The sequence below is a fragment of the Chryseobacterium sp. JAH genome (assembly GCF_001507335.1).
Lineage (GTDB): Bacteria > Bacteroidota > Bacteroidia > Flavobacteriales > Weeksellaceae > Chryseobacterium.
In genome coordinates, this window is record NZ_LMAH01000002.1 from 1 (window position 1) to 115,343 (window position 115,343).

Annotated in this window: 95 protein-coding genes and 1 pseudogene (1 of these 96 running past the window's edge); 56 read left to right on the forward strand and 40 right to left on the reverse strand. The window is 36.2% G+C overall.

The window, feature by feature from the left end; genetic code table 11:
• The 7 genes from AR685_RS03760 to AR685_RS03790 all read left to right on the forward strand — a co-directional run.
• Positions 1–429: hypothetical protein (locus tag AR685_RS03760; protein ID WP_059123778.1), on the forward strand; the 429-nt coding region annotated here is incomplete at its 5' end.
• A gap of 80 nt (positions 430–509) precedes the next feature.
• Positions 510–1,310 (forward strand): Fn3-like domain-containing protein, encoded by an 801-nt coding sequence (locus tag AR685_RS03765; RefSeq protein WP_228376384.1) that lies wholly within the window; start codon positions 510–512, stop codon positions 1,308–1,310.
• A 9-nt stretch (positions 1,311–1,319) separates the two neighbouring features.
• Positions 1,320–4,121, forward strand: a complete 2,802-nt coding sequence (locus AR685_RS03770) for a hypothetical protein (protein ID WP_228376385.1) — start codon at positions 1,320–1,322, stop codon at positions 4,119–4,121.
• 10 nt (positions 4,122–4,131) lie between these two features.
• Positions 4,132–5,562, forward strand: a complete 1,431-nt coding sequence (locus AR685_RS03775; RefSeq protein ID WP_059123779.1) for a hypothetical protein — start codon at positions 4,132–4,134, stop codon at positions 5,560–5,562.
• 27 nt (positions 5,563–5,589) lie between these two features.
• The gene (locus AR685_RS03780) at positions 5,590–8,334 is read left to right on the forward strand and encodes a PAS domain-containing hybrid sensor histidine kinase/response regulator (RefSeq protein WP_047443005.1); all 2,745 of its coding nucleotides are present in this window, start codon (positions 5,590–5,592) and stop codon (positions 8,332–8,334) included.
• A 59-nt stretch (positions 8,335–8,393) separates the two neighbouring features.
• The gene (locus AR685_RS03785) at positions 8,394–9,131 is read left to right on the forward strand and encodes a sensor histidine kinase (RefSeq protein ID WP_228376386.1); all 738 of its coding nucleotides are present in this window, start codon (positions 8,394–8,396) and stop codon (positions 9,129–9,131) included.
• A complete protein-coding gene (locus tag AR685_RS03790) occupies positions 9,128–9,775 on the forward strand; it encodes a response regulator transcription factor (protein ID WP_047443003.1) in 648 nt (215 codons plus the stop codon). The genes AR685_RS03785 and AR685_RS03790 overlap by 4 nt, the downstream gene beginning before the upstream one ends.
• Positions 9,776–9,949: 174 nt before the next feature.
• Here AR685_RS03790 and AR685_RS03795 read toward each other — a convergent pair whose 3' ends face one another.
• Positions 9,950–10,720, reverse strand: coding sequence for a glycosyltransferase family 32 protein (locus AR685_RS03795; protein ID WP_047443002.1), 771 nt, complete (start codon positions 10,718–10,720; stop codon positions 9,950–9,952).
• Positions 10,721–10,915: 195 nt separating this feature from the next.
• On the opposite strand from AR685_RS03795, the gene AR685_RS03800 reads away from it, so the two are divergent.
• From AR685_RS03800 to AR685_RS03810, 3 genes are all read left to right on the forward strand, one after another.
• The gene (locus AR685_RS03800; RefSeq protein ID WP_059123781.1) at positions 10,916–12,247 is read left to right on the forward strand and encodes an alpha-amylase family glycosyl hydrolase; all 1,332 of its coding nucleotides are present in this window, start codon (positions 10,916–10,918) and stop codon (positions 12,245–12,247) included.
• Between the two features lie 648 nt (positions 12,248–12,895).
• Positions 12,896–15,883 carry a response regulator gene (locus AR685_RS03805; protein ID WP_059123782.1) on the forward strand — a complete coding sequence of 996 codons (2,988 nt, stop codon included), beginning with the start codon at positions 12,896–12,898 and terminating at the stop codon, positions 15,881–15,883.
• Positions 15,884–16,360: 477 nt separating this feature from the next.
• Positions 16,361–17,302 carry a serine hydrolase domain-containing protein gene (locus tag AR685_RS03810; RefSeq protein ID WP_228376387.1) on the forward strand — a complete coding sequence of 314 codons (942 nt, stop codon included), beginning with the start codon at positions 16,361–16,363 and terminating at the stop codon, positions 17,300–17,302.
• A gap of 335 nt (positions 17,303–17,637) precedes the next feature.
• Here the strand turns inward: AR685_RS03810 and AR685_RS03815 are convergent, their stop codons facing one another.
• Entirely contained in the window at positions 17,638–18,315 is a 678-nt protein-coding gene (locus AR685_RS03815) for a type 1 glutamine amidotransferase domain-containing protein (protein WP_047442999.1), read from the reverse strand.
• A gap of 545 nt (positions 18,316–18,860) precedes the next feature.
• Between AR685_RS03815 and AR685_RS03820 the strand changes: the two genes are divergently transcribed.
• The gene (locus AR685_RS03820) at positions 18,861–19,148 is read left to right on the forward strand and encodes a hypothetical protein (RefSeq protein ID WP_047442998.1); all 288 of its coding nucleotides are present in this window, start codon (positions 18,861–18,863) and stop codon (positions 19,146–19,148) included.
• An 82-nt stretch (positions 19,149–19,230) separates the two neighbouring features.
• On the opposite strand, the gene AR685_RS03825 is transcribed toward AR685_RS03820, so the two are convergent.
• Positions 19,231–19,422, reverse strand: coding sequence for a cold-shock protein (locus tag AR685_RS03825; RefSeq protein WP_047442997.1), 192 nt, complete (start codon positions 19,420–19,422; stop codon positions 19,231–19,233).
• 604 nt (positions 19,423–20,026) lie between these two features.
• Entirely contained in the window at positions 20,027–22,654 is a 2,628-nt protein-coding gene (gene xyl3A, locus AR685_RS03830) for a xylan 1,4-beta-xylosidase (protein ID WP_059123784.1), read from the reverse strand.
• A 565-nt stretch (positions 22,655–23,219) separates the two neighbouring features.
• Here xyl3A and AR685_RS03835 point away from each other — a divergent pair.
• The 13 genes from AR685_RS03835 (at position 23,220) to AR685_RS03890 (ending at position 34,599) form a co-directional block, all read left to right on the forward strand.
• On the forward strand, positions 23,220–24,113 hold the full coding sequence (locus AR685_RS03835; protein WP_059123785.1) for an AraC family transcriptional regulator: 894 nt from the start codon (positions 23,220–23,222) through the stop codon (positions 24,111–24,113).
• A gap of 128 nt (positions 24,114–24,241) precedes the next feature.
• Entirely contained in the window at positions 24,242–25,369 is a 1,128-nt protein-coding gene (locus AR685_RS03840) for an NADH-dependent flavin oxidoreductase (RefSeq protein WP_059123786.1), read from the forward strand.
• A gap of 289 nt (positions 25,370–25,658) precedes the next feature.
• Positions 25,659–26,573: an AraC family transcriptional regulator gene (locus tag AR685_RS03845; protein ID WP_059123787.1), complete on the forward strand. Its 915-nt coding sequence runs from the start codon at positions 25,659–25,661 to the stop codon at positions 26,571–26,573.
• A 118-nt stretch (positions 26,574–26,691) separates the two neighbouring features.
• Positions 26,692–27,423, forward strand: a complete 732-nt coding sequence (locus AR685_RS03850; RefSeq protein ID WP_059123788.1) for an SDR family oxidoreductase — start codon at positions 26,692–26,694, stop codon at positions 27,421–27,423.
• A 371-nt stretch (positions 27,424–27,794) separates the two neighbouring features.
• Positions 27,795–28,364 carry a Crp/Fnr family transcriptional regulator gene (locus tag AR685_RS03855; RefSeq protein ID WP_059123789.1) on the forward strand — a complete coding sequence of 190 codons (570 nt, stop codon included), beginning with the start codon at positions 27,795–27,797 and terminating at the stop codon, positions 28,362–28,364.
• 78 nt (positions 28,365–28,442) lie between these two features.
• Complete coding sequence (locus tag AR685_RS03860; RefSeq protein ID WP_059123790.1) at positions 28,443–29,306, forward strand: SDR family oxidoreductase; 864 nt, start codon at positions 28,443–28,445, stop codon at positions 29,304–29,306.
• A gap of 193 nt (positions 29,307–29,499) precedes the next feature.
• Positions 29,500–29,919 carry a PaaI family thioesterase gene (locus tag AR685_RS03865; RefSeq protein ID WP_131777593.1) on the forward strand — a complete coding sequence of 140 codons (420 nt, stop codon included), beginning with the start codon at positions 29,500–29,502 and terminating at the stop codon, positions 29,917–29,919.
• A 19-nt stretch (positions 29,920–29,938) separates the two neighbouring features.
• Positions 29,939–30,757: a 3-methyl-2-oxobutanoate hydroxymethyltransferase gene (panB, locus tag AR685_RS03870; protein WP_047442993.1), complete on the forward strand. Its 819-nt coding sequence runs from the start codon at positions 29,939–29,941 to the stop codon at positions 30,755–30,757.
• Between the two features lie 20 nt (positions 30,758–30,777).
• Positions 30,778–31,737, forward strand: coding sequence for a GNAT family N-acetyltransferase (locus AR685_RS03875; RefSeq protein WP_047442992.1), 960 nt, complete (start codon positions 30,778–30,780; stop codon positions 31,735–31,737).
• A 1-nt stretch (position 31,738) separates the two neighbouring features.
• The gene (locus AR685_RS03880; RefSeq protein ID WP_047442991.1) at positions 31,739–32,140 is read left to right on the forward strand and encodes a PaaI family thioesterase; all 402 of its coding nucleotides are present in this window, start codon (positions 31,739–31,741) and stop codon (positions 32,138–32,140) included.
• An 8-nt stretch (positions 32,141–32,148) separates the two neighbouring features.
• Positions 32,149–32,403, forward strand: a complete 255-nt coding sequence (locus AR685_RS17995) for a hypothetical protein (RefSeq protein ID WP_131777594.1) — start codon at positions 32,149–32,151, stop codon at positions 32,401–32,403.
• Positions 32,404–32,524: 121 nt separating this feature from the next.
• Positions 32,525–33,580: an ATP-grasp domain-containing protein gene (locus AR685_RS03885; protein WP_059123792.1), complete on the forward strand. Its 1,056-nt coding sequence runs from the start codon at positions 32,525–32,527 to the stop codon at positions 33,578–33,580.
• A gap of 62 nt (positions 33,581–33,642) precedes the next feature.
• A complete protein-coding gene (locus AR685_RS03890; protein ID WP_047442989.1) occupies positions 33,643–34,599 on the forward strand; it encodes a hypothetical protein in 957 nt (318 codons plus the stop codon).
• Between the two features lie 236 nt (positions 34,600–34,835).
• On the opposite strand, the gene AR685_RS03895 is transcribed toward AR685_RS03890, so the two are convergent.
• Complete coding sequence (locus AR685_RS03895) at positions 34,836–35,147, reverse strand: cupin domain-containing protein (protein WP_228376388.1); 312 nt, start codon at positions 35,145–35,147, stop codon at positions 34,836–34,838.
• A gap of 348 nt (positions 35,148–35,495) precedes the next feature.
• Between AR685_RS03895 and AR685_RS03900 the strand changes: the two genes are divergently transcribed.
• From AR685_RS03900 to AR685_RS03940, 9 genes are all read left to right on the forward strand, one after another.
• The gene (locus AR685_RS03900) at positions 35,496–35,933 is read left to right on the forward strand and encodes a hypothetical protein (protein ID WP_047442988.1); all 438 of its coding nucleotides are present in this window, start codon (positions 35,496–35,498) and stop codon (positions 35,931–35,933) included.
• Positions 35,934–36,234: 301 nt separating this feature from the next.
• Complete coding sequence (locus AR685_RS03905) at positions 36,235–36,756, forward strand: hypothetical protein (protein ID WP_052187723.1); 522 nt, start codon at positions 36,235–36,237, stop codon at positions 36,754–36,756.
• A gap of 75 nt (positions 36,757–36,831) precedes the next feature.
• Positions 36,832–37,629 carry a molecular chaperone gene (locus AR685_RS03910; RefSeq protein ID WP_059123793.1) on the forward strand — a complete coding sequence of 266 codons (798 nt, stop codon included), beginning with the start codon at positions 36,832–36,834 and terminating at the stop codon, positions 37,627–37,629.
• Between the two features lie 16 nt (positions 37,630–37,645).
• Entirely contained in the window at positions 37,646–38,656 is a 1,011-nt protein-coding gene (locus tag AR685_RS03915) for a hypothetical protein (RefSeq protein WP_228376389.1), read from the forward strand.
• Positions 38,657–38,727: 71 nt separating this feature from the next.
• Positions 38,728–41,466 (forward strand): hypothetical protein, encoded by a 2,739-nt coding sequence (locus tag AR685_RS03920; protein WP_059123795.1) that lies wholly within the window; start codon positions 38,728–38,730, stop codon positions 41,464–41,466.
• Positions 41,467–41,893: 427 nt separating this feature from the next.
• Entirely contained in the window at positions 41,894–42,760 is an 867-nt protein-coding gene (locus AR685_RS03925) for a helix-turn-helix domain-containing protein (RefSeq protein WP_082671883.1), read from the forward strand.
• A 400-nt stretch (positions 42,761–43,160) separates the two neighbouring features.
• Entirely contained in the window at positions 43,161–46,316 is a 3,156-nt protein-coding gene (locus AR685_RS03930; protein WP_059123797.1) for a SusC/RagA family TonB-linked outer membrane protein, read from the forward strand.
• A 10-nt stretch (positions 46,317–46,326) separates the two neighbouring features.
• A complete protein-coding gene (locus AR685_RS03935; RefSeq protein ID WP_059123798.1) occupies positions 46,327–47,808 on the forward strand; it encodes a SusD/RagB family nutrient-binding outer membrane lipoprotein in 1,482 nt (493 codons plus the stop codon).
• Positions 47,809–47,889: 81 nt separating this feature from the next.
• Complete coding sequence (locus AR685_RS03940) at positions 47,890–50,235, forward strand: phosphocholine-specific phospholipase C (RefSeq protein WP_059123799.1); 2,346 nt, start codon at positions 47,890–47,892, stop codon at positions 50,233–50,235.
• Between the two features lie 181 nt (positions 50,236–50,416).
• Here AR685_RS03940 and AR685_RS03945 read toward each other — a convergent pair whose 3' ends face one another.
• Entirely contained in the window at positions 50,417–51,442 is a 1,026-nt protein-coding gene (locus tag AR685_RS03945) for a rod shape-determining protein (protein WP_047442980.1), read from the reverse strand.
• A gap of 290 nt (positions 51,443–51,732) precedes the next feature.
• Between AR685_RS03945 and AR685_RS03950 the strand changes: the two genes are divergently transcribed.
• The 4 genes from AR685_RS03950 to AR685_RS03965 all read left to right on the forward strand — a co-directional run bounded on the left by AR685_RS03950 (position 51,733) and on the right by AR685_RS03965 (position 54,236).
• Complete coding sequence (locus AR685_RS03950) at positions 51,733–51,933, forward strand: hypothetical protein (RefSeq protein WP_165592795.1); 201 nt, start codon at positions 51,733–51,735, stop codon at positions 51,931–51,933.
• 101 nt (positions 51,934–52,034) lie between these two features.
• Complete coding sequence (locus AR685_RS03955) at positions 52,035–53,051, forward strand: LLM class flavin-dependent oxidoreductase (RefSeq protein WP_059123801.1); 1,017 nt, start codon at positions 52,035–52,037, stop codon at positions 53,049–53,051.
• Positions 53,052–53,225: 174 nt separating this feature from the next.
• Entirely contained in the window at positions 53,226–53,588 is a 363-nt protein-coding gene (locus AR685_RS03960) for a two-component system response regulator (RefSeq protein ID WP_047442977.1), read from the forward strand.
• A 198-nt stretch (positions 53,589–53,786) separates the two neighbouring features.
• Positions 53,787–54,236: a hypothetical protein gene (locus AR685_RS03965; protein WP_059123802.1), complete on the forward strand. Its 450-nt coding sequence runs from the start codon at positions 53,787–53,789 to the stop codon at positions 54,234–54,236.
• 58 nt (positions 54,237–54,294) lie between these two features.
• Here the strand turns inward: AR685_RS03965 and AR685_RS03970 are convergent, their stop codons facing one another.
• On the reverse strand, positions 54,295–55,467 hold the full coding sequence (locus AR685_RS03970; RefSeq protein WP_059123803.1) for a MalY/PatB family protein: 1,173 nt from the start codon (positions 55,465–55,467) through the stop codon (positions 54,295–54,297).
• 354 nt (positions 55,468–55,821) lie between these two features.
• Here AR685_RS03970 and AR685_RS03975 point away from each other — a divergent pair, with 354 nt between their 5' ends.
• Positions 55,822–56,229 carry a hypothetical protein gene (locus tag AR685_RS03975; RefSeq protein WP_059123804.1) on the forward strand — a complete coding sequence of 136 codons (408 nt, stop codon included), beginning with the start codon at positions 55,822–55,824 and terminating at the stop codon, positions 56,227–56,229.
• Positions 56,230–56,304: 75 nt separating this feature from the next.
• On the opposite strand, the gene AR685_RS18000 is transcribed toward AR685_RS03975, so the two are convergent.
• A complete protein-coding gene (locus AR685_RS18000; RefSeq protein ID WP_047442973.1) occupies positions 56,305–56,523 on the reverse strand; it encodes a hypothetical protein in 219 nt (72 codons plus the stop codon).
• Positions 56,524–56,868: 345 nt separating this feature from the next.
• Here AR685_RS18000 and AR685_RS03980 point away from each other — a divergent pair, with 345 nt between their 5' ends.
• Positions 56,869–57,690 (forward strand): alpha/beta fold hydrolase, encoded by an 822-nt coding sequence (locus tag AR685_RS03980; RefSeq protein WP_047442972.1) that lies wholly within the window; start codon positions 56,869–56,871, stop codon positions 57,688–57,690.
• 90 nt (positions 57,691–57,780) lie between these two features.
• Here AR685_RS03980 and AR685_RS03985 read toward each other — a convergent pair whose 3' ends face one another.
• The 12 genes from AR685_RS03985 to AR685_RS04035 form a co-directional block, all read right to left on the reverse strand.
• Positions 57,781–59,511 carry a sensor histidine kinase gene (locus AR685_RS03985; RefSeq protein ID WP_047442971.1) on the reverse strand — a complete coding sequence of 577 codons (1,731 nt, stop codon included), beginning with the start codon at positions 59,509–59,511 and terminating at the stop codon, positions 57,781–57,783.
• Positions 59,511–60,635: a histidine kinase gene (locus tag AR685_RS03990; RefSeq protein WP_059123805.1), complete on the reverse strand. Its 1,125-nt coding sequence runs from the start codon at positions 60,633–60,635 to the stop codon at positions 59,511–59,513. Before AR685_RS03990 ends, AR685_RS03985 begins: the two co-directional genes overlap by 1 nt.
• 61 nt (positions 60,636–60,696) lie before the next feature.
• On the reverse strand, positions 60,697–61,776 hold the full coding sequence (locus AR685_RS03995) for a porin (RefSeq protein WP_059123806.1): 1,080 nt from the start codon (positions 61,774–61,776) through the stop codon (positions 60,697–60,699).
• Positions 61,777–61,815: 39 nt separating this feature from the next.
• On the reverse strand, positions 61,816–62,382 hold the full coding sequence (locus AR685_RS04000; RefSeq protein ID WP_059123807.1) for a K(+)-transporting ATPase subunit C: 567 nt from the start codon (positions 62,380–62,382) through the stop codon (positions 61,816–61,818).
• 11 nt (positions 62,383–62,393) lie between these two features.
• Positions 62,394–64,400, reverse strand: a complete 2,007-nt coding sequence (gene kdpB, locus AR685_RS04005; protein WP_059123808.1) for a potassium-transporting ATPase subunit KdpB — start codon at positions 64,398–64,400, stop codon at positions 62,394–62,396.
• Positions 64,401–64,522: 122 nt separating this feature from the next.
• Positions 64,523–66,211: a potassium-transporting ATPase subunit KdpA gene (gene kdpA, locus AR685_RS04010; protein ID WP_059123809.1), complete on the reverse strand. Its 1,689-nt coding sequence runs from the start codon at positions 66,209–66,211 to the stop codon at positions 64,523–64,525.
• 334 nt (positions 66,212–66,545) lie between these two features.
• Positions 66,546–66,686: a hypothetical protein gene (locus AR685_RS18065; protein ID WP_165592797.1), complete on the reverse strand. Its 141-nt coding sequence runs from the start codon at positions 66,684–66,686 to the stop codon at positions 66,546–66,548.
• 23 nt (positions 66,687–66,709) lie between these two features.
• On the reverse strand, positions 66,710–67,069 hold the full coding sequence (locus tag AR685_RS04015; protein WP_047442966.1) for a hypothetical protein: 360 nt from the start codon (positions 67,067–67,069) through the stop codon (positions 66,710–66,712).
• Positions 67,070–67,231: 162 nt separating this feature from the next.
• The gene (locus tag AR685_RS04020) at positions 67,232–68,635 is read right to left on the reverse strand and encodes a sigma-54-dependent transcriptional regulator (RefSeq protein WP_052187719.1); all 1,404 of its coding nucleotides are present in this window, start codon (positions 68,633–68,635) and stop codon (positions 67,232–67,234) included.
• Positions 68,636–68,709: 74 nt separating this feature from the next.
• Positions 68,710–69,510, reverse strand: coding sequence for a Cof-type HAD-IIB family hydrolase (locus AR685_RS04025; protein WP_047442965.1), 801 nt, complete (start codon positions 69,508–69,510; stop codon positions 68,710–68,712).
• A gap of 100 nt (positions 69,511–69,610) precedes the next feature.
• Positions 69,611–70,333 carry an NUDIX hydrolase gene (locus AR685_RS04030; RefSeq protein ID WP_047442964.1) on the reverse strand — a complete coding sequence of 241 codons (723 nt, stop codon included), beginning with the start codon at positions 70,331–70,333 and terminating at the stop codon, positions 69,611–69,613.
• Positions 70,334–70,894: 561 nt separating this feature from the next.
• Complete coding sequence (locus tag AR685_RS04035) at positions 70,895–72,031, reverse strand: 1-acyl-sn-glycerol-3-phosphate acyltransferase (RefSeq protein WP_059123810.1); 1,137 nt, start codon at positions 72,029–72,031, stop codon at positions 70,895–70,897.
• Between the two features lie 273 nt (positions 72,032–72,304).
• Here AR685_RS04035 and AR685_RS04040 point away from each other — a divergent pair, with 273 nt between their 5' ends.
• Both AR685_RS04040 and AR685_RS04050 read left to right on the forward strand, forming a co-directional pair.
• Positions 72,305–72,895, forward strand: a complete 591-nt coding sequence (locus AR685_RS04040) for a class I SAM-dependent methyltransferase (RefSeq protein WP_059123811.1) — start codon at positions 72,305–72,307, stop codon at positions 72,893–72,895.
• 699 nt (positions 72,896–73,594) lie between these two features.
• Positions 73,595–76,078 (forward strand): hypothetical protein, encoded by a 2,484-nt coding sequence (locus tag AR685_RS04050; RefSeq protein ID WP_059123812.1) that lies wholly within the window; start codon positions 73,595–73,597, stop codon positions 76,076–76,078.
• 158 nt (positions 76,079–76,236) lie between these two features.
• Here the strand turns inward: AR685_RS04050 and AR685_RS04055 are convergent, their stop codons facing one another.
• The 8 genes from AR685_RS04055 to AR685_RS04090 all read right to left on the reverse strand — a co-directional run bounded on the left by AR685_RS04055 (position 76,237) and on the right by AR685_RS04090 (position 86,862).
• Positions 76,237–77,043 (reverse strand): DUF4249 domain-containing protein, encoded by an 807-nt coding sequence (locus AR685_RS04055; RefSeq protein ID WP_047442960.1) that lies wholly within the window; start codon positions 77,041–77,043, stop codon positions 76,237–76,239.
• Between the two features lie 5 nt (positions 77,044–77,048).
• Positions 77,049–79,379: a TonB-dependent receptor gene (locus AR685_RS04060; protein ID WP_059123813.1), complete on the reverse strand. Its 2,331-nt coding sequence runs from the start codon at positions 79,377–79,379 to the stop codon at positions 77,049–77,051.
• Between the two features lie 186 nt (positions 79,380–79,565).
• Positions 79,566–79,934 (reverse strand): response regulator, encoded by a 369-nt coding sequence (locus AR685_RS04065; protein WP_047442958.1) that lies wholly within the window; start codon positions 79,932–79,934, stop codon positions 79,566–79,568.
• Between the two features lie 27 nt (positions 79,935–79,961).
• Entirely contained in the window at positions 79,962–80,546 is a 585-nt protein-coding gene (locus AR685_RS04070; RefSeq protein ID WP_185113235.1) for a chemotaxis protein CheB, read from the reverse strand.
• Between the two features lie 6 nt (positions 80,547–80,552).
• Complete coding sequence (locus AR685_RS04075; RefSeq protein ID WP_047442957.1) at positions 80,553–81,383, reverse strand: CheR family methyltransferase; 831 nt, start codon at positions 81,381–81,383, stop codon at positions 80,553–80,555.
• Complete coding sequence (locus AR685_RS04080; RefSeq protein ID WP_082002085.1) at positions 81,384–81,749, reverse strand: response regulator; 366 nt, start codon at positions 81,747–81,749, stop codon at positions 81,384–81,386. It abuts the gene before it with no gap.
• 15 nt (positions 81,750–81,764) lie between these two features.
• Positions 81,765–85,388: a response regulator gene (locus AR685_RS04085; RefSeq protein WP_047442955.1), complete on the reverse strand. Its 3,624-nt coding sequence runs from the start codon at positions 85,386–85,388 to the stop codon at positions 81,765–81,767.
• Positions 85,389–85,392: 4 nt separating this feature from the next.
• The gene (locus tag AR685_RS04090) at positions 85,393–86,862 is read right to left on the reverse strand and encodes an ATP-binding protein (RefSeq protein ID WP_047442954.1); all 1,470 of its coding nucleotides are present in this window, start codon (positions 86,860–86,862) and stop codon (positions 85,393–85,395) included.
• Between the two features lie 276 nt (positions 86,863–87,138).
• On the opposite strand from AR685_RS04090, the gene AR685_RS04095 reads away from it, so the two are divergent.
• The 9 genes from AR685_RS04095 to AR685_RS04135 all read left to right on the forward strand — a co-directional run bounded on the left by AR685_RS04095 (position 87,139) and on the right by AR685_RS04135 (position 95,666).
• On the forward strand, positions 87,139–87,363 hold the full coding sequence (locus AR685_RS04095; protein ID WP_047442953.1) for a hypothetical protein: 225 nt from the start codon (positions 87,139–87,141) through the stop codon (positions 87,361–87,363).
• A gap of 309 nt (positions 87,364–87,672) precedes the next feature.
• Entirely contained in the window at positions 87,673–88,953 is a 1,281-nt protein-coding gene (gene fucP, locus AR685_RS04100) for an L-fucose:H+ symporter permease (protein WP_052187717.1), read from the forward strand.
• A gap of 12 nt (positions 88,954–88,965) precedes the next feature.
• The gene (locus AR685_RS04105) at positions 88,966–90,606 is read left to right on the forward strand and encodes a UxaA family hydrolase (RefSeq protein WP_047442952.1); all 1,641 of its coding nucleotides are present in this window, start codon (positions 88,966–88,968) and stop codon (positions 90,604–90,606) included.
• Positions 90,607–90,798: 192 nt separating this feature from the next.
• The gene (locus AR685_RS04110) at positions 90,799–91,563 is read left to right on the forward strand and encodes an SDR family NAD(P)-dependent oxidoreductase (RefSeq protein WP_059124134.1); all 765 of its coding nucleotides are present in this window, start codon (positions 90,799–90,801) and stop codon (positions 91,561–91,563) included.
• Positions 91,564–91,776: 213 nt separating this feature from the next.
• A complete protein-coding gene (locus AR685_RS04115) occupies positions 91,777–92,628 on the forward strand; it encodes a fumarylacetoacetate hydrolase family protein (RefSeq protein ID WP_059123814.1) in 852 nt (283 codons plus the stop codon).
• Positions 92,625–92,954, forward strand: a complete 330-nt coding sequence (locus AR685_RS04120; protein WP_059123815.1) for an L-rhamnose mutarotase — start codon at positions 92,625–92,627, stop codon at positions 92,952–92,954. The genes AR685_RS04115 and AR685_RS04120 overlap by 4 nt, the downstream gene beginning before the upstream one ends.
• Before the next feature lie 16 nt (positions 92,955–92,970).
• The gene (locus AR685_RS04125; protein WP_185113236.1) at positions 92,971–93,795 is read left to right on the forward strand and encodes an amidohydrolase family protein; all 825 of its coding nucleotides are present in this window, start codon (positions 92,971–92,973) and stop codon (positions 93,793–93,795) included.
• A 258-nt stretch (positions 93,796–94,053) separates the two neighbouring features.
• Entirely contained in the window at positions 94,054–94,836 is a 783-nt protein-coding gene (locus AR685_RS04130; protein ID WP_059123816.1) for an SDR family oxidoreductase, read from the forward strand.
• A gap of 62 nt (positions 94,837–94,898) precedes the next feature.
• A complete protein-coding gene (locus tag AR685_RS04135) occupies positions 94,899–95,666 on the forward strand; it encodes a DUF4262 domain-containing protein (protein ID WP_059123817.1) in 768 nt (255 codons plus the stop codon).
• Between the two features lie 120 nt (positions 95,667–95,786).
• Here the strand turns inward: AR685_RS04135 and carB are convergent, their stop codons facing one another.
• The 4 genes from carB to AR685_RS04155 form a co-directional block, all read right to left on the reverse strand.
• Complete coding sequence (gene carB, locus AR685_RS04140) at positions 95,787–98,966, reverse strand: carbamoyl-phosphate synthase large subunit (RefSeq protein ID WP_059123818.1); 3,180 nt, start codon at positions 98,964–98,966, stop codon at positions 95,787–95,789.
• A 246-nt stretch (positions 98,967–99,212) separates the two neighbouring features.
• Positions 99,213–99,662 carry an IS200/IS605 family transposase gene (tnpA, locus tag AR685_RS04145; protein WP_059123819.1) on the reverse strand — a complete coding sequence of 150 codons (450 nt, stop codon included), beginning with the start codon at positions 99,660–99,662 and terminating at the stop codon, positions 99,213–99,215.
• On the reverse strand, positions 99,663–100,739 hold the full coding sequence (locus tag AR685_RS04150) for a carbamoyl phosphate synthase small subunit (RefSeq protein ID WP_047442944.1): 1,077 nt from the start codon (positions 100,737–100,739) through the stop codon (positions 99,663–99,665).
• A gap of 252 nt (positions 100,740–100,991) precedes the next feature.
• Positions 100,992–101,882 carry an aspartate carbamoyltransferase catalytic subunit gene (locus tag AR685_RS04155; RefSeq protein WP_047442943.1) on the reverse strand — a complete coding sequence of 297 codons (891 nt, stop codon included), beginning with the start codon at positions 101,880–101,882 and terminating at the stop codon, positions 100,992–100,994.
• Positions 101,883–102,124: 242 nt separating this feature from the next.
• Between AR685_RS04155 and AR685_RS04160 the strand changes: the two genes are divergently transcribed.
• The 3 genes and pseudogenes from AR685_RS04160 to AR685_RS18385 form a co-directional block, all read left to right on the forward strand.
• A complete protein-coding gene (locus tag AR685_RS04160; RefSeq protein WP_082671884.1) occupies positions 102,125–102,586 on the forward strand; it encodes an Lrp/AsnC family transcriptional regulator in 462 nt (153 codons plus the stop codon).
• A gap of 60 nt (positions 102,587–102,646) precedes the next feature.
• Entirely contained in the window at positions 102,647–102,928 is a 282-nt protein-coding gene (locus AR685_RS04165) for a hypothetical protein (protein WP_059123821.1), read from the forward strand.
• A gap of 56 nt (positions 102,929–102,984) precedes the next feature.
• A pseudogene (locus AR685_RS18385) lies at positions 102,985–103,164 on the forward strand (SecDF P1 head subdomain-containing protein); the annotation flags it as partial.
• Between the two features lie 33 nt (positions 103,165–103,197).
• Here AR685_RS18385 and argH read toward each other — a convergent pair.
• The 8 genes from argH to AR685_RS04205 all read right to left on the reverse strand — a co-directional run bounded on the left by argH (position 103,198) and on the right by AR685_RS04205 (position 112,133).
• On the reverse strand, positions 103,198–104,502 hold the full coding sequence (gene argH / locus AR685_RS04170) for an argininosuccinate lyase (protein ID WP_059123822.1): 1,305 nt from the start codon (positions 104,500–104,502) through the stop codon (positions 103,198–103,200).
• A 284-nt stretch (positions 104,503–104,786) separates the two neighbouring features.
• Positions 104,787–105,869, reverse strand: a complete 1,083-nt coding sequence (locus AR685_RS04175) for a M20 family metallo-hydrolase (RefSeq protein ID WP_059123823.1) — start codon at positions 105,867–105,869, stop codon at positions 104,787–104,789.
• Complete coding sequence (gene argB / locus AR685_RS04180) at positions 105,844–106,638, reverse strand: acetylglutamate kinase (protein ID WP_059123824.1); 795 nt, start codon at positions 106,636–106,638, stop codon at positions 105,844–105,846. The genes AR685_RS04175 and argB overlap by 26 nt, the downstream gene beginning before the upstream one ends.
• A gap of 104 nt (positions 106,639–106,742) precedes the next feature.
• Positions 106,743–107,702: an acetylornithine carbamoyltransferase gene (locus tag AR685_RS04185; protein ID WP_059123825.1), complete on the reverse strand. Its 960-nt coding sequence runs from the start codon at positions 107,700–107,702 to the stop codon at positions 106,743–106,745.
• A gap of 59 nt (positions 107,703–107,761) precedes the next feature.
• On the reverse strand, positions 107,762–108,901 hold the full coding sequence (locus AR685_RS04190) for an aspartate aminotransferase family protein (RefSeq protein WP_059123826.1): 1,140 nt from the start codon (positions 108,899–108,901) through the stop codon (positions 107,762–107,764).
• 321 nt (positions 108,902–109,222) lie between these two features.
• Entirely contained in the window at positions 109,223–110,188 is a 966-nt protein-coding gene (argC, locus tag AR685_RS04195) for an N-acetyl-gamma-glutamyl-phosphate reductase (RefSeq protein ID WP_059124136.1), read from the reverse strand.
• A 183-nt stretch (positions 110,189–110,371) separates the two neighbouring features.
• A complete protein-coding gene (gene argG / locus AR685_RS04200; protein ID WP_047443079.1) occupies positions 110,372–111,562 on the reverse strand; it encodes an argininosuccinate synthase in 1,191 nt (396 codons plus the stop codon).
• Positions 111,534–112,133 carry a GNAT family N-acetyltransferase gene (locus tag AR685_RS04205; protein ID WP_117584618.1) on the reverse strand — a complete coding sequence of 200 codons (600 nt, stop codon included), beginning with the start codon at positions 112,131–112,133 and terminating at the stop codon, positions 111,534–111,536. The genes argG and AR685_RS04205 overlap by 29 nt, the downstream gene beginning before the upstream one ends.
• Before the next feature lie 158 nt (positions 112,134–112,291).
• Here AR685_RS04205 and AR685_RS04210 point away from each other — a divergent pair, with 158 nt between their 5' ends.
• From AR685_RS04210 to AR685_RS04220, 3 genes are all read left to right on the forward strand, one after another.
• On the forward strand, positions 112,292–112,708 hold the full coding sequence (locus AR685_RS04210; protein ID WP_047442937.1) for a terminase gpP N-terminus-related DNA-binding protein: 417 nt from the start codon (positions 112,292–112,294) through the stop codon (positions 112,706–112,708).
• A gap of 229 nt (positions 112,709–112,937) precedes the next feature.
• Positions 112,938–114,317, forward strand: coding sequence for a hypothetical protein (locus AR685_RS04215; RefSeq protein ID WP_059123827.1), 1,380 nt, complete (start codon positions 112,938–112,940; stop codon positions 114,315–114,317).
• 48 nt (positions 114,318–114,365) lie between these two features.
• A protein-coding gene (locus tag AR685_RS04220) for an MFS transporter (protein WP_059123828.1) crosses the window boundary here: on the forward strand, positions 114,366–115,343 show its 5' portion. Its footprint extends 603 nt past the window's final position; the window shows 978 of its 1,581 coding nt (coding positions 1–978); the start codon lies at positions 114,366–114,368; the stop codon falls past the right edge of the window.

Below are 115,343 nucleotides of genomic sequence, written 5' to 3' on the forward strand. Positions count from 1 at the left end.
GACAGCGGAAGTACAGCCATCGGTAATACAGTTGACTTTAACTATGCCACTGCGGCAGATTACAACTCTGATCAAACGATTACTAAAGCCAACTCTTTGAAAATTACTTCAACGAAGAACTTCAACGTTAAAGTAAAAGCAGGAGGTGGAAGTTTTGTCAATGGAACCAACTTAATCCCTGTTAATGTTTTGACAATCAAAGCTGCTGCAGCTGCCGGAAGCATGGGAGGAACAAAAACACCTGTTGTTTTATCTGAAACTGATCAAACTTTAGTATCAAATGCTCCGCTTGGAAGCGCCTTGACATTGAATCTGGACTACACCATTCCAGCGTCGAAATCGGCGTCGAAATCATCATCTTCTGATATCTTAGGTAAACCGGCCGGAACTTATACGCAAACGGTAACGTATACTGCGACCGCCTTATAATTTTTTTTTTAGTTTGTAGAGCTTTCTTTTGTTACCTTTTCAGTAGTTTTGGGAATCTATTATTATAAACAATTTACACCATGCGCAAGTTTATTCACCTTTTCATCTTCATTATCTTCACAGGGGCTTCTTCACTTTTAGCACAAAGTATTTCTATGTCGCCTACCCGTTTGTTTTTTACCGGTAATCCTGGTGAAAAAGTGACACAGACAGTGACACTTCAAAACAGCTCGGATAAGGATTATGTTTTTAATCTCAATTATAAAGATTGGGTTAGAGAAGAAGATGGAAATAAAGTTTATCTTGAAGCAGGGAGTTCACAAACTTCTAATGCTGCTTGGCTGTCTACCTTAGAAAACTCTATTACAGTTCCTGCGAAAAGTACAAAGGAGATTGTAGTAACCATGCAGATTCCTGCAAACGCATCAAGGTCAACCGTTACCAACAGTATGTTATTTTTTACACAACTTCCTCAGCAGGCAGATAAGGCACGTATTCAAAATGGAATTGGTATTATTACCTTATTCGAGGTTGGACTTCATATTTTTTATACACCATCTGGGAACCTTACAAAAAGTTTGGATATTACCAATATATCAGAAGTGCGTAATGAGAATGCAGCAAACAGAAAAGTCGCAGTAAGTATCCATAACGACGGAAATACCATTAATGATGCTACGGTTGAATTTGAACTGACCAATACAGACAGCGGTCAAGAAATCAAATTACCTGCAATTTCAATCTCTATGCTTCCTAATACCAATCAGGTCGTTCAATTTTCTTTACCTGAGAATATTTCAGGAAACTATCTTGGCGTGGCTATTATTAAAATGGCTGGATCCAATGATTTACGCGTAGGCGAGAAAAACTTTAAATTTTAAAATTAAGTCTTGAAACCACAAAAAAATAGATCGATATCAATAAGAAATACCATCTTATTTTTCGCATTTGTTCTTCTGCCCTTTTCGTTTGCCTTTGCGCAGGAAAAGAAGGATATCGAAATCCGTTTTAAAAATGAGAATGTAACTGTTGAAAAGGGTTCAACTTTTTCTAATTTCCTGATCATTGAAAATAAAAGTTCTGAACAGATTACTATTCAGAATATCATTCCCTCGGAAAATTATCCGGGTTTACTTTTCTATCCAAAAAATGGCTTTACCTTAGGCGCAGGGCAGTCTAAAAATTTTCCTGTAAAACTGATTGCCAACGTGGATTTTATGAAATTGGGATCGAATGAGATTAAATTCCAGGTTTCATATAGTACTCCGTCAATTACCAGAACTGAAAGCGCCTCGTTCTTTGTAGACAAAGAAGAAAACAAAAACATTGCAATTTATACAGAAACATACGAGAATTTTATTAATCCTACTTCTCCAGACTCTTCAATTCTTCTTACTGTAGAAAACCAAGGTTATAGTAAACGAACCGTTAAGATTGATTTACAATCTATTCCTGACGGTTTGGAAATGATGCCAAAACAACATACCTTATCTCTGGAAGGTTTAGAAAAACAAACGATTGAGATCAAAATTGTGGTCAGAAGACAGAATACTCTTTTTCCGGAATTTAATATCAATGCAACCGTCACAGACTTGCTTAATAATGAAATCGTAGGAAGCAACACGCTACACTTGGTCATTTTATCAAACAACAGACAGATTGCCCGCGGAAACGAAGCGATAAGCGGAAGTAATTACGCAGAAATTAGCTATAACGAAAACAACTCAGGTTTTAATTTTATTCAATTGAGAGGAAACACAGCGTTTCGAGTGACTGAAAATTTGACGTCGCGTTTCAATATAGGTGCAGATTACTATCTTGAAGACGGCCGTTATAACCTGTATGATACCTGGCTCGAATTGGAGAGAAAAAATACGGTATTAAGAGTGGGAAATGTAAATAGTAACGATTACGATTACCCGGTTTTCGGGAGAGGTGGGAAAGTTTCTACCAAATTTGGTGAAAATAATCAGATTGAAATTCTTGCGCTTGAAAATAATTATAACCTGTATGGCACTTATTTCCAACAAACAGAAGGATCTAGCATGGTAGGTGCAAAATATGGTTTTGGAAATTCTAAATCATTCAATGGAAAAGTGTCCTACATATATGACCATGATCCGCGATTTAACGTAGATACTCAGGTTGCGAATGCGGTATCTTCATTTGTAATTAATGATAAACACACAATCCGAACGGAGGCCGGTCTGAGCCACGAAAAAGGCCTTTCGAACAAAGATGAAAATGCTGGAGCTACAATGGGAGCTAATTACAACGGAAAAATAGGCAAATGGGATATCCAATCTCTTAATACCTTTGCTACCAAAAGTTATGCAGGAATTAAAAGAGGATCTTTTTTCTCAAATCAGCGGATCGGGCATCAATTCTCTCCTTCTCAGCGAGCTTTTATACAATATCAGAATTCGCAGGTAGACCCAGAGTTCCTGAGTTTCCAAAGTACACCTATCCAACCTGGGAATACCGCTAATTTGCGTTATTATTTTAACAGTACAGAATCTTTTGTATCGGGCTACCAGCTTTCTTCAAAAAATTGGAATTTCCTACTGTCTCCAAAGGTTGAAAGGCAAAAAACAGCCAATTTTTATACATCGCAGGAGCTTTTTTCTTACCGACTGGAGGCCAACATAAGTACTACACTGGGTGCTCATGGATTGAACTTGACAGCGGAATACTCTTATTCAAAAGAGAATAATAATGACGATTGGTTCAACAGTCTGAAAACAACATTGTCTTACAGGTATAAATCCTTCTCCCTCAACGGAACAGCTCAATGGAACGCAACCAATGTCTTTGATTTAAATTCTTATTACGATGTAAACCGTAATTTCGCCAACTATAATGTATACGCCTCATATAATTTTCAGATGCTTAATAATAATCTGATTGGATCTTTTTCAGCAGGAGCTTCCTATTCGGAACTTTATAAAAACTTAAACAGCAATGTGAGTGGTAATCTGGAATATAAGCTTTCGCCTTCCTGGTCAAGCACAGGTTATTTTAATCTTTCAGGATATAAATCTACTGCTGAATACGCAAGCAGTGGCAGCTACTACCAGTTCAGAGTCGGGATTAAAAAATATTTTACTGCAGCAACAGCTCTGGGAAATCACAAAGTGATGTTTCAGTTATTTGATGATAAAAATTTCAACGGAAATCTGGAAGCGGGTGAATTGGTTCTAGCAAATGAAATAGTGAAGCTGGACAATTTTGTTGCAATGACGGATAAGAACGGAAAAGTAGTTTTTCAGAATGTGCCTGAAGGTATTTACACACTGAAGGTAAACGAAAGTGCAGGTGCACGATTGATGATGGATCCTGTAATTATGGTGGATAAAAACATCAGCCGCAAAGTGGGTATGGTGAAAAATATCAAGGTACGTGGGAAATTAACAGAGGTCAAACAAGCCTACGATGTTTTGGAAACGGATGTAACCGGAATCGTAGTGTATGCAAAAGGTGAAGATGGCGTTATCCATACCGCTGTGGTTAACCAAAAAAACGAGTTTGAGTTTTTCCTGAAAGATGGAAAATATGACCTCTATATTGAAAATGACAAATACAGCTATACACAACCTATCCAGACTATCCAGGTGACAAAAGAAGGTTATTCTAAAACGGTGGTTTTTGAATATAAGAAGAAAGATACCACCATTAAGGTGAAAAAGTTTTAAATTTAGAAATATGAAAAAGATGAGGGCTTTTTTAATAGGAATTTTTATTGTGTGCTGTGGGTCTACAGCCACCAAGGCTCAGGATGTTTACCTGACGATTCCTGAAAATAATATTTTTAACAGGAGTGAATTTACTTCATTACCTACAAGGGTAATGAACACCAGCAGAACAAACTGGGATTATAATTTTTTTGGATTTGCCCCAACTGCTCCTACATTTACCTCTACGTCTGGACCAAATTTCACTCACTCTTCTTCCTCATTTTCTTTACCCAGCTCCACCCTTCTCTGGCAGTTAGAAAGTATGGGCGGGCAGTTACCGTCTACTGGATATTTTGGTGCTTTGCCAGGTTTCCAGTCATTCAGTACAAGTGGTATAAAATGGTATGAACCGCCACTATACAGTTTCGGAGGAGGATTCAATCGGGGAAATATCAATTTCACATTTAAAATTCCTGCCGCACAGTTTACTGCCAATGCCTACCGTGCCGGGAATTATTCCATGGATATCAGTCAAAATTATAATGATTTTACGCCAAATAATTTTAAGACAATTTTAGTCATTCCTTCATCCATCAGATGGCTCACATCATCTTTAACAAAATACATAGAAATATCGTCTTTGAATGACTACCGAATGACAGGCACGCGGGTATTCAGTTTAGCAAATGCAGAGATTGCGCATACGGTCGATTTTAGTTTATGGGCGAAAGCTGCTGCCACAAATATTCAGTTTACTTCTTCTAAAGGTGTTCCAGCAACCAGAAACATAGCAAGCATTAGATTGGGCAGTAATGGATCTGCACTCACGACCAAAGCTTTATCAGCCAGTTTTCAGAATTTTTCTGCTGCTAATTCCAGTGTTGTAGCGGGAAACAGAACCAGCTTTACCCCGGAGCTTTATGTGTCTGCAGAAGATTTTAAGAATTTTTTCTTTGAAGCCGGAACTTATACTTTTGAGTTGAACTTCAGTGCCAGAAGTATAGACAATTCAATTAACAGTTTGCAAAATACAGCTGTTCAGTTAAAGGTCCTTCCTCGGTCCGAGATCACCATTCCCAGTTCAGGGCGAAATGTAAACTTCAATTTTAATACAGCGGCCCAATACACCAATGGCCAGTCACAAACGATTCCAAACCAAATTATATTGTCCAATAATGAGAGTTTTGAACTGTATGTAAAATCTGACGAAAATTATTTCAAAAAAGGCGGCCTGCAGACCGACATCAATTCCAACATATTAGAAATTGGCGTGGATGGAAGTTCTGTAAATGCTCCTTTATCCAAAACTCCCCAAAAAATACTCTTTAACGGAACACCGGTTTTAGACCGCGAACTCAACGTAAGATACACCATACCACCTGCGGGTGCGCAGAGCTTGGTAGGTAAAGAAAATACCACGTACTCCATCAATGTCTATTATAGCTTTACAGCAATTTAACAATACTTTATAAACCAAATCCTCCTTATGGACTACTTTAATAGCAATCAATCATTATATCAGCCCGATATCGATAAATTAAATGCGTTCGAAAAAAAATATGCCGATGTTTTTGATTTCTTAGTGTTTTCTGCTGCTGAGATAACCAACATGGAGCTATGTACCATGAGTATTTCCTCGGAAGGACAAGTTTATGTTATTGCTTCCAGTGATGCGTCAATTAATCAGATTTATCCTCAGAATCCTCACTTTCTTTTCGATGATCAGACTTCGGTATATGAGTTTAAGAACACGGAATTTAAATTTCGTAAAAGTTATCCTATTCCGGGTCTTGAGGGCAATCTTATCGCTCATTTAAATTTATTTGACAGGGAAGAAAAAAGTTTAGATAAAACAGAGGATGAATTCATCAATAAGGTTGTGAACCAAGCTTCAAAATGGTACTTAGGTAAAGAAAAAGAACAGCTGTTAAGCAATTATAATTCGCTTTTTGAAACATCAAACGACCTGCTAGGCGTTTTGTCTTTAGAAGGTAAATTCATAAAACTAAATCCTGCCTTTTCCAAAATGCTGGGCTGGAGCGATGAGGAATTTATGAGTAAAAGTTTTATAGAATTTGTTCATCCAGAAGACAGGCAAAGTACGTTACAGGCATTAGAAGCATTAGCACTGGGTGAAACTTTAACTAATTTCACCAACAGATACATCATAAAATCCGGAGATGTCAGATGGATAGAATGGATCTGTGTGCCTGAGCCTGAATCTGGATTGGCATACACCATCGGGAGAGATGTTACAGAATTTACGATCAAAAAAGAAGCGCTCAGAAAAAGTGAACAGAAGTATCGCGGTCTTTTTGAAAAAAACCAGGGAATAATAAGTATTCATGATACCGAAGGTAATTTTCTGGATGTCAATGAGGCTGGTTTAAAGGCTTCTGGTTTTTCAAGAGAAGAGTTAATGAGTTGCAACCTTTACGATCTAATCATCCCTGAAAAGCATGATAATGTAAGGATGTACCTGAGGCAAATTAAAACTACAAATCATGCATCAGGTGAAATGACCATCCGTAAGAAAAATGGCGAACAAGCCGTTTGGCAATTTATGAGTGCAATAGACGAGAATGTAGACGGCAATTTGCAGGTAATGGCTAACGCAGTCGATATCACCGAAAGAAAAAAAATGGAGAATGAGATTTTGGCAGCGAAAGAGATAGCAGAAAAAGCGTATACTCTAAAATCAGAGTTTGTTGCCAATATGAGCCATGAGATTAGAACCCCGTTAAATGGTATCATCGGTTTTACAGAGCTCCTTTTAGAAACCAATTTGGACGATACACAGAGACAGTATCTGGAAATTATCAACCAATCCGGAGTGTCTTTATACAGCATCATTAACGATATTTTGGATTTCTCAAAATTAGAAAATCAAAAACTGAAGCTAAACCTCGACAAAGTAGAGATTGAAGAACTCGTTTCAGAAGCCTTCAATATTGTTGCGTACAGTAATACCAAAAAGCAGTTAGAAATGCTTATCGATATTGATGACGCCATACCGAGATATATATTGACTGATGAAATGCGTTTAAAACAGGTTTTCGTCAATCTTTTGAGCAATGCTTTAAAGTTTACCGAGGAAGGTGAGATTGTTTTATACGTCAAAGTTCTAGATGATTTAGGAGAAGGGAAAAAACGAATCCGATTTGGAGTTAGAGATACAGGTATTGGAATTAACACCGAAAAACAAGCGGAAATTTTCAATGCGTTTTCGCAGGAGGATGGCAGTATTACTAAAAGATATGGAGGTACTGGTCTGGGACTTACCATTTCAAATCAAATCCTGGCACTTGCCGGCAGTGTTTTACAAGTTGAAAGCGACCAGGGAAAAGGAAGCGATTTTTTCTTTGATATTCAGTTTGATACCGAGGAAGAAGAATATGATTTAAGCTTAACTGATATTAAGAGAGTTTTGATTGTAGACGATAATCAAAACAATCGAAAAATCCTGAAAAGGATGATGGAACGAAAAAATATCGAAGTAGTAGAATGTGACAGCGGGTTGAAAGCTTTGCTTTTAGTTATGGACAAGTGCGAATTTGATGTTATCATAATGGATTATCATATGCCTATTATGGACGGCATTGAGACCATTAGAAAAATGAAAAATATTATTCCCGACAGCACCAGTATAGCGCCGTATGTTGTTTTGTACAGCTCGTCAGATGACACTAATTTACAGGATGCATGTGACGAATTACAAATAGAAAATCGTCTCGTAAAACCGATTCGTATGAAACAGATGTATCAGGTTTTATCCACCTTAAAGAGTTCTGAAAAGAAAAAACTGGAGCAGATAAAAAATGTCGCAAGTGAAATCAGTACCCACGAAATAAAAATTTTGATTGCTGAAGATAATTCTGTTAATTTGCTTCTCACTAAAACTTATTTAAAGGAGATTCTTCCTCAGGCTTTAATCATCGAGGCAAAAGATGGAACTGAAGCGGTGGAACAATATCAAAAAGAAAGTCCTGATCTTATTTTAATGGACATCCAAATGCCACGGCTGACTGGTATTGAAGCAACCACACAAATAAGAGCGATGGAAAAAAATATTGAAATTCCTATCATTGCGTTAACAGCAGGCAGTCTTCCTGGCGAAAAAGAAAAATGTCTGCAAGCCGGAATGTCGGACTTTTTAACCAAACCATTATTAAAACAAACCCTTTCAGATATGATTGAGAAATGGTTTGGCAAGGAGATAGATAAAAAGTAAATCATAAAATCAGCGTAAAAAAATACTGAAGTAGAATTTTTTTTTACATTTATACTTACATGATGAATGACCAGATCAAGGAACTGCAGATAAGAATCGAAAAACTGGAAAACGAAATCAATTTCAAGAACGGACTCATCTCGATATTGTCTCATGATTCAAAAGAAATATTCGGAAATTTTCTGTGGCTTATAGAAGCTGTAGAACAAAAGACGGTAAGTGAGGAAGATTTTTTTAAGATGTTGCCGCATGTAAAAAGCGATGCCCAGAAGAATTTGCAAACCGTTCAGGACAGCACCGCCTGGTTAAAAACACAATACGGGGAATTTAAGATTACACCTGTGAAAATAATGGTGATAGATCTTTTTCACCATTTAGAAGAAAAATACGCTACTAAATTAAAAGAAAAAAACATTAAATTTTATTTTAAAGGAGATCATAACACCTTTGTTTCTACTGATCGAATATTGCTCGAATATGTTTTAGACAAAGTTTTCAACAATGCGGTAAAATACTCTCTACCCGATCAAGATATTTATTTACAGGAAGTTACAGAAGGCGATCACACCGTACTTTCTGTGATTGATTTCGGAACGGGAATGAATGAAAAGTATTTATCTAAGATCTACACTTATGATAATCCCATATTCCAGGGAACTGCTGGCGAGAAAGGAGTTGGATTAAGTTTGAAAATTGTAAAAAATTTCATATCCTTGATGCGTGGAAACATCGACATCATTTCGTCTGAAAGTAATGGCACAAAGGTTTCCCTTTTTTTACCTAACTTTAATGAATGAAGGATTTACAATTAAATGCTCGTATTGTTGTAGCAGATGATCATGGTATTGTCCGGATGGGCTTGATACAAACGATCAAACGACTCTGGCCGAATGCCATAATTTCAGAAGTAGAAGACTATAAATCGCTGTACAAAGTAGTTTTGAATGAAGAATTGGATCTGGCCATTATGGACGTTAATATGCCTAACGGTACTGTTCAGGAAGCAATAGATTACATAAAAATTCACCAACCTAAATTAAAAATTCTAATATTTTCTTCACAGGATGAAGAGTTGTATGGGATGCGTTACCTAAAGATGGGCGCTGGTGGTTATCTAAGCAAACAAAGCTCTACTGAAGTAATTGAGTCAGCTTTAACGGCTATGCTCAGTAAGGGGCGATATGTTAGTGATAATGTAAAAGAAGCGATGTTTTTAGAATCATTAACTGGCGCGGCAAAAAACTCTTCCTTCGGAGCGCTATCAGACCGCGAATTGCAGATTGCCAATAAGCTTGCAGAAGGTCTTCCCCTCAAAGAAATTTCTAATCAGCTGAACCTCCATTCATCAACGATCAGCACTTACAAAAACAGGATGTTTGAGAAACTTAAAATAAAATCTATACCCGAATTGGTGGAGATTCTTAGGATGTACAATCAGTAACCATTCTTTTATTTCCCGCTTTGTCATCTCGAGTATCTCATTCACATGTGGTTAGAGATATAGAATTTATCCTGTAATAAATTGAAAAACATAAATTATAAATGCTCATACCTTAGATTTATTATCCTTTGGAATGAGCGTTTATAATATGGTAAGCCAGGATTTATTGGCGTTTCAGGCTTTCAAATAGGCTTCGATCTTATCTTTGGGGATCAGGTCCAGAATATCATTCGCATCAATAATTTTATGTTTGTTGATGATGCTTTCCACCACTTTGTCGGCATCAGAATGATTGATCAGCTGCTCGAGAAGTCCATAGACATTCACCATCTTTTTGTGCGTGTTTTCTTCATCACCGCCAAACCAGGAACCGCTGAAATGGTGGCTGACATAATTCTTCGGTAAGTGCTGAGAAAAATATACTGAAGGATAAAGCGTTACATCGTGCTTAAGTTTCTGAATGGTGTCGCTGAAGCGATCTGCTCCATACTCTTTTTCCAGCATTTCAGAAAAGATATCGGTGTTGATGCGCTCTACAAAACCATCTTGCTGATCGTAATATGCTACAAAATCATTTGACAGCTGGTGTTTTGGCTCAGCCATCCAAAAGGCCGAGTATGGCACACCTTTTACTTCGAAACCGCAAACAGCTTTCTCACTCAGGAACTCGTCCAGTGGCAGATTCAATTCCATATCGGTATCCATATAAATGCCGCCGTGCTCGTACATCACTTTGGACCGAACATAATCTGAAACAAAAGCCCATTTCTTCTGAGAATACGCTTCTTTAACATAGTTGTTGTCCTTCAGTGGCGAGTTCTCGTCGTTCCATTCCACGATTTCATAGTCGGGATGAATCTTCTTCCATGTACTGATGCAGTGATTGGCCAATTCGGTTTTTGGCTGTCCGCCAAACCAACAATAATGTATTTTTTTAGGGATCATATGTAGATATTTTGAATTAATTTACAAGAAATTCTGCTGTCACGTTTTCTTCTTGCAAACATCAAACCTAAACTGAGGATTGAATCAGTTTTTTTACAATAATAAAAAAAAGTCAAAACTTAATGTATCATCACTCCGAATTGTCGTGGTAGGCATGATATTCGTTCTGATTTTCTTTTAACATCTTTACTACTTATGGATCAATCAGCTGACAACCGGTATTTACCCAAGCAATATGTAGAAATCACTACACCGGATTGGGTTAAGAATGCCACACTTTACGAGCTCAATATACGCCAATTTTCCGAGGAAGGTTCCTTCAGGGCTGTGGAAAGTCAGCTGCCGCGACTTAAGAAGATGAACATCGACATTATCTGGTTGATGCCGGTTCAGCCTATCGGAGAACTCCACAGAAAAGGAAGTCTTGGGAGTTATTATTCGGTAAAAGACTATTTAAAGGTCAATCCCGAGTTTGGTACAGAAGAAGATTTCAGAAGTTTGGTCAAAACCATCCACGATCAGGGAATGTACGTGATTTTGGATTGGGTTGCCAACCATACCAGCTGGGACAATGAGTTGGTAACGCAGCATCCTGACTGGTATATGAAATCCAGAAAAGGTACTTTCCAGTCCACACGTTGGCGAGATTATGATGACATTATAGAGCTTGATTACAGACATCCCGATCTTCGGAAATATATGACTGATGCTATGAAATTCTGGATCAATGAATATGAGATTGACGGATACCGTTGCGACATTGCGAGCTTCGTTCCGATAGATTTCTGGGAAAATGTGAGAGCAGAACTTGACAGTATAAAAACCGTATTTATGCTGGCAGAAGCCGAAGACAAAGAACTTCACCGCAAAGCTTTTGATTCCACCTACAACTGGACACTCTGGAATATACTCCACCAGATTGTAATAAATAACCTGAGTGCAAAAACCCTGACAGAAGCTTATATTGCAGAGCACGTCTCTATCTTCCCAAAAGCAGGAATCCGTATGAATTTCATTGATAACCACGACAAGAATTCATGGGAAGGAAATCAATATAGTAATTTTGGAGAGGCATTAAAAGCTGTAACCGTTTTTACTTTTCTGATGGACGGAATTCCGCTTGTTTACAGCGGGCAGGAGGTGGGATTGGATCGTTCATTAGCGTTTTTCGAAAAAGATCCGATTGAATGGAAATCCCACGAAAACGAAGCACTCTACACTACGCTTTTTGAATTGAAACATAAAAACCGGGCACTCTGGAATGGCAATCACGGAGGCGAAATGATCAGAATTACGAATGACAGAATGGATCAGGTGATATCTTTTGTACGGGAAAAAAATGGTGATAAAGTACTGGCGTTTATTAATCTCAGTAAAGAATCTCTCATCGTTCAGTTTGATACTTCGTTTGATACTGGAATTTACACCAATCTTTTTACAGCTGAGAAACAAACAGTTTCAGGAACTTTGATCATGACGATGGAACCTTGGGAATATATAGTTTTGCACAATTCCAAAGAGATTTGAATTAAAAAGTAATTCTTAAATTCTAGATTATGAATGTTTTGTGCAGCTTTTTGCTTGTAATAGTTACAGAATCTTCATTTCAGTGAAACAACAAATTTTAATCTGTTTGAAACCATTTGTACAATTCTCAAAAATCTTTCTTGATAAAGATTGTGAAATACTATTAGTACCCAACAATACAGCACGATTCCAATCGCTTGTAAGAAAAATGCCTAGTACTCTCCTATTGAGTTTTCCCATTTCGGTTTAATTCCAGTCAGAAAAATGATTGGAACTCATCTATAAATTTCTTCTGAAACCCCAAAACCCCAAAATTTCAAAATATAAAAACAGATAAAAATGTCAATTCACTACTATCCCTACTAGTTTTCCATTGGAAAGACAAGAGAAAGCTTTAAAATGAAGTCCGCAATTTTTTCAGAGATCCCCACTACCAATGAGATTTGTTTCTACATTGTATTCTAGATTATAAAAATGAAGATATTTTTCCATAATTTTACCATGTGGAGGAATTTCTCTTTCAAGAAATATTCATAAGTTTTCTATCTACTCAGAAATTATGAAACAACATGAGGGAAATATTGATGTTTTCAGTAAAGTAGATGAACGATTTATTTTTATTTTGTATTATCATTAAACTAATTTTTGATGCCTAAAAAAATTTTAAGAGATCTCCAGATTGGAGTTGTACTGTGCTTATTACTGCTGATTGCAAGTTCTATAGCATCTTATGTTAGCATACAGAAGCAGATGGAGAACAGGCTCAGTCTCTTAAAAAGCAAGGAATCTATCAGTCTGGTAAAAGATGTTTTAAATTCTCTTTTAGATGCAGAAACAGGCATCCGAGGATATCAGCTCATAGGTCAGGAAAATTTTCTTGAGCCCTTCAATAAAAGTCTGAAGAAATATCCAGTGCTTATTTCAAATAAAAATAGTTTGAATCTTAATGATAAACATCAAATCGGGCTTATCGATGAACTCATGCGTACATATCGCATGATGATGGAAGGTAATATTTCGCTAATTGAAAAGCGTAGAAAGGGAATTGTAATCACTCCAACAGAACTTAGAAAAAACAAGACATCTATGGACAGGTGTCGTATACTGGTTCAGGAATTTGTAAAATATGAGGAAGTTCAGTTAGCTATCAAAAATAAAAATCTTAGCCGGTCTTCCAACTCAACAGAATTATTCATCATTTTCTCTGCGCTTGCAGCCATTATTGTTACATTTTTTTTCTATAAACAACTAAAATCTGACCTTATCCGCCGAGATAAATTAGAAAAGGATTTGTCTTACACTAAAGCCATTCTTGAGGAAACGAACGCTGTAGCACAAGTGGGAGGTTGGGAAGTTAATATTAAAACCGGCAACGTATTCTGGTCTCAGAGTACGAAAGAAATTCATAAAGTAAAAGATAATTTCCAACCGGATTTCGAAAACACCATGGGATTCTTTAAAGAATGCAGTAGGGAAAGGATAAAAAATCTTTTCGACAGAGCCTTAAACGAAGGAATTCCCTTTGACGAAGAGTTTCAGATTGTCCGTTATGACGGCGTCACGATATGGGTCAGAGTAAAAGCAATTCCGGAATTTGAAGGTGAGGTATGCAACAGGGTTTTCGGAATCATTCAAGATATTGATGCCTTCAAAAAAATGTTTCTGGAAGTTAGCAAAAAAGAAGCTATGATGCAGTCTTTCGTAACCGATGTTCCGATTCCTCTCGCCATGTTTGATAAGGATCTTAACTATGTTTCCGTAAGCAACAAATGGAAAGAAGAATTCAATATGAATGATGTAGATCTCATCGGAAATAATCTGTTTACTGTATCTCCGGATATTCCTGAAGAAAGAAAAAAAATCTATGATAACGCCCTGCTGGGTAAAACCTACACAGATGGGGACTTTAAGTTAAAGGTAGACGGTCAGGAAGAAATTCAGCATTATGATCTTAAAGTGGGACCATGGTACCTCACAGAAGATGAAGTTGGAGGTTTAATTATTTCTGTACAGAATATTACAAGTGCTGTGCGTATCAATGAGGAATTGAAAAATGCTAAAAAAATAGCAGATACAGCAAGCAAGGCAAAATCAGAATTTCTAGCCAATATGAGTCATGAGATCCGTACTCCTTTGAATGGAGTCATTGGGTTTTCTGACCTTCTGCTCAGGACACCACTGAATGAAATGCAGGCGCAATATCTGAATTACATCAATGAATCTGGAGAGAACCTGCTCAACATCATTAATGATATTCTGGATTTTTCTAAGATAGAAGCAGGAAAAATGGAGCTTTTAATTGCACAAAGTGACCTTTATGAAATGCTGAGCCAGGTAATTAATGTCATTCTATATCAGTCGCAGAAAAAAAATATCGAGCTTCTTCTCAATATTGAACCAGGACTTCCTAAAACTCTTCTCATTGATGAATCAAGATTAAAACAGGTACTGATCAATCTTCTGGGTAATGCTGTGAAATTTACAGAGAAGGGTGAGATCGAGCTGAAAGTGGAGAAAGTACGCATGGATGATGAAAATATTGTCCTAAACTTCTCTGTAAGAGATACTGGAATCGGTATTCCTGTCGAAAAACAGAAATATATTTTTAATGCTTTCACCCAAGAGAATAGTTCTATCAGCAAACAATATGGAGGAACGGGTCTTGGTCTTACCATTTCAAATAATATCCTGAGATATATGGGTACTCATCTTTCGCTGATCAGCACCCCGGAAAAAGGTTCGTCATTTTTCTTTGATTTAGAAATGCCTTATGAAATTTCTCAATTGAGGGAAGAAGATGATATAACCATTAAAAAAGCTTTGGTGGTTGATGATAATGAAACCAACAGAATAATTCTCCAGCATATGCTTGCCTATAAAAATATCGAATCAACGCTGGCAGCCAATGGAATGGAAGCTCTTCAGATCTTGGTAAAGGGTGCACAGTTTGATGTAATTTTAATGGATTATCATATGCCCCTGATGTCTGGATTGGACACGATAAATAAAATCAAAGAACTGTTTCAGCAGCGAAATGAAAATCCTCCATTCATAATACTTTCTTCGTCGTCGGAAGAATTGGATGTAATCACTTCAATTCGCGAAAGAGAAAATACCTATCTGCTGTTGAAGCCCATTAAATCAGATGAGTTATATAAATCTTTACGAAGGCTAACTCATAGTAAGGTGGCTGGAATTATTCAGGATCATTCTGAGGAAGCTTCTTATTCATTGGCTCAAGAACTTCAGGTTCTTTTAGTAGATGACAATCCGGTCAATATGATATTGAATAACAGGATGATGAAAACCTTTGCTCCTGATGCACATTTAACGGAAGCTGTTAATGGTCTGGAAGCTTTGGAAGAGTGCAGGAAAAAACAGTTTTCTATTATTCTTATGGATGTACAAATGCCTGTAATGAGCGGTATCGAGGCAACACAAAAGATACGAAGGTTACCGGGATACGAAAATACACCTATCATAGGGGTTACCGCTGGAAATGTACTGGGTGAAAAAGAAAAATGCATGGAATCAGGCATGAATGACTTCCTTCCCAAACCTATCAGGCAGGCAGATCTTCTGGAAATGCTAAAAAAATATATCAGCGCCAACAGTAATAATCTACATAATCAATAGGTTTCAGAAAACAATTGATACTTGTCTTTGGCTTTTGTTAAGGAATACTGAATGATCCCCGCTACTGCTCGATTCCAATCGCGTATGGGAAAAATGTGCACTACTCACCTATTGAGATTTTCCCATTTGGATTTAATCTCAGTAGAAAATTGATTGGAACTCATCTAGAAATTTTTTATCGTAATCCAACACCTTCAAAATAAGAACACGAGATAAAATGACATCAGAAAAAGCAAGATGAGTGTTTAAAAACAGACAATCTAACACCCATTAGCAAAATAATACACTTACTACTTTGTATTACATAGTATTGATAAATAAATGTATCTTTGCATAGAACGTTATCCTATTTTCAAACACTTCAAATACATAAATATGAAATATCATCAAAAACTAATCTCAATTTTTGTGATTTTATTAGTTTTCTTAAACACTTTATCTGCGCAGACAACAAAGATAAATCAAATTGATTCTCTGATGAAACGCTCATATCACGCCGGCCTTTTCAATGGGAATGTGCTTGTATCAAAAAACAATAAAATCATATACAATGCTTCTTTCGGATTTACCGATGCAACAAAAACGAAAAAACTGAATCCAGACTACCGCTTCAATATAGGTTCGATTACTAAAGAATTCAGTGCCGTTGCAGTAATGCAGATGCAGGAAAAGGGAAAATTAAATTTAGATGACAAAGTCTCCAAGTTCATTCCCGAATTACCTCAATGGGCGAATGAAGTCCAGATTAAAGATCTTTTAAGATATACGAGCGGTATCCCTAATGTCAATTGGAAAAAAATAAAGAATGACAAAGACCTTTTTGATGGGCTTATGCAAATTGATACACTTGATTTCAAACCAGGTACAGATTATGATTACAACAATAACAATATCTTCCTGAGACAGTTCATTGTGGAACGGTTAACAGGAATGCCTTATAAAAAGTATGTAGAAAAATTCATATTCAGAGCCTGTAAAATGAGTACGTCTATTGTAACACCATTTGAAAATGAAGACCATATTGCGCGGGGATTTAATAATAATTTGGTTCAGGATAAACCTGATCTGCCGATCACCGGAGGAACTTATTTAACAACGGTAGATCTTTTAAAATGGGCAGACTGTCTTCATAAAAATAAAATAATTAATGCAAAAGCGATCTATGAGCTGGGACAGCAATTCAATTTACAGGAAACCCAGTCAGCTTTGGGACAGGCAAAATATACAAATGAAAAGTTGATACAGCATTTGCATGATGGAAGAGCTGGGAATTATGAGGCCATCTTAGTTTCAGAAATTGATGAACAGTTCACCATCATTTTATTAGGCAATAACTACAATGGAAAAATTTTTGACCTATCAGATGCTATTTCAGCCGTATTGAAAGATCAGAAAAGTAGCAATCCTACAAAAAACTAATATATGTTGTCTCATCATTTCAATCTTTGAAAGATGTATTTATTAGAATCATTTTCCTTTCTTAGATCATACCTCGGACTCACTTCTTTTTTTTATCATTTCATAACAGAATACTGCCATGAAAAAACTATGAACAATCGTTGAAGCTGAATTGTAAGTATAAAAATGCAGAAAAGCAGATCAAGAGGTTACAATAAAAGCCTTAAATTATATTAGTAAAAGATCTTAGAATTTTTGTGATAACTTTCTTCTAAATGGATCTAATAAGCTTATGTATAACCAAAATAGAAAAAGCGGCATTGCCGCTTTTGTCTTAAAATCTACGATTAAAATATTTAGATAAGTTTCAATAACTCATCTGCAACTTTTTCGGAAGAAGCAGGATTTTGTCCTGTAATCAATCTTCCGTCAACGACTGCATAAGGACTCCAATCTTCGATTTTACTATATACACCACCATTCTTTTTTAGCATATCTTCTACCAAGAAAGGAACAACATCAGTAAGCTGTACCGCTTCTTCTTCGGTATTGGTGAATCCTGTGACATTCTTACCATTTACCAAATATTCATCATCTATTTTTACATCTTTCAAAACGCCGGGTGCATGGCAAACGAATGCTACAGGCTTATCACTTGAATAGAAATCAACGATCAGCTGTTGTGACTCTTCATCTTCCGCAAGATCCCATAATGGGCCGTGACCGCCCGGATAAAATACCGCATCAAAATCTCCACTTTTGACTTCAGACAACTTATAAGTATTTTTTAATTTATCTTTCAATAACACATCATTGTCCATTCTGCGTGTGGCATCTGTTTGTGATGACGGATCTTCACTTTTCGGATCAATGGGAGGCTGACCGCCCTTTGGAGATGCCAATGTGATCTCAACACCCTTGTCAGATAATGCATAATAAGGAGCTGCTAATTCCTCGGTCCAAAATCCTGTTCTTAAACCTGTATTTCCTAATTGATCGTGACTCGTAAGCACGAATAAAACTTTTTTGCTCATTTTATATCTATTAATTTATTATTACAAAGTTGGAATTTATCTGTGTTTTAAATGTAGGATCTAAGTCACTATTTTCATGTGATCCATATCACACTTTTTAGGCACACAGGCATTAAAATTATTTTGTGTATAGCAGAGTTCTTTTATTTTGTAAAACGCTAAGACCTATTATCTTTTAAACTGATGGTCTCAGGTACAATCTCAACTAAAAAACTTGACCGCTCATAGAATACAAACTTTAGTCCATCTTTAAAGGGTTCAATGACAATCATCTATTTGGCCAAAGCCATTTCGTATCGCCATTGTATGGGTATTTTTTTAAACCATATATGAAATAGACATGTAAAGATCATTTTATTTTTTATGATACTACAGTTCACTGATCAATAAAAATGTTGGGTTAATATATTTTAAATGAGCATTAAATTTCGTGATCCTAGTTCATTAAATGGCATGGAATACTCTGCTTTTGGATTTTTTGATTTGGAACTATTTTTGATTTGGACTTCGCATTCTATATTGTGAAACTCTATAAATTGATAAAAATGCTAAAAAAAACGAAAGAAATTTTATTACAGGATTTAGTAGAAACGAAACAGCTTTTGGTAGATGCTTTTGATGATAAAGAGGTACCGTTTATCAAAGGTGGAGCAATTGATCAGTTCTTCACAAGTAAAGCCCTGGAATTTCAGAGAAATATCATTCTTTACAATACACTGATGGGTTCAGGCGATCTGGAAGATGAAGACGGAAATAGATCGGAGGTTTCTCCCTTAGAAAAGATTGCGGTAGATTTAGCAGATATCAAATCAAAACTCGCCTATCGCTCTTAGTCTGTAAAACAAGGTAAGAATAAAAAGAGCAGATAAAATAAATTATCTGCTCTCTGTACCATATGATGGTAGTTAATTGAAGTTACGCTATTTTAACGTTAACTGCATTAACCCCTTTGTTTCCATTTTGTAAATCGTAAGTTACGACATCATTTTCGCGGATGTTATCTACTAAACCTGAAGTGTGTACGAAAACGTCTTGACCACCTGTTGATGGAGTAATAAAACCAAATCCTTTAGTTTCGTTAAAGAATTTTACTGTTCCTTGTTGCATTGTATTGTGTATTAAAAATTATTGTATTCTATTTTTTAGGATCAATATCCTGATATTTTGACTGACATCAAAACAATAATAAATTTTTGAAAAAAATATGGATGAATAGAATCTAAGAGTGAAAATCGAACTTCTTAAAAGGTAGTGCACCTAAACATTAATGACAAAAATAAGCGTCTATGTTAATCTCTGAATTTTTAGAAATCAAAATTCGCTTTATTATTCTACAAATGTAATCTATTTATATGACATACACAACTCGGCTGCTGCGAGAGTCAAATAAAATGTGCAAATTAAAAGTTGTTAAAAATGTTTTTGAAATTTTAGGAGAAGGTCACGATGAACTGGAAGGATATAATCTGGCACTTTTAAAATTATAAAAGCTTTCAAAATAAACCCTCATAATAAGCTCATTATACTTTATCGAAACAAATTTTTAATAATTTATCCGCAAGATTATTGTCATCAACATGGAAAATTTCCGCATCAATACTTTATCTTGTTCATCGAAATTATGCTTTTAATTATCGAAATATTTTCCTCATAAAAAGTATTTGTCTGAACTGATTCACAAACAATCCATTCCTTCTACAATCAGTAAATATTATAAAACTTTCAACATAATAGTTTTAAAATCTTGCTTCCTGGAACTTTTACCTATTTCAATTTGATAGTCTCCTTTTTGTACTGTCATGTCGGCTTGCTCATCACTCCACCATTTTAACTCCTTATCTCCCACCTTAAATTTCACCAAAACCGTTTCACCACTTTTTATAAACACTTTTTTTAATGATCTTAAATTGTGAATTGGGCCTTGAATGTCATTCACTTTTTTCACATACAACTGTACGGTCTCATAACCGTCGACAGTACTTGTATTAGTAACCGGAATGGTAAAAGCAACTGAATCCCCAATCTTCATTTTTCTTCTCTCTGATTTAATTTTCCCATATTTAAAATTGCTGTAGCTAAGACCATATCCAAACGGATAAAGCGAATCACCGCGAAAATACCTATAAGTGCGTCCTTCCATATTGTAGTTTTCAAAATCGGGAAGCTGATCAATATTCTTATAAAAAGTAATCGGCAGACGTGCAGAGGGGTTATAGTCTCCAAAAAGAACATCCGCCACTGCCTTTCCACCTTCCTGTCCCGGATACCAGGCCTGTATAATTGCAGCGCTATACTCAGCGGCTTTTCCCAAAGCGATTGATGATCCTGAACAGTTGATGAACACAACTGGTTTTCCTGTTTTATGAAGTTCTTTAAGAAAATTCAATTGTACTTCTGGAAGATTAATGTCTGTACGGTCGCCTCTTTTAAATCCGGGAAGATCAACTCCCATCTCTTCTCCTTCGAGTGATGGCGAGATGCCACCTGCAAAAACGATTATATCTGCATCTTTTATTTTATTTAATGACTTTTGATAATCAACATCCTCATTGTAGCCAATATCAAAATTAATCTGGGCATCACCGCTGCTATGGGCGAAGATTATCTTTATATGATAAGATTTTCCACTTTCGCCCTGAAAACTATAATTTAATTTTCTTGCTCCATGTCCGGTTTTAGCTTCTTTCACCAACTTATCATTAACCATCACTGCCACTTTTCCATTCACATATAATTGAAGGGTCACCACTTTCGATTTCAAGGGTTGAAATATCGTTTCATACTCAGCTGAAAAACCGGTTAGGTCAACACCTGTTGCAAAAACAGTATTTCCGGAAGTACAAAGATTGAAAGGGTGTGCAAGATTTTGGATCATCTCCGGAGAACCTTTAGTTTCCGTATTATTCCAGTATGTTGCAATAACTCCTTTTTGATTTTTAAAAGAACATTCACCATATGCACTTTCAAAACCAGTATTTTCTACCAGCCCTGTACCCTGTTCGAAAATTATATCTGATGTCTTTTTTGAAGCCGATCTGATCCCATCAAGAATAGTAAACGTTTTCTGGGGTGTACCATTATAATTTCCCCACTGCATCACGGGATCATTAGCATTGGGACCCATCACCGCAATTTTTATTCCGTCTTTTTTGAGTGGCAGTACATTATTTTTGTTTTCCAGCATGACGATTGATTTTCTTGCAGCTTCCAATGCAAGTTGGGCGTGCTGCGGAGATGCGATAACAGAAGGATCTATTTTTGACCATTGATTATCTTCCAAATCATCCATCTCACCAAGCCTGAATCTCGCGAGTAATAATCTTCGGACAGACACATCAATATCACTTTCATTAATATCGCCATTGATGACTGCTTCCTTAAGTTTTTTGTAGCTGGAACCGCACTCCAGATCGGTTCCGCTCAAGACGGCAGCAGCTGAAGCTTTGATCGCATCTTTATGGGATTTGTGTGCATTTTCTTTGTAAAAATCAGCAATAGCTCCACAATCGGAAACCACAATTCCTTTAAATCCCCACTTTTTTCGTAATATTTGAATTAACAGCCGGTCGCTGCCACAGCACGGCTCGCCTTCGAAACGATTATATGCACACATCACCTCCTGAACATCACCCGATTTCACCAATTCTTCGAACGCAGGAAGATAGGTTTCATAAAGATCGCGAGGTTTAATATTTTTTGCATCAAATGAATGCCTGTTCCATTCAGGACCTGAGTGAACGGCAAAGTGTTTTGCACAGGCATGGATTTTATCATACTGATCGGTATATCTCGGCCCTTGTAGTCCTGTAACAGCAGCCACGCCAAGTAGTCCTGTAAGATAAGGATCTTCACCATAGGTTTCTATGCCCCGCCCCCATCGAGGATCTCTCAATATATTAACAGTGGGAGTCCACATGGTCAGACCTTGGTATCGTTCATAATTTCCCTGTTTTGCGAAAATCGTATTTTTTGCTCTTGCTTCATCTGATACTGCATTGAATACCCGATAAACAAGATCTTCATCAAAACTAGCAGCCATACCAATTGGTTGTGGAAATACAGTAGCCAACCCTGCTCTTGCTACTCCGTGCAAAGATTCGTTCCACCAATTATATTTTTTAATACCAAGCCTTTTGATTGGCACTGAAGAGTCCTGCATCAGACTTATTTTCTCTTCAAGCGTAAGCCTTTTCAAAAGATCTTCAGTTCTATAGTCAAATCCTAACATCTTGTCTTGATAAGCATATTTTTGAGCTTGAAGATGCCCAAAAACTAAGAATATGACTGACACATAGAATAATTTATACAAAACAAAGTAAATCTGCGAAATCGATTTCATTAATTTTTCATTTGTATAATATTAGTCAAAATTTACTGACTAAACAAAATTGGATATGATCAAAAAGCATATCCTCTATTAGAACGATTACCTGAATCCCAAGGGCTAAAGTGTTGTCTTGCTACTAAATAACTTACCGAAGGACTGTAAATTTTCAAAACTTAATTGGATAGTAATTTCTGATACAGACAGATTGGTCGTCGATAATTTTCCTTTTGCTTTTCCGATCAACTTCTCTTGTACCAGTTGCTGCGTACTTGCCCCGGTCAGTTCTTTGAGTAAACTGCCAGATAGCTTGCTGATATATTGAGAGAAGATAAAAAATACTCTTAATGATGATCGCTTTGACATCAATTTCAAGCAGAGATTATTTCCGGATATTTAATATAACAAAAAATTCAAGGTTTCAGACTGCAAACCCACTATCAATATAGCGTTTTTTCAAACTGCTAAAAAATTTGACAAGTGGAACACCACGTAAAAATGTGCTATAATATACTACTTTTGTATCTCTCACCTATTCTCGAAATACCGAAATTTGTACTGTGATATTAGAAATCAGATTATGAAACATTATAACGACATCAGCGATTTTAATAGGGACATCGGGGAAAAGGCTCCCGAACATCCACTATTGAGTGTCATAATTGGGCATAGAAACGATATCACTGATGAGGATATTATTTTTAGTGCCGGTTTTTATATGATCTCTTTCCGACGATTTGTCTCTGGGAGCATTACCTATGGTAAAAAGGAATTTGATCATCAGAGGGGAAAAATGTTTTTTTTTAAACCCCACCAAAAAATTACATTTAAAAATGTAAAATCAGAAGATGATTGTTTCCTGATTTGTGTGCACCCTGATTATTTAGCAGGGTCTGTTTTGCAGAAGGAGATCAAAAACTATGGTTTCTTTGATTATGAAGCTAACGAATCGCTTTATCTTTCACCTGCTGAAGAGGATACAGTCTGGAATTTGGTACGCATTATGAAAAAAGAAGTACATAATAACACTGATGATTTTACGAAACTCATTATGCTCTCACATCTGGGAACATTATTGACCTATTCGCAACGTTTTTATAAAAGACAGTTCATTCACCGATTAGAAATTACCGGAGCTTATGCAGGCAGGTTTCAACAGTTGCTGACAGAATATTACAATAATCAAAGCTCATATCAATCAGGTCTCCCTACCGTAGCGTATATGGCGGAAAAGCTAAATGTATCTCCCCGCTATCTCAGTGACCTCCTTAAGCAGGAAACCGGAAAGACGGCAATGGAGCTCATCCACATTCATTTGATCGATGAAGCAAAGAATCTTTTGATGGAGGGAAAAATGAATATATCCGAAATATCTTTTTCCCTGGGTTTTGAAAATGCCAACTATTTTGCAAGACTTTTTAAAAAAGAAGTAGGAATTCCTCCCAATACTTTCAAAGATAATCAACTAAACTAGAATAACAGAACATCAGATTTTATTTAATACATACCTCAAATATATTATTTGAGCAGGTCAGCGTTGATCTCATCGCCCTGATTACACTATAACAATTTAGTACAATACTACATAAATAATTACCTATAATGAAGACAGAAACAAAACAACTATTCGAAAATTTCGAATTTAAAAACGGTATCATAACAAAGAACAGAATTGCAATGGCACCTATGACAACCTGGGCCAGCAACGATGATTACACCATATCTGACGATGAGATCAAACATTACGAAGCCCGGACCGGTAACGTTGGATTGGTCATCACAGGATGTACCAGAGTAGCAGCAAACGGAATCGGATTTAACAATGAATATGCCTCCTATGACGACTCCTTTTTACCAAGCCTGCAAAAACTGGCAACAGCTGCAAAAAAAGGTGGCTCACCAGCAATACTTCAAATTTACCATGCCGGGAACAAAGCAGTTCTGGATCTGATTCCTGATGGGATTCCTGTAAGTGCAAGTCCTGTTGCGTTAGCACCATCGGCATTTTATGCGGGAGGTGTTGTATCACGTGAACTGACCAATGAAGAAATCCTTGAAATGATAAAAGCTTTCGGTGAAACTACCCGCAGAGCGATAATGGCCGGTTTTGACGGCATTGAGCTGCATGGCGCTCATGGATTTCTATTGCAGAATTTCTTCTCTCCATATTACAACCAACGCGAAGATCAATGGGGCGGATCTGCCGAAAAAAGATTGAATTTTGCCGTAGAGGTACTGAAGGAAATTAAGGATGTCATTAAGAAATATGCTGACAGACCATTTTTGATAGGTTATAGAATTTCACCGGAAGAGCCTGAAAGTTATAGGGTAAAAGATACTTTTTCACTCATTGATAAACTGATTGAATCTGGTATTGACTATCTGCACGTTTCGCTGGCTGATCTGCTTGCACAAAAACCTCTTGATGATGAGAATGGAGATGCTGTTATTTTAAAAATGATACTAGATCACGTTGACTACAGAGTTCCGGTGATTGCTGCTGGCGGTATCAAACAGTACGAAGATGCCATCGAGGCAATAAATTTGGGTCTATCATTGGTGGCGGTTGCCCATGGACTTATCATCAACCCAAATTGGGTAGAGCTCGCAGCGAATGAAGAAAAGGCAGATGAAGTTTTAAGTTTTTCAAAGGCTGATCAACTTGCAATACCTAAAAAGCTTCAAGCATTCATTCACGTAGCAAAGGGCTTTTTCCAAGTAACCGACTAAGCTACGTATTATAAATAATGTCCATGAGCAACTGGAATATCGCTCAGGATATGACGGAGCATCAACGAAAGACGTTTACTTATAAGATGTAAACAGCGGATAACTTTATTGTTTATCCGCTGTTGTTATTAAACCCATCGAATGAAAATAATAAGATCTATTTTCTTAATTCGGTTTCAAAACCTTGGCTGTATCGATACAGTTGAAAATTGTAATTGTCGTCAAGATCACACCCCATATTATAGATAAACTGATTCTTTTACTTAAATTAGCATTACCAAAGTAGATTATGGAACTTAAATCAGACAAAACTACAGCACTTAAAAATAAAGGGGATCATAGTTTAGAAAGCCCAATGAATTTTGTTGACAATTTTGAAATTCTTGATTTAAGTAAAGTAGATGACAATCATTTTTTTTCTTTCAATTATTCCCGAAAAACATTCTACACAGCCACCTTACTGCAGGGAGATTATACTATTGAATTTGAAGAGAAGACTATTGAGATAATTGGCAATACATTACTATTTACCACTTCCAAAATTCCATTTGGTATTCATTCACCAAAGGGAGTTTATAAAGGAGTAAGCTGTATTTTTAAAGAAGATTTTGTAACTAAGAATAACAGTGGCTATCGTCTGTTAGAATTTCCAATATACAAGCCAGGCAGGCAAAATATTTATTCACTAACCGCTAACCAAGCCGAAAATTTCACAGCTATTTATGCTAAGATTTTCGATGAAAAGCTCGATCACGGAAATTATAAAGAAAGTCTGCAGCGCAACTACCTTCTCGAACTTATTTTTAATGCCCAGAAGCTTGACCCTGTAGCATCCTACATCAAGAAAAACAATACCACTGAAGAGATAGCATGCTCATTTATAAGACTATTGGAATCACAGTTTCCCATCGACAGTCCACAAGATGTTATTAAACTAAAAACTGCCGGCGAATTCGCAGAACATTTATCGCTGCATCCCAATTATTTAAACCGTCAGGTGAAGCTTTCAAAGGGAAGAACTGTTAGTAATATCATTAATGCAAGGATGGAACAGGAAGCAAAGATTCTACTGAAACTCACCAATTGGAATATTGCACAAATTGCCAATTCATTAGGCTTTGAAGAACCATCCCACTTTAATACATTTTTTAAAAAACATACGAAAATAGCTCCTACAGATTATAGAAAATTAAAAAGAGATTAGCCATAATTCACTTTTTAATTAAAAAGTTTGATTTTGGTAAGGATTGGTTTTAATTGCGTTATATCTTGAAATGTCATTAGTGCGACCTTTGTCTGATAATTTTAAAAATAATTAAAAAATGACAAAAATAGCATTAGTTACCGGCGGTAACAAAGGAATTGGTTTTGAAACAGTGAGACAACTTGCAGCGCAAAACATTAAGGTTCTGCTAGGTGCAAGAAATGAGCAGGAAGGTAAAAAAGCTGAAGAAATCCTTCAAGACGACTCTCTGGATGTAGAATTTATAAAGCTAGACATCAGTGATTCTCAGGATATTGAAAATACCAAAGCCTACATTGAAAGAGCATACGGAAAGTTGGACATTTTGGTCAATAACGCCGCAGTGTTTCTTGACGGTGAGTGGTTCGGCAATAACGTGGAGTCAGTACCGATGAAAACACTTCGTGACACCTTTGATATCAATTATTTTGGAACAGTAGAACTTACCCAAGCATTGTTGCCGCTAATTAAAAAAAGTGATGCAGGTCGTATTGTAAATATCAGCAGTTTATCTGGTTCATTTGGAGCTCATCTTGATAAAAATCACTGGCTGTATCAATTAAAACCTTTTGCGTACAGTGCTTCTAAAACTGCATTGAACCAATTTACGGTTTTCCTTGCCAATGCACTTAAGGAAACCAATGTCAAAGTAAACGCTGCAAGTCCGGGATGGGTCAAAACATCCATTGGATCAGATGAGGCACCACTTACACCGGAAGAAGGTGCAAAAACAGGAGTTGCATTAGCTTTACTAGATGATAATGGTCCAGCAGGAACTTTTTCTCAAGCAGGTGAAAATATAACTTGGTAATTCTGAAGTGAAAGTATTGCTGACGTGCCATGCATCAGGCGATACTGCAAGCTTTAATTCCAACCATTTAAAATACTAGACTATGATACCCTTTTCCAGAAACTTAAATCAGCAGGGCAATGGTCATTTGTAATCAGCCGAAGTTCTATGGCTTACAAAAGCATCAAAATGAAATGAAAGTGAAACGCTGAAGTATCAAAATCACTCCAGATCAAATGAAGAAAAAGCGGCCAGAAGCCGTTTTTTTTAAGTAAAAATATATAAACTTCTTTTTAAAATAATAAACTCATCTCCGACTTGAAAACATCTAAAAGCAACTATTTTACCATATGGTAAATCAACTGCCAAAGCCTTTTGCTAATTTTGTATTAATGAAAGAACTCACCAGTTACATTTTACAGTTTGGTAATTTAAACCAACAACAGATTGACTTTATTCTCAGCAAGGCAACGGAGATCAGCCTTCGTAAAGATGATTATTTTTCGGAGGCCGGGAAAATCCCAAAACAGGTCGGATTTATTCTGGAAGGAGTCGTTCGTTTCTGCTATTACAACAATAAAGGCCACGAAATCACCCATCATTTCATTGATGAGAATAATTTCGTGTCGGATCAGCAGAATTTTGAGGCACAGATCGTCGCTACCGATTATATAGAAGCTGTCACTGACTGTAGACTCCTTGTTTTTTCAAAGAAAGACTGGGATGAGATTGGAAACACCATCGTCGGCTGGCACGCAATCACCAATCTGATTCTAAAAAACTGTCTTCTCAAAACAATTGAAAGAAGAAGCCCGTTGGTTTCAGAAGATGCCACTACCCGCTATCTGACATTTATTGAGAAATTTCCGGCCTTGGTCAACAGAATTCCGCTTTCTTACGTTGCCTCCTATCTGGGAATTACCCAACAATCGCTGAGCAGAATCAGAAAAAATATCCGCTAAAATTGCTTTTTACCATTTGGTAAACGTTATCATTCAGCAGATTCCGAAATTTGTATCATTAATTTAAACAAAATAAAAATGGACAAAAAAGTAGTTCTGATAACAGGAACAAACAGTGGATTCGGATGGCTTACAGCGCACAGCGTAGCCGCATTGGGACATAAAGTATATGCCACAATGAGAGATATCGAGGGAAAGAATGCTGAAAAAGCAAAGGCTTTAGGACAAATAGAAAATATAACCGTTCTGGATGTTGCACTAACTGATGAACAAAGTGTAAATAATGCTTTTGACAAAATTATAGCTGCAGAAGGTATCATTGACGTGCTGGTCAACAATGCAGGAATTTCTATGTTTGGCGTGGCCGAAACTGCTACTACAGCAGATTTACAGTATATGCTGGAAGTAAATACGATTGCGCCCTGGAGATTAATGAAATTAGCGTTGCCTTTTATGCGCAGACAGTCTGAAGGTTTGATCATCAATGTGTCAAGCGGCTGGGGCAGATTTTCCGCACCTTTTTCAACTGTCTATGCTTCTTCAAAATTTGCGTTGGAAGGTTTGAGTGAAGGACTACATTATGAACTTCGCTCATCAGGAGTAGATGTTGCGATTATTCAGCCGGGAGCTTTTCCTACTGAGATGTCACAAAAGCTTGGGGTTGGTTCTGACCCATCTGTCAGTGATGATTATCAAGCCATCGCAGACCTTCCTAATAAAATGTTCAGTGCAATTGGGGAAATGTTTGAAAAGGGGAAACCCAATCCACAGGATGTTGCTGATGCAGTGGTTAAACTGATCAACACGCCTCAAGGACAAAGACCATTGAGAACCGTGGTTGATCCATCGACAGGTCATATAGTTGAAGCTGCAAACGAAGCTATTGCAACTCAATACGCAAAAGTTTTAACAGCTTTTGGAATGCAGGATCTTTTGGTTTAAACAATCTTGTAACAATAAAAATCAGTTTATTAAGCCCTCTGATAATAAGATTAATACCACTTTATTATTTAAAATATTCCTATCATATTTTCTTACTATTTTGTATAAATAAAAGAAATTTTGATGGGAATCATTTTTTTTTACGACATTTGCATAACCAGTTATATAATTGATTATTATAAGCATTTTTGATATGAAAGCATCTCATACAGAATATATAAGAGCAGGAATTCCCAAACAGAATCTAATGAAGCTTTATAATGCCTATGCAGGCATCATTGAAGATGGTTTTGTAGAAGTGATCATTCCACGGCAGGAATCTTTGATCAGAGGTGCCGGATTTTTTTATGGAGGTGTCTTGGCAGCGGCTGTTGATACGGCTGCCTACTTTTCTGCTGCTACACTTCACGAAGAAGATGCTTATTTTGTCACGGTCGATTTAAAAATAAATTATCTGAATCCTGCTCAGGGTGAGCTCCTAACCACTGCAGGTGAGGTCATCAAAAACGGAAAGACCTTGATCATCTGTAAGGCCGATTGCTTCACCATTAATGCTGGCTCCAAAAAACTCGTTGCGACTTCTTTGGTGACTTTGATGAAAATCCAGAAATAAAAACAAAAAAATCCTCAACATGTCTATCCATACAGAAAATAAGAACAAGATTACCACGCTTCAGTTAACCAAAATGAAGCAAAACAAAGAAAAGATCAGTGTTCTCACCGCTTACGATTTTACGATGGCACAGATCATCGATAATGCAGGAATTGATGTGATCCTTGTAGGCGATTCCGCTTCCAATACAATGGTCGGAAACGCCACCACCCTTTCCATCACGCTTGAACAGATGATCTTCTACGCAAAGTCGGTGGTGAACGGGACGAAGCGTGCATTGGTCATCGTCGATATGCCATTTGGAACCTGCTCCGGCGACCCTATGAGATCTTTGGAAGCTGCTATCAAAATGATGCGTGAAACCGGTGCTGATGCGATAAAGGTTGAAGGTGGGTCGGAGATCAAAGACGATGTAAAGAAGATCATTGATGCAGGAATTCCTGTGATGGCTCATTTAGGTTTGATGCCTCAATCGATCAATAAATACGGAACGTATGCCATCCGTGGAAAAGATGAAAAGGAAGCGGAGAAGTTGATGCAGGATTGTCTTCTGATGGAAGAATTGGGCGCATTCGGTATTTTGCTGGAGAAAATTCCGGCTAAATTGGCAACTGAAATTTCGGAAAAACTCAAAATCCCAACCATCGGGATCGGTGCAGGCTCAGGAACGGACGGACAGGTTTTGGTCATCCAGGATGTGATGGGAATGAACAAAGAATTCTCTCCTAAATTTCTTCGCAGATATGCAGACCTTCACAACATAATGACAGAAGCGACGCAACATTATATTTCTGATGTGAAAGCACAGAAATTCCCTAATGAAAATGAAAGTTACTAATCAAATAAATATTTGCTAAAATGGTTTTTTTTAATAGAACAGGCAAAATGGCTTTAGGAAGCAGACTTCGCCTATTGACCTCAAAAGTCACAGAAGATGCCGCAAAGATCTACAAGTTGTATAATGTCGATTTTTCACCAAAATGGTTTCCTGTCTTTTTCATTCTTTCTGAGGACGGCGAAAAAACAATCTCAGAGATCGCTGAACAGATCGGGCATTCTCAGCCTTCTGTTACCAAAATAGTAAAAGAAATGGCAGCAGCAGGACTCATCGAAAACAATCTTGAATCTACCGATAAACGCAGAAATGTAGTAGGTTTGACTGAAAAAGGCGTTAAAATCTCACATCAAATTATTAAGGTACAATGTGCAGACATCGATCTGGCGATTGACGGAATGATCAGTGAAGCCAACCACAATCTTTGGGAAGCCTTGGCTGAATGGGAATTTTTACTTGAGCAAAAATCACTTTTGAAGAGAGTGCAGGAACAGAAGAAAATCCGTGAAAGCAAAGATGTGAAAATTGTTCCATATAAGGCAAAATATCAATCCGCATTTAGATCTCTGAATGAAGAATGGATCTCGAATTATTTTGAAATGGAGGAAGCCGATTACAAAGCACTGGATAATCCTGAGGAATATATTCTAAATAAAGGTGGGAAAATATTTGTCGCTTTGTACAAAGATGAACCTTTGGGCGTTTGCGCCTTAATTAAAATGAACGACCCGGAATATGATTATGAAATGGCAAAAATGGCTGTTTCTCCGAAAGCACAGGGGAAAAGTTTAGGTTCTTTGTTGGGAAATGCGGTCATTGATTCTGCTAAAGAATTGGGAGCATCAAAACTGTATCTGGAAAGCAACACGATCCTTAAACCTGCCATCAACCTGTATCACAAATTGGGTTTTGAAAAGATAACAGGCAGACAGACACCTTACCAACGCTGCAATATTCAAATGGAATTAAAACTAAAAGACTGATATGTACGACAGAATTAAAGAAAGCTTCGATAAACAAGGTTTGATGAAAACCCTTAATGCTAAACTGGTTAGCGTAGGACAAGGTGAAGTGAAGATTTCCTGTGAATTCTCGGAAGGGTTGACGCAGCAACACGGTTTTTTCCACGCCGGAGTTGCTACAAGCATTGTAGACAGCGCCTGTGGCTATGCTGCATTGACGATGGTGCCCGATAATATGGAGGTACTGTCGGTAGAATTTAAGATCAATTTTATAAAACCTGCTAAAACTGACAAGCTTATCGCCATTGGAAAGGTTTTGCAATCCGGAAGAACCTTAACCATTTGCGAAGGCTACGTCTACGATAGTTCCGAAGAAAAACTGATCTCTAAAATGACCGCCACGATGATTGCTGTTAAAAAATAGACTGATTTATGGTACAGATAATTGGTTACGCCGCTTTAACTTTAAACCTCATTTCGATGTCGATGAAGAATATTCTCTATCTGAGGGTTTGCTCGCTCACCGCCAATGCGATCTATATTGTATATGGTGTTTTGATGAACGCTCCTCCAGTGTTTATTGGATGCTCGATCGGTGTGCTTCTGCATTCCTATTATATCTATAAAATAATGAGATCGAGACAACAGAGAAGAGAACAATCCTTTAACAATCAGAATATTACTTAAATTAAAAAAGCTTTATGACATCTTAAAAATGCCTTAAATTTCACTCAAGTCAACTGTTATTAGGATAAGAGTTTATAAGTTTGCAGAAGAATTGATAATTGATAATTAATAAAGATCAAAAATGAGTAAGAGTGTTGCAATTTTGTATCAGGCGCAAGAACCACCTTTAGTAGATGGCATTAAAAAGCCGATGAAACCGGGCGGATATTCCGACAGCGGTGCAGATATCGCTTACTCGTTGAAACAGCAAGGCATCGAAGTCATCACACCTATAGAAAGTCCTGCGGTAGAGACCGACCTCGATTGGGTTTTTCCTGATACGAAGGAAGGCATTAAAAACGCAATGGAAAAGGGAGCGAATGTACTGTGGCTGAACACGGTTCTTTTTACAGGTCATCCGATCGAAAAGGCAATTTCAGAAGGGATTTCCATAGTTGGACAAATTCCTGCAGATGCGGAAAGATTTGATGACAAGTGGCAAACCAATTTACTCCTTACAAAGCATCACATTCCTATTCCAAGATCCATATTGATCACCCAGGATAATTACAATGATTTTAGCTTAAGCTTTCCATTTCCCGTTGTTGCAAAACCCATCAGAGGAAGAGGAAGTCAGGGCGTTTCTATTGTCAATAATGAGTCTGAATTAATTTCGGTGATTAAAAATATGTTTGATTCTCATCGATATGGAGATGCGTTATATTTAGAAGAATTCCTTCAGGGAGAAGAGATTACGATTACAGTAATGACACCGGGTGACTACGTAATTGGTAATAAAACTGTTAAAAAAGATAAACATTGGTCACTTCCTCCGGTTAAGAGATTTAACCATCAAGACGGAATCGCCCCGTACAATGGAACCGTTGCAGTCATCAACAACAGCGCTGTACTGACGGATGAAGAAATACAAGATCCCGCAGTTCAGAAAGCAATGCTTGAGTGTGAAAAAGCTGCAGCTATCGTCCTAGCAAAAGCGCCTGCCCGTATCGATTGCAGAGCCAATGACAGAGGTGATTTCCTATTGTTCGATTTGAATATGAAACCCAATATGACCGGTGCATCCCGACCTCAAAGGCAAGATCAGGACAGCTTGACCGCGCTTGCTGCGAGGAAGATCGGCTGGACATTTGATGATTTGATTTTGAATATGCTGAATCAAAGCTGGCATATTTCATAATTCCCATTGCATTCATTATTTACTACTTATTCATTTTGATGATATCAGAATGACAAAACGCTATGAAAAATTCTTTATATATTTTACTTTCCTTCTTCTTACTGACAAGTTGTGTTTCGCAGAAGAAACAAAGTCTGAGGCAGAACATTTTAACCTTAAAAAACAGTTACTGCCAACCGCCTGAATCTTACGATTATGAATACAATTTACCTTCAAAAAATTCAGATTCCATTTTGTACGCCAATCGAGACCTTAAACCATATTTCAAAGACCAGAGTATTTTGATCCTCAATGCGCTGAGCAGTTTAGATGAAGCCAAAGCGATTGTTGACCTTAAAAAAAATCCCAGTCCTAATTCCCAGCTTGAAATTTTGACACTTAAAAGTCAAATCGATGGAAAAGTGAACATTGCTTTGACCGAATTGAGTTCTGTGACCGCAGAATTTGACTGTGAAGGAGAACGGGTTGAACAAATGGCGCGGTATGTCGATAATCTCAACCAATCCAGAAACAACAAGCTGATAATCGCATCAATCGTCACCGGTGCGGTATCATCGGTCGTTGGTGGAATTGCCAGCAATAACTCCTGGAAAGACGGTTCTCAGATTGCCGGAGGTGTTTTGGGAGCAGGCTTCGGTTTGGCAACCCTCAGTCCCAAAGGCCGTAAAACAGAATTTTACCATCACAGAAATATCCTGCGAGATATTTGGACAGAGAATTTGAAGGACAAAAACTTCCCACCATTCATCTGGTATATGTACACCGAGAAAAAATTCTCTCCCGTTGCCGGAAAATCAATGCTGGAAAACATTAAAAGCAGATGGCTGCAATATCAGTTTGATGACAAAAAAGAATTGGCAGACCAATCGATCATCTTTTCTGACGGCGGAAAATATTATTCTGAAGAACTTCACAACCGAGTACAGATGCTCAATCAAATGCAATCCATCACCCGAACGATCAACCAAAGCATCAATTACCTTCTGCTAGACCTTGACAGAATGTTATATAAAAATTAGAAAAAAAAAATCTTTAAAAATAAAAAATGGGCACCAACTCCATTCCGTTGTTTTAGATAACAAAATAGCAACATTGAATGCCGTTAAAAACCTTTAAAATATTATCAACATAAGAGTAAATTATTTGGATAGAGGCATGAAAAGTCCACAAAAAACCGAACGGCGCCAACTTAAGACAAGTGGCGCCATTTTTCATATTTTGTTCCTGAGGTCATCATGATTTCAATTAGAAGTCATTACTTTAAATATTCCTCTTCTGTCACAGGCAACAACCAAACCACCGCTTCTTTGTCACTGCTTCCAATGGCCAAATGAGAAAAATGACTATCAATACTTGCGCCGTGCCAGTGCTCAACATTGGGTGGACATTTGATAACATCGCCTTTTCGTAGAATTTTCTTTGGCTGTCCTCTTTCTTGATAGTAACCTACTCCATCCGTAACTAAAAGAATTTGTCCCCCCGGATGTTTATGCCATCGGTTTCTCGCGTCCGGCTTGAAAGTGACATTGCTTACCGTTATTGGGTTCTCAGGATCATTTGTTACCAACTTTTTTAGGTAAGCTGTTCCTGTAAAATTTTCGTTCTTTATCTTTCACCTTTTTCAAATAAAGTTTTAGATTCATACATCTCTGAACAAACTAATTGAAGAATGATGCATTATATGGTCACTTTTTTTTGAAATCTATTCCTGTTCATAAGCAGAACAAGATCTCTAAGAATACCTTCGATGTATAATGAATATTACATACCATAACATATTATCCCGAAGTCAGCATTTAACCAATATTTTGTACTTTAATGAAAAATTAATTTCAAAAGTTCACTTTATATCAACATAAATCCTTAAATTTAAGATACCGAACCATTTCATTATATTAACATGTACGCTAAGTGTATGGTGCTTTTTTGTCTTTTTGGACTTTCTGCACTTTTATCTGCACAGTCTGCAGACCAAAATCGCATCAATATCAGAATTTTTCCTTCTCAGGTCTTATCAATTACTACTGCAAAAGATTTACAAAATACACATCATATTAATACAATAAAACAAGCAATTAAAGAAAAGGAATTATTGGCATCCAACTTATACGGTTACCAGATCAAATTACTGAACGAGAGCCAATTTTCCACAAAAAATATTGATACAACCAAAGTAATTGAAAGTAAAGCAAATTGTAATTCTCAGTCCACACTTATCTATTCCAAATATTCTTCAGGAATAAATCAAAAAATCTCTACTTCGCATATTATTAACTCGCAGAAGGAAGCTGTTAACAAATGCTTCACATCTCAAAGCGAAAAAATGCTTGTTTATCTGATCATTACACAATAACTAATTAAAAAATTATTAATTTTCTGTTATGAGATAGATAACAGTAAGTAGGATGAATAATTTCACACTTAATTACATAATCTGTATATGATTATAATATTCCGCAAATAAAATAAAAAAATTGTAATTATATTTAAACATATAATCTTATGTTTAAATTTATAAAAATTCAATAAAAACTGGTTTTTAATACAAATTCGTTAATTTTTACAAAAGTTTTGTCGTTTTTCACAATTCGTAAGCGATAACATCGTCTTATCTTTGCAACCGAAACTTCAAAACAATATAACAATAACTTTTAATGAAAAAACTCATTATTACATCAATAGCAATATTAGGTGTAGGAACCCTCAGTGCACAAAACGTTACACTTAACGTAAAATTGAAACCGATTCAGACATTAGTTGTAAACAACGCACAAAAAATCGTAAACCTAGATTATATTACCAAAGATGACTATGCAAACGGAGTAAGCTCTATGAATGCAGATCATTTAAACATCTTCAGTACAGGTGGTTTTCAGGTTAAAGTAAAAAGCTCAAGTGCTGCATTGCAAAACGGAGGAAAAAACATTCAGGCAAATACAATTCAGATCAAAGCAACTGCAGGTTCTGAAGCTGTAAATGGTGCACAATATGCTCAAAACGTTCAGCTTTCAGCTAACGAAACTATGTTGGTAAGTTCTTCAAACGGAGGTATAGACAAAAAAATTAGCATTGAGTACAAAGGTGCTGGTGCAAATGCTTACCTAAACAATTATATTGCAGGACAGGATCCTACAGTATATACTACTGAACTGACTTACACTATTGTATCTCAATAAGATTCCGGAAAATCTTGATAAATAAAAGAAGTGTTGCAGTTTTTGCAGCACTTCTCTTTGATTACATACTTCTTCATGAAAAATATATTTCAGCTATTCTGTCTTTTCTTTTTTGTATTCATCTTCAATTCAAAAGCACAAACCGGAATATCAGTCTCTCCACCCAGACTTTATTTTGAATCAGCAGCCGGTATCAGTAATACCGAAAAAATAACCGTGACTAATGTAAGTGCAAAAAACAGTCTTGATCTTGCGGTAAGTCTTGGCGACTGGGAATATGACCTGAAAGGAGAAAACCAAATGCATCCGGCAAACTCACTTCCTAGTTCTTGCGCAGGATGGATCACCATTAAAAAAGAAGATACTTATTTTTCATTAGCACCCGGAGAAAGACGTGATATTGAAATGACAATCACCTCACCTACTCTTCCAAAAGAAAATTTAGCTTCCCATACAGCGCTATTGTATGTGAGTCAAATGAATCCAGTTGATGATTTAGACAGCGAAGGAGCCAATATAAAAGTAAGCATACGTTCAGGAATTAAAATTTTCCATAAAAAACCGGAAGCAAAAAAGAAAAAAATTGAAATAACAGATTTAAAATTTGATGCAGCACAAAAAACGCTGACCTTAAACTTTGAAAATCAGGCAGAAATATGGGTCGATGGTAAAGTAACTGCCGACATTCTGAATGCAGGTAATGGCAAGAAAACAACTTTAGATCCTATAATATTTTATACAATGCCCGGAAATAAAAGAGAAATATCGCTTCCAACTACTCTCGAGAAAGGCAAATACACAGCGACTGTAATAATAGATTACGGAGATGCAGAAAATTTAGAAATGGGTGAATTAAATTTTAGTTATGAATAAAAAGTTCATCTTTTTTATGATGTTGTTTTTTCTTGGCGGTCAATCATATTCTCAATTATCATTTTCATCCTGGACTAACAGTTATCTTCAAATCAATTCTTATCAGGGAAACACAAATCCTGATGCATACACGGTGACATTTGCAGGAAACGGGAATTTCAATATTCCTAACTGGAGATTGTCAGCACGTCTGAAAAGTGCAATTACCGCAGATAGCGGATCGTATATTTTTCCTGCTGATAAAATATCTTTCCAACCTGTTTCTACAACAGGTCAGGCTCATCCCAATCCTGTTCCAACGATATCCGAAATAGGAATTTCACCCAACACAATTGTAACGCAAGGTGCAGATTTTTTATTAATTCCACAATCCAATGCTCCTTTATATAACCAACCGAGTCAGCCAAACGGGTATTATAATTTACAGATAAAATTCAGCATTATTGTTGCCGGTGGAGCTTACCTTGGAACTTATCCTGCCTGGACCACTTTCACAGCCCCAATAGAATTTACCGCTTACGACCAAAACAATATGATCATCGGAAAAATGAATCATCAGTTTCAATTTCATATCGGCGCACTTACCGGAACACCGCCTACCAGCACAGAACTTTCCTTAAAAATAAATGGAGATGCGAATAACGGTCTTTTGGAATTCAGCAGTATGCAGGATTATAAGAACGGCAAAAGTGTTACTTATCCTAATGCACTTACTGTAAAAGCAAATACAAATTTTCAGCTAACGGTGAAAGCCATCCAAAATAATTTTACATCTGCGAGCGGAAAAACAATTCCCGTCAGCAATGTTCAGATGAATTTGCTGCCGACAATGCAAAATTCAGGTTCATCATTCAATACTGTTTTCCTGAATACAGCTTCACAAATTATTGCAAAAGGTTCTTCAACACAGGGAGCAAATTTGAACTATACAATCAAATATTTCACAAAACCCAATGACGAATATTTTATCAATGCAAAACCCGATGAATATTCTGCTACTTTACAATATGAGATAACTCCCCAATAATGTTATCAGTTTTTAGTCAAAATTCAATAAAAAACTTCGCGAATTGTCTGTTATTAATATGTTCGCTCTTTTTGTCGGCTCAAAACAAAACAGAAAATATCCTGTTTGATATTCACGAAAAATCATACAATGCAGAATCTAAAATTCTTGACCTTGTAATAGTTGTAGACAACAACAGCAATGAAAATATTAAAGGTAAAATTAAAATAACGACCCCTACAGGATTCAAATCAATTTTAGGACAGGAAATCATTGTTGATCTTCAAAAAAATGAAAAAAGGTTTATTTCGCTTAAATTTTTTGTTGGAAACAATGCAGATGCAGGAGATGCTCATATCAATCTTACTTTAATAGATGGGTTCAATCAGAAAATTGGCGAGAAAACGGTCATTCACCAAGTACAGGAAAGCAGTATTTTACAGATGACTGCCGAAACTCCACAGATTTTCAGAGACAACAACCGTGATTCTTTAAAGATCAGAATCAAAGTTTCCAACAAAGGAAACAGAAAGCTGCAAACGACTTTGGTTTTTAAAATTCCTGATTACAGTGACAGCAATCATTTTATCGAACAACACGGAACACTTCGCCCACAACAGGATTCAACATTTACTTTCAGTTTTTTGCCATCGAAAGAACTTCTCAAGAAAAATAATTTCACTGTCAACGTTACCGGATTTAAAGATCCTGACAAAGAAATATTCGGAAACACCAGAATTTCTGTACAAAGTATTTCACATACACAAAAGTTTCAGGACGAGCAGCAAAACGGATTTTCGAGTACAACAAGAAATTCGATCACATCAAGTTACAGAAGAGTTGGGAGTGATCTCGATATGTATCAGATTTTAGGAAGTGGCGGCTTTAATGTGGCTTCAGGATACGTTTTCATTAGTGGAAATATGTTTATGATGAATTCACAGACAGATCCTGTCATCAACAACACCTACATTTCTTACCGCCGGGAAAAAAGTGAATTTACCCTTGGGAACATCAGTAAGCTTCTTGAACTTTCACTTTTCGGAAGAGGTGTAGAATACAGCTTTCTGAATTCAGCAAAAGACAAGAAACTTGAAGTTGGTTTTATTGAGCAGAGTTTCAGCTTATTGGAAAGAAACTCGTTTTTTAAAAACGGATATGGCTTTTATGTGAAAGGGATTCTTAATCCTTACAATTTCTCTAACAATCTGTCGTCAATTTACATATTTAAAAATGATCCATACGAAAAAGCAAAACACCATTTAATAGGAACCGAATTCGCTCACAACTTCAATAATCTTTGGCAAACCTCATCAAAATTGTACGGAGGAATCAGCATCTATGATCAGAATGGAATAACAAAACCTTCTGTTGCATTTGAATCTCAATATTCAGGAATTATAAAAGAACTGAATCTCAATGGAAATATTTTCTACAGCTCAGATTATTATCCCGGAAACCGAAGAGGAAGTTTGCAGATACAGCAAAATATTAATTTGACGGTATTCAAAAAGCACTATGCTTTTGCAAATATTTTTTATTCGAATTATTCCCCTAAATATTATTTTTATCAAACTCAGCTTTCGTCAGATAATGTAAAAATGGAGACGGGACTGAATTTTGCTAAAACAGGATCATTTGGCTATTCTTTTGCGTATCAGTATCAACTTGAAAGGTCAAACTCTTATAACACTTTTCTGCCAAAATTTCAAAAAAATGATTTATCAATTCAAGCGCATAGAATTGTAGAAACTACGAATTGGATGAGTGTCAACAAAAAACATTCTGCTGTTTTGGCTTTGGATCTTGGTTTTGCACAATATCCAGATGAAGAAAGCCAAAATTTTCAGGGGAAAATAAATTTTAATTACAATTACCGGAGAATAAATTTTACTTCTCAATATCAAATCGGAAGCTATTATTTATCTGAATACGCTTTCTCACAACTCGTAGATAAAAACGAAAAGTACAAAAAGCTGAATACATCCCTTTATTACAGCAGTACTGCATTCAAAGAAAAACTAAGCATCACATCCGGACTTTCTTATACGGATGATAATATCTACGGAAAATCGCCTTCAGCATTTTGCAATCTGAAATGGCATGCAAGACTGTATGATTTCTTTGTAAATTCATCTTTGTACAATTATTCTTCAGCAAACATGAGAAATAATATATTCACCATCGAAGCGGGGGTTACCTTAAATTTACAGAAAGCCACTTTAAGCACAAATAAAAAATCAGACTTATATGCTTTTGCTTTCTATGACAACAACAATAATAATATATTTGATACAGACGAAGAGACTGCTTCAAATTACCTGATCAACATCAATAATATAGCATTTAAAACTGATGCTGAAGGAAAAATTTTATACAAAAATGTACCTTTTGGAAAATACCATTTAAAGCAGTCCATTCAGGAAGGATGGTACTATGATGATCAAATGTTGGATATCAGTCAATACAAGCTTGAAATCGGTATTCCATTGCATCAGAACGGTACTGTTGCAGGTCATATCCAATATCAATTTGACAGCAAAATAGCTGTCGATTTTAACCCTAGAGCTAATGGAATAACATTTAGTATTTTCCGTAATGACACTTTAGTTGAAACGGTATCTACAGATGACAACGGACAGTTTATGCTTTTCCTCCCGGTAGGAAATTATTCCGTTTCAATCAATACAAATTCGCTTCCACAAAACACCTTCTGCGATACACAACGTACTTCCTTTTCAGTAAAAGCAGGTGAGCTCTACGTTCTTCCTGAGTTTCTGATCAAAGTGAAAGAAAAGAAAATACATTCGAAGAAATTTGGTAAGCAATAAAAGTAAATCAATGCAGATAATCCAGCCTTTTTCATCAATACAATTGACATCGAAATAACTTTACACAGTAGTAAAATATAACTTTTTTGTACTAATTGACTCAGTGAGATAAATATAAGATTGCGGGAAATTTGGAAATCAAACAGCTCAATTTCTCATTTTAGAATCACCATATTCCAATAAATATTTGCTGCAACCAAAATTTTGGGATTCAAACTTCGTTAATCTCTTCCTTCACAAAATATCACTGACATTGTACATTGTTTATTACTTATTATGGCAACAACAAATAATTTTAAATTTATAATCGTTTTTGATGCGCTGAACTTTGATTAGTTTTTCAATAGTTTACAAGTATTAAATTCACGTAATAACACGTTTAAATATTAATAATTCAAAATTTAACATTAATTTTGAAAAATAATATATGTCCACAGTTTTCCTTTCTATGTATAAGATAACAGATCAATTAAAGAAAATAGGATTCAGTATCAATTTAATTGGTGATATCATAAAACGGAACAACTACAAAAATCAATTTAACACACATGACTATTTTTGTATACTAATTTTAGAAAATGATTTTGATCTATCTGTTTCAGGAGTGCGCCACAGGATAAAGGGTGGGAACTCAATTTACATCGGCCCACAGAAAGAAGTGGAAATTTTTGATGCATGTGAAAAGGACATTTATGTTATAGCATTTTCAGCTGCGTTTTATGACAAAACCTCTAAAGACAGTATTTTTTTAAATTCTCAGGTATTTTTCAACAGTTATTCGGATATTTTTGTTTCTCCTAATTTTGGCAGCAATACATACAATCAGTTCATCCTTATCGAAAGACTGATGAAGTTTCAGCTAAAGAAAGAAAGTCTTTACATCTCAGCAGCTCACAACACAATAGAAGGGTTGATTTTAGATGCGTATCTCAATATAGAAAACGATGAATCAGAAAGAGATGAGGGAATAGATTACATCTCCCACGCAAACCAATTCAGAGTCTTGCTACAACGTGACTTCCGTACGGAAAAAAAGGTTTCCCATTATGCAGATAAGTTAAATATTTCTGTCAGAAGACTGAATGACTGCACTGATCTTGCTTACGGAAAATCTGCCAAACAAATTATCATTGAAAAGGTAAAGTCAGAATGTGAAAAAGCAATAAAACTATCCAATTTTACGATGTCTGAAATTGCTTATGAACTCGGATTTAATGATGAGGGGAATTTTAGCAATTTTGTTAAAAAACATATCGGTAAAAATCCTTCCGAGATCAGGGAATTAACGTACTAAAACCTACCCTCCGTCCTAAAATAAAATATGATGAAATACTATTCACAAACACATCGTATGATCCTTCATTCAAATTAATCATCACGGGCGTTTAAGTGATATCCGCTTTGTATTCCTATGATTGTACTAACACCCAAAATAGAAAGTCCATTTGCTTTAACAATTATGGTCTTTGTGTTCAGCTTACCGTCTAGACTTCAGATTTCCATATCGTCATACTGATGCGTCCTATCAATCTATATATTTTTAATAAAAAACAAAAATTTCTTTAGTTTTCAATCATACTGATTTTTATCAATACGTTAATTTTCCTACTGTTTGCCGATGAAATGATGTTTTTATTGTAATAATACATTAAAGTCTAAGTAACATTGCCCTACTAAATTTGCTCTCAAAAAAAATGAAGAAAACTTTAGCTACGTTTACGGTGTTATTACTTCCACTCTATTTAAGTGCACAGGAAACCAATATTACCGGAACTGTAAAATCAGAAGAAGGAACTGTAGTTTCAGGAGTAAACATAACAGACAAAAATACAGGTACAACTGTAATTTCTGATGAAAACGGAAATTTTACCATTTCTGCCAATCCTAAAGATCTTTTAGAATTTTACTCATCTGATTATTCTTTGTATACCGTTGAAGTCACCTCCAAAAAAAATTATTCTGTAGTTTTGAAAAGAGTAAATGAAAAACAGATTGAAGGGGTTGTAATTACTGCTTTGGGGATTGAGAAAAAGAAAGAAAAATTAGGATACTCCACTCAGGAAGTGGGAACCAAACAGTTTGAGTCGATTACTACGCCAAGTATTGGAAATTTATTCTCTGGCCAGGTTGCAGGTCTGAATGTTTCAAATCCCACAGGAATGCAACAGAAACCCGTTTTCTCTTTGAGAGGAAATACCAATTTGGTTTATGTAATTGACGGGGTAATTGTAGAAGCTGAAGTTTTTCAAAATTTAGATCCTAATAATATTGACAATATCAATGTGCTAAAGGGTGCACCTGCTTCTGCACTTTACGGCTCGAGAGGTCGGTATGGAGCTGTTTTAATCACCACAAAAAACGCAAAAAAGCAAGGTTTCTCTGTTGAGTTCTCTCAAAACACAATGATTACCGCAGGCTTTACCAATCTTCCTAAGACACAAACCGAATATGGAAACGGTTCACAGGGAAAATATGAATTTTGGGACGGTGCTGATGGTGGTGTCAATGACGGAGATATGATTTGGGGACCCAAATTTGTTCCTGGTTTAAAAATAGCTCAATGGAACAGTCCGATCCGTGATAAACAAACCGGGCAGATTATTGAATGGTACGGAACTGTGGCGGGAAGTGCTTATGATGACAAATCTAGATATGAAAGAGTTCCCATCGACTGGAAATATCATGATAACCTAAAAACCTTCATGAAGCCGGCCATGATCAACAATAATAATTTTGCGATCAGCTACAAACACAATAAAGATTCTTACCGACTTTCGGGGAATTTCATGAATTACAATGACAGAATTCCTGAAGCGTACTTACAGCGTTACGGAATCAACTTTGCCTCAGAAAATCATTTTGGAGAGAAATTTATTTTTGACACTAAATTAAATTTCAACCAAACTTTCACACCGAATGTTCCTAACTACGACTACAATCCGAGTGGTCACATGTATACGATTTTAATCTGGATGGGAGGTGATGTTGACGGAAACGCATTAAAGAATCATCTGTGGGTTCCCGGACAGGAAGGTAAAACCCAAGCTAACTGGAACTACGCTTGGTACAACAACCCATGGTTTGGTGCTGAAAAATATAAAAATCAAAACCGTACAAACATTATCAATGCACAAACAGGTTTAGAGTATAAAGCAACAGATGATTTATCGATTAAAGGAAGAGTATCGATTGTTGAAAATCATAACAAACAGGAGATTTTAAGTCCCTATTCATATTTTAATTACAGTGCGCCACGTAATGGAGGATATATTCTCAACGACACCAAAACCTGGAATATGAACTCAGACATCTTGGCAACGTACAAGAAAAAGATTTCAGACAATTTCGATTTCAGTGTGAATGCGGGAGCTTCAACTTTTTACTATAAAAATGATATTGATAATGCTTCCACAGATGGTTTGAAGATTCCTGAGTTATATGATTTAGCAAATTCGACAGGTGCCGTAAAATATTACGATTACCTGAAAGAAAAACTTATCTACTCTACTTACGGAACCATTGATTTTGGTTTGTATAACGCATTTTTCATCAACGTATCAGGAAGGAATGACTGGTCTTCTACTCTTCCGAAAGCCAACAGATCGTATTTCTATCCTTCCGCATCATTAAGCACAATTGTTTCTAATTTGATTACTATGCCCGAAGCAATTAATCTGTTGAAAGTTTCAGCGTCATGGGCGAAAGTTGCTTACGATTTCCAGCCTTATGCCATTAGAAATTACTATTTAAACAACAACGGAGTCAGCTTCAACGGAAATCCCACATTTTATTATCCGACAACTTTGAATTACGAAAATTCACTGAAGCCTGAACAGACCAAATCGTACGAAATTGGTTTAACAGCAGGCTTGTTTAAAAACAGAATCACTTTGGATGCGACGTATTTCAGAACTTTAGATTATAACAATATTCTTCAGTTCCCAAGTACTCCATCTTCAGGATTTACTTCTCAAAATGTCAACGGAAACGAATATACAACTAAAGGTTTTGAAGTTTCATTAGGCTTAGTTCCTGTAAAAACCGGCAATTTCACATGGAGGTCATTAATCAACTGGAGTACATATGAAAAAACTTTAACAGAAATCTATGCGGGAATGCCAAACTACAACAACATCAAGTTGGGTGAACGAATGGACAGCTACTACGACGTAACCTGGCAAAAATCTCCGGATGGAAAAGTTATTCTAAACTCTACAACGGGAATGCCTACAAGAGCAACAACGCCAACCAATCTAGGACATTTCAATCCAGACTGGACATTTGGATTTACCAATACTTTCAAATATAAAAAATTAAGTTTAAACATTGGAATTGACGGAAGTATTGGCGGTGTCATGCGATCTCAGGTCGTAGAAAAAATGTGGTGGGGCGGTAAACATCCTAACTCAACAGCTTACAGAGATATTGAATATGCAAATCCGGGAACGTATTATTTTGTTCCGGACGGTGTCAACTACAATGCAGCAACAGGAGCATACACAACACATACTACGCCAATCAGTTTCCAGAGCTGGGCGCAGAATTACCCTTACCAGGCGAGAGTTACCGAAGACGAAAGCGAACTTTTTGCAAATGTATTCGACAGAACTTTTGTTAAACTTAGGTCAGTCGTTTTAGAATATGATTTTTCACATTTGCTAAACCCGAATGGTTTCGTGAAAAGCTTCACCGCAAATATTTCAGGATATAATCTGGCGATGTGGAAAAAATCTAAAAATCTTTATTCAGATCCTGACTTCCAGATTGGAAGTACTTCTGGAGGTTCAGGAAATGACATTCAGGATCCTTCGAGCAGATGGTTCGGAATCGGATTTAATCTTAAATTTTAAATAAAAACAAATGAAAAACAAAATCTTCAAAATAGCAGTCTTAACCGTTGGTTTATTTTCACTTTCAGCTTGCGAAACCGATCTGGACAAAATCAACGAAAACCCAAATGATCAGGCCAATATTGACCCTCAATATCTTTTAACCTATGTTTCAAAATCTGCATTTGCCGTTCAGGGAGATCCCATGTACGCTTCAAGAATGTTGATTGGTACTGATGGTGAAAATATTTACCAATATATGAAATGGAACGATGCTTCATTCGGAACCTACAGTACAGATTTGCTGAATACCATGAAAATGATGCAGGAAGGCGAAAGAATTAGTAATAAAAATTACCAGGCGATTGGTAAATTTTACAGAGCTTTTCATTTTTTTAATTTAAGTTTAAAATTCGGAAGTATTCCTTATTCAGAAGCGATAAATGGTGAATCCGGAATTACCCAGCCAAAATATGACAGTCAGGAAACCGTAATGGCCGGAGTTTTAAATGAACTGAAAGAAGCCAACGATTTAATCAATGCTTCAGAAACCATTTCTGGTGATATCATTTATAACGGCAACATCACAAAATGGAAAAAACTAATCAACTCATTCCGTCTAAAAGTATTGATGACTTTATCTAAAAAAACAACCGTTAACGGAATTAATATTGCCAATGAATTTGCTTCAATTGCAGGAAGCCAGACTTTAATGACTTCGATTCAGGATAACGGAGAACTTAAATTTGCCGATGCTGCAGACAGCAGATACACGACTTTCAACAGCAGTGGCTACGGTTCGAGTTTGTATATGGCGAATTATTTTATCAATATGTTTAAAGACAGACAAGATCCAAGAATTTTCACCTTTGCAGAACAGACGACTTCAGCTAAAGAAAACGGTTTGGCAATCACTAATTTCAATGGTTACAACGGAGGAAACCCTACTTCACCATATGCCGACAATGCAGCTTTAATTACTGCTAAAAACATTTCGAAAGTAAACGAAAGATTTTATAAAGACCCTACTAATGAGCCATCTTCCATACTTTCTTATGCTGAGCTGGAATTTATTCTGGCAGAAGCAACCGCAAGAGGCTGGATTGCAGGATCTGCAAAAACACATTATGATAACGCAATCAAGGCGAGTTTTCAATTTTATCAGACCTATGTAAAAAATCCGAATCTGTATTTTGCCGGATTTAATGTTGATAATTATTTAGCCGGTTCTTTGGTTGTTTACAATAATTCTGCTCCACTGCAGACTCAGCTTGAAAAAATTATCACACAGAAATACATGACTTTATTTCATCAGGGACAGTGGACTTCTTATCAGGATTACCTGAGAACTGGTTATCCAAATTTACCCTTACAAACCGGAGTTACCGCACCCTCAAGATTCAGATATCCACAAGTTGAATACAATTATAACAACACCAATCTTCAGGCTGCATTGACTGCACAGTACAACGGGCAGGATAATATTACTTCTAAGCCATGGTGGCTATTGTAAGAAGCTAACAATTTTGTAATTTTCAACTTGAAAACCGTAAGATGATCATAACTTGCGGTCAGTTACTAAGTACTTTTCACTATGAACAGAAGAGAATTTTTAGAAAAATCGGGGATTTTAATGGCCGGTTTGGGAACCTCGAATATGTTGCATCCTGCAATTTTAAAAGCTTTAACGATAGAAGCTCATGCAGGATCTACATTTTATGATGCAGAACACGTGGTGATTTTGATGCAGGAAAACCGATCTTTTGATCATGCTTTCGGAGCTTTAAAAGGGGTTCGTGGATTTTTAGACCAGACAGCATTTGTAAAAGAAGATGGACACTCAGTTTTTTTTCAGAAAAATAATGAAGGAAAATATGCTGCGCCGGGAAGACTAGATTTAAAAAACACCAAATCTACTTGGATGAGTTCGCTTCCCCATTCATGGTCTGATCAACAACATGCCTTAAACGGAATGAAGTACGACAAATGGCTTCAAGCAAAAGCTTCCGGAAACAAAAATTATAAGGATATGCCGCTGACTTTGGGGTATTACAATCGTGAAGACTTACCTTTTTATTATCAGTTAGCAGATTCTTTTACGATTCTTGACCAATATTTCTGTTCATCACTTACCGGAACTACACCCAACAGATTGTTTCTTTGGTCAGGAACCATTCGTGAACAACAAAATGGGAAAGTAAAAGCCAATGTTTTTAATGACAACATCGATTACGATAAAAACAGGCAGGCAAGATGGAAAAGCTTTCCTGAAATTTTAGAAGAGCAGAATATTTCGTGGAAAATTTATCAGAATGAAATCAGTCTTCAAAAAGGAATGCCTAATGAAGAAGAGTCATGGTTGAGTAATTTTACTGATAATCCGATCGAATGGTTTTCTAATTTTAATGTTAAATTTTCGAAAGGCTATCATCAAAACATTCCTAATCTTATTGAACGTTTAAAAACCGAAATTAAGAAAAACCCTCAACACAAAACCCACTTTGAAAATTTAATCAAAGAACTTGATGAAGATATCCTAAAATATCATCCTGATAATTATTCAAAGCTTTCACAAAAAGAAAAAAATCTTCACGAGAAAGCTTTCACAATCAATTCTGATGATCCCGATTACTGGAATTTAGAAATTGACACTGATGAAAACGGAGAAAGACTGGTTGTTCCGAAAGGCGATGTCCTGCATCAGTTTAGAAAAGATGTTGCGGAGAAAAAGCTTCCATTAGTATCTTGGTTGGTTGCGCCTGAAAAATTTTCTGACCACCCGAGTTCCCCTTGGTACGGAGCGTGGTATATTTCTGAAGTTCTGAATATTCTTACCCAAGATCCTGAAACCTGGAAAAAAACAATTTTCATTATTAATTATGATGAAAATGACGGTTATTTTGATCATGTGATTCCTTTTGCACCACCTGTTAATCCGAGTCAACCTGTTGATATGAACGGAAAAGAAGGGGTAGAATACGTCAATAAAACCCAGGAATATATGTCGACTCATAACCTTCGTGACAACGAGAAAATTGAGGGAACTGTCGGTTTGGGATTCCGTGTTCCAATGATTATCGCTTCACCCTGGACAAAAGGTGGTTTTGTAAACTCTCAGGTTTCTGATCATACGTCAGTACTGCAGTTTTTAGAAAAATTCATTCAAAAAAAATACAGTAAAGATGTAACGGTGCAAAACATAAGCGATTGGAGACGAGCAATCTGCGGAGATCTTACATCGGCTTTCAACAAATCTGAAAGCAAAATCCCACAAATGAATTATCTGGATCAAAAAGACTACACGAAGACCATTAATTCGGCAAAAAACAAACCTACACCTCATCTCAAATGGTATAATGAAAAAGAGCTCAATCAACAATTATTACAAATTCAGGAGAGAGGCATCAAACAATCAAACCCTCTACCCTATGATTATGAAGTGAATCTTAAAAATAATAAGATTGTCATGACTAATCTTACAGATACCGCAGTACCTCTAATTATTTATGATAAAAACAAACTGAATACAAGCGATTATTATTTCTCGTATGCTTTATATCCAAAAAAAGAGATTTCGAATGAAGTAAATTTAGAGCATTATCATTATGAAGTGATCGGGCCTAATGGTTTTGTAAGAAAATTTAAAAGCACAGAAAATCCTGAGCTTGATGTAATTTTATTAAATAAAAGTACTAAAAATGAGGTAGAACTTAATCTGAAAAACAAGAGAGATAAAAAGCAGACAATCCGTATTGAAAATCTTTACGAAAGATTAACACGTGATATTGACATAGATTCTTCATTAGAAAAAATACGGATCAATCTGGACAAAACAAAAGGCTGGTATGATCTCAAAATAAAATCAGGAAACAGCAGCTGGCATTTTTCGGGAAGAATAGAATCAGGAAAACCTACCGTTACAGATCCTCATTGGGCATAATATTTTTCTTGAGAAAGTAATAAAGATATCTCAAATTAAAAGAGATTTACCAGTGTGGTAAATCTCTTTTATATTTAAATTTTACGGAATATTCTTTTTAAATTTAGTCTAGTCACTTTCTTTTTCACCAGATACAATTACCTCTTTCCAGAAGTCGATATGGATGTGTCTATAAATCATATTATTTCATCAGAAATCTGAATCTATTGATGTTTTTGAGAGCAATACCGGTTCCGCGTACCACGGCTCTTAATGGATCTTCGGCTACAAATACCGGCAATCCGGTTTTTCTATGTAGTCTATCAGCTAATCCATTGAGAAGTGCTCCACCTCCTGCAAGAAAAATTCCTGTTTTATAAATATCTGTTGCAAGTTCAGGAGGAGTTATCGAAAGCGTCTCCATAATAGCATCTTCAATACGAATAATGGATTTGTCTAAAGCTTTAAAAATCTCCCTATAATTGACCATGATTTCTTTTGGTTTACCTGTAAGAAGATCTTTTCCGCGAACAGAAATATCCTCCAAAGGAAAATCGAGCTCTTCCAATGCAGAACCTATTTCAATTTTTATCCTTTCGGCAGTTCTTTCACCTACATCCAAATTATGTTGAGATCTGATAAAGTAACTAATATCATTGGTAAAAACGTCACCCGCCAACTTCAGCGATCTGTCACAGACGATTCCGCCCAATGCAATAACAGCTATTTCAGTAGTTCCACCTCCGATATCTACAATCATATTTCCTTCCGGACTTTCAACATCAATCCCCGCTCCAATCGCTGCGGCCATCGGCTCATAAATAAGTATTACTTCTTTAGCATTTACTTTTTGAGCAGAATCTCTAACGGCTCTTTTTTCAACTTCGGTTATTCCCGAAGGGATACATATCACTATTCTCAGTGCAGGTTGTATGAATTTACCCTTGATTTCAGAAATTCTTTTGATAAATTCTTTAATCATGTGTTCAGAAGCATGAAAATCTGCAATGACACCGTCTTTTAGCGGTCGGATAACTCTTATATCTTCGTGAGTTTTGCCCTGCATCAATTTTGCCTGTGTTCCGACAGCAATGGCTTTTCCCGTCAGTCGGTCGATAGCAACAATAGAAGGCTCGTCGATGACGATTTTATTATTGTGTATTATCAGGGTATTAGCGGTTCCTAAATCAATCGCAATCTCTTCCGTAAACATATCAAAAATCCCCATCGTACATTCATTATTAGGCGCCAAATGTACGTCTATTACTTTTAAATACTTGCCAAAATAAATCGCTTAAGAAGTTAAACATAAGTTAAAATAACAAATGGAAAACAAAGTAAAAAGTTATAGAATTAAAAAACAGCCGATTAAATTTAGTCAACCAGTTAACCAATACTTATTTCTGGAGTAACATAAAATCTCTTCTATGAACATGATCATCATTTTTTAAGGTTATCTTTGTATTTAGTAAAATAATCTGATAACAATAAGATAAAAGCACAATGGATCCGGTAGAAATGGAAAATCAAATACTTGAAATCGTAAAGAAAAAACATGATGAGACAGGTGGAAACAATGGCAATTTCTTCGGAGACTTTGATCATATTCTGAATATGCCGATTCCTGAAAGAAATGCTTTCCTACAAAATATGGTCATCAGGAAACTGATTGTTATTCGAGAGGGAGGAAATGCAAAAATGATTATGCTTCCTAAATAGATCATTATATTCAATTAAACTATACAAGAAATTTGATAAGTCATCATTAGTTACTTTTAGTAACTTTACATTATTAAATTAAATGACTTAATAAATCTATTATGAAAAATTCTGTATCCTACTCTATTTTAGAACTGGCCATCGTATCAGAAGGAAGCACCTTTAAACAAACGCTGAATAATTCTGTGACCTTAGCAAAAGTGGCCGAAGAACTTGATTATAAGAGATATTGGTTTGCCGAACATCACAATTCTGAATCTGTGGGCAGTAGTGCAACCTCTATTCTAATAGGTTATGTTGCAGAAAATACAAAAAAGATCAGAGTGGGCTCCGGAGGAATTATGCTTCCTAACCATTCACCCTTAATTATTGCTGAACAATTTGGAACCCTTGCGCATTTATATCCTGACAGAATCGATTTAGGTTTGGGAAGAGCTCCTGGCACAGATACACTTACCGCGCAGGCAATTCGAATAGATTTTATGAAAGCCGCTCATTCTTTTCCCGCCGAGGTTGAGAAAATTGAAAATTACTTCTCAAAAGAAAACAAAACGTCAAAGGTGAGAGCTGCCATCGCAGAAGGAACAGATGTGCCCATCTACATTCTGGGATCAAGTACAGACAGTGCTCATCTAGCAGCAGCCAAAGGATTGCCTTATGCCTTTGCGAGTCATTTTGCATCAACACACTTAGTGAATGCTCTTAATATTTACAGACATGAATTTACGCCTTCTGAATTTCTTCAAAATCCTTACACAATCGCCGGAGTGAATGTTGTGATTGCGGATACTGAAGAAGAGGCAGAAAGAGTTTACACCTCACTGATCAGAATGTTTTTTGGCGTACTGACTGGAAATTCCCAACCTCTGCATCCGCCAACAGAGATGACTCAAGATCTCAGAGATATCGTACAGCATCCTAGTCTGCATCAAATGTTGAAATATTCATTTGTAGGCACCAAAGAAACAGTCAAAACACAGCTTCAAGATTTTATTACTGAGACAAATGTTAATGAACTCATTATGGTTTCTACTATTTACTCCATCGAAGATCGAATTAAATCTACCCGCCTCTTTGCTGAAGTGATGATTGAGATTAATGAGGCTTCTTCCGTATAAAATTAATTCTTAAAACATAGATCTTTTTTTCTGAAATCCACCTGATTTTAATGGCTTTTTACACAGTACCGATTCTTTGATTTAAACTTAAAATCAAAGAAATATCAAATTAAAAATAGGCACTCAAACATGCATAAATATTGCCTATATTCGTAGAATTATTATTAATCTGCCATGAAGAAAAAAGTCGTACTCGTACAGGATAATAAAGAGATACTTGAAATTATGGATCAGGTATTAGAAGACGAAGGATATGAAGTTACAGGATCTCTCACAACTGAACCTATAAAAAATATTGAAAGCATAGATCCAGACGTTGTGATTGTAGATGATCACATTAAAGGATCTGTGAAGGGTTCACAAGTCATAAAGGATTTAAAATCTGACCCGAAGACTGATGAGATACCGGCAGTTCTCACCTCAACTTCAAGCAATCTGGCTTCTGAAGCTGCAGAATGTAAAGCCGATGACTATATTGCCAAACCCTTTGGAATTGATGAAATGATCGATGTCGTTAAGAAAAATACTGATATTTAAATGAGTGTTGAAAACTGTGTAAAAATATGATCTTCCGACCTGCTTTTTTATCAAAATAACAAAAAAGGGGTGACACATTTTTGTTCATTATTAAAAATCATATTGAGTAAAAATTGATCTCAATTTGAATTACCACTACAAAGGTTTTTCAGCAGGAAATAAAGTAGTGTAGAGATTGTAAATCATCACTGTGAAAAAATGAAAAAAACACTTTTAAAATTCTGGGTAATCAATATTTTGATAAGTATTTGTTTGTTTGTTATCTACAGAATTTTACTTGCTGAATCCAAAAATCCTGCTGATGAAAATTTCCTTCAAGTTATTCTGTCTATTTTATCGATACTTTTGCAGCTTGGTTTTTCGCTTGTTTATCTTATAGGAATGATCGTTTGCTCATTTATTTTATTTTTGAATCTTTTTGAAAAAATCAGAAATAATTACTTTTTTTCACTCCTCTCATTTTTGGGTCTCCCTTCACTTTGTATCATTATACTGTTGATTGCTGCGATAGCCGACATCTATTCGTTCAACCAAAGCATTCTTTTAAAATTTATTGGTTTTTCACTTATCTATCTTGTATTTACAGGCATACAGTTTTTAATGTTCAGAAAGAAATTAAAAACGGGCGCATTAAAAATGTCGCAGTAACTATCTTACCGTCTTACTTAAACATCTTTATCTTTAAAAATCAAGATTTTCTCAAAAACTAACGATTTCTTTGAATTCCGTTTTTCAGTTTGATAAGTCCATCTGTAAGCAATTTTCTTGGGCAGGCAATATTAATCCGAATAAAACCTTCACCGGCCTTACCATACATCGTTCCTGGGTTTATCCAAAGCCTTTCTTCACTAAGTAAAATTTGAGATAAATCTTCAGAATTTTTATCTAGAGCACGGCAATCTAGCCAGACAAGATAAGTAGCCTCAAGAGGAATGATTTTAATTTCCGGCAAATGCTGTGTGCAGAACTCCAGCAGATAATTGTAATTGTCTTGGAGATAATATTTCAGTTGCTCCATCCATTCTTTTCCATTTCTATAAGCAGCAATCAGTGCAGTGGCAGCCATAGGATTGGGATAGCTGGTTTCCTGAATCTCGAATGTTCTATGAATTTTATTTAAAGTTTCTTTATTCTGAGAAATAATGTAAGAAATCGTCAAACCTGCAAGGTTAAAAGTTTTACACGGTGATCCGCAAGTCACCGTTTGTATTTCATAATTTCCTGCAACTGCAGCGAAAGGTATATGGGTATGACCCTCAAAAATCAAATCTGCATGAATTTCATCTGAAACCACCATCACGTTATGCTTTGAACAAATTTCAGCAATCCGATCTAGCTCTGATCTTTTCCATACTCGTCCGACTGGGTTATGCGGATTGCATAATAAAAGAAGGCTTGTATTCGGATCGGAAGCCTTTAGATCAAGATCATCAAAATCCATTTGATATGTTCCATTTTGGCAGATCAGATTATTCTCGACCATTCCAAAATCACAGTTTTCTAAAAGATGATAAAAATGATTGTAAACCGGAGGCTGAATAATAATATTTTCATCAGCTTTCACAAAGGTCCTTAAAATTGCAGAAAGTGTAGGGATCATCCCAGGACCTGGTAAAATCCACTCTTTTCTGATGACAAAGTGATGAGTATCTATCCACCAGTTTATTATTGCATCAAAAAAATCATCCGGAAGAAGGCTGTAGCCAAAAACACCTTGAGATACTTTATGTAAAATCGTTTCCGTAATTTCCGGTGCTGTTTTAAAATCCATATCTGCAACCCACATGGGCAATACTTGCTCATCTTTTGCAAGATCCCATTTTACAGAATCTGTACCTTTCCTATTGATGATTTCATCAAAGTTGTATTTTGTTGCCATTCATTAATTATTTCAGTGTAAAGATTCTTAAAATTTAGACCATTACACTATTATTTACACGTTCTAAAAAAAACATTCAATAGTCTCAGTCCAAATTTACTCCACAGTTTCCGGTATTTTTTTTAGAATTCCTGCTATACAAAGTTATAGGTTTTGTTGGTATTTCTAGAAACAGCTGCCAGATTTCAAAAGTTCTTTACCTAGCTAAAGTGATGGCCAAAATGGAATTCCCAATGTATGCTGTTTTTATTCTCAAAATGTAATTATATTTCTCAATGGTCTAAATTTTGAGAGCCATGTATTAAAGGTTTATATCTTTTCATTCAATTATTCATCAATCAAATTCAAAATATTATGTACAAGAAAATTTTAGCCGGACTAGGCGGCGCCATCGCATTAAACATTCTTCACGAAACCATCAGAAAAAATTTCGACAATGTTCCTCATATCAATGAAGTGGGCGAAGAAGCACTTTTAAAATTAACGGAACATACCACAGTCAATATTAAGGGTGAGAATACTCTTTATGCAGCGACATTGTTGGGTGACGTGGTAAGTAATGGGTTGTACTACGCAACCACAGCGACCAAAAATGATCTCAGCTCAGGATTGCTTGCGGGTATTGGTGCGATTGCACTTCCAAAGAAAATTGGTCTTAATGATGAGCCTGTTGCTGAGAATACCAAGAAAAAACTAATGACAGTGGGATATTATCTTTTTGGAGCTCTTGTGACAAAATTCATTTATGATAAAATCAAGTAAATTTATTCTGGGACAATAGTTAAAGAAAAAACTCGGTTGTAGGCAACCGAGTTTTTATTATTTTTATTTCAAAGTTTAAGCAGAGTAAGCAGATCTGTTGAGAAAAATATTTTTTCCTGAAATCTTATTTTTTGTTAAACTGTAGATAATTTCAACAGAGAAACTGGAAAATTCGTACAAAACGTATCGCGAATTGCTCACGGTATTTTCATTAATCATTCTACCTTGTCTTAGTACCATGTCATATTGTATCTCATCAGGTAGATTTGTAAATTCGTAGTAAGAAATATTCATAGCTGAGTTTTTTAATGATTAAATCAATTATTGATTGAGTATATGCAATTTGTTGACCAAAATTTAAAAAACTTCTAACCATCAGCAATTTTAATTGAATTATTTAGAAAATAAAAGATTTTGATTCATCCCTACTACTTAAGATCGATGTAGTGAGATTCATATGATTTTTATTAATCTTCAACCAAGAGCCTATTTCTACTGAATGATAAACTAAATTCAATAAATATTTACAATGTTATCTTAGATCAAGATAGAATGGATTTAACTGTCCTATATTTGTTGAAGAATTAGGAGAATAAAATTCTGACATCAATTAATCACAAACATTTAAAAATGTAAACTATGAGTACACTTAAATTAAAAGACGGAACAGAGATTTTTTACAAAGATCAGGGAGAAGGCCAAGTATTAATGTTTCACCACGGATGGCCTCTGTCATCAGATGACTGGGATGCACAGGTAATTTTCTTTTTACAGAGAGGTTACAGAGTTGTGACTCATGACAGAAGAGGTCACGGGCGATCTAGCCAAGATATCTACAACCACACGATTGAGCAATATGCTTCTGATGCAGCAGAATTGGTAGAATTCTTAGATTTGAAAGATGTGGTTCACATTGGTCACTCTACAGGTGGGGGCGAAGTAATCAGATACGTCAATAAATATTCTAACGGAAGAGCAAAAAAAGCTGTATTAATCAGCGCAGTTCCGCCAATTATGGTAGCGAGCGACAGTAATCCTGATGGGGTTCCAATGTCAGTATTTGATGGTATCAGAGAACAGACTTTGAATAACAGACAGCAGTTCTATATTGATTTGACCGTTCCTTTCTACGGTTACAACAGAGAGGGTGCAGATGTGAAAGAAGGTGTGCAAAGAAACTGGTGGAGACAAGGAATGATGGGCGGAATCGTTGCTCATTACGACGGAATCAAAGCTTTTTCTGAAACCGATTTCAGAGAAGACTTACAAAATGTAGATATTCCGGTTTTGGTGCTTCACGGTGAGGATGACCAGATCGTTCCTTATCAAAATGCCGCTTTAAAATCAATTAAATTATTGAAAAACGGTACAATCAAAACATATCCTGGTTTCCCTCACGGAATGCCGACTACGGAAGCAGCGACTATTAACAAAGATCTTTTGGAGTTTATTGAAGCTTAAGTTTAATACAAATTAAAATATGAAAGGGTGAATCTGTGGGTTCACCCTCTTTTTATCTTTACTAATTTTTAATGAACATTATAAATAATTCTAAGCTTTCAGACTGAAATAAAATGTACTTCCTGCACCAATCTCACTTTTCACAGAAATGCTGCCGCCCTGAGCTTCAATAAATTCTTTGCTGATGCTTAAACCCAAGCCGGTACCGTCAGCTTTAGTTCCCGGAATTCTGAAATAGCGGGTAAACACTTTGTCGAGATACTGTTCTTCTATTCCGTATCCATGATCTTTGACAGAAAACTTTACCTCATCGTTATCCTTTTCTACATTAATTTCTATCATTGAGTTTTCATAGGAATAACGGATTGCATTGGAAACAATATTGCTCAAAACCCAAGATGTCTTCTCATAATCGGCGTTCACCAACTCAACGTTTTGATTAATCTTAAATTTAATGATGATCTGCTTATTATCAGCAGCTGACTGATTGGCTGCAATCACACTTTCAATCATTTTATTGATTTCCGAAGGTCTTATATTGAGCTGTACCACTCCGGTTTCCAATTGCGTGAGATTAAGGAGTTCACCAGTAATTTTCAGAAGTCTTACCGTATCTTCTTTAATTCCAACAACCAATTTTTGCTGTTCGTCATTAAGGTTGCCTATTCTCTCATTTTCAAGCAACTGTACGCCCATCTGAATGGATGATATCGGAGTTTTAAACTCATGAGAAACAGTTCCCATAAAATGAGTCTTGGCAAGATCAAGTTCTTTAAAGGGAGTTATATTTCTAAGCATAATGACCTGTCCGATAAAACGTTTACTGTCTTCCCCGGTAGGCAATACGTTAATGTCTAAAATTTCTTTTTCAAAATAATTTTCTTTTCCCTCCACAAAAATTTTCAGCAGCTCCGGTTCGTTTTTTTTCAGGATCTGAGGATCAATGATTTCTCTGATAAGATCACGCACAAGATCATTTCCTACCGCTACATCCTGAATCAGTTTTCCTACAAACTGCTCTTTTTTCAGTCCGCTGATTTTTAAAGCTTCATCGTTTACAAAAAGAACTTTTCGGTGTTCGTCAATCCCAATTACAGCATCATGCATATTATCAATCAGCGTTTCGATACGCTTTTTGCCTTTTAAAATCTTATCCAGTCGGCTTTCAGAATATTCCTGAAGTTTTTCGGCCATTGTATTAAAAGATTTTGCCAGTTCTCCAAACTCACTATTTCCTTCAAAACGTACTCTTTCTCTGTAATTCTGTTTTGCAATCTGATGAATACTGAAAGTTAGCTCACGGATAGGGTTGGCAATATTAGACGGAAGATTAATCATGAGAATAAATGCAATCAGAAAACAAAGTGTTCCCGCAATAGAAATCACTGCGATCGCATTTTCTGCTGTGGTATTGGCAATTCCGCTTTTGATCTGAATAGCGTTCATATTCAGCTGCATCAGTTCGGTAATATCCTTTCTGATCACAGATTTGAGATGTTGATCTGTTGGATTTTTATTTAAATCTGAAAAGTGACTGATGATATTTCGGGTAGCTTCTTTTTCACCGCTTTCTGTGATATTTCGGCTTTGAAGAGTAAGGTTTTTTCGAAATTCTTTTATTGCAAAAGCTGGCTGTGTGTCAATTTCCTCAAGAGACAGCAGCATATTACGTGAGTATTGCAGCGTATTGTAATTCGCAACAAGGATATTCTGTGTGTCTTTTTTCAGCTGATAGATGAACCAGCCGCCAAGTACAGAAAGTATGATTATCATTAAAAACAGGAGACCTACTCCTGCATTAAGCTTTGTTTTTATTTTCATCAGGACAAAATTACTAAATCTACATTTTGTTTTGAAAGTCTTTTGAGTAGCGAATTAAAAGTATCTGTCGCCAGAATAATTCGCCAGATGTCAATATGCGGTTTCCCTATACAGACAGTGGTAATCTTCCTTTCGTCACATTGCTCCATGATGCTCATTGCAACATTTTTACTTTGAATTTTTATAATCTCGGCTCCCAATTCTGTTGCTAACCGAAAATTATTGATCAGATGGCGTTGCTTGCTTAGCGAAATTCTGTCTGCACTTTCTCTTGGAACCTGAACGTAAAGCAAAAACCACTGACTGTTGTAATAATTGGCCAGTCTTGCTGTTTTTCTTATCACATTTTTAGCTGTAATTTCATTTGAACTGATACAGGCAAGAAATCTTTCTTTTTTTAAGACTTTTCCGGTTACAATTTCAGTTTCTACTTTTCTCGTGACCTGAGAGGCAACTTCTTTTAAAGCCAATTCTCGAAGCTGAAGGATATTTTCATTTTTAAAAAAGTTATTAAGAGCAGATTGTACTTTGCTTTTATCATAGATTTTACCTTCTTTCAATCTGGAAATCAATTCGTCTGCAGTGAGATCAATATTCACTACCTCATCCGCCACGGAAAGCACTGTATCAGGAATTCTCTCGGTCACCTCTATTCCTGTCACTGCTTTTACTTCTTCATTCAGACTTTCAATATGCTGAATATTAACAGCACTGATCACATTGATTCCTGCATCTAAAATCTCCAGCACATCCTGCCATCTCTTCTTATTTTTGCTTCCTTCGATATTCGTATGTGCGAGTTCATCGACAATAACAATCTCAGGTCTTAAAACAATGATTGCAGGAACATCAAGCTCTTCCAACTCTTTCCCTTTATAAAACAATTTTCTTCGAGGAATTACAGGTAATCCCTGAAGTAAGTTATGGGTTTCTTTGCGGTTATGGGTTTCTATATAACCTATTTTTACATCAATTCCGTTTTGCAGAAGTACATGCGCTTCCTGCAGCATTCTGTAGGTCTTGCCAACACCGGCGCTCATGCCTATGTAGATTTTCAGTTTTCCCCGCTTTGATGTATTAATGAGTTGCAAAAACTCTTGTGCTGATTTTCTGGGTTCGTCCATTTTACGGTTAATAAAATTTACAAAACTCCCTGCTAAAAATGACAGGGAGATTGTGGTTGTTTTAGAATGAAACAGCAATCGCGGTGACTGCAGTAAGACTGTTTTTTGAAAAACCATCATTTCTCATCATAAAGATAGCATCCTTACTGTTAAGATTCCGAATTTCTGTCCGCCACACGAGATTAGGCAGAATATTGTAGTCAGCATTTAAAGAATAACCAAATGTTTTGAAATCATTTTCAGATCCTGTTGAAATAATGACTCCCTTTTCATCCTGATAATACTCTCCTCTTGCCGTGATGCTGAACTTTTCAGTAGGTGAATATTTAGCAATTAAAACCGGTGTGTACCAAACATTGTACTGCTCGCTTCCTTTTGCCTTCTGTTCAGCGCCAATATCAAACCCTGCTGTAATTCCTAATTTTTTACTGATCTGATAAATTCCATATAAATTGTGGAAATAGCGCATCTGTCGCAGACTGTCAGGTTTATCATTACCGATAAACGATCCGCTGTTCAGTGTCAGTTTTTCATTAGGTTTAAAAATTAGTTGATGTCCGAAAGCAGGAGTTGTGTTTCCATCCACTCTTTTTATTCGCTGCCATCCGTTTAAAACAAGTCCGCTGAAAAACCATTTTCCGCTTTCCGAAGTGTATGAAATCTTAGCTCCAGTCTCGAAATAAGGAGAATTATCTGCGAAAAGACTCCTTGTCAAAGTCCAGTTATCTTTTCCGACAGCACTTTCAAAACCAAGATGCGAAGAGAAAATACCTGCATCTATCCAGAGATTATGTTTTCTAGAAATTTTCACTCCGGCGTTGGCTTCATAAACATTTTTCATGACTCCTTCCTCAGCAGCATAATTTGCATTCATGTACGTTCCTGCTGCGATTGCAAGATTTGCACGGACTTGCTCTGTACTGTAACCTGCTTTTATGAAAGCAAGATTAATATTAACCTCATTATTTCGGTTATGACTGTATACAAATGAAGGACGTGTATTATTTTTAGGATTATTAAAATCTGCCTGATAATAAACTTCTGCATACCCACTTATAGTAAGCGGTTTTCTGAGTGAATCATTCTGAGCTTTCACGGATATACTCAATACCGCTAAAAGTCCAAATATTGTTTTTTTCATTAAATTCTAATTTAAGTATTTTTATTTATTCTCTTGCAATTACTTTTTGACAAGTTGATCCAGTGCTATGTTCAGTTTGAGAATGTTAATTTTTTCAGGACCGAACATTCCCAGGAAAGGTTTCTCAATATTCTCATCAATCAGTGCATTGACTTTTGACTCATCTATGTTTCTGATTTTAGCGATTCTTTTAGCCTGAATATTTGCTGCTTGCACAGAGAAATTAGGATCGAGTCCGCTCCCGCTTGCCGTAACCAAATCTGCAGGAATCTGAGATTTTACAAGTCCTGGATTTTTCATCATCAAAGTGTCGATACGAGCCTGAACCTGATCAAGGTATTCTTTATTTGACGGTGCTTTGTTGCTTCCACCCGACCCTGAAGAATTATAATCAACAGCAGAAGGTCTTGAGGAAAAATACTGATCTTCGGTAAAAGACTGACCAATGTTTGAATAATATGTTTTATTGCCAGACTCCACGGTTTTTCCTTTCCCGTGATTAGGTGAAAGTTGAGCCATTGCGAAAATCAATGCCGGATAAATAACTGCAAGAAGTACAATGCACAATCCTGTTAATTTAATGGCAGGTAAAATATGTTTTTTCATTTTTAATAATTTTAAAAGAATAATGAAACGATAAGATCGATGATTTTAATTCCGATAAATGGAATGATGACACCTCCAAGTCCGAAAATCAACAGATTACGTCTCAGCAATGCTGATGCACCGATCGGCTTGTACGCCACTCCTTTCAGAGCCAATGGAATCAGAATCGGAATAATGATCGCATTAAAAATTACGGCTGAAAGAATTGCACTTTCCGGACTGTGAAGATTCATAATATTGAGACCCTGCAAAGCAGGAATTGCTGTGATAAATAAAGCAGGAATAATGGCAAAATATTTAGCAACATCATTCGCAATACTGAATGTGGTCAGCGTTCCTCTCGTCATCAACAACTGTTTCCCGATTTCTACAACCTCAATAAGTTTCGTGGGGTCATTGTCGAGATCAACCATGTTTCCAGCTTCCTTTGCAGCCTGAGTTCCGCTGTTCATCGCAACACCTACATCAGCCTGTGCCAAAGCAGGTGCGTCATTGGTACCATCTCCCATCATCGCAACCAGACGTCCTTCAGTCTGTTCTTTCTTGATGTAATTCATTTTGTCTTCAGGTTTTGCTTCAGCGATAAAATCATCAACTCCCGCTTTTTCTGCAATAAATTTTGCAGTAAGCGGATTGTCACCTGTTACCATCACTGTTTTTATACCCATTTTTCTAAGACGGTCGAAACGCTCATTGATTCCGGGTTTAATGATATCCTGAAGCTCGATCACACCTAATACTTTTTCGTTTTCAGAAACAACAAGAGGAGTTCCTCCGTTTTGTGAAATTTCTTTTACTTTATCATCAGTTTCCTGTGGAAATGTATTTCCTGCAGTCAGAACAATATTTCTAATCGCATCAGTGGCACCTTTTCGGATTCTGAAGTTATCATAGTTCACTCCCGAACTTCTAGTCTCAGCAGTGAATTTAATGTATTCGGGATTTTCCATTAAATAAATAGCAGGATCAATTCCAGCTAATTCAACAATCGATTTTCCTTCAGGAGTTTCATCGGTCATCGAACTCAATACAGCAGCTTTTATCAACGCTTTTTCATCTACATTATTGGCTGCATAGAAATGAGTTGCTTTACGGTTTCCAATCGTAATGGTTCCTGTTTTATCAAGAAGAAGAACATCAATATCTCCTGCAGTTTCCACCGCTTTTCCACTTTTAGTGATGACATTGGCGCGCAGCGCTCTGTCCATTCCTGCGATACCTATGGCGGATAAAAGTCCACCAATTGTAGTAGGAATAAGGCATACAAAAAGTGAGATAAATGATGCAATGGTAATGCTTACATTGGCATAATCCGCAAAAGGCTTTAACGTGATACAGACGATGATAAACACTAAAGTAAATCCTGCAAGTAAAATTGTTAATGCAATTTCGTTAGGTGTTTTCTGTCTTGAGGCACCTTCTACCAATGCAATCATTTTATCTAAAAAGCTTTCGCCAGGCTGCGTGGTAACTTCTACAACAATTCTGTCTGAAAGAACCTTTGTACCACCAGTCACAGAACTTTTATCGCCACCAGATTCACGAATGACTGGAGCCGATTCTCCGGTAATGGCACTTTCATCAATAGTTGCCAAACCTTCGATAATTTCTCCGTCCGAAGCAATGATATCTCCGGCTTCGCAAACGAAGACATCACCTTTCTGTAGTTTTGAGGAAGAGATAATACTTCCGTCACGTAATCTGGCAGGCGTTTCTTCTCTCGTTTTACGAAGACTGTCTGCCTGAGCTTTTCCTCTCGCTTCCGCGATGGCTTCTGCAAAGTTTCCGAACACAACAGTAAGTAACAGAATGATAAAGACCGTGAAATTATAGGCAAAACTACCCTGAGATTTTTCTCCTGTTAAAGTCCATATACTTACAATGAACATGACGAGAGTTCCAATCCAGACCAGAAACATAACTGGATTTCTGAACATCGTTTTGGGATTGAGTTTTATAAAAGACTGCACAAGAGCTTCCTGCATCAGTTCTTTTTGAAACAATGATTTATTATTCATTTGGAGATATTTATTTTATTTGAAGGCCATCCCAATAGTCGGGACAGGTAATGCGATCGCCGAATCTTTATTTGGTTTTGTTTCCAAATCATGGCGATTTCATTTTATTTTCTTTATCTATTTTATTTCAGTGAAAAATATTCGGCGATCGGACCTAATGCGAGGGCCGGAAAGAATGCCAGGGCTGCAATGATCGCAATCACTGCGAAAATCATGAGTCCAAAAGTTGAGGTGTCTGTTTTCAGCGTTCCTTCACCTTCGGGAATGTATTTTTTCTGAGCCAGTAAGCCTGCAATCGCAATTGGACCGATAATTGGTAAAAAACGACCAAGTAACAGCACAATTCCGGTTGAGATATTCCAGAAAGGATTGTTATCGCCTAAACCTTCAAAACCACTTCCGTTGTTGGCTGCAGATGAGGTAAATTCATACAGCACTTCACTGAAACCATGAAATCCGGGATTGTTGAGCGTACTTGTTCCCACGTCCGGAAAAGCAGTTGCAATAGCGGTTCCCGCCAAAATTAAAAAAGGATGAAAAAGTGCAACAATCATTGCAATCTTCATTTCTCTTGCCTCAATCTTTTTACCTAAAAATTCCGGAGTTCTTCCCACCATAAGACCACTGATGAATACTGCAAGAATGATGTAGATAAATATGTTTAAAATACCTGCTCCGTCACCACCATAAAACGCATTGACCATCATTGCCAACATCTGTGTCATTCCGGAAAGAGGAACAGAACTGTCGTGCATTGAGTTGATTGATCCTGTAGAAATTACGGTTGTTACAATACTCCAAAAGCCTGAAGCTGCCGCGCCGAAACGGATTTCCTTTCCTTCCATTGCGCCGAGTGACTGATCAATTCCCATTGCTGAAATGGCAGGATTTCCATTCATTTCCATAGTGATGGTTGGGATGGCCAACAGAAGAAAACCTGCGGTCATCACTCCAAAAATCATATATCCAAATTTTTTCCTTCTGATAAAATGACCGAAGGCAAAAACCATAGCCATAGGAATGATCAGCTGTGCAAACATCTCAACCATATTGGTAAAATAGGTAGGATTTTCAAGTGGGTGCGCACTGTTGGCTCCGAAGAAACCACCTCCATTGGTTCCGATATGTTTAATCGGTACAAATGCCGCAACAGGACCTGTAGAGACTTCGGTACTGCTTCCCTGCAGCGTTATCACTTTATCCTTCCCATCAAAAGTCATCGGTACTCCTTCAAAAAGAAGAACTGCACCCATGATCAACGATAGAGGAAGAAAAATCCTTGTATTTGATTTCAAAAAGTAATCGTAAAAATTCCCAAGCTTTTCGGTAGATTTTTCACGGAAAGCTTTAAAAATAACGATGGCCGCCGCCATTCCCGTAGCTGCGGAAACAAACTGAAGGAACATCAGCCAAATCTGTCCGAGATAACTTACTCCTGTTTCTCCTGAGTAATGCTGAAGATTGCAGTTCACAAGGAATGAAATGGTGGTATTGAATGCCAGGTCAGGCGACATATCCGGATTACCGTCCGGATTGAGAGGAAGCCAGCTCATGTTCATCAGCACAAGCATACTGATGAAAAACCACAAAAGATTAATCGTCAGAAGTGCGCCGAGATGCTGTTTCCAGTTCATCTCGTTGTCAGGATTAACTCCTGAGATTTTGTAGATCAAAGATTCTACAGGTTTGAAAACAGGATCAAGAAAGGTCTTTTCTCCTGCATATACTTTAGCAATGTATTTTCCAAACGGTATCGCTGGTAATAGCGTTACCAAAAACATGGCTATAATTCCAAAAATTTCAGTGTTCATAGTAGTTTAATGAATTAAAGCAAATTTTTTAACCGTAAAAATCAGATAGATAAAAGCGATCACGAAGCAGATCCAAAAGATCAGTATACTCCACTCTTTTATTTCATTTAAAATCTTACGGTTCATTTGATTATTAATTTTATTTAAAATTCTTCCGGTTTTACGAGTACATAAATCATGTAGAAGAAGATGGCTATTGCTGTGATAAATAATAGGGTCATGAGTATATTTTTATTTTTTTAAATCTTTTCAAAATATTCTACCAAAAAGTAAAACAGAGCGAACAGTAATACTCCCGAAGCCAATAAAATAATTGTGATCATTTTCTTTTTTTTTAATTAAATTGAATAATTGCTGCTGCTACAAAAACTCCGAGAATGACCGCTATGTTGATGGTTACCATCTCAAAATCATGTTTTCCACGAATTGATTTCCATTCTTTCCAGCTTCCGATTTTTCTGATTTTTGTTTTCATATGTAGATTTTTTATCTTAAATTTTAAATTCCTGATTTGTATACCTGATGAAAATAGTTTTCTTGTAAACGCGCAGACATTTTACTGAAAATCATTTTTTTGTAAGTTGGGTCACAGCAAAATGTAAAACTGTCAAGAGAGTAGACGAAAATGTTTTCTATTGCATTTTTTAAGGCTGCGTCGCCTTTGCTGTAAAGCTTATTCATTTTAAGAATAGATTTAATCAGAATTTTCTGATCATTTTCTTTAATCAGTCTTTTGATCTGCTTGGTAAAGACACTGATGACCATGAAGGGCGAATTGGTCTTGTAGGATTCTTTAAAGTCTTCCTGTGTTTCAGGGATCGTTTTGATAATCTCTGTAACGGCATCTGTATGATTCATTTTTTAAATTGTTTTGAATCAGTAATGCCAAGATTTATTCCTCAATAGAAATTTAAGTCACAACCATTTAATTTACAATTAATTAAGACAAAACGTAACAGTTTTAAAAAACAAAAAACCCTATCAAAATGATAGGGTCGTTATCAGAATGGAATCATTCTGTTAGGAAATACTGTATTCTTCTATTTTTCTATACAGGGTAGCAATACCGATTTCTAGAAGCCGTGCTGCTTCCGCTTTATTTCCATTGGTATGCTTTAATATTTTTTGAATCTGCATTCTCTCAGCACTTGCCATAGAAAATGCAGACATCATTTTTGTTTGTAAAGACTGGTTCTGTTCCTGTTTTGAAAGAATATCTACAGGAAGACTGTCTGTCACTAATTCGGATGAGTCTGTCAGAATAACACTCCGCTCGATGACATTCCGAAGTTCACGGATATTACCTTTCCATTGATGGTGTTTTAAAGCTTTTAGATAGTCTTGAGAAAAAGCGGTAATATTTTTTCCCATTTTCTGAGAAAAAGTCTTCAGAAAAAAGCCGGCGAGTGATTCGATATCCGCTACTCTTTCTCGCAAAGATGGAAGTTTAATATTAAAAATATTGATTCTGTAGTACAAATCTTCACGGAAGTTTCCATTTGAAATTTCGGTTTCAAGATCTCTGTTGGTTGCGGCAACGATACGGACGTCGGTTTTAGTCGGTTTGCTGTCTCCCACTTTCAAAAATTCACCTGATTCTAAAACTCTGAGCAGTTTTGCCTGCAAATCAAGAGGCATTTCGCCAATTTCATCCAGAAAAACAGTGCCCAGATTGGCTTCTTCAAAAATACCTTTAGAATCTTTTACGGCACCAGTGAAAGCGCCTGCTTTATGACCAAAAAGTTCATTTTCAAGCAGCTCTTTTCCAAAAGCCGAACAGTTTACTGCAATGAAATTTTTCTTACTTCTATTGCTTGCATGGTGTATTGCCTGTGCAAAAACCTCTTTTCCTGTTCCTGTTTCTCCGGTCAGAAGAACTGTAGCATCTGTAACTGCTACTTTTTGAGCCGAAGAAATAGCATTAGTAATTTCAACAGATTTACCAATGATGCTTTTAAAGGACTGTTTGGAATCCAACTGTTTCTCAAGCTGTAAAACTCTTTTGTTGAGCGAAACTTTCTCTGCAGCTTTATAAAGCAACGGAAGAATTTTCGTATTGTCATCTCCCTTTGTGATATAATCGAAGGCACCGTTTTTGATCGCCATCACACCATCAGGAATATTTCCAAAAGCTGTCAGAAGAATAATTTCCACAGCGGGAAACTGATCTTTCACTGTTTTTGAAAAGTCTACTCCGCTACCGTCTGGAAGTTTAACATCGCATAGTACAATGTCAACATCGGAGATCTCAAGTCGTTTGAGTCCGCTTTTAAGATTTCCCGCCTCAAAGACTTCAAAACCTTCAAGACTGATAATACGTGATAAAAGCGACCTTATTTTCGCTTCGTCGTCAATGATTAAAACTGTATTCAATGGAGTGATATACTTTAAATTAATATAAAAAATAGCATACTTCAAATACATATACTATCCTCAATATTTTATCAAAGATAGATATTGTGAGATAAATTTTCCTTTAAATCAATTCAAAAAAAAAATCAATTGAGATTGAGATAGCTTTTAATGGTTTTTAAAACACCAAAATTATTATTGCTTGCGGCTTCGAATTTCGCTGCTTCTTTTACAGACGGATGCGCATTTTCCATAGCGTAAGAATATTCTGCCTTCTTAAGCATTTCGATATCATTCATATAATCGCCAAAAACCATCGTTTGCTTCGGAGTGATATTGAGCGTTTTTTGAAGCTTTTCTAAAGCGTTGCCTTTGTTGATATCTTTATTCATAATATCCAACCAGTATTTTCCTGAAACAACGACCTCAAGATTGTACTTCTGAAACTTTTCCAAAGCAGGATACAAATGTTCTTCGGATCCTTCCGGATGGTACACCGCAATTTTAAAAATACTGTCATCAAGTGCAAAAGTGAGATCGTCTAATTTTTGATTACCGGTGTAGAACTGTGCAATATAATCGATAAACTCCTGATTTTCGGTTTCGTAATACGCTCTCTTTTTACCTGATACCACGACAGTTGCTCCGGAAATTTCACGGATGGTATTGATGATTTCTGCTACATATTGTTCCTCTAATTTATCAACAAAAAGTTCTTCATTTTTGTAAATCATGTAACCGCCGTTTTCAGCGATAAAAGCCATTTCGTTTTCTTTGTCTCCGAAGTATTTTGTAATGCCTAACATCTGCCTGCCGCTTGCAGGAACAAAGAGGATATTCCGTTTTTTCAGTTCTTCATAAATTTCAGGAAATTCTGGGCTTACTTGATGTTCAGAGTTAAGAAATGTCCCATCCATATCCGTCACTATCAACCTAATATCATTCATAAATCAATCATTAAAAATCAAAGATAGTGGATAATAATTTGTTTCATTGCTTGAAAACAAAACATAACAATATTTTAACAAAAAATCAGATTTGACAGCCTTATTTTATCAGTTTATTATTGCTTTTTTTATACAGCTTTGCATCAAATTTATAATATCGCGCCGCACGATGTGCTACATTAGATTCAATCTCATCAAGCGGGATGATATAATTGAATGATGATACTTTTTTATGAAAATTTTTAATATCAATATGCTTTTCACTTAATGCATTATATAACTGATATAACTGCCTGATGGTAAACTTTTTAGGAAGCAATTCAAAGATAATTGAAAAGTCAGATTCTATCCATTTTCTTATCTCTACCAAAGACTCTTTGATGATCTTATTATGGTCGAAAGGAAGTAGAGGAACTTTGTCTATGGGGCACCAGTCTACGGTATCATATTTTGTACTGTTGATTTTGTGATCAATTTTACAAAGAGAAAGATAAGCCACGGTAATAATCCTATCAATCTGATGATTGTATTCTTTCTGCATCCATTTGATGTCGTATTCACTGCTTGCACGGGCTGGGTCTGCGAAACATTTGAACTGTTTTAACACCATTTTTTTAATCCCGGTCAATTCATGAAGTACACGTTCTGCGGCATCATCTACATCTTCATTACTCAGAATAAGACTTCCAGGCAATCTTTTTTCACGCTCGGGAACATCGATAAGGTGTCGCTGAACCAACAAAATATTAAGTTGATTTTCGCGATCAAATCCGAAAACAACGCAATCAACAGAAACATATGTATGAATAAAACTCGAACTCATGTGACAAATATAAATATTCAGATGAAATAAAAAAGCATCAAACAGCCATGAATATTACATTTTTAAAGTTTAATTGAGTGTTTTGAAAGTCTATTTCATATTTTATCACTGGATTTGAATCTTTTTTTTAAAATATAAGATACATTCAAAAATAAAATGTACAACATTAATTTTAAAAGATTTAAACACTCATTATAATGCAAAAATTCATAAATTTCTACGTAAAAATTTATAAATCATCACAGCATACACTTGTGTTGATTTGTTATCTGGTCTATCTTTACAAAAGAAATTAAAAAGCAAGACAGCTTTGTGATGATTAAGCACCAAACCATGAATTACAAATAATTGACTTGTCAATAAACTTCACACCACACAAAATCTTTAATATTGAAAAAGGCAAAACATTTATGTTTTGTCTTTTTTTTTTTGAATATACTAATTCTCTTAGTTCAGAAAGTCACTGCATTTCTTAGAAAAAATGTTTCAGAAAGAAGCATCATACCTATTCATAAAATAGATAAGTATATTTAGTATTAATGAAACGAGTTAGTAAATAAGTTAATTATTGACAGCGGATTTAAATTTATTGATCACCGGATTTGCATACATTGCAAGAAAGCCATCTTTTAGTTCAAGATTATTGATATCAATACGCATTTCGAGGCGGCGCTCAAATAACTGCTTTTCTTTCTGGGTATAGTTTTCAGAAAAGTGATTGGTGTCATGCAGTAAATCGTACGCAATATAATTTGTTGGCCAAAGCTTATAATTTGTGATGATTGAGTCATCAATAATCTGTGCAATTGCCTGAAGCTGTTTGTTTTTATTGTCAAATTTTAATTCAAGATCTTCATATTCACAGCTGAGAACACTCCCGGCATGAAGGTGAATACGTTTTTTCTGTCCCAATACTCCACTCATCATGTTTGTAAAATCTTCATCTTTTGTTTTCACATACACTTCGTCTTTCTGCTTTGCCATTAGCTGTGGCATCTTCAGAACATCTGTGGGATCATACTCATAAGAAATCGACAACGGAACTATTTTAAGTTCGTTGAAAAAATCTGAAAGAGAATAATTTTCTGAAGCCATGGCAAGCATTTTCAAAACACCCTGCTGTGTTGCATCATTACCGTCTTTTGTGCGTCCCTCACGCTGAGCAATCCATACAGAGCGGTTTTCAGATTTTAGGAGCTGAAAAATATATTCAGACATCAACTGAGAACTTTTCAACTGCTCTCTAAGCGGTAAACCTCTTTGTACCAAAAAATTACGGTTCAGTTTTGCTAAAGTATGAAGAAATGGCTGCTTCACAAGATTATCACCAATTGCTGAAGAGGTCATGATAAAACCTTTCTCTAAAAGAACCAAGTTGACAAGTGATGTATCTAAAACAATATCTCTATGGTTTGACACAAAAAGGTATGCTGTATTTTTATCGAGTTTTTCGAAACCTGACGTGGTCAGTCCCTGAGAACTGCTCTCCAAAATCTTCTGAATAGTATGAGAAATAAAATTCTTCTGAAAATCACCAATTGACACCGTTTTTTTTAAGTTCTCTGCCCAAACTTTATCCTCTGTATTCGGAAAGGTGAAATTCATCAGCGCTTTCATCATTGGATGACGGATTATATTTTGTACAGCTTCATTGACCTCACTGTCATAAAATGGCCTTATATGATCGAACTTCGACATAGAATTATTAGGGTTTAATTCGATTTGCAAAAAAACAAAAAATTATTGAAGACTCCCCTATTAACTTTAAAAGACATTTGTATGTCATGAATATGTATATTACAACAAATTATTCAATTCAATTTTTTGTACTTCAACTAATTTGGGTAATTTAGATTCATTGAAAAAGTAATTGCAATTTATATTGGTTGTATTTTCACGCACACCATAGCCATTATCCACTAACTTTTCAATTACATACTGCTTGATAATTCAAAAAGAAAAAACAAAAAAGTGAATACAAGTACTGCCAATTTTTACAATAAATTTTCAGGGTTCTATCCTTGTGTAGATTTGTTTTTGAGACCACAAAAACAGAGATTATTTCATGAGATTAACATATTACCCAGTGGAAAACTACTTGAAATAGGTGTCGGAAATGGATCCCACTTACCACTTTATAAAAAGCATACCGTCATAGGAATTGATACATCGGCTAATATGCTTGCGATTGCCAGAAAAAATCAAAGTCATAAAATTGAACTTATTCAAATGAATGGTGAAAATCTTTTCTTTGAAGATCAAAGTTTTGATTATGTGGTTTTATCACACACAATTGCTGTGGTTGATCATCCGGACAAACTGTTGGAAGAATGCTACAGAGTATTGAAAGCCGACGGAAAAATACTGATACTCAATCATTTTACACCAAAGAATTGGCTGAGATATATTGACTATTCTTTCCTTTATTTTTCAAAAATATTTCATTTCAGATCATTATTTCATGTTGAAAGTCTGAACACTTTAAAGAAATTCACACTTTTGAACGAAATAAATTTTGGCAAATTCTCTTATTTCAAACTTTTAATTTATTGTAAGGCGTGAAAAAAAACTATTTTATTATCCTGTTTCCTTTGATGATCAGCCTTTGTATCTATCTGTTTTATCGAACAGAAAATACGATTATTACCCGGATACTTATTTCCATAATTTCCCATGAACATTTTGAGGTTTTAAGAAATAGAATTACCAACATTCTTCCTCTGAATGAACACATTGTCAATTCGCTACCAGAAGGTTTGTGGGTTTTCTGTATTACCCTGACATCTAAAAATCTATATTTAAAAATCACAAAAACAAAAATAAATCTGCTCTTTATGCCGTTAGTTTTTTCAATTGGTTTGGAATTTTTCCAACTTTTAAATATAACAAACGGCAGGTTTGACTTTTGGGATATTGGTTTTTCACTAGTTTTTTGGATAATTGCCCATTATTTTGTACTATCCGCGGGTCTAAAACAGAATGTATTCCGTCCGTTCACCAATAGAAGTTTAATCTGCATTTTAACTTATCTAATTGTGTATCTGGCTCATGTATCGAAATAAAAAACTGGTAATTTCAGATCTTTCGAAATATTCAGTACTCTTAGTTATAAGTATAATTGAATAGGATTCCACTATCAGATTTTTAGTTATTTATTTTAACTCATTTTTAAAAAATAAAATGGGAAAATCATTTTATTAATAGCATCTGACAAGAATTGGAATATGTTTTGTTTTATCTAATCATCTGAAATACTTAACGATGAAAAAAAACAACTCTGGTCCGAAAACCAATCGCAAAAAATGGTTTTGGGGAATTACAGCCATCATTCTTTTAATTGTCGCAGTATTTCCATTTGCTCTAGACTTTTACCTTCAAAAGAAACTACCCGATATTATCAATAAAAAAACGCCTTATAAGCTTACGCTCAAAAACTTTAACCTCAGTCTGATATCAGGTGATTTTACGGCTACCGATCTTAAAATTTCCACCAAAAATCCTGAAGATAAAAAGATAACGCAAATTAAAGGTGAGATAAAAAAGATAGAAATCCACGATTTTGGAGTTTGGAAAGCACTTTTCAGCAAATCTTATCATGCTGATCAGTTTCTTCTGTACGACTCAAATGTAGAGATGAGATTAGCACCAAAATCTGAAAAAGAAAAAAAATCTGTAAAAAAAACAGACCTTCATATCAACAACATCGTTTTGAACAATGTTTTTGCAGATATAACCAATGCTGAAGGAAAGCCGGTTTTCAAAGGAAAAAATATTAATATTAAACTTAAAGACATTCAGCAGAATGATGATGAAGCCAAAATCCCTATCGCTTTTAAAGAATTTAAAATTGATGCACAGGATGTCAAAATAGGTGTAAATGACTTCTATCAGATTAATTCAGATAAAATTTATGCGGCCAATAAAACTTTAGATTTAAGAAAATTTCATTTGATTCCAATTCAGAGTCCATCAAAATACAATTCTAAAAACGTCTTCGATTTTGCTTCCGAACGACTTTTAGCAAAGGATTTTAATATCAGTCAGGATTCATTGATTGTTTCAGATATCATTTTCACACAGCCCAATCTCAAGGTTACCTCAACCGGAAAAAACACTATTGAAAAGGAAAAAAATCCTAAAGAAATAGAAATGAAAATCGGGTTGAGAAATATTGATTTTCAAAAAGGTAAAATCGTCGTTTTGCAGTCAAATCAAGATAAAACAGCATCCGTAGACAATTTTAATTTTAAACTCACCGATATTATTTTTGATAAAAATACGGTTAAAGAGAAAATTCCATTCAGATTTACGAATCACGATATCGAAGCAGATAATATCTATCTTAAAGCTAACAGTTTGCAGGCTGTAAAAATTAAGAAGATTTCTTCTAAGAATTCTGATATTTTAATCGAAAAATTTCAGATGATGGCATTGGGAAAAAGTACTCATAAAGACCTTTTCAATGTGGACACTGAAGAAATAAAAATCATTAATAATAAGACCAAGTACATCGGTCAGAAACTGAACGTTCAGATTGACGGACTAGAGATTAAGACACCAGACATTAAATTCATTTCCGCAAGCCAAAAATCTAAGCAGAAAAAAAACAACGCTACACCACCGGATTTTGCTTTAAATCTAGGATTTATCAAAATATCAAACGGAAAATTCACACAGACCAGTCAGGGAAAAGAAAAGTTGTCTGTTGGGAAATTTAATGTTCAGCTGAACCAAATTGTATCCGGAAATAATTATCTAAAAAATGATTTACCATTTAAAGTCAACAATCATGCAGTAAGCGCACAACGTGTTTTTCTTGATGCAGGAAAATATTATACGCTGAAAGTCGGTGAGGTTACAAATACGGGAAGAAAAACTGAAATGAAGGATTTGCAGTACCTGCCAAAATACTCAAGAGCGGCATTCAGTAGAGTCATTTCTAAAGAATCAGACCTTTACACTATTACGGTAAAAAAAATCGGCATCACAGATTCAAACTCAAGATTTATTAAAAATTCTGTAATCGATATAAGTAAAGTAGATATAGACGGACTACGTTGCAATATTTACCACGATCTTGCCCCACCTGACGACAATGCAGCAAGAGTTCTTTTCAGTAAAAAACTTCGAGCTATAAAAATTCCGATGTTTGTAAAAACTGTTTCGATTAAAAACTCGAATTTAGTTTATGAAGAAAATGCAGAAAACAGTCAGATTCCCGGGAAACTTACGTTTGATCGTTTCGCAATCAATATCAGCAATGTGAATAATGGAAAAATGAAGGGTCGTCCAACAATCATTACCGCAGATGCAAATTTTGCTTTCTACGGCACTGCCGATACTACAGTCAATTGGAAATTTGATGTCTCAAACCCTGAAGATAAATTTACAATTAATGGGAAAATTCTTAAACTTTCGGCCGATAATGTTAATCTTTTTGTACGTCCCTATCTTAATGTAACTCTGGATGGAAATATTGAATACTTAAAGTTTGATTATTATGGAAGCAATGCTGGAATCGCCGGTAATTTCTACTTTAAATATAATGAAATGTATGTGAATCTTCTCAATAAAAAGGGAAATGAAAGAAAACTCTTGACTAAGGTTGCCAACTGGTTTGTAAAAAATGAATCAACAGGAGAACCCGATCACGTAGTCATCGAAAAAAAGAGAGAAGCAGATAGAAGTTTCTTCAGTATGCTTTGGCAGGGAATCATGGAGGGACTTAAAAAATATCTGATTTAAATTTTAGGTATTTTAGATCAAATTCTGTTTAAATTAAATTCCTACTCAATCATTTTCTCTTTAATTAAAATCTTGATTTATTATACTTCAAAACATATTTGTTATTGTAGTGAAAAAAAATAGCGTTAATTATTCATTAACGCTCAGTCGATTCACTTTCACTGAATTACATAACTTTTTTTACTTACCGTATGCGCCGAAAAATAACCTAAAGCTCCATTGCTGATATTACTCGGTGGATTAGATGGCGTAACACCGCCGCCTGGACCGCCACCGTCTATAATCTGTAGCAATGCAGAAAAATAAGTATAAACATTTAAATCAATGCACTGCATTTCTACATAAATAGTATCTCCTACTTTGGTTTTTTCACCTTCTCCATCCTCATCGTCATTCGGGAGCAGTAGAGGCCTTTGGTTGACCGCTCCGTTGTTCACATTATCAGAAAAAGCTTCAAAAATTTTACCTGAATTATTTACCTGATACGTAAAAAGATATCTATTACCTAGTGCCGGCGGATCTGTAAATATTGGAAGAAGTGTGTACGACAATTCACCTGCTACCATGAAAGAGTCCTGCTGTAAATCATCAAGTACTACAGGTTCCGGCATTTTACTTTGTGCTGTATACTCTTTACCTTCCGCTGTAATTTTAAGAGTGTACGTTCTACCTGCAACTGCTGAAAAAGAATTGGTTTCGTAAAATCCATCACCAATGTACTTCAAAGTTTCTGTCTGTCCGGTATTATCACTCAAAACCACTGTTGCATCAGCGATTAGTGGATAGGTATTATCTTCAGTGAAGGCAACTGATTTTGTGATTTTCACATAATATGGTCCTGCCAGATTGGTCACATTAGCTTCGATGACAATATTTCCACTTTGGTCATCTAAATCTAAATCGATTTCTTTCTCACAACTCGCAAATAAAAACAGGGATATGATGATTAAAAATATATTTTTCATAGAATTTAAAATTTGAAGTTATACGTTATGTTCGGGACAAATTTGAAGAGTGAAGTCTGCATCGCACGAGTAGTTCCGGGTTTGTCGGGGTTATCTTCAAACGCAATCGTATAAGCATTTTCTCTTCCATACACATTATAAATTCCGAAAGACCAAGAGCTTTTCCAACGCTTGTTTTTATTGGGTTCGTACGTTGCGCTCAAATCCATTCTGTGGTAAGCAGGCATTCTGTCTGCATTACGTTTGCTGTACTGAAAAATTGTTTGACCCTGCAATTCATATTTTCCGGTCGGGAAAGTCACTGCATTTCCTGTGCTGTACAGAAACAATCCCGAGAAAGACCATTTTTGATTCAGCTCATAGGTTGCAACCACCGATAAATCATGGGTTTTATCCTGTCTTGCGTTGTACCAATCGTTATCGTTGATTCCGTTTATTTTTCTTTCTGTTTTTGAGAGAGTGTAGGAAATCCAGCCGGTCAGTTTTCCGCTTTTCTTTTTTGCAATGATTTCTAAACCATAGGCTCTTCCTTTTCCAAATAACAATTCGCCTTCCACATCAGCTGCAGCATCGAAAGTAATTTCGGCACCGTTTTTAAAATCAATTTGATTCTGCATTGATTTATAATAAATTTCTGCATTGATTTCGTAATTATTGTTATTGAAATTTCTGCTGTATCCAGCACTGATTTGGTCTGCAATTTCTGGCTTTACCGAGTAACTGCTTCCAATCCACTGATCTGTAGGGTTTCCACTGCTGCTGTTGCTCAGCAAGTGAAGATTCTGAGTATTTCTGGCATATCCACCTTTGATGCTGCTCACCTCATTGATTCTGTAGTTGGCAGTAATTCTTGGTTCCAAATTAACATAGGTTTTTCCGAATTTTCCTTTTTCTAAAAACTCGCTATCAACTAAAACTCCGTTGTCATATGTATTAAAAGTATCTCCACCTAAAACACTGAACATCGACAATCTCAAACCATAATTCACCGTTAGCTTTTCTGTGGCTTTAAAATCATCATTGATGTATACTGCATTTTCCCAGGAGTATCTTGAATTTCTAGGAAAACTGCTCACACTCGTTCCCGAAGCGCTGCTTGGCGTAATCGTATGATAGATAGACTGTAAACCAAAACGAACAGAATGTTTATTCCCTGCAAACCATGAGAAGTCCTGCTTTAGATTCCAATCCTGAATCTGCGAATCTAAACCAAACGTATTGTCGTTGCTCGTAAGACTGACTTTATAATCGTAGTTGCTGTAAATAAATGAAGTATTGGAAAATAATTTACTGTTGATAATGCTGTTCCATCGCAAAGTTGCAGTGGTATTTCCCCAATCGGTAGAAAATGTGTTACCTAATCCTAAAACATCTCTTCCAAAATATCCAGACATGTACAGACGATTATTTTCGTTGATCTGATAATTGGCTTTTAAATTTAAATCATAAAAATAAAGCTTGCTGTCTTTAAAATCATCTGTTGCTTTAAGAAAAACATCTGCATAGGTTCGTCTTCCTGAAACGATAAATGAAGATTTTTCTTTCTGAATAGGCCCTTCCACGCTCAGTCTACTGCTGATTAAACCAATTCCTCCGTTGACATTGTAGTCTTTATTGTTTCCGTCTTTCATTTTCACATCCATCACAGACGATAATCTACCTCCATATTGCGCAGGGCTGTTGCCTTTAATGATGCTTGCATCTTTTAACGCGTCACTGTTGAACGTGCTGAAAAATCCTAAAAGATGTGATGCATTGTAAACGGGAGCTTCATCCAGTAAAATTAAATTTTGGTCGGTAGCTCCACCTCTTACACTGAACCCGCTGCTTCCTTCGCCATTGCTTTTGATTCCAGGTAACAGCTGAATTGTTTTCAAAACATCTTTTTCACCAAACAAAACAGGAAGTTTTTCTATGTTTTTAATGCTTAATGTTTCGGTTCCCATTTGGGCAGAACTCAGGTTTTTATCTTTCTTCACTGCAGAAATAATGACTTCGTCAATCTGTGTAGTTCGCTCTTTTTCCTGACTGAGAATCAAATCCAATTTTACATTCTGATCAAGCTGTACCGTTTGTCGGTAGTTTTCGTAACCTCCATAAACGACGGCAATCGTGTAATTTCCCTGTGGCAGAGAAAGCGAATAAAAACCATATTCATTGGCTGTGATATTAATCGTTGGATCTTCTTCTACTTTGATGGTGGCTCCTATAATAAGCTCACCGTTCTTTCCGTCTCGTACCGTTCCGCTGATCGTTCTCTGTTCCTGCGCATAAGCAGTAATACTGAAAACCGAAAGCCCGATGGTGGTAAAAATTCTACAATAGATTGCTTGCATTCTTCAATGTTTATTAAGAAAATAGTTTATTTGAAAGCCTAAAGATAAGCTTTTATTAAGTGGACTTGAAAGTGAATAAACGGATAAGTACGGTTAAAATTGTCTTTGATAATATGAAATTTTGTTCACAAAAAATCCTCAATCTGTGAAATTGAGGATTTTTATGATTTTAAACCAGTAGATGTATTACAAACCTTTAATATGTTTCGCCACCTTCTCCTCCAGATCTTCCAGATTAAAAGGTTTTGCAACGTAATCATCAGCCTGAGCACTTTGTGCCAAAGCCACAATATCATTATTGGCTGTTACGTAGATTACAGGAATATTTTTGTATTCTTCATGACTTTTCAGAAGTTTAGTTGCTTCTACGCCTCCAATATTTGGAATCCAGTTATCCATCAAAATGACGTCTGGCTGAAACGTTGAGACTTTCTGTATGATATCATGCGACGTTTCTGAAATCTCGACGTCATATCCGCCTTCTTCAAAAATGATGCTGATCACTTCAAGAATCACTTTATCATCATCAAAAATCAAAATCTTCTTCTTGCTCATATCTTTATTTATTTTATTTAAATGAAATTATTGTTTCGTTTGTAATTGATTTATTAATTCTGCCAGATCTTTAGGTTTAATTAAAAGATCATAAGCAACCTGTTCCATTGCCTGTTTTGGCATATAATCAACTTCAGCGGTTTCCGGATTCTGAATCCAGATTTTTCCTTTATTTTTTTTTATATATTTTAAACCTTCAACTCCATCTGCATTCGCACCTGACAGCAAAACTCCTACCACTTTTTCACCGAAGGTTTCTGCTGCAGATTTAAAAGTTACATCAATCGAAGGACGCGAGTAATTCATCTTTTCTGAACTGTCAAGTGAAACAGTATTTTTACTTTCAAACAACAAATGATAATCTGCCGGAACGATGTAAATCTCATTGCTCTGCAGTTCTGTTTTATCTTCAATTTCAATCACTTTCATTGAAGTAAATTGTTGCAGTAAAGCTGGTAAAATACTCGTAGAATATGCTTTTCTATGGACGACCAAAACAATTGGGAAACCCAGATTTTCATCCAGCTTTTTAATCATCTCCATAATCACCTGAAGACTTCCTGCAGATCCTCCGATGACGATTAATTCAGTATTGCTCATTTGTGTCTTCATGCCGAATTAATGATGATCTACTTTTTTCCAGATTTTCTGATCTTCAATCTGATGATATGATTTATCTAAATTGGAAAACCGTAAAGTTTCCTTGGAACCCAAAGCGAGATACCCTAAGTTTTCTAAACTGGCATCAAAAAGATTAAAAACTCTCTCCTGCAAAGCTTTGTCAAAATAAATCAAAACATTTCTGCAGATTATTAACTGAAAACTGTTGAATGAACTGTCTGAAACAAGATTATGTGTCGATAAAATCAATTTTTCCTTCAGGCTTTTATCAAATCTAGCACTGTCATAATTGGCCGTATAATAATCTGAAAAATCTTCTTTACCACCAGAAAGCATGTAATTCTCGGAATATACTTTCATCTGATGCATGGGAAAAATACCCGATCTTGCTGTCTCTAAAACCGAAGGATTGATATCAGTTCCATATATCAGACATTTATGATACAAATTAGCTTCTTTTAATAAGATTGCCATCGAATAGGCTTCTTCACCTGTGGAGCATCCTGCAACCCAAATTCTGATCAGAGGGTATGTTCCCAATTGAGGTAAAATTTCATCTCTCAGCTTTTTAAAAAATTGAGGATCACGGAACATTTCTGTAACATTCACTGTAATTTCTTCGATGAAGTGCTTGAGGTAATCCGGATCATTAATAATCGTATAACGCAATTCTGCAAAGCTCGTAAAACGGTCTATCAAACAAATACGGTTGACTCTTCTTTTGAAAGATGCCCTACTATACAAAGAAAAATCGTATCCGTACAGGTCGTACACATCTTTGATCAGAAATTCTATTTCTTCGTCCTTTACGATACTTGGTTCCAGCATTTAAGACAGTTTTTCTATGGCGATTAATAATTCATCAACATCAATTGGCTTTTTCACATAATCCTGAGCTCCTGCATCCAGACATTTCTGACGGTCTTCTTCCATTGCCTGAGCCGTGACCGCAATCACTGGAACATGTTTAATAGAAGGGGTTTGTCGAATAATTCTTACCGCTTCGTAACCATCCATTTCCGGCATCATCATATCCATCAACACCAAATCGATGTCAGGATTATTTTCTAAAATCTGAATCGCTTCCTGCGCCATTGTAGAAGTTTCCAACTGAAAACCTCGCGCTTTTAATGTTAATTTAAGAGCAAATATATTTCGTGGATCATCATCCACAATCAAAATTTTCTTTTTCATGAGAGAATCTGTCATTTAACTTTCATACAACCAAACACGCAATAGAGACAGCAACTGATCAATATCCACAGGTTTTGTGATATAATCTGAAGCGCCTGCCTCAATACACTTGTCACGATCACCGATCATAGATTTTGCAGTCACAGCAATGATAGGAAGCCTTTTGAACTTAGGCATTTTTCTGATCTCTTGTATGGTTTCGTAGCCATCCATATTCGGCATCATCATATCCATCAAAACTACGTCAACGTCAGGATGTTCTTTGATCTGTTCCAAAGCCTGAACACCGTCCATCGCCAAAACAACTTCCACTTTATATTTCTCTAAAGCTTTGGTCAATGAGAAAATATTGCGCACATCATCGTCGGTAATGAGAATTTTTTTACCACTCAAAACTTCTGTTAATGAACCTAAAGTTTTATTTCTAATCGTTTCTACAGAACTGCTTTTTTCCTCAACCAGATGCAAAAACAATCCGACTTCATCTAAAATTCTCTGATAAGAATGTGCAGTTTTAACAACAATAGAATCAGCATATTGCTTAATTTTAAGTTCCTCTGAGGTTGATAAATTTCGCTCCGTAAAAATAATAATTGGCAGATTTTCTAATCCTTCGTAACTTTTGATGGATTCGACAATTTTATAAGCATTTCTTCTATTCGCTCCTATGTCTAGAATCACGCAGTCTACACCATCGGTATTAAAAGCTCTAACGCTATCTTCAACATTATCTTCAACGGATAACGAAATATCAAAATTGCTTAGGAAATACGAAAGCGCACTAGCATGCTTAGCATTTTCTTCAACAATTAAAACTTTCTGCGGCGATTTTTTCAGGGCATCTTCAATTTTTTTGAAAACATCTGTCATCTGTTCCATTGCGACAGGTTTATTAATAAAATCAATGGCACCTTTCATTAAACTTTCCTGCTTTACATGTAGCGAAGACATCATGTGCACCGGAATTGGTTTTGTCTGTGAATTAGATTTCAACTCATCCATCACTTTCCAGCCGTCTTTTACAGGAAGCTGAACATCCAACAAAATTGCAGCCGGATGATATTGCATAGCAGCCGACAATGCCTGATCACCTCTTACCACAACAACTCCTTTGTAATTTTGCATTCTGGCAAATTTCAGTAGTGCTTTAGCAAAATTGGTGTCATCTTCAACGATAAGAATGACTTTATCGTCTTTTGAAATACTGTCTCGGTCGTCATCAACGTCTTCTGGAATTTCCAAATGATGAAATGCCACTGAAATTTCATCTTCTCTGTAATCAATTATTTGTTTAATCTCTTCAACATCTTCCAAAATAACCTCAACCAAATTCTGATCATAATTTCCTGCAGAAATTGTCTGATTTCCTTTCAGACTTTCACTCATTGGAATAATCAGACTGAATTCACTTCCTTCGTTGACTTTGCTTTTTAAATCTAAGTAACCGCCTAATAATTTGGCAATTTCTCTACTGATAGACAATCCTAAACCAGTACCACCAAACTTACGTTGTGTTGAGCCGTCAGCTTGCTGAAAAGCTTCAAAAATAATTTTCTGTTTATCTTCCGGAATTCCTATTCCGGTGTCTTTGACAGAGAATATGATGAAGTCCTTATCTTTTGTATCTTTTTTAATGTTTAATTCTACGCTTCCTTCTTTTGTAAATTTTAAAGCATTTGACAAAAGATTTCTTAGTACCTGATCAAGTCGTAAGCGGTCAACCTCAAGGTTATTAGCTAGATTATTTTCAATATTGATATTAAATTCAATTCCTTTCTCTTTAACCAAAGGATTCATTAAATTTCTCAAATCTTTTACTACTTCGTCAATGGCAACATCCTGATACTCCAAAGACATTTTGCCCGATTCTATTTTAGCTAAATCTAAAATTTCATCAATCAAAGTCAACAGACTGCTTCCGGAACTTTGAATTACTTTTGCCGACTCAATCTGATCTTCATTTAAGTTTTCATCAGGGTTTTCAGCCATTAAACGGGATAAAAGAAGAATTGAATTCAATGGTGTACGCAGTTCGTGTGACATATTTGCCAAGAATTCAGATTTGTACTGTGTACTCAAGGCCAATTCCTCAGCTTTTCGTTGAATTTCAATATTCCTTTCAGCAATCAGCTGATTTTTTTCTTCCAGTAATTTTGAACGTTCCTCCAGTTCAGTATTGGTCTGCATCAGTTCTTCCTGCTGTACTTTCAATTCTTCTTCCGAAGCCTGCAATTTTTGAGTCTGAGCTTCAAGTTCTGTATTCAGATTCTCAAGTTCAGAATGCTGCACCTGCAATTCTTCAGACTGTGCCTGAGTTTCTTCGAGTAAACGTTGTTCTTTTTCACGACCTTTTGCGGCGCGCAATGCGATGGCAATATTTCTTGAACTCTCGACAAAATAATCAATTCGGTCCTGATCGAAATTTTCATTTGAACTAACTTCTAAAACTCCAACCGTCAATCGGTCTGACATGACCGGAACTAGTAAAATAGCATTGATTTTGATCTTACTGCTTGCAAACGTGACTGCAAAATCATTTTCATCTAAGTCATTGAATGCTTTCGGCTTTTTTTGGGCAAAAACCTGTCCTACCATACCTTCTCCCGAATCGAAGAACTGCTTCATATTGTTTTCCAAACCGAAAGAACTGTTCAGTTTCAGCTTTCCGTCATCAAGCAGATAAATGGCACCGTTGATACAGTTTCCATAATCAATTAGTTGATTAAGAGCATCATTTGCAACTTGCTTTACAGATTTGTTTCCAACTAAAGATTCATTTAACAGCGCTAAACCTTTCTGTCTCCAGTCGCTTTTGTTGATTTTATCGAAAGATGTTTGAAGAGAATCTGTCATATGATTCAATGAATCTACTAAATCTCCTAAATCTCCCTCATAATCATCCGAAATTCTTTGGGTATAATCACCATTAGACACTCTGTTGGCAACCTGCTGAATAACGTTCACTCGTTTTGAAATTTCTAAATCTTTCGCCTTTAATTCTTTCTCAAGCTTATCTCTTCTGATTAAATCATTTCGCAGTTTAACATAGAAAAATATCGTCACGATCATTGCCGCAAGAGAGGAAAAAACGATAAAAAGTACGGTTGTATTCGATGATCTGTCCAGATCTTTATTCTTGTTCTCGAGTCCGTTTTCCTCAAACTGAACAAAATCCTGAACGAGTGAACGGCATTTGTCCATGTACAATTTGCTCATTTCAATCTGCTCCTGAGTCATCGAGATTCCTTTTCGTCTGTTGTCAACAAAAAATTTAAGGTTTTTGATGTTGGCATCCACATTTTTCTCCAAATCTTTTAGTCTGACTAATTGAGTAGGTTCTGTAATGTCAAGTGATTTTGCTTTTTTAATCGACTCAGAATATGCTTCTAAACTTCGTTTGTAAGGATCAAGAAAGCTTTCTTTTCCTGTTAACTGATAACCGCGGTTTCCTGTTTCTGCATCCAAAAGTGCGATGAGAACATCTTTCACGGCTGTTACCGATCTTCTGCTTTTTGAAACACTCTCGCGGTGTCGCATCTGATTCTGGATACTTAAATATGATGCGACCGAACTCGCAATTAAGATTAATAATGAAAATCCAATTCCAAACTGGAGATTTCTTATCACTTTTTTCGGCATAAAATTAATTTAAAGGTAGTGTGAAATAAAATGTAGAACCTTCTTCTACTTTGCTCGAAAGACCAATGGTTCCGTGGTGTTGTTTGATGATTTCTGAACAGATATACAGACCGATACCCATCCCCTGAAATTGTACCGAAGACTCCTCAACACGGTAAAATTTACGAAAAACTGCATCCTGTTTAAAATCCGGAATTCCAATCCCGAAATCCGTGACGCTTACTTTGACTTCATCATCATCTACAAATGTAGTAACGATGACCTGGTTATTCTCAGGTGAATACTTAATGGCATTGGTTAAAAAATTGATCAATACCTGCTCAATACGGATTGCATCAAAATCGATCAGTTGATTTATTTTTCCAATATGACGGTCTATTTTAACGTTTGGATTATCGTTGGTCTGCAGAATGGTATCAATCGTATTATTGATTAATTTTTCAAGATCTGCCGGTTTTTTGTTGATTTTCAGTTTTCCGTTTTCTATTTTGGAAACATCCAGCAAATCTGTGATTAAGGTATTTAATTTTTCAATTTGATCAAGAGCTTTTGTGACAAAAACAGCTTCCGTATTTTCTGTATTCAATTTCAGTTTTCGGTCGAGAAGCTGCATATAAGCTTTAATGCTCGTCAATGGAGTTTTCAGTTCGTGGCTGGCAATACTTAGAAATTCATCCTTTTCTTTCTCGACCTTTTTTTGGTCTTCAATATCTGTGAATGTTCCCACCCAGTTTTTCACCTTTTCGCTCTGATAAACTGGCGACATTCTCAAGAGATGATATCTGTAATCTCCGGAGTCTCTGTTTTTAATCCTAATTTCCAGCTCAAGCCCTTTCCCTTTTTTCCTGCATCTCTGAAACTCGTCTTCGATATTTAAATCATCAACATGTGTTTCCGGAAATTGCTGATCAGAAGATGAATATTCAAACCACTTTTTGTTAACAAAATTGACTTGTCCATTCTCGTTTAAAGTAAATGCAATCTGAGGCAAAGCTTCAAGCATCAGATGAAAGTGATCAATTTCAGACCTCATTGAAACCTGAGCTTCTCTTCGTCCCTTTACTTCAAGTTCCAGACTTTCCTGTGTTTTCTTCATTGCAAGATTATTCTCTTGCAGATTATAGAAGGTTTTCACTTTAAGCATAAGAATATCAGGATCGATCGGCTTTGTCACATAATCTATCCCTCCCGATTTGTATCCTTTGGTAATAAATCTTTTGTCAGTATTGACCGCAGATAAAAAGATAATAGGAATTTCTTTGGTTTTGCTGTATCCAGCAAAAGTTTCAGCAACTTCAAAACCGTCCATTCCGGGCATCTGAACATCAAGTATAATTAATGCATAATTATTTTTTAACGCTTTGCCTAAGGCTTCTTCACCAGAACCTGCAGTATCAACCTGAAAATCTTTGGATTCAAGAAGTTTTTTTAACGAAAAAATATTGTTTTGGTTATCATCGACAATTAGGATCATAAGACGTAAAATAATCTAGTAACAGGTTACACTTCATTAGCTACCAAAAATACTCACAAATTTTTAAAAAACAGTTGATTATTTTAAGAATATTGATCGAATAAATTTTAAGTAATTATTTTATTAACAGTAAATTAAAAATACCACAACAAGTAAATATTAAATCAATTGCAATCGAATTATAGATATATTTCATAAATAACAATCAGTCACACCATACCATAATTATACAAGTTGGCATGTTTTATTCTACATCTAAACTACAAATCTAAAATTATGAATTACAAAGAAGCAGTTGCACACAAAAAAGAATCTCTGAAAAAAGCAGACGAGTCACTATTAAAATTATATCATCTAGTCATTACCCCTGCAAATACAGAGGAAAGTTTTAAACACATAGAAGATTTCTCAAAAAACCCGAGTGCTTTCAATGATGAAAGCTGTAAAAAGTACTGCACCGACGATCAGTATGAAGTGGTAAGCTTCAAGAAAGAAGAATAGAAATTAAAAAGCAAAGCTTCTCATTATCTCATGAGAAGCTTTGCTTTTTGAAATAGAATACAGCTTTTAATATAAGACTCAAATCTGATTCGGTTAAACTATAACAATTGCCTCTATTCATAAACAAATCTGTTCAAAAATTAACTATCTTGTACTATCCTGCATGTAAAAATTTTTATTCGAAAAATTATCATACTTTTAAAAAGTCAGAAAGAATTTAGATTTTGAAAAATTGAAAAAGCACAATGCAATCGATTAACCTTATGGATCTAAAATAAGAAAGAATTAATTTTTATAATCAACAGATCAATGAATACAACGCCGTCCGGAAACTCATTTTCTTCTACTCCAAAAAAAAGAAACTACAGTTTTCCAATCATTCTGATTACAAGTTTGTTTTTCTTCTGGGGATTTATCCACAATCTTGATCCAATCTTGATTAAACATCTTAGAAGTGCATTTCAATTGAACCATTTTCAGGCTTCGTTAGTTGATTCCTCTGTTTTTGCCGCCTACTTTTTACTGGCAATTCCTGCAGGAATAATCATTCAAAAATATGGTTATAAAACCGGAATTCTTGTTGGTTTATTCTTTTTTGCGGCTGGCTGCTTTATGTTTGTTCCTGCAGCTAATACAATCAGTTATCCATTTTTTCTTGGGGCTCTTTTTATATTATCTTGTGGTTTGGCAATTCTGGAGACAGCAGCCAATCCGTATATCACCATCTTGGGCGCACCAGAAAAAGCAACACAGAGATTAAACTTTGCACAATCCTTCAATGGTTTAGCAGCATCTATTGCTCCTATTGTTGGCGGAATTTTCATCTTGGGTGAAGAACCAAAATCACAAAGCGAACTGGCAACACTTGATCAGGCTGCAAAACTGGCCTACATTCATGCTGAGACTTCACTGGTGAAAGGACCTTACATTATTTTAGGAGTGATTATTCTGCTGGTGATGTTATTATTCTTATTTGTAAAACTGCCTGATATAACAGATAATAATGAGAAATCAACTAAGAATTTCCTGCAAGTTTTACGAGTGAAAAATGTGGGTTGGGGTGTTTTCGCTCAGTTTTTTTATATCGGTGCACAAATTTACATCTTCAGTTTTCTCTTGGTTTTTGCTGAAGATGCTATTAATATGAAAGGTCAGGAAGCAAAATATTATGCAGGTATTGCCGGATTTTTATTTATGATCGGACGTTTTGCAGGAACCTTCCTGATGAAATATATTTCTCCGCAAAAACTTTTAAGAGTTTATAGCGTGATCAGTATCGCTCTCACAATCTGGGTGATTTTCGGATCAGGACATTCGACATTATATGCTCTGGTAGGCTTAACTTTTTTCATGTCCATTATGTTCCCAACTATTTTTGCTTTAGGAATTGAAGGAGCCGAATCAGATACAAAACCTGCGTCCAGTTTATTAATCATGTCGATTGTCGGAGGCGCCATTATACCACCTGTGGCCAGTAAAATTACAGATCTATCTGGAAATATTCATTTTTCCTATATCGTACCTTTACTCTGTTTTGTCATCGTATTTCTGTTTTCACTAAGGTTCAGAAATAAAAAATCTCTAATATAATTAATGCTAAAAATGAGCAATTTAATTTTAAAAATAAATCAAAAGGACAATGTTTTGGTCGCGCTTCAGGATATTCCTGCAGAAACTGAAATTGCCTTTGAAGGAAATACATACACTACTTTGGAAGCAATCCCTGCCAAACATAAATTCTTTATGAATGACATGAAACAGGGCGACGAGATCCTTATGTACGGTGTTCTTGTTGGTAAAGTACAGTACGACCTGGCAGCGGGAACCCGTATGACGACTGATAATACGAAGCATGCTGCCGAACCTTTTTACTACCGTGATGTCGACTATCAATGGACAAAACCCGATGTTTCAAGATTTTTACATAAAACTTTTAAAGGGTATCACCGTTCCAACGGCGATGTGGGAACGGCCAATTACTGGTTATTTATCCCGACTGTCTTTTGCGAAAATCGGAATCTTGATATTATTAAAGAGTCTCTTTATGACAGTTTAGGATATGCAGTTGACGCAAAATACAAAGACTATACCCAACAATTGGTGGAAGCCATTTCTAAAGGAGAAAATTTGGATGATCTTAATTTTTCACCGTCAAACATACCGTCAAAAGACAGAATTTTTAAAAATGTAGATGGCATCAAGTTTCTCAATCACAGTGGTGGTTGTGGTGGAACAAGACAAGATGCGGATACGCTCAGCAAGCTATTGGCGGCGTATGCAGACCATCCCAACGTTGCAGGAATCACCTTGCTAAGTTTGGGGTGTCAGCATCTTCAGATCGATAATTTTAGAAAAGATCTATACAATCGAAATCCTGATTTTGATAAACCTTTACTCGTTTTTGAACAGCAGAAAGCGGTCAGCGAAGAAACAATGATAAAGAATGCTATTTTCGAAACCTTGAAAGGACTTTTAGAAATTAATAAAATTGAACGTGAAGATGCACCGCTCAGCAAACTTTGTGTCGGTGTAAAATGTGGAGGAAGCGATGGTTTCAGCGGTATTTCTGCCAATCCGGCGGTGGGACATCTTGCGGATATCCTTTCAGTTTTGGGAGCAAAAGTTTTGTTAGCCGAATTCCCGGAACTGTGCGGTGTAGAGCAGGAACTTATAGATCGTGCCGTAGATCAGCCAGCCGCTGAAAAATTCATCAGATTGATGACGGAATATGATGATCTTGCCCACGCTGTCGGTTCAGGATTTTATATGAATCCATCGCCTGGAAATATTAAGGACGGACTCATCACCGATGCCATCAAGTCAGCAGGAGCAGCAAAAAAAGGAGGTTCCTCCCCTGTTGTCGATGTTCTGGATTATACCGAACCAGCGACCAAACCTGGGTTGAGCCTTGTTTGCACACCCGGAAATGATGTCGAAGCTACTACAGGAAAAGCAGCTTCAGGGGCTACTTTAATTCTGTTTACAACAGGTTTAGGAACACCTACAGGAAATCCGGTTTGTCCGGTCATCAAAGTGGCCACCAACACGGTTTTAGCTACGAAAATGTCGGATATTATTGATATTGATACTGGCGCAGTTGTGCGTGGCGAAAAAACCATTCAGGAAATGGGAGAAGATATTTTAGATTTCTGCATCGACGTTGCCAGCGGAAATATTGTTCCTAAAGCGGTGGCGTTGAATCAGGATGACTTTATCCCTTGGAAAAGAGGGGTAAGTCTTTAAGGGAAGAGGGAGATTAAAAGTAAAAAGAGCCAAGTGAAAAATATGCGGTCAACAATTCCCCTTCTTTGAATTTTTGCCGGGGTGGTTTTTACTGTTAAAATTATCCGGACTAAAATATACAGAACGATATTAAAAAAAATCTTTGCTCACTTTGCGTTAAAAAAAAAAATAATAACAAATTTTAATATAAAAATGTTTTCATTACAAAATAAAAAAGCCGTTGTGACAGGCGGAGGAAGCGGAATTGGACAAGCCATTGCGGTTCAGCTTGCTGCGAATGGTGCAGAAGTTCATATCCTTGAAATTACAGAACAGAATGGACAGGAAACTTTAGAGAAAATAAAATCTGCAGGAGGAAACGCTACAGTTTACGCCTGTGATGTTTCAAAACAAAAAGATGTTTTAGCTGTTTTTGAACAAGTTGGAGCAATCAATATCCTAGTCAACAATGCAGGAATTGCCCACATCGGAAAAGCAGATACGACTTCAGAAGAAGATTTTGACAGAATTTATAATGTCAATATCAAAGGCGTTTATAATTGTCTGTTCACAGCGATTCCACAGATCAGAAAATCCGGTGGCGGTGTGATTATCAATATGGCTTCCATTGCTGCATTGGTGGGAATCCCTGACCGTTTTGCGTACAGTACAGCAAAAGGAGCAGTGAAAGCAATGACTATGAGTGTGGCCAAAGATTATATCCGTGAAAATATCCGTTGCAATTCCATTTCTCCGGCACGTGTGCACACGCCTTTTGTGGATGGATTTTTACAGAAAAATTATCCTGATAATATTGAAGAAATGTTTGAGAAATTATCGAAAACTCAACCCATCGGAAGGATGGCTCAGCCTGAGGAAGTTGCCTCGTTGGCGCTGTATTTATGCAGTGATGAAGCTTCATTCATTACGGGTGTAGATTATCCTATTGACGGTGGCTTTACTACTTTGAACAATTAAAATTTGTAAATTAAGCTAAACCTTTGATTCGGGCTACACTACCCTAGCCCCGATAGAAACGGCATCCTTTTTTGTCATTGCGGTTGCGAAACAGTTCAACTTCTTTCTCAATTGTCCGCAATGACAAAAAAGATACAGTGGATAGCGGGATTAAGCTCCTAAAAAAAATATGTGGATTTAATTCTACAAACAAAACTTAACAATAATCAAAATATGAAATTAATAAAATTCGGAAAACCGGGACAGGAAAAACCGGGAGTCATTATTGATGATAAAAGATATGATGTCTCTCATCTGGTAAAAGATTACGATGAAAACTTCTTTTCCGGTGACGCTATTGAAAATTTAAAATCGGAGATAAATACACAGAATTTACCCGAAATTTCTGCCGATGAAAGATTGGGATCCCCTTTGGCCAGACCATCCAAGATCATCTGTGTAGGATTGAACTATAAAGATCACGCAGCAGAAACCAACGCTCCGATTCCGCAGGAACCGATTCTGTTTTTTAAGGCGACAACGGCAATTGTGGGTCCGAATGACGATCTGATTATTCCAAAAACAAGTACAAAAACCGACTGGGAAGTTGAGCTGGCGATCGTCATTGGAAAAAAAGCGAGCTATGTTTCTGAGGAAAATGCGCTTGAACACGTTGCAGGTTATGTTCTGCACAACGACTACAGCGAAAGAGCCTTTCAGCTGGAAAGAAACGGACAGTGGGTAAAAGGAAAAAGCTGTGATACTTTTGCGCCGTTAGGTCCTTTTATTGCGACGCCGGACGAGATTGAAGATGTTCATAATCTGCGTTTGTGGCTGAAGGTGAACGGAGAAATTTTGCAGGATGGAAATACTTCCAATCTGATTTTTGATGTGCCTTTTATTGTGAGCTACATCAGTCAGTTTATGACTTTGCTTCCAGGGGATATTATCAGTACGGGAACGCCTGCCGGTGTTGGTTTGGGGCAAAAACCTGAGCCTTGGTATCTGAAACCAGGCGATGTGGTGGAATTGGGAATTGATCGATTAGGGAGCAGTATTCAAAAAGTAAAAGCATACGATGAATGAAAAAATTCTGTCTCGCTCTCGACTTAATTGATGATCCCAAACTGATTGCTGAATACGAAAATCATCATCAGAATATCTGGCCAGAAGTCAGACAAAGTATTTTGGATTCCGGAATTATTGATATGGAAATTTATCGTTTTCAAAACCGATTGTTCATGATCATTGAAGCTGACGACAGTTTTTCTTTTGAGTCTAAAAATGATTTGGATAAAAACAATCCAAAAGTTCAGGAATGGGAAGAATTGATGTGGAAATTCCAGCAGCAGTTGCCCAATTCGAATGCTGGAGAAAAGTGGCGGTTGATGGACAGAATTTTCACGTTATAAATTAGATTTGAAATAAATGATTATAGATTCTCACGTTCATTTTTGGAATTTTAATCCGGTGCGCGATGCCTGGATTACGGAAGAGATGACGGCAATTCGGAAAGATTTTCTGCCCGAAGATTATTCGTTGCTTTTAAAAGAAAATCAGGTTGATGGATGCGTAGCAGTTCAGGCTGACCAAAGTGATGAAGAGACTGCTTTTTTGGTAGATTTGGCTAAAAAAAATCCGATGATTAAAGGAGTTGTCGGCTGGATTGATTTAGCTTCTGACAAACTGGAAGAGTCGCTTAAAAATTATCATTCTGAAAAATTGATTAAAGGCTTCCGACACATCGCTGAAGGAGAAGAACTTGGTTTTTTACTAAAAGAAAATGTTCTTAATGGAATTTCGAAACTTCAACAGTTTGATTATACTTTCGATATTTTATTAAGACAGGATCAGCTTTTAGATGCGGTCAAACTTTCGGAGAAACTGCCTGAGCAGCCGTTCATTCTGGATCATTGCGGTAAGCCTGATCTGAAGACCAAAAAACTGAAAGACTGGAAAGAAAATATTTCAGAATTGGCTCGCAATCCCAATGTCTATTGTAAAATTTCGGGACTTTTGACTCAGGGAACCTGGAATTTGGCTGATGAAAAATCCATTTTTGAAATTTTGGATTCTGTTTTTTTGAAATTTGGAATTAAACGATTGGTTTTCGGAAGCGACTGGCCTGTGATGTTGTTGGGTGGAAATTATGCTTTGTGGATAGAATTGATTTCAAAATATTTGACACAGTTTTCAAAAGAAGAACAGCAGCTTTTTTTCTCAGGAAATGCAGTGAAATTCTATAATTTATAAACCACAAATCGAAGATTCGACGGAGTCAAAAGGCGCAAAGGATTTTGAAACTTGAGTCACATTAGATTTAAGTTTAATATTTTGAGAATAATGTGAACACAGCAGTTTAAAAAATAATTACTTAAAAATTATAATAACAAAACGTAGTAGTCTTTGCTGAGTGAAATAGAAGATTTGACGTATTCAAACTCCCTTGCGAACTTAAAAATAGTTAGTAGTCAAAAAAATCTTTGCGCACTTTGCATCAAAAAAAACATTATGAATTTAAATTTAGAACATAAAATAATCATCATAAGCGGCGGTGCAAAGGGCATCGGAAACGCCATTGCGAAAATTTTAGCCGAAGAAAAGGCATTGCCGGTAATCATTGGCAGAAATGAAAATGATAATAAAAAAGCTGTTCAGGAAATCTTAGATAACGGAAGAAATGCCGACTTCGTAACTACCGAACTTTCACAACCCGAAGAATGTAAAAAAGCGATCGATGCAGTTGCAAAAAAATACGGAAAAATTGATGGAATCGTCAATAATGCAGGTGTGAACGATGGTGTTGGTTTGGAAAACGGTTCGTATGAAGGTTTCATTTCATCTTATCATAAAAACGTGGTGCATTATTATCTTTTGGTACATCATGCTCTTCCTTATTTAAAAGAAAGTAAAGGTTCAATTTTAAATATTGGCAGCAAGACCGCAGAAACCGGACAAGGCGGAACATCAGGTTACGCCGCTGCCAATGGTGCCAGAAATGCTTTGACAAGAGAATGGGCAGTCGAACTTTTGCCTTACAGCATCCGTGTGAATGCCATCATCGTTGCCGAAGCATGGACTCCACTTTACGAATCGTGGATTTCTACTTTTGAAAATCGTGAAGAAAAACTGAAAAGTATTACTTCAAAAATCCCTTTGGAAAACCGCATGACGACCTCAGAAGAAATTGCAAATATGGCAGCGTTTCTCTTATCTCAAAAGTCCTCGCATACCACGGGACAATTGATTCATGTGGATGGTGGCTATGTACATTTGGACAGGAGTTTGGGGTAAATATTTTTATGTTAATAATTATTTAAATATAATTATTGATATTTGAATAAATTAATCATACTATGAAAGATGATAATCAACATCAGTGTATCAGTAAAAGCAACTTAAGTGAGCAAACCGTTCAGAATATTAATAAGTTTGGACTTCAAGTGATTTTGGTTGGCTCCACTGATTATCTACCCTCATTTGCATACAGTATAGGTCTACAAAAATCTTATAATCATCCTGAAATAATTTGCTTCGGACTTCCTTCGAATCTAGCTCATGGAATTATAAATGATATTGCAAGAATTATAAAGAATGGTGAGAAAATCAACAGCAAAAAAATTTATACCAACATATTTGACAACAGTCGAGCTGTATTTTTAAATGTGGACAAGGTAAATATTCCGGATTATTTTGGAGCGTGTTTGAATTATTATGGCGACGAAAAGTTTGATGCTTTGCAACTTATTTGGACTGATAGAAATGACATATTTCCCTGGGAGGAGAGCTTTGAAGATGAATTTCTTTACAAACAACCTCTATTAGACAGAAATGGTGAATTCAAATTTTATGAGCCGAAAAATTTGACAACCTTCACAACACGACAATGGCTTGAAGAAAAGAAACCTATCTTGAGAGTCGTTCATGATAATGAAGGAGATTGGCAGTTTTTGACTGGAGACCAAATGCCGGAAGACATAAAAATTGTTGCTTTAGAACAATTGATAAAAAGTGATAAAACATTAAATGAGATTTTTGACCTTGACTACGGTGAAGAAGCAGAGAGAGAACACATTGGTGGAGAATGGAAAAGAAATCAAATGGAAACAGATGAGGAAAATTAACTTCTCAATGTAAAATTTATTTTATCTTAAATGAATAGATTTCAAATGAAATTGAGCATCATACAAATAAAAAAAGCGGAAGAAAAAATCTTCCGCTTTTACTTTATCTCAATCCGAAAACTACATCGTCTCCATCTTAAAGCTCATACTTTCAATCACCTTCAGAATCGCTTCAACTGTATCCATTGATGTTAAACAAGGAACACCGTTCTCAACACTCATTCTTCTGATCTGGAAACCGTCTCTTTCAGACTGTTTTCCTTTCGTCATCGTGTTGACAACGTACTGAACTTTTCCTTTCTGAATCAAATCGATTAGGTTTACACTTTCCTCTCCTATTTTGTATCCGATTTTGCAAGGAATGCCTTTTTCTTCGAAGAATTTTGCTGTACCCTCTGTTGCCCAGATTCTGAAACCAACTTCGTGGAATCTTGAAGCTAAATCAGCGGCTTCCTGCTTGTGCTTGTCAGCCACTGTGAACAAAATTGAACCGTGCATCGGAACTTTTCTTCCTGCCGCAACCAATCCTTTGTACAAAGCTTTTTCCAAAGTCGTGTCTTTTCCCATCACTTCTCCTGTAGACTTCATTTCTGGGCCTAAAGAGATATCAACTTTCGTTAATTTTGAGAAAGAGAAGACAGGAACTTTTACGAAAACACCTTGTTTATTTGGAACCAATCCGTTTTTGTAGCCTAAATCTTTCAGTTTCTGACCTAAAATTGCTTTTGTAGCCAGGTTTGCCATTGGAACATCGGTAATTTTAGATAAGAAAGGAACTGTTCTTGATGAACGTGGATTCACTTCAATCACATACACATTTCCTTCAAAAAGAACGTACTGGATATTCATTAAACCAATCACATTCAATCCTTTAGCCAATCTTTGAGTATAATCAACCAAAGTATCAATTTCTGCCTGAGAAACATTCTGTGGCGGATACACGGCAATCGAGTCACCGGAGTGAACTCCTGCTCGTTCGATGTGTTCCATGATTCCAGGAATAATTACCGTTTCGCCGTCGCAAATTGCATCAACTTCCACTTCTCTTCCCGTAATGTAACGGTCTACCAAAACCGGCTGATCCGGACTTGCATCTACCGCAAATTCCATATAGTGCGCCAATTCTGCTTCTGTGTAGACAATTTCCATGGCTCTACCTCCCAAAACGTAGCTCGGACGAACCAAAACCGGGTAACCGATCTCATTCGCAATCACAATCGCTTCTTCTTTTGAAGTTGAAGTTTTTCCTAAAGGCTGAGGAATTCCCATTTCCTGAAGGGCTTTTTCAAACTTATCTCTGTTTTCAGCTCTATCCAAATCTTCCAGTGAAGTTCCTAAAATCTGAACGCCATAAGCGGCTAATTTATCTGCTAAATTGATGGCCGTCTGTCCACCAAACTGTACGACAACTCCTTTAGGTTTTTCAAGGTCGATGATGCTCATCACATCTTCTTCCGTCAAAGGCTCGAAGTATAATTTATCTGAAATTGAGAAGTCTGTAGAAACGGTTTCTGGATTATTGTTGATGATAATCGCTTCGTAACCCATTTCTTTGATCGCCCAAACCGAGTGAACTGTCGCGTAATCAAACTCAACTCCCTGCCCGATTCTGATCGGTCCTGAACCCAAAACGATGATTTTTTCTTTATCGGTAACTACAGATTCGTTTTCTTCCTCATAAGTTCCGTAGAAATATGGGGTTTCTGATTCAAATTCAGCAGCACAAGTGTCTACCATTTTGTAAACCGGCACAATTCCGTTTTCTTTTCTGAAATTGTACACTTCCCTCTGCGTGGATTCCCATAAATGAGCGATATTCTGATCTGAGAAACCTAATTTTTTAGACTGAATTAAAATTTCTTTGTCAAATCTGTTTGCTGCAATTGTCTTTTCGAAATCAACTAATTTCTTTAATTTCCAGATGAAGAATTTATCAATTTTGCTCCATTCTACAATTTGTTCCCAGTCGTAACCTCTTCTTAAAGCGTCACAAATGATAAACAGTCTTTCGTCATCACAAACTCTGATTCTTCTTTCGATATCTTCTTCAGTTAAAGCTGCAGCCTGTTTTGTTTTTAAACCTAAATGTCTCAAGCCTGTTTCCAAAGAACGCACTGCTTTCTGTAGAGACTCTTCGAAGTTTCTTCCGATGGCCATTACTTCACCAGTTGCTTTCATTTGAGTTGACAATCTTCTGTCAGCCGTTTCAAATTTATCGAAAGGGAATCTTGGGAATTTAGTTACCACATAATCCAAAGCAGGCTCGAAACAAGCGTAAGTTTTTCCTGTAACCGGATTCATAATTTCATCTAAAGTCAATCCTACAGCGATTTTTGCAGCAATTTTCGCAATCGGATAACCTGTTGCTTTTGATGCTAATGCCGATGAACGGGAAACTCTAGGGTTTACTTCGATGATGTAGTAATCGAATGAATGTGGGTCTAAAGCCAACTGCACGTTACATCCACCTTCAATTCCTAAAGCCCTAATGATTTTCAGTGAAGCGTTTCTCAACAGCTGATATTCTCTGTCTGAAAGCGTCTGTGAAGGCGCCACAACAATTGAGTCACCTGTGTGAACTCCCACCGGATCTATATTTTCCATGTTACAAACCACAATCGCGTTGTCGTTTGCATCACGCATTACTTCGTATTCAATTTCTTTGAAACCAGCGATTGATCTTTCGATCAGACACTGCGTAACCGGACTGTATTTCAATCCTAATTCAGCAATTTCCTTCAATTCAGCTTCGTTGGCAGCGATTCCTCCACCGGTTCCACCCATTGTGAAGGCAGGACGAACAATTACCGGATAACCGATCTCGTCAGCAAAACGAAGCGCTCCTTCAACTGTTGTTACAATATCAGATTCCGGAACCGGTTCGTTTAATTCTCTCATCAATTCACGGAACAGATCTCTGTCTTCCGCTCTGTTGATCGCTGAAAGTGTAGTTCCCAAAACTTCCACTTTGCATTCTTCAAGAATACCTGATTTTTCCAGTTCTACTGCCATGTTCAAACCTGTTTGTCCACCAAGAGTCGGTAAAAGTGCATCCGGACGCTCTTTTCTGATGATGTGACTTACAAACTGAAGTGAAATCGGCTCGATGTAAACCTTGTCAGCGATTTCAACATCCGTCATAATCGTTGCAGGGTTTGAATTGATCAAAATCACCTTGTACCCTTCTTCTCTTAATGAAAGACAAGCCTGCGTTCCTGCGTAATCAAATTCCGCCGCCTGACCGATGATAATTGGGCCGGAACCGATTACTAAAATTGTTTTTATGTCGTTTCTTTTCATTTTCTTTTATTAATGTTGAACCTCTTCAGGTTCGTGAATTAATTATTTCTATTTTTCCATGGGTTTTACCCATGGCTATTGTTGTTGAACCCTTTCAGGGTTTGGGGATGATTATGTCAACATACCAAATTTGTGATGCGCCATCCTTTTTGACAGCCACAACGTGGCTGAACATTACTAGCCATAGGTGAAACCTATGGACTGAATATTGACATCACAACCCAACAACCCATGAAATGGGTTGAACTATGCCCACAAATATTTTTCATCAAATTCAATCCCATTTGTTCGCAATAGATTTTTATATTCATTCTCAAAAGACTCATGCTTATGATGCTCTTTTTGATTTTTAATATAATTAATAACTGCATCTTTTTCTTTTTCAGAATATGTAAACGCTCCATAACCACTTTGCCATTCTTCAAAATCAGGAAATAATCCGCTTTGCTTTATCCAACTATTGCCTGCAATTTTAATATCTTTTACAAAATTGCTCAATGAAACCGATGGATGTAAGTCTACAAACAAATGAATATGATCTGGCATTCCGTTAATTCTGTAAAGTCTGCAGTTTTTATTCTTTACAATTCCCCAAATGTATTTGTATAACTGATCTTCATGCGCTTCAACCAAAACAGGTTTCCTATGTTTTGTACTGAATACAATCTGATAATATATTTGACGGAATGTTGACATTTATTTATTCTTAAAGTTTTCCATTAATTCAATGAAATCATCAAACAAATAATTCGCATCTTCAGGACCCGGGCTCGCTTCAGGGTGATACTGAACTGAGAAGCAAGGATGAATCTTATGTTTCAGACCTTCGTTTGTCCTGTCATTCAATGCGATATGAGTCTCTATCAAATCTGTTTCTTTAAGGCTCTCCTGATCAACTGCGTAACCGTGATTCTGAGAAGTGATCGCTACTTTATTTTTTTCTAAATCCAAAACAGGGTGATTTCCTCCTCTGTGACCGAATTTTAATTTAAAAGTTTTTGCACCGCAAGCAAGGCCAATCAACTGATGTCCAAGGCAAATCCCGAAAATTGGAACTTTACCAAGCAATCCGCGGATCATTTCTAAAGCTTTTTGGTTGTCTTCAGGATCTCCGGGACCGTTGGATAACATAATTCCATCCGGATCCATCAGCAAAATTTCTTCTGCTGTAGTATCATGGGAAACAACAATGATGTCGCAGTTTCTTTGAGATAATTCTCTGATTATTCCTAATTTAGACCCAAAATCCACAAGTACTACTTTAAGTCCTCTTCCCGGATTGGCGTAAGAAGTTTTTGTTGAAACCTGCTCTACCTGATCCGTTGAGAAAGTTGTTGATTTTAATTCTTCAACGGTTGTGTTTTCGTCTGCATCTGCATTCACTATTTTTCCTTTTACCACACCTGAGTTACGGAGAATTCTAGTCAGTCTTCTGGTATCAATTCCTGAAATTCCTGAAAGATTTTTCTTTTTAAACAGTTCCTGTAAAGTAATCTGAGTTCTGAAATTGGAAGGTAAATCGCAAATTTCTTTTACAATAAGACCTTTAATTGCAGGCTCGATGCTTTCGTAGTCATCACGGTTGATTCCGTAATTTCCGATCAGCGGATACGTCATGCAAACAATCTGACCGCAGTATGACGGGTCAGAAATCAATTCCTGATATCCTGTCATTCCGGTATTGAAAACCACCTCTCCTGCTGTCTCCAAATCTGCTCCGAAACCTTCTCCATGAAATACTTCACCGGACTCCAGTATTAATTTTTTCTTCATTTTAACTTTTATCTTTATTTCTATTTTATCTAAATATTTTCGACCTGTCTGATTTCTGATTCCGCCCTTTAAGGGCTCACGGACATCAATTTTTTCTTTAACTCCATGGGCTTCACCCATGGCTATTGACAGGTCGCCCTTTAAGGGCTTTCTTTGGCATTATTTCTTTTTGTAGAAATTTCTTAGCAATTTAAAATTGAATCTTAAGAAATCTCAAAAGCAGTCACACTTGGCTCTTTAACTTTTACCTTTTTACTTAAAAGAAAAACCTTTCTCTTCCAAAGCATTTTTCAAAATCGCCATTCTTGCGAAAACACCATTCTGCATTTGTTTAAAAATTCTTGAGCGTTCACATTCTACCAAGTCAGTATCGATTTCTACTCCTCTGTTGATGGGTGCCGGATGCATAATGATCGCTTCCTTTTTCATTGTTTTTTCTCTTGCTTTCGTCAAACCATATTTTTTATGATATTCCGAAGCTGAAAAACTCATTTTTGAATCATGTCTCTCGTGCTGGATTCTCAATAACATCAAAACATCTACATCGTGAATCATCTCATCTACTGAAAGATACGTGCCGTTAATTAAAGCTCCTTCATCAAACCATTGTTCAGGTCCTGAGAAATACACTTTAGCGCCTAATCTTCTTAAAGCTTCTGCATTGGAATTGGCAACACGGCTGTGTTTAACATCACCAACGATTCCTATTTTTAAACCTTCAAAAGTTCCGAATTCCTGATAGATCGTCAGTAAATCGAGCATACATTGTGAAGGATGATTTCCAGTTCCGTCGCCTCCGTTGATCACCGGAATGTTGATATTTTTCAATTCATCAAAATAACGGTCTTTTTTATCTCTGATCACGACAAGATTTACGCCGATACTTTCAATCGTTTTTACGGTATCATATAAACTCTCACCTTTGTTGACAGAACTGTTGGAAGCATCAAACGGAACGACCTGTAAACCCAGTTTTCTTTCGGCAACATCGAAGCTTGTTTTCGTTCTTGTACTGTCTTCAAAAAACAGATTTGAACAGAACACTTCGCCCTCAATTTTGGCAGTTTTTCCGTTGGCAAAAGCTAAAGCTTCCGTCAGTATCTTATTGATTTTCTCTGTACTTAGTTCGGTAATCGTAAACATAAAATCTAATTTTTGAACATAAAAAAAGCGAAGAAAATATCTTCGCTTAAAATAAATAAATATCGTAAAGGGCGTCTACGCCCGGTAATTCTAATGATATAAATACTGTGTTATTCATTAGGTGCAAAGATATAACATTAAGGTAACATGACAAAGCAAAAATTGTAAAAAAATTAAAAAACTTCAATCGCTGGTTATTCTCATTTATTCTTAATATTTTTGTTAGAATTCAAATACAGTTTATGGACGCAAAAGACAGGATGATTCTCAGTATAATTCAGGAAGACTCTACTTTCTCGGTGAAAGAAATTTCAGAGAAAATAGGTTTAACCTTTACCCCAACCTACGAACGCATCAAACAGTTGGAAAAACAGGGGATTATTGAGAAATATGTCGGTCTTCTGAACCGTGAAAAACTCGGTTTAAATATTGTTGTTTACTGCAATGTCCGTCTTAAAGAACAGTCAAAAAAAGTTCTGGAAACTTTCGAGAAAAACATAATGCAACACGATGAAGTTCAGGAGATCATCAGCCTTTCCGGTGAATATGATTATATGCTGAAAATTATTGCAAAAGATATTAATTCTTATAACGAATTTACCGTCAATGTCATTTCAAATATTCCAAGTATCGGGCAATATCACAGTTCTATTGTGCTTCATGAGGTGAAGAAGTCGACTAAGTTTAAGATTGATTTGGGTTAATTTTTTATTTAAATCAAAACATTTAGCTTAATAATTAAAAAATACTATATCCCGCTTATAATGAAACATATATTATTAATACTAGGAATAATAATATCAAACTCATTCTTTTCGCAAAATACTTCCGAAGTTGTTGATGTAGGTAATAATGAAAGGTTTGAAAATAACGAAGATAAAGACGCACAAAATTACATCGCAGGATATCTTACTGATTTTTTTGATAAAACTTACGAAAAGCCTAACGGACTCTATCTTGTTATCGAACAAAGAAATCCCAGCAACAGAAATACTCTCGAAATTGAAAATGTTCCTTTTCTTACTTCAACTGATATAAAAATATAATTTTAAATAAAAATGGCGATAAATTCCCAACTGTTGTATTTTAATTTAATGAAACAGGAAGTAGAAAATTAAAGAAAACTACATCTAAGAACTCTGGAAATGGAATCGCTATAATTGTTGACAAAAAAATAATTACCATGCCAATGATTGTTGCTGAGATATCAGATGGTAAGCTAGAATACAACAGTATTTTGCCTTATAACGAAACTGAATTAATAGTTAATAAATTAAAATAATTTTCTTTAAATTGACATTTTTTTTAATCTAAATTATCCTAATAATTTATTTTTTAGTTTATTAAACTGATATTCTATTTTATCTAAACAAAGATTTCCGATACTTCCCTGATGGGTATGATTTAAATTTTTAATTTCAAAATCAAAGTCATTATTTTCAATCTCCTGCCCTACTTTTATATACGCATCACGGAATGAGCTTCCGTTTTTCACCTCTTCATTGATTTTCTCTACACTGAAAAGATATTGATACTTTTCATCTTCCAAAATCCCATCCTTCACCTGAATATTGGGCAATGTATAAGTCAAAATTTCAAGACATTCTTTCAAAGAATCTATTGCAGGGAAAAGAATTTCCTTTGTCAGTTGCATATCTCGGTGATAACCCGACGGAAGATTATTCGTCAATAATATAAATTCATTCGGCAACGACTGAATTCGGTTGCAGCGCGCACGAACCAACTCAAAAATATCCGGATTTTTCTTGTGTGGCATAATGCTGCTTCCCGTTGTAAATTCCTTAGGAAAACTTATAAAATCAAAGTTCTGACTTAAATACAGGCAAACATCATAGGCAAATTTCCCCAACGTTCCTGCCAATGTTGCCATTGCCATCGACAACATTTTCTCTGATTTTCCACGTGTCATTTGAGCATATACCGAATTATAATTCATCGATTGAAAACCTAAATTATACGTTGTACTCTCACGGTCAATCGGGAAAGATGAGCCATAACCTGCCGCCGATCCTAATGGATTTTTATTAATGATGTTTTTAACCGAGAACAACATTTCTACATCGTCTAACAATGCTTCCGCATACGCTCCGAACCATAACCCAAAAGATGAGGGCATTGCGATCTGTAAATGCGTATATCCGGGAAGCAAAACATTTTTATGCTGATCTGCTAGTTTAATCAATATTTGAAAGAATTCATCCGTTAAAGCTGTGATCTCACGGATTTCATCCAATAAATACAGTTTTATATCCAATAAAACCTGATCATTTCTAGAGCGGGCGGTGTGAATTTTCTTTCCGGTATCGCCTAATTTTTCAATTAAAATAGATTCAATCTGCGAATGAATATCTTCCGCTGTTTTATCAATTTCAAAAGTTCCGTTTTCGATATCTTTCAAAATTTCTTCCAAAACAGACAACATCTGCGCTGATTCTTCATTGGAAATGATTCCAACTTCTGCTAGCATTTTGCAGTGCGCCACCGAACCTTTAACATCGTATTTTGCTAAGCGTTCATCAAAGTCAAGATCTTTCCCGACTGTAAATTTATTGACTAATATGTTGGTGGCATTATCGTCTTTTTGCCATATTTTTTTCATAATTTTTTCTTTAAAACATTAGTTTTTCTTTTGTCTTGAAATCGAAGATTCGACGTAGTCAAACAAAAGAAACAAAAGTTCAAGACTGGAAACTTCCACTAAAAAATATTTTTATTCTCTAAAAATCCCAAAACTCGTGCGAATTGATTATTGGTTCTTCAGTTCAATACTTGTGTCGCACTCAAACAGTGGGATTTTCTTAACGTTCATAAAATTATTTACTAACGCTCCAATTTCCTAAGTCGATTATTTACAAACTAAATCTTTATTATCCCTTATCCAACCTATAAAACCTTTTCTAGAATCTTAATATAAATCTCAATTCCTTCTTCTATTTCCTTTATATATATGTATTCATCTGCGGTGTGAGAGCGTGTGCTGTCGCCAGGACCGAGCTTCACCGATGTACACGGAATAATTGCCTGATCGGATGATGTTGGTGAACCGTAAGTTGTTCTCCCGATTTCCAAACCTGCCTTAACAAATGGATGATCCTTTTCGATTTTTGAGGAATTTAGCCTGAAAGATCTTGCAGTCAACTTTGATTTCATCTGTGATTGAATAATATCGAAGGCTTCCTGATTAGAATACTCATCAGTAACTCGCACATCTAATGTGAATTGACACGATTCAGGAACGACGTTATGCTGAACTCCCGCATGAATTCCCGATAAAGTCACTTTAACTTCACCCAAATAATCCGAAACTTTTGGAAATTTGAAATTTAAAACCTGCTGTACATCTGCCATGCATTTTTCAATCGAGTTATCATTATTCGGATGAGCGGCGTGAGAAGGAGTTCCTTTCATTTCACCATCAATCACCAACAATCCTTTTTCCGCAATCGCCAGATTCATCTGCGTTGGTTCTCCTACGATGGCAAGTTCGATATTCGGAAGCTGCGGAAATAAAGCTTCAATTCCGTCAAATCCTGAAATCTCCTCCTCAGCTGTCAAAGCAATCACTAAATTATATTTTAAATCTTCTTTATCGAAAAAATGTAGAAAAACCTGAGCCATAGAAACCAGAGAAGCACCGGCATCATTGCTTCCCAATCCAAACAGTTTTCCATCTTTTTCAACCGCTAAAAAAGGATCTAAAGTGTACGCTTTATTTGGTTTTACCGTATCGTGATGGGTATTCAGCAAAATTGACGGCTTGAAAACGTCGAAATTTTTATTCACCGCCCAGATGTTGTTTTTAAAACGTTTTGTAGGAATTTTGTTCTCTTTAAAAAAGTTTTCAATCTCCACAGAAGTATTATATTCATCTTTGCTGAATGAAGGAATTTCAATCAGTTTTTTCAGTAAATCCACTGCATTATTCAGTAATTCTTCTTTACTATAAACAGATTTCAGTTCCTGCATGATGGTTTTCTATATGATTTTTCAATTCGGTTTCTTTAATTAAGAATACTTTATTTACATTATTTTTTACGGCTCCAAGAGCGTTTTCCAGTTTCGGTAAAATTCCTTTATGAAGTCTTCCTTCATTTTTTAAAACAGAAAATTCTCCTTCCGAAATATTTTTGATGACAGATTCAGGATTTTCTACATCTTCCAAAACCCCTGATTTATCAAAGCAATACAATAATTCAACATCATATTTGGAAGATAAAGCCTGAGCAATCACCGAAGCAATCGTATCTGCATTGGTATTGAAAAGATTACCTTTTTTATCGTGAGTGATGGCTGAAAATACCGGAACGAGTTTAAGCTTAATCAATTTCGAGATTAATTTTCTGTTCACGCTTTTCTTCTCAATATCACCTACAAATCCAAAATCTATTTCTGCATGATCTCTTTTTTTGGCTTTAATTAAATTGGCATCAGCCCCTGAAAATCCTATTGCTTTGCATTTTTTCTGCTGAAGTTTTGCCACAATATTTTTATTGATACCTCCCGCATATACCATCGCCACAATATCCAAGGTATCTTTATCCGTGATTCTTCGTCCGTTGATCATTTTCTGTTCAACACCAAGTTTATCAGCCAATGTTGTTGCTAATTTTCCGCCACCGTGAACTAAAATTTTTCGTTCTTTAATTTCAGAAAACTGATCAAGAAACTCGTTCAATAATTCCTCATCATCGATTAATGCTCCGCCGATTTTTATAATGTATAATTTTTCTTTCATTTTATCATTGATAGGATTCTATCCTATCCTTTATTAAATCGTTCTTTTGGAAATCTGATTGAACTCAATTCACTGAGGTGAATTTAAACCTAACGGGTTTTATTTTACTTAGAGTTCAATCCATCTAAAATTTCAGAGAAGACAGCCTGAGCCGAGAAAATTCGGTTTTTCGCCTGTTGGTAAATGATAGAATTTTCACCATCCATTACTTCGTCGCTCAATTCTACATTTCGACGAACCGGAAGACAGTGCATTACTTTCCCCTGATTGGTACTGGCTAATTTTTCATTCGTCAGCATCCAGTTTTCTTTCACTTCGGGCATTGTTGCGTAATCATCAAAAGACGACCAGTTTTTTACATAAATAAAATCTGCATTTTTCAACGCTACATCCTGATTATGAATCACCTCTATATCTTTCGTAAAGTTTTTATCTAAATCATAGCCTTCAGGATTGGCAATCACCAATTCAACATCCATTTCCTGCATCCATTCAGCGAAAGAATTTCCTACCGCATGAGCAATCGGCTTGATGTGAGGAGCCCAAGTCAGCACCACTTTTGGTTTATGCTCTTCTTTCCAGTTTTCGGTAATCGTAATACAATCCGCCAAGCTTTGCAAAGGGTGACGTGTAGCAGATTCCAGAGAAATTACCGGAACTTTCGCATGTTGCTCGAATTGGCTTAAAATACTTTCGTTAACATCATCTTCCTTGCTTTTCATCCCTGCAAAACAACGAACTGCAATGATATCACAATATTGATTTAATACTTCAATGGCATCTTTAATATGTTCAACAGTGTCACCGTTCATGACAGCTCCATCTGCAAATTCCAGATTCCAGGCTTCCTGAGCTGCATTTAATGTCAGAATATTTAAACCTAAATTTTGCGCAGCAATCTGACTGCTTAAACGCGTTCGCAAACTTGAATTTAAAAATACAAGTCCTATTGTTTTACCTTTTCCTTTAGAGGGTTCCAAAAGAGGATTTTCTTTAATTTGTAAAGCTTTTTTTATGATTTCCTGTAAGTTTTTAACATCACTTACAGAGGTGAATTTTTTCATTTGAGAATTTTTATTTTTTCAATGGACAAATGGAATATCCATTTCATTTTGAATTGATTTTAAAGATTTTCTAAAACAGTTTTCAGAGCACCAATGAATAGATCGGTTTCTTCTTTTTTGATGTTAAGCGCTGGAAGTACCCTTAATACAGCCTTATCATTGGAGTTTCCTGTGAAAATATGATGATTGTACAATAGGCTGTTTCTCACTTCTGAGCAATCCCTGTCGAGTTCAATTCCAATCATCAGGCCTTTCCTACGGATCGTTTTAATATGTGGAAAATCTTTCAATTCATTTTCAATATATTCGCCCATTTCCTGAGCATTCTTGATGAGATTCTCATCTTTCATTACGTCTAACACCGCGATCGCAGCAACACAAGCTAGGTGATTCCCTCCAAAAGTCGTTCCCAGCAAACCGTTGCTTGCCTGAAATTTTGGATGGATTAATACGCCACCAATCGGGAAGCCATTTCCCATTCCTTTTGCTGTGGTAATGATATCGGCTTCTATTCCAAATTCCTGATGTGCAAAGAAATATCCACTTCTTCCGTATCCTGACTGAACTTCATCTAAAATCAAAACCGCATTGTATTTTTCACACAGTTCTTTAATTTTAGTTAAAAATTCAGCCGTTGGAATCATAATTCCGCCAACTCCCTGAATTCCTTCAATGATTACAGATGAAATTTCACTTCCCTGATTTTCAAAAACGGCTTCAAGCTGTTCGATATTATTCCAGTCAGATTTGATAAATCTTTCATCATAGTTTACTGGAGCAACAATTTTAGGATTGTCGGTCACGGAAACTGCCGCCGAAGTTCTGCCATGAAATGAACCTGAGAAATACAGTACTTTGCTTTTTCCATTGTGAAAAGAAGCTAGTTTTAAAGCATTTTCATTTGCTTCAGCACCTGAATTACATAAAAATAAGTTGTAATCTTCCAAGCCTGAAAGTTTTCCTAATTTATCAGCTAACTCCGTTTGTAATTCATTCTGAACCGAGTTTGAATAAAAAGATATTTTATCTAATTGGTTTTTTAATTGAGTTTGATAATGCGGATGGTTGTGCCCAATGGAAATTACCGCGTGACCTCCGTAAAAATCAAGATATTTTTCTCCTTTATCGTCCCAGAGAAATGATCCCTGAGCTTTTACCGGATTAATGTTGAATAATGGATATACGTTGAATAAATGCATGTCTAGTTATAAATGATAATTGATGTTTGATGAATGATTTACAAATTCATCCTTAAAATTCTTTTAATTTATCTTTTACCTTGAAGCAAAAGAAACAAAAGTTCAAGACTTGGAAAATTCTGCTAAAATTTTAAATAATTTCCTGAAATTTCTAAACTCGGGCGGAAGGCAAAACCTGTTTCTCAAAGATGTTTTTGACCGCCACTCAAACAATGGAAATTTTTTAACGGAATTCTTTAAAATTTCTTAACACCTCCGTTTCCTAGGTCGGTTTTTGATTCGAGGTGCAAAAATTCACAATTGACTTATTGACCATTGACATTAAAAAGCCAAAGGCTTCAAGTTCAATCCTAAATTTTCGTCCCAGCCCATCGCGATATTCATATTTTGAACTGCCTGTCCGGAAGCTCCTTTCAACAAATTGTCAATCGCTGAGTGAATCACCACAACATTTCCACTCTTTTCTATATGAATCATACAACGATTGGTATTGACAACCTGTTTTAAATCAATTGCTTTCTCACTTACCTTTACAAAAGGCTCATCTGCGTAAAAATCCCGATACAGTTGATTGATATCTGAAAGTTCTACATCTGTTTTCACCGTGGAACTCGTAAAAATCCCTCTCGTAAAATCTCCTCTCCACGGAACAAAATTCAGACTGATTTCATCAGTATTAAATGAAACTAACTGCTGTAAAATCTCATCTATATGTTGATGGGTCAAAGTTTTATAAGCCGAAATATTATCGTTTCTCCAGGTAAAATGCGTCGTTGGCTGTAAAGACTGACCTGCACCTGTTGAACCTGTGATTCCCGTTGTGTAAACCTCATTCAACAACCCTTTTTGAGCTAATGGAAGCACAGCCAGTTGAATCGCTGTCGCAAAACATCCTGGATTTGCAATACTTTTTGCTCCTACAAGTTGTTTTTTGTTGATTTCAGGCAAACCGTAGATAAAATTTCTGTTTTCGAAATTACCATCTAAACGAAAATCATTTCCTAAATCAATTACTAATGTTTCATCTTTTATATTATTTTGAGTCAGCCAATTCCAGCTTTCTTTGTGAGGAAGACATAAAAACAAAATGTCTACATCTTCAGGCTGATCTGTTAAAAACATTTCACAAACCGTCGCTAAATCTGGGTACAAATCTGAAATCTTTATTCCCGAATTTGAACGGCTATATAAAAAACTCAAAGTCACATTGGGATGAAAAGCCAGCAAACGAACTAATTCGCTTCCTGTGTAGCCGTTGGCACCGATTATTCCGATATTTTTTTTCATTTTCTTTTTTCCACAGATTGCACCTGAGGCCATTATTATTTGAACCCATCGAGTTCGTTTTTAAACATTGAATTGCATGAAGCCCGACTTAAGCGGAAATCCTTTTGTGAGGAGGAACGACGAATAAAAGATTGCGCGAGCCCTTCGACCAGCTCAGGATAAACTGCAGGCTGATAAAGCTGCCTAAATCTTATTTATCTGATGATATATATTTAAAGAATTGCTTACGATTTTTGTGTAGCCTTTCACATCTTCTCCCGTCCACGCTCTGTTTGCTTCGCCATAGCTTCCGAATTTATCGGACATTAGATCATGCTTAGACTCAATTCCGTTTAAGATAAATCTGTATGAATGAAGGGTTACAAAAACTTTTCCGCTTACCGTTCTTTGAGAATCATTCAAGAAAGACTCAATATTTCTCATCACAGGATCTAAGAAAAGTGCCTCATGAAGCCAGTTTCCGTACCAGTCAGACAATTGAGATTTCATCATCTGCTGATATTTTGAAAGCGTATGTTTTTCCAATAAATGGTGTGCTTTGATAATCACAGACGCTGCTGCCGCTTCAAATCCTACCCTACCTTTAATTCCGACAATTGTATCCCCAACATGAATATCACGACCGATTCCATAAGCAGACGCTAATTTTTCAATTTTTTGAATCGCATAAACAGAATGTTCAAAATTTTCTCCGTTTACCGCTACGACCTCACCATTTTTAAATTCAATTTCCAATTCTGAAGGCTCAGTTTCTTTAAGTTGAGACGGAAAAGCTTCTTCGGGAAGATAGTTTCTTGATGTCAAGGTTTCTTTTCCACCGACTGAAGTTCCCCAAAGTCCTTTATTGACAGAATATTGTGCTTTCTGGAACTCCATTTCGTAACCATGACCTTTCAAAAATTCAATTTCTTCTTCACGGGATAAAGATAGATCACGAATAGGCGTAATAATTTGCACATTCGGACACATGACCTGAAAAATCAAATCGAAACGAACCTGGTCATTTCCAGCACCTGTACTTCCGTGAGCAATCGCATCAGCACCGATTTCAATCGCATATTTTGCGATTTCCTGCGCCTGCACCGTACGTTCAGCACTCACAGATAACGGATAGGTATTGTTTTTCAATACATTACCAAAGATCAAATACTTTACACAAGAATTATAATAATCTTCCTGAGCGTCAACGCACCTGTATTCTTTCACCCCAAGTTGAAAGGCTTTTTTCTCCAGTTCTTTTTCCTCTTCTTGAGAAAAACCTCCGGTATTTACAGTGACTGCATATACTTCATATCCAAGTGTTTCACTCAGATATTTGGCACAGTAAGAGGTATCGAGACCTCCGCTAAACGCTAAGATTACTTTCTTGCTCATTTGAATATTGATTTTCGGGTTGATTATTCTCAACGCCATTTACTTTATTATTTTCAGGAACGAAAAGCATAGCCGTACAAAGGCAGTTTTTCCGTTCTTTTTTCATTAAAATTTCATAATTCACGCAACTTTTGCATCCGCTCCAAAACTCATCATCCTGCGTTAATTCAGAATAAATCACCGGTTTATAGCCTAGGTCACTGTTGATTTTCATCACTGCCAAACCTGTCGTTAAACCAAATATTTTTGCATTCGGAAATTTTTCTCGTGACAAAGCAAACACTCTGTCTTTGATCAAAGTTGCAATACCTCCATGCCTGAATTTTGGAGAAACAATCAACCCCGAATTGGCTACAAACTGACCGTGCGACCAGGTTTCAATATAACAGAACCCCACCCATTCACCATTTTCAGTAGCGACTACAGCGTTACCTTCCGAAATTTTTTTACTTAAATATTCGATGGAACGTTTAGCGATTCCCGTTCCCCGTCGCTGTGCAGAATCATACATTTCCTGCTGTATTTCACTCACATACATTAAATGTTCGCATGAGGAAATTTGTATTTCCATTTATTTATCTGAATTTTTTGGCAAATTTAAAACATATTATCTTTAAAAAACAAATTAAAAAGATAATTTTATTGTTTAATTAATATTTGCAGGTATAATTATCTTATTGTTAAAATTTAATATTGCTAAATTGTTATATATTTGCTAAAATGCTATATATGGAAAGTATCTGCCCGAAATGCAAAAGTGAAAAAGTCGTAAAAAGCGGAATCATTAATGAGAAACAGAGATTCCACTGTAAGGATTGTAATTATTACTTTACCGTTAAAAAATTAGGTAAAAAAATTGATGATTACTATGTGACCAAAGCACTACAATTATATCTCGAAGGCTTAAGTTTCCGTGAAATAGAAAGGATTATCGGCGTTTCTCATGTAACCATCAGTTCCTGGATCAAGAAATACAATATTACGAGACCACCTCACTCTGATTTTCATCCGGTTTATAAAATTTTAAAGCAAAATGAGTTGATCGAATACATTTCCAAAGAAGAAAATATTAAAGATTCAGGTCTAATTATCACTCAATTTGCTGACAAGTACATGTTGATTAAATGGGAAAGATTTAAGAAATAAATTCAAATATTTCTAGCATATTTCTGCTAAAATTAAATTTCAAGACCATCAATTAAATTATTTAACAAGCATTATATTAGATGGTTGTCATTAAAATTTTACGACTTATCAATAATCATTGATCATTAATCAACTATATCATAACCATTAATATATACTGAATTTTTATAACTAAATTATTAATTCCAATTTGGCTTTCACAAAATAACAGCCAAAAAATTAATAATTTATGAAGAAAATATTAAGTTTTATTGGATTAGCTTTAATCAGCAGTTCTGTATACGGTCAGGGTTCACCTGATTATGGAAATGGTTTAAAAATAAATTTAAATCCTGAAGGAGATAAATATGTTAGATTTATTCTCTGGGATCAGTTTTGGATCAGGAACACCGAAATGAACCCCGGAAGTATGGTAGGCGGCGAACCCACTGACAATACCTGGAATTTAGGAAACCGGAGAGCACGTATTTTAGCCTATGCTCAAATCACAAAGCGTTACATGATTCTTACGCATTTCGGGATTAACAATCAGACTTTCATCAACGGTGGCTCGACAGGAGCAACAGGAACCGGTGGCTACGGTAATGGTAAAAAACCCCAGCTTTTCTTTCACGATGCATGGAATGAATATGCCGTTGTAATGCCGGGCGAAGCAGGAAAATTCAGCTTGACATTAGGTGGCGGACTTCATTATTACATGGGACTTTCGCGTATGACGATGGCTTCCACACTAAACTTCCTGACGTTAGATTCACCGATTTTCAGCTGGCCTCTGATTGATAATTCAGATCAGTTTGCAAGGCAGATGGGACTTTTCGCAAAAGGTAAATACGGAAAATTTGAGTACCGGATGAGTTTAAACAAACCTTTCGCAACAGATCTCGCTCCAGCCAACACATTAATTCCCGGAAATGAAGTCGCTGTAGACAACAACGGAAATCCAAACTGGTCTAAAGCAGGTTATTTTGAATATCAGTTTTTAGACACAGAATCTAATCTTCTTCCTTTCAAAGTGGGTTCTTATCTGGGAACCAAAAAAGTTTTCAACGTGGGCGCAGGATTTTACCATCAGGCGGAAGGAACGAGAACTTCAGTCAATTCAAACATCGAAAAACACGATATTACCCTACTTTCTGTAGATGCTTTTGCTGATATTCCTTTGGGTGAAGCAAAAAATAAAATGGCTGTTTCGGCGTACGCAGGTTATTTTAACTATAATTTCGGACCGAATTACGTGAGAAATTTAGGTACAATGAACATCACAGCCAACGACCCTAATTTTGTCGGACAAAGAGCTTTAGCTGGTCCCGGAAATCTACAACCCATGATCGGAACCGGAAATGTGGTCTATGCTCAGGCAGGTCTGTTATTGCCGAGCCAGGCTGAAAAACCGAAAATCAGAATTCAGCCTTTTGCTGCTTATACGTATAAAGATTTTGAAGCGTTTGATAAGCCATCGTCGCAGTTTGATGTGGGAGCCAACTGGTTTTTGGACGGTCATCATGCAAAAATCACGACACAATATTCTACGAGACCAGTTTACACAAGTCCAACAGAAAACCCGAAATCTAAAGGCGAATTTATTGTACAGCTTCAGATTTATTTATAAAAACCAATTCCATTTAAATTTAATTATTAACAAAAAAAATCTATTGATATGAGCGAACAACACCACGATGTTTACGAGAATATGACAGATAAGCAGAAAAACCGCACCATCTGGAACGTGATCACTGCATCGTCCCTCGGAACCTTGATAGAATGGTATGATTTCTATATTTTCGGAAGTCTGGCAGTCGTTTTGGCGACCAAATTCTTTCCCGCAGACAATCCTACTGCAGCATTTTTATCTACGCTGGCCACTTTTGCTGCCGGATTTGTAGTAAGACCTTTCGGAGCCCTGTTTTTCGGAAGACTGGGAGACATCATCGGAAGAAAATATACTTTCTTAGTGACTTTATTGATCATGGGATTCTCAACCTTCCTGATCGGATGTATTCCGGGATATGAAACCATCGGATTTATGGCACCGGTTTTAGTTTTAATCTTAAGACTTTTACAGGGATTAGCTTTAGGTGGAGAATACGGCGGAGCAGCGACTTATGTTGCGGAATATTCGCAGCCACACAGAAGAGGTTACTGGACTTCATGGATTCAGACTACCGCTACAGCAGGACTTTTCATTTCACTGATCGTCATTTTAATTACTAAAAATACACTCTCAGCAGAAGACTTTGACTCATGGGGATGGAGAGTTCCGTTCTGGATTTCAATTCTGATGGTTGGAGTTTCATATTTCATCAGAAAAAACATGAAGGAATCACCACTTTTTGCAAAGGCTAAAAGTGAAGGGAAAACTTCTAAAAATCCTTTAAAAGAAAGCTTCGGGAATAAGTTCAATTTCAAATTTGTCTTGTTGGCTTTATTCGGAGCCGCGATGGGACAAGGGGTAATCTGGTACACAGGGCAGTTTTACGCCATGAGTTTCCTTCAAAAAGTAATGAACATTAATTCGATGCAGGTCGATTACCTGATGGCAACGGCACTGTTGATGGGAACACCTTTCTTCGTATTTTTCGGTTGGCTTTCAGATAAAATTGGCCGAAAAGCAATTATGATGACAGGGATGCTGGTC

Excerpts from the sequence above, each read along its gene's own strand:
- AR685_RS04055 (WP_047442960.1), bottom strand. The coding sequence starts at position 77,043 with ATGAAAAATATATTTTTAATCATCATATCCCTGTTTTTATTTGCGAGT.
- AR685_RS04165 (WP_059123821.1), top strand. The coding sequence starts at position 102,647 with ATGAAACATATATTATTAATACTAGGAATAATAATATCAAACTCATTC.
- AR685_RS03810 (WP_228376387.1), top strand. The coding sequence starts at position 16,361 with ATGAAACGCTCATATCACGCCGGCCTTTTCAATGGGAATGTGCTTGTA.
- AR685_RS03990 (WP_059123805.1), bottom strand. The coding sequence starts at position 60,635 with ATGGACGAACCCAGAAAATCAGCACAAGAGTTTTTGCAACTCATTAAT.
- panB (WP_047442993.1), top strand. The coding sequence starts at position 29,939 with ATGTCTATCCATACAGAAAATAAGAACAAGATTACCACGCTTCAGTTA.
- AR685_RS04075 (WP_047442957.1), bottom strand. The coding sequence starts at position 81,383 with ATGCTGGAACCAAGTATCGTAAAGGACGAAGAAATAGAATTTCTGATC.
- AR685_RS03785 (WP_228376386.1), top strand. The coding sequence starts at position 8,394 with ATGATGAATGACCAGATCAAGGAACTGCAGATAAGAATCGAAAAACTG.
- AR685_RS04105 (WP_047442952.1), top strand. The coding sequence starts at position 88,966 with ATGAGCAATTTAATTTTAAAAATAAATCAAAAGGACAATGTTTTGGTC.
- carB (WP_059123818.1), bottom strand. The coding sequence starts at position 98,966 with ATGAAAAGAAACGACATAAAAACAATTTTAGTAATCGGTTCCGGCCCA.
- AR685_RS04035 (WP_059123810.1), bottom strand. The coding sequence starts at position 72,031 with ATGTCGAAGTTCGATCATATAAGGCCATTTTATGACAGTGAGGTCAAT.
- AR685_RS04050 (WP_059123812.1), top strand. The coding sequence starts at position 73,595 with ATGAAAAAAAACAACTCTGGTCCGAAAACCAATCGCAAAAAATGGTTT.
- AR685_RS04095 (WP_047442953.1), top strand. The coding sequence starts at position 87,139 with ATGAATTACAAAGAAGCAGTTGCACACAAAAAAGAATCTCTGAAAAAA.
- argH (WP_059123822.1), bottom strand. The coding sequence starts at position 104,502 with ATGAAAAAAATATGGCAAAAAGACGATAATGCCACCAACATATTAGTC.
- AR685_RS04060 (WP_059123813.1), bottom strand. The coding sequence starts at position 79,379 with ATGCAAGCAATCTATTGTAGAATTTTTACCACCATCGGGCTTTCGGTT.
- AR685_RS03955 (WP_059123801.1), top strand. The coding sequence starts at position 52,035 with ATGAAAAATTCTGTATCCTACTCTATTTTAGAACTGGCCATCGTATCA.
- AR685_RS03845 (WP_059123787.1), top strand. The coding sequence starts at position 25,659 with ATGGAACTTAAATCAGACAAAACTACAGCACTTAAAAATAAAGGGGAT.
- AR685_RS04015 (WP_047442966.1), bottom strand. The coding sequence starts at position 67,069 with ATGAATCATACAGATGCCGTTACAGAGATTATCAAAACGATCCCTGAA.
- AR685_RS03855 (WP_059123789.1), top strand. The coding sequence starts at position 27,795 with ATGAAAGAACTCACCAGTTACATTTTACAGTTTGGTAATTTAAACCAA.
- AR685_RS03795 (WP_047443002.1), bottom strand. The coding sequence starts at position 10,720 with ATGATCCCTAAAAAAATACATTATTGTTGGTTTGGCGGACAGCCAAAA.
- AR685_RS04030 (WP_047442964.1), bottom strand. The coding sequence starts at position 70,333 with ATGAGTTCGAGTTTTATTCATACATATGTTTCTGTTGATTGCGTTGTT.
- AR685_RS03975 (WP_059123804.1), top strand. The coding sequence starts at position 55,822 with ATGTACAAGAAAATTTTAGCCGGACTAGGCGGCGCCATCGCATTAAAC.
- AR685_RS03970 (WP_059123803.1), bottom strand. The coding sequence starts at position 55,467 with ATGGCAACAAAATACAACTTTGATGAAATCATCAATAGGAAAGGTACA.
- AR685_RS04120 (WP_059123815.1), top strand. The coding sequence starts at position 92,625 with ATGAAAAAATTCTGTCTCGCTCTCGACTTAATTGATGATCCCAAACTG.
- AR685_RS04185 (WP_059123825.1), bottom strand. The coding sequence starts at position 107,702 with ATGAAAAAATTCACCTCTGTAAGTGATGTTAAAAACTTACAGGAAATC.
- AR685_RS03790 (WP_047443003.1), top strand. The coding sequence starts at position 9,128 with ATGAAGGATTTACAATTAAATGCTCGTATTGTTGTAGCAGATGATCAT.
- AR685_RS04020 (WP_052187719.1), bottom strand. The coding sequence starts at position 68,635 with ATGTATTTGAAGTATGCTATTTTTTATATTAATTTAAAGTATATCACT.
- AR685_RS04080 (WP_082002085.1), bottom strand. The coding sequence starts at position 81,749 with ATGAAAAAGAAAATTTTGATTGTGGATGATGATCCACGAAATATATTT.
- fucP (WP_052187717.1), top strand. The coding sequence starts at position 87,673 with ATGAATACAACGCCGTCCGGAAACTCATTTTCTTCTACTCCAAAAAAA.
- AR685_RS03765 (WP_228376384.1), top strand. The coding sequence starts at position 510 with ATGCGCAAGTTTATTCACCTTTTCATCTTCATTATCTTCACAGGGGCT.
- AR685_RS03985 (WP_047442971.1), bottom strand. The coding sequence starts at position 59,511 with ATGAAAATAAAAACAAAGCTTAATGCAGGAGTAGGTCTCCTGTTTTTA.
- AR685_RS03925 (WP_082671883.1), top strand. The coding sequence starts at position 41,894 with ATGTCCACAGTTTTCCTTTCTATGTATAAGATAACAGATCAATTAAAG.
- AR685_RS04115 (WP_059123814.1), top strand. The coding sequence starts at position 91,777 with ATGAAATTAATAAAATTCGGAAAACCGGGACAGGAAAAACCGGGAGTC.
- AR685_RS04130 (WP_059123816.1), top strand. The coding sequence starts at position 94,054 with ATGAATTTAAATTTAGAACATAAAATAATCATCATAAGCGGCGGTGCA.
- AR685_RS03820 (WP_047442998.1), top strand. The coding sequence starts at position 18,861 with ATGCTAAAAAAAACGAAAGAAATTTTATTACAGGATTTAGTAGAAACG.
- AR685_RS03950 (WP_165592795.1), top strand. The coding sequence starts at position 51,733 with ATGGAAAATCAAATACTTGAAATCGTAAAGAAAAAACATGATGAGACA.
- AR685_RS03880 (WP_047442991.1), top strand. The coding sequence starts at position 31,739 with ATGTACGACAGAATTAAAGAAAGCTTCGATAAACAAGGTTTGATGAAA.
- AR685_RS03900 (WP_047442988.1), top strand. The coding sequence starts at position 35,496 with ATGGTGCTTTTTTGTCTTTTTGGACTTTCTGCACTTTTATCTGCACAG.
- AR685_RS03805 (WP_059123782.1), top strand. The coding sequence starts at position 12,896 with ATGCCTAAAAAAATTTTAAGAGATCTCCAGATTGGAGTTGTACTGTGC.
- AR685_RS04065 (WP_047442958.1), bottom strand. The coding sequence starts at position 79,934 with ATGAGCAAGAAGAAGATTTTGATTTTTGATGATGATAAAGTGATTCTT.
- AR685_RS03940 (WP_059123799.1), top strand. The coding sequence starts at position 47,890 with ATGAACAGAAGAGAATTTTTAGAAAAATCGGGGATTTTAATGGCCGGT.
- AR685_RS03840 (WP_059123786.1), top strand. The coding sequence starts at position 24,242 with ATGAAGACAGAAACAAAACAACTATTCGAAAATTTCGAATTTAAAAAC.
- AR685_RS03980 (WP_047442972.1), top strand. The coding sequence starts at position 56,869 with ATGAGTACACTTAAATTAAAAGACGGAACAGAGATTTTTTACAAAGAT.
- argB (WP_059123824.1), bottom strand. The coding sequence starts at position 106,638 with ATGAAAGAAAAATTATACATTATAAAAATCGGCGGAGCATTAATCGAT.
- AR685_RS03965 (WP_059123802.1), top strand. The coding sequence starts at position 53,787 with ATGAAAAAAACACTTTTAAAATTCTGGGTAATCAATATTTTGATAAGT.
- tnpA (WP_059123819.1), bottom strand. The coding sequence starts at position 99,662 with ATGTCAACATTCCGTCAAATATATTATCAGATTGTATTCAGTACAAAA.
- xyl3A (WP_059123784.1), bottom strand. The coding sequence starts at position 22,654 with ATGAAATCGATTTCGCAGATTTACTTTGTTTTGTATAAATTATTCTAT.
- AR685_RS04025 (WP_047442965.1), bottom strand. The coding sequence starts at position 69,510 with ATGAATGATATTAGGTTGATAGTGACGGATATGGATGGGACATTTCTT.
- AR685_RS03780 (WP_047443005.1), top strand. The coding sequence starts at position 5,590 with ATGGACTACTTTAATAGCAATCAATCATTATATCAGCCCGATATCGAT.
- AR685_RS03835 (WP_059123785.1), top strand. The coding sequence starts at position 23,220 with ATGAAACATTATAACGACATCAGCGATTTTAATAGGGACATCGGGGAA.
- argC (WP_059124136.1), bottom strand. The coding sequence starts at position 110,188 with ATGAAAAAAAATATCGGAATAATCGGTGCCAACGGCTACACAGGAAGC.
- AR685_RS03890 (WP_047442989.1), top strand. The coding sequence starts at position 33,643 with ATGAAAAATTCTTTATATATTTTACTTTCCTTCTTCTTACTGACAAGT.
- kdpA (WP_059123809.1), bottom strand. The coding sequence starts at position 66,211 with ATGAACACTGAAATTTTTGGAATTATAGCCATGTTTTTGGTAACGCTA.
- AR685_RS04125 (WP_185113236.1), top strand. The coding sequence starts at position 92,971 with ATGATTATAGATTCTCACGTTCATTTTTGGAATTTTAATCCGGTGCGC.
- AR685_RS03945 (WP_047442980.1), bottom strand. The coding sequence starts at position 51,442 with ATGGGGATTTTTGATATGTTTACGGAAGAGATTGCGATTGATTTAGGA.
- AR685_RS04150 (WP_047442944.1), bottom strand. The coding sequence starts at position 100,739 with ATGAAGAAAAAATTAATACTGGAGTCCGGTGAAGTATTTCATGGAGAA.
- AR685_RS04210 (WP_047442937.1), top strand. The coding sequence starts at position 112,292 with ATGGAAAGTATCTGCCCGAAATGCAAAAGTGAAAAAGTCGTAAAAAGC.
- AR685_RS04090 (WP_047442954.1), bottom strand. The coding sequence starts at position 86,862 with ATGATCCTAATTGTCGATGATAACCAAAACAATATTTTTTCGTTAAAA.
- AR685_RS03995 (WP_059123806.1), bottom strand. The coding sequence starts at position 61,776 with ATGAAAAAAACAATATTTGGACTTTTAGCGGTATTGAGTATATCCGTG.
- AR685_RS03910 (WP_059123793.1), top strand. The coding sequence starts at position 36,832 with ATGAAAAATATATTTCAGCTATTCTGTCTTTTCTTTTTTGTATTCATC.
- AR685_RS18000 (WP_047442973.1), bottom strand. The coding sequence starts at position 56,523 with ATGAATATTTCTTACTACGAATTTACAAATCTACCTGATGAGATACAA.
- AR685_RS03860 (WP_059123790.1), top strand. The coding sequence starts at position 28,443 with ATGGACAAAAAAGTAGTTCTGATAACAGGAACAAACAGTGGATTCGGA.
- AR685_RS04215 (WP_059123827.1), top strand. The coding sequence starts at position 112,938 with ATGAAGAAAATATTAAGTTTTATTGGATTAGCTTTAATCAGCAGTTCT.
- AR685_RS03865 (WP_131777593.1), top strand. The coding sequence starts at position 29,500 with ATGAAAGCATCTCATACAGAATATATAAGAGCAGGAATTCCCAAACAG.
- AR685_RS04155 (WP_047442943.1), bottom strand. The coding sequence starts at position 101,882 with ATGTTTACGATTACCGAACTAAGTACAGAGAAAATCAATAAGATACTG.
- AR685_RS04190 (WP_059123826.1), bottom strand. The coding sequence starts at position 108,901 with ATGCATTTATTCAACGTATATCCATTATTCAACATTAATCCGGTAAAA.
- AR685_RS04160 (WP_082671884.1), top strand. The coding sequence starts at position 102,125 with ATGGACGCAAAAGACAGGATGATTCTCAGTATAATTCAGGAAGACTCT.
- AR685_RS03905 (WP_052187723.1), top strand. The coding sequence starts at position 36,235 with ATGAAAAAACTCATTATTACATCAATAGCAATATTAGGTGTAGGAACC.
- AR685_RS03850 (WP_059123788.1), top strand. The coding sequence starts at position 26,692 with ATGACAAAAATAGCATTAGTTACCGGCGGTAACAAAGGAATTGGTTTT.
- AR685_RS04070 (WP_185113235.1), bottom strand. The coding sequence starts at position 80,546 with ATGAAGACACAAATGAGCAATACTGAATTAATCGTCATCGGAGGATCT.
- AR685_RS04000 (WP_059123807.1), bottom strand. The coding sequence starts at position 62,382 with ATGAAAAAACATATTTTACCTGCCATTAAATTAACAGGATTGTGCATT.
- AR685_RS18065 (WP_165592797.1), bottom strand. The coding sequence starts at position 66,686 with ATGAAAACAAAAATCAGAAAAATCGGAAGCTGGAAAGAATGGAAATCA.
- AR685_RS03775 (WP_059123779.1), top strand. The coding sequence starts at position 4,132 with ATGAAAAAGATGAGGGCTTTTTTAATAGGAATTTTTATTGTGTGCTGT.
- kdpB (WP_059123808.1), bottom strand. The coding sequence starts at position 64,400 with ATGAATAATAAATCATTGTTTCAAAAAGAACTGATGCAGGAAGCTCTT.
- AR685_RS04110 (WP_059124134.1), top strand. The coding sequence starts at position 90,799 with ATGTTTTCATTACAAAATAAAAAAGCCGTTGTGACAGGCGGAGGAAGC.
- AR685_RS04175 (WP_059123823.1), bottom strand. The coding sequence starts at position 105,869 with ATGCAGGAACTGAAATCTGTTTATAGTAAAGAAGAATTACTGAATAAT.
- AR685_RS04085 (WP_047442955.1), bottom strand. The coding sequence starts at position 85,388 with ATGCCGAAAAAAGTGATAAGAAATCTCCAGTTTGGAATTGGATTTTCA.
- AR685_RS03935 (WP_059123798.1), top strand. The coding sequence starts at position 46,327 with ATGAAAAACAAAATCTTCAAAATAGCAGTCTTAACCGTTGGTTTATTT.
- AR685_RS03875 (WP_047442992.1), top strand. The coding sequence starts at position 30,778 with ATGGTTTTTTTTAATAGAACAGGCAAAATGGCTTTAGGAAGCAGACTT.
- AR685_RS03885 (WP_059123792.1), top strand. The coding sequence starts at position 32,525 with ATGAGTAAGAGTGTTGCAATTTTGTATCAGGCGCAAGAACCACCTTTA.
- AR685_RS03815 (WP_047442999.1), bottom strand. The coding sequence starts at position 18,315 with ATGAGCAAAAAAGTTTTATTCGTGCTTACGAGTCACGATCAATTAGGA.
- AR685_RS03825 (WP_047442997.1), bottom strand. The coding sequence starts at position 19,422 with ATGCAACAAGGAACAGTAAAATTCTTTAACGAAACTAAAGGATTTGGT.
- AR685_RS03915 (WP_228376389.1), top strand. The coding sequence starts at position 37,646 with ATGATGTTGTTTTTTCTTGGCGGTCAATCATATTCTCAATTATCATTT.
- AR685_RS03800 (WP_059123781.1), top strand. The coding sequence starts at position 10,916 with ATGGATCAATCAGCTGACAACCGGTATTTACCCAAGCAATATGTAGAA.
- AR685_RS04205 (WP_117584618.1), bottom strand. The coding sequence starts at position 112,133 with ATGGAAATACAAATTTCCTCATGCGAACATTTAATGTATGTGAGTGAA.
- argG (WP_047443079.1), bottom strand. The coding sequence starts at position 111,562 with ATGAGCAAGAAAGTAATCTTAGCGTTTAGCGGAGGTCTCGATACCTCT.
- AR685_RS04135 (WP_059123817.1), top strand. The coding sequence starts at position 94,899 with ATGAAAGATGATAATCAACATCAGTGTATCAGTAAAAGCAACTTAAGT.
- AR685_RS03960 (WP_047442977.1), top strand. The coding sequence starts at position 53,226 with ATGAAGAAAAAAGTCGTACTCGTACAGGATAATAAAGAGATACTTGAA.
- AR685_RS03930 (WP_059123797.1), top strand. The coding sequence starts at position 43,161 with ATGAAGAAAACTTTAGCTACGTTTACGGTGTTATTACTTCCACTCTAT.
- AR685_RS17995 (WP_131777594.1), top strand. The coding sequence starts at position 32,149 with ATGGTACAGATAATTGGTTACGCCGCTTTAACTTTAAACCTCATTTCG.